General features: G+C 63.1%; 107 protein-coding genes, 2 tRNA genes and 1 rRNA gene (1 of these 110 running past the window's edge). 71 read left to right on the top strand and 39 right to left on the bottom strand.

What is annotated here, in order from left to right:
• Together upp and J5M73_RS18300 are read left to right on the top strand one after the other, a co-directional pair.
• Positions 1-380 carry the 3' portion of a uracil phosphoribosyltransferase gene (gene upp, locus J5M73_RS18305; RefSeq protein WP_011063386.1) on the top strand. 259 nt of this gene lie to the left of the window's left edge, so the window shows 380 of its 639 coding nt (coding positions 260-639); the start codon falls outside the window, past its left edge; its stop codon occupies positions 378-380.
• 2 nt (positions 381-382) lie between these two features.
• Positions 383-1,657, top strand: a complete 1,275-nt coding sequence (locus J5M73_RS18300) for a uracil-xanthine permease family protein (protein WP_102860274.1) — start codon at positions 383-385, stop codon at positions 1,655-1,657.
• A 55-nt stretch (positions 1,658-1,712) separates the two neighbouring features.
• On the opposite strand, the gene hemH is transcribed toward J5M73_RS18300, so the two are convergent.
• Both hemH and J5M73_RS18290 read right to left on the bottom strand, forming a co-directional pair.
• A complete protein-coding gene (hemH, locus tag J5M73_RS18295; RefSeq protein ID WP_102860273.1) occupies positions 1,713-2,738 on the bottom strand; it encodes a ferrochelatase in 1,026 nt (341 codons plus the stop codon).
• Between the two features lie 13 nt (positions 2,739-2,751).
• Positions 2,752-3,654 carry a TIGR01777 family oxidoreductase gene (locus J5M73_RS18290; protein WP_102860272.1) on the bottom strand — a complete coding sequence of 301 codons (903 nt, stop codon included), beginning with the start codon at positions 3,652-3,654 and terminating at the stop codon, positions 2,752-2,754.
• A 194-nt stretch (positions 3,655-3,848) separates the two neighbouring features.
• Between J5M73_RS18290 and J5M73_RS18285 the strand changes: the two genes are divergently transcribed.
• From J5M73_RS18285 to J5M73_RS18230, 12 genes are all read left to right on the top strand, one after another.
• The gene (locus J5M73_RS18285) at positions 3,849-4,835 is read left to right on the top strand and encodes an NAD(P)/FAD-dependent oxidoreductase (protein WP_102860271.1); all 987 of its coding nucleotides are present in this window, start codon (positions 3,849-3,851) and stop codon (positions 4,833-4,835) included.
• The gene (locus J5M73_RS18280; protein WP_102860270.1) at positions 4,832-5,047 is read left to right on the top strand and encodes a TIGR02450 family Trp-rich protein; all 216 of its coding nucleotides are present in this window, start codon (positions 4,832-4,834) and stop codon (positions 5,045-5,047) included. Before J5M73_RS18285 ends, J5M73_RS18280 begins: the two co-directional genes overlap by 4 nt.
• Before the next feature lie 120 nt (positions 5,048-5,167).
• A complete protein-coding gene (locus J5M73_RS18275) occupies positions 5,168-6,118 on the top strand; it encodes a DUF523 and DUF1722 domain-containing protein (protein ID WP_102860269.1) in 951 nt (316 codons plus the stop codon).
• A gap of 3 nt (positions 6,119-6,121) precedes the next feature.
• The gene (locus J5M73_RS18270) at positions 6,122-7,054 is read left to right on the top strand and encodes a MerR family transcriptional regulator (RefSeq protein ID WP_102860268.1); all 933 of its coding nucleotides are present in this window, start codon (positions 6,122-6,124) and stop codon (positions 7,052-7,054) included.
• Between the two features lie 13 nt (positions 7,055-7,067).
• The gene (gene phrB, locus J5M73_RS18265; protein WP_102860267.1) at positions 7,068-8,513 is read left to right on the top strand and encodes a deoxyribodipyrimidine photo-lyase; all 1,446 of its coding nucleotides are present in this window, start codon (positions 7,068-7,070) and stop codon (positions 8,511-8,513) included.
• A complete protein-coding gene (locus J5M73_RS18260) occupies positions 8,506-8,931 on the top strand; it encodes a nuclear transport factor 2 family protein (RefSeq protein ID WP_102860266.1) in 426 nt (141 codons plus the stop codon). Before phrB ends, J5M73_RS18260 begins: the two co-directional genes overlap by 8 nt.
• Positions 8,928-9,698 (top strand): SDR family NAD(P)-dependent oxidoreductase, encoded by a 771-nt coding sequence (locus tag J5M73_RS18255; protein ID WP_102860265.1) that lies wholly within the window; start codon positions 8,928-8,930, stop codon positions 9,696-9,698. The genes J5M73_RS18260 and J5M73_RS18255 overlap by 4 nt, the downstream gene beginning before the upstream one ends.
• A complete protein-coding gene (locus J5M73_RS18250) occupies positions 9,695-10,942 on the top strand; it encodes an FAD-dependent oxidoreductase (protein ID WP_102860264.1) in 1,248 nt (415 codons plus the stop codon). The genes J5M73_RS18255 and J5M73_RS18250 overlap by 4 nt, the downstream gene beginning before the upstream one ends.
• The gene (locus tag J5M73_RS18245) at positions 10,939-11,754 is read left to right on the top strand and encodes a DUF1365 domain-containing protein (protein ID WP_102860263.1); all 816 of its coding nucleotides are present in this window, start codon (positions 10,939-10,941) and stop codon (positions 11,752-11,754) included. The genes J5M73_RS18250 and J5M73_RS18245 overlap by 4 nt, the downstream gene beginning before the upstream one ends.
• Complete coding sequence (locus tag J5M73_RS18240) at positions 11,741-13,012, top strand: cyclopropane-fatty-acyl-phospholipid synthase family protein (RefSeq protein WP_102860262.1); 1,272 nt, start codon at positions 11,741-11,743, stop codon at positions 13,010-13,012. The genes J5M73_RS18245 and J5M73_RS18240 overlap by 14 nt, the downstream gene beginning before the upstream one ends.
• Positions 13,005-13,520 (top strand): DUF2878 domain-containing protein, encoded by a 516-nt coding sequence (locus J5M73_RS18235; RefSeq protein ID WP_102860261.1) that lies wholly within the window; start codon positions 13,005-13,007, stop codon positions 13,518-13,520. The genes J5M73_RS18240 and J5M73_RS18235 overlap by 8 nt, the downstream gene beginning before the upstream one ends.
• A gap of 54 nt (positions 13,521-13,574) precedes the next feature.
• Positions 13,575-13,880, top strand: a complete 306-nt coding sequence (locus tag J5M73_RS18230) for a YkgJ family cysteine cluster protein (RefSeq protein WP_102860260.1) — start codon at positions 13,575-13,577, stop codon at positions 13,878-13,880.
• A gap of 8 nt (positions 13,881-13,888) precedes the next feature.
• Here J5M73_RS18230 and J5M73_RS18225 read toward each other — a convergent pair whose 3' ends face one another.
• The 6 genes from J5M73_RS18225 to hemA form a co-directional block, all read right to left on the bottom strand.
• Complete coding sequence (locus J5M73_RS18225; protein WP_060844598.1) at positions 13,889-14,407, bottom strand: acyloxyacyl hydrolase; 519 nt, start codon at positions 14,405-14,407, stop codon at positions 13,889-13,891.
• 114 nt (positions 14,408-14,521) lie between these two features.
• A complete protein-coding gene (gene murI, locus J5M73_RS18220) occupies positions 14,522-15,313 on the bottom strand; it encodes a glutamate racemase (RefSeq protein WP_102860259.1) in 792 nt (263 codons plus the stop codon).
• Positions 15,306-16,061, bottom strand: a complete 756-nt coding sequence (locus J5M73_RS18215; RefSeq protein WP_102860987.1) for a molybdopterin-synthase adenylyltransferase MoeB — start codon at positions 16,059-16,061, stop codon at positions 15,306-15,308. The genes murI and J5M73_RS18215 overlap by 8 nt, the downstream gene beginning before the upstream one ends.
• Positions 16,055-16,885, bottom strand: coding sequence for a peptide chain release factor N(5)-glutamine methyltransferase (gene prmC / locus J5M73_RS18210; RefSeq protein WP_102860258.1), 831 nt, complete (start codon positions 16,883-16,885; stop codon positions 16,055-16,057). Before prmC ends, J5M73_RS18215 begins: the two co-directional genes overlap by 7 nt.
• Positions 16,886-17,968 (bottom strand): peptide chain release factor 1, encoded by a 1,083-nt coding sequence (gene prfA, locus J5M73_RS18205; protein WP_102860257.1) that lies wholly within the window; start codon positions 17,966-17,968, stop codon positions 16,886-16,888.
• Complete coding sequence (gene hemA, locus J5M73_RS18200; RefSeq protein WP_102860256.1) at positions 17,968-19,242, bottom strand: glutamyl-tRNA reductase; 1,275 nt, start codon at positions 19,240-19,242, stop codon at positions 17,968-17,970. The genes prfA and hemA overlap by 1 nt, the downstream gene beginning before the upstream one ends.
• 325 nt (positions 19,243-19,567) lie before the next feature.
• On the opposite strand from hemA, the gene J5M73_RS18195 reads away from it, so the two are divergent.
• The 8 genes from J5M73_RS18195 to ychF all read left to right on the top strand — a co-directional run bounded on the left by J5M73_RS18195 (position 19,568) and on the right by ychF (position 26,484).
• On the top strand, positions 19,568-21,292 hold the full coding sequence (locus J5M73_RS18195; protein ID WP_102860254.1) for a tetratricopeptide repeat protein: 1,725 nt from the start codon (positions 19,568-19,570) through the stop codon (positions 21,290-21,292).
• 4 nt (positions 21,293-21,296) lie between these two features.
• Positions 21,297-21,914 (top strand): lipoprotein insertase outer membrane protein LolB, encoded by a 618-nt coding sequence (gene lolB / locus J5M73_RS18190; protein WP_102860253.1) that lies wholly within the window; start codon positions 21,297-21,299, stop codon positions 21,912-21,914.
• Between the two features lies 1 nt (position 21,915).
• The gene (ispE, locus tag J5M73_RS18185; protein ID WP_102860252.1) at positions 21,916-22,767 is read left to right on the top strand and encodes a 4-(cytidine 5'-diphospho)-2-C-methyl-D-erythritol kinase; all 852 of its coding nucleotides are present in this window, start codon (positions 21,916-21,918) and stop codon (positions 22,765-22,767) included.
• Between the two features lie 36 nt (positions 22,768-22,803).
• Positions 22,804-22,878, top strand: a tRNA-Gln gene (locus J5M73_RS18180).
• A 48-nt stretch (positions 22,879-22,926) separates the two neighbouring features.
• Complete coding sequence (locus tag J5M73_RS18175; protein ID WP_003171603.1) at positions 22,927-23,868, top strand: ribose-phosphate pyrophosphokinase; 942 nt, start codon at positions 22,927-22,929, stop codon at positions 23,866-23,868.
• Positions 23,869-24,007: 139 nt separating this feature from the next.
• The gene (locus tag J5M73_RS18170) at positions 24,008-24,607 is read left to right on the top strand and encodes a 50S ribosomal protein L25/general stress protein Ctc (protein ID WP_060841029.1); all 600 of its coding nucleotides are present in this window, start codon (positions 24,008-24,010) and stop codon (positions 24,605-24,607) included.
• Positions 24,608-24,775: 168 nt separating this feature from the next.
• On the top strand, positions 24,776-25,360 hold the full coding sequence (gene pth, locus J5M73_RS18165; RefSeq protein ID WP_060841030.1) for an aminoacyl-tRNA hydrolase: 585 nt from the start codon (positions 24,776-24,778) through the stop codon (positions 25,358-25,360).
• Between the two features lie 23 nt (positions 25,361-25,383).
• Positions 25,384-26,484 carry a redox-regulated ATPase YchF gene (gene ychF, locus J5M73_RS18160; RefSeq protein WP_053153762.1) on the top strand — a complete coding sequence of 367 codons (1,101 nt, stop codon included), beginning with the start codon at positions 25,384-25,386 and terminating at the stop codon, positions 26,482-26,484.
• Between the two features lie 58 nt (positions 26,485-26,542).
• On the opposite strand, the gene J5M73_RS18155 is transcribed toward ychF, so the two are convergent.
• Together J5M73_RS18155 and pobA are read right to left on the bottom strand one after the other, a co-directional pair.
• Entirely contained in the window at positions 26,543-28,597 is a 2,055-nt protein-coding gene (locus J5M73_RS18155; protein WP_102860250.1) for a TonB-dependent receptor, read from the bottom strand.
• Positions 28,598-28,798: 201 nt separating this feature from the next.
• Positions 28,799-29,986, bottom strand: coding sequence for a 4-hydroxybenzoate 3-monooxygenase (gene pobA / locus J5M73_RS18150; protein ID WP_102860249.1), 1,188 nt, complete (start codon positions 29,984-29,986; stop codon positions 28,799-28,801).
• A 191-nt stretch (positions 29,987-30,177) separates the two neighbouring features.
• Between pobA and J5M73_RS18145 the strand changes: the two genes are divergently transcribed.
• Positions 30,178-31,068 (top strand): helix-turn-helix domain-containing protein, encoded by an 891-nt coding sequence (locus J5M73_RS18145; protein WP_102860248.1) that lies wholly within the window; start codon positions 30,178-30,180, stop codon positions 31,066-31,068.
• Between the two features lie 219 nt (positions 31,069-31,287).
• Positions 31,288-32,223 (top strand): transporter, encoded by a 936-nt coding sequence (locus J5M73_RS18140; protein ID WP_102860247.1) that lies wholly within the window; start codon positions 31,288-31,290, stop codon positions 32,221-32,223.
• Positions 32,224-32,272: 49 nt separating this feature from the next.
• On the opposite strand, the gene J5M73_RS18135 is transcribed toward J5M73_RS18140, so the two are convergent.
• Positions 32,273-34,108, bottom strand: coding sequence for a sigma-54-dependent Fis family transcriptional regulator (locus tag J5M73_RS18135; RefSeq protein ID WP_102860246.1), 1,836 nt, complete (start codon positions 34,106-34,108; stop codon positions 32,273-32,275).
• Positions 34,109-34,629: 521 nt separating this feature from the next.
• Between J5M73_RS18135 and J5M73_RS18130 the strand changes: the two genes are divergently transcribed.
• Genes J5M73_RS18130 through J5M73_RS18110 form a run of 5 tightly spaced genes read left to right on the top strand, consistent with a single transcriptional unit; the run spans position 34,630 to position 39,202 of the window.
• A complete protein-coding gene (locus J5M73_RS18130; protein WP_102860245.1) occupies positions 34,630-36,105 on the top strand; it encodes an aldehyde dehydrogenase family protein in 1,476 nt (491 codons plus the stop codon).
• A 48-nt stretch (positions 36,106-36,153) separates the two neighbouring features.
• The gene (locus tag J5M73_RS18125; protein ID WP_102860244.1) at positions 36,154-36,489 is read left to right on the top strand and encodes a cytochrome c; all 336 of its coding nucleotides are present in this window, start codon (positions 36,154-36,156) and stop codon (positions 36,487-36,489) included.
• Positions 36,490-36,499: 10 nt separating this feature from the next.
• A complete protein-coding gene (locus J5M73_RS18120) occupies positions 36,500-37,189 on the top strand; it encodes a hypothetical protein (protein WP_102860243.1) in 690 nt (229 codons plus the stop codon).
• Between the two features lie 13 nt (positions 37,190-37,202).
• Positions 37,203-38,771, top strand: coding sequence for an FAD-binding oxidoreductase (locus tag J5M73_RS18115; protein ID WP_102860242.1), 1,569 nt, complete (start codon positions 37,203-37,205; stop codon positions 38,769-38,771).
• A 59-nt stretch (positions 38,772-38,830) separates the two neighbouring features.
• The gene (locus tag J5M73_RS18110) at positions 38,831-39,202 is read left to right on the top strand and encodes a c-type cytochrome (protein ID WP_102860241.1); all 372 of its coding nucleotides are present in this window, start codon (positions 38,831-38,833) and stop codon (positions 39,200-39,202) included.
• A gap of 96 nt (positions 39,203-39,298) precedes the next feature.
• Here J5M73_RS18110 and J5M73_RS18105 read toward each other — a convergent pair whose 3' ends face one another.
• Positions 39,299-40,516, bottom strand: coding sequence for an MFS transporter (locus J5M73_RS18105; RefSeq protein WP_102860240.1), 1,218 nt, complete (start codon positions 40,514-40,516; stop codon positions 39,299-39,301).
• A gap of 79 nt (positions 40,517-40,595) precedes the next feature.
• Entirely contained in the window at positions 40,596-41,513 is a 918-nt protein-coding gene (locus J5M73_RS18100) for a LysR substrate-binding domain-containing protein (RefSeq protein WP_102860239.1), read from the bottom strand.
• A 227-nt stretch (positions 41,514-41,740) separates the two neighbouring features.
• On the opposite strand from J5M73_RS18100, the gene J5M73_RS18095 reads away from it, so the two are divergent.
• The 7 genes from J5M73_RS18095 (at position 41,741) to J5M73_RS18065 (ending at position 48,372) form a co-directional block, all read left to right on the top strand.
• Positions 41,741-42,859 carry an ABC transporter ATP-binding protein gene (locus tag J5M73_RS18095; RefSeq protein ID WP_102860238.1) on the top strand — a complete coding sequence of 373 codons (1,119 nt, stop codon included), beginning with the start codon at positions 41,741-41,743 and terminating at the stop codon, positions 42,857-42,859.
• A 15-nt stretch (positions 42,860-42,874) separates the two neighbouring features.
• On the top strand, positions 42,875-43,795 hold the full coding sequence (locus J5M73_RS18090; protein WP_102860237.1) for an ABC transporter permease: 921 nt from the start codon (positions 42,875-42,877) through the stop codon (positions 43,793-43,795).
• Positions 43,792-44,601, top strand: a complete 810-nt coding sequence (locus J5M73_RS18085; RefSeq protein WP_102860236.1) for an ABC transporter permease — start codon at positions 43,792-43,794, stop codon at positions 44,599-44,601. The genes J5M73_RS18090 and J5M73_RS18085 overlap by 4 nt, the downstream gene beginning before the upstream one ends.
• Positions 44,602-44,628: 27 nt before the next feature.
• Complete coding sequence (locus tag J5M73_RS18080; RefSeq protein WP_102860235.1) at positions 44,629-45,663, top strand: extracellular solute-binding protein; 1,035 nt, start codon at positions 44,629-44,631, stop codon at positions 45,661-45,663.
• Positions 45,664-45,734: 71 nt separating this feature from the next.
• On the top strand, positions 45,735-47,198 hold the full coding sequence (locus J5M73_RS18075) for an amidase (RefSeq protein ID WP_102860234.1): 1,464 nt from the start codon (positions 45,735-45,737) through the stop codon (positions 47,196-47,198).
• 77 nt (positions 47,199-47,275) lie between these two features.
• Positions 47,276-47,352, top strand: a tRNA-Met gene (locus J5M73_RS18070).
• Positions 47,353-47,532: 180 nt separating this feature from the next.
• On the top strand, positions 47,533-48,372 hold the full coding sequence (locus tag J5M73_RS18065; RefSeq protein ID WP_102860233.1) for a 5'-nucleotidase, lipoprotein e(P4) family: 840 nt from the start codon (positions 47,533-47,535) through the stop codon (positions 48,370-48,372).
• A 60-nt stretch (positions 48,373-48,432) separates the two neighbouring features.
• Here the strand turns inward: J5M73_RS18065 and J5M73_RS18060 are convergent, their stop codons facing one another.
• From J5M73_RS18060 to J5M73_RS18045, 4 genes are all read right to left on the bottom strand, one after another.
• Positions 48,433-50,913, bottom strand: coding sequence for a TonB-dependent receptor (locus J5M73_RS18060; protein ID WP_102860232.1), 2,481 nt, complete (start codon positions 50,911-50,913; stop codon positions 48,433-48,435).
• Between the two features lie 119 nt (positions 50,914-51,032).
• Positions 51,033-51,974: a FecR domain-containing protein gene (locus tag J5M73_RS18055; RefSeq protein ID WP_258008896.1), complete on the bottom strand. Its 942-nt coding sequence runs from the start codon at positions 51,972-51,974 to the stop codon at positions 51,033-51,035.
• Between the two features lie 2 nt (positions 51,975-51,976).
• The gene (locus J5M73_RS18050; protein ID WP_060841054.1) at positions 51,977-52,489 is read right to left on the bottom strand and encodes a sigma-70 family RNA polymerase sigma factor; all 513 of its coding nucleotides are present in this window, start codon (positions 52,487-52,489) and stop codon (positions 51,977-51,979) included.
• A gap of 144 nt (positions 52,490-52,633) precedes the next feature.
• Positions 52,634-53,626: a cytochrome-c peroxidase gene (locus tag J5M73_RS18045; RefSeq protein ID WP_060841055.1), complete on the bottom strand. Its 993-nt coding sequence runs from the start codon at positions 53,624-53,626 to the stop codon at positions 52,634-52,636.
• 247 nt (positions 53,627-53,873) lie between these two features.
• Between J5M73_RS18045 and ggt the strand changes: the two genes are divergently transcribed.
• The 11 genes from ggt (at position 53,874) to J5M73_RS17990 (ending at position 61,609) form a co-directional block, all read left to right on the top strand.
• The gene (gene ggt, locus J5M73_RS18040; RefSeq protein WP_207815950.1) at positions 53,874-55,709 is read left to right on the top strand and encodes a gamma-glutamyltransferase; all 1,836 of its coding nucleotides are present in this window, start codon (positions 53,874-53,876) and stop codon (positions 55,707-55,709) included.
• Between the two features lie 154 nt (positions 55,710-55,863).
• Positions 55,864-56,358: a GNAT family N-acetyltransferase gene (locus tag J5M73_RS18035; RefSeq protein WP_207815948.1), complete on the top strand. Its 495-nt coding sequence runs from the start codon at positions 55,864-55,866 to the stop codon at positions 56,356-56,358.
• Between the two features lie 228 nt (positions 56,359-56,586).
• The gene (locus J5M73_RS18030) at positions 56,587-56,907 is read left to right on the top strand and encodes a transcriptional regulator (RefSeq protein ID WP_172682028.1); all 321 of its coding nucleotides are present in this window, start codon (positions 56,587-56,589) and stop codon (positions 56,905-56,907) included.
• Positions 56,894-57,211 (top strand): helix-turn-helix domain-containing protein, encoded by a 318-nt coding sequence (locus tag J5M73_RS18025; RefSeq protein ID WP_053153790.1) that lies wholly within the window; start codon positions 56,894-56,896, stop codon positions 57,209-57,211. Before J5M73_RS18030 ends, J5M73_RS18025 begins: the two co-directional genes overlap by 14 nt.
• 465 nt (positions 57,212-57,676) lie before the next feature.
• Positions 57,677-57,943 carry a DUF3077 domain-containing protein gene (locus J5M73_RS18020; protein ID WP_060841058.1) on the top strand — a complete coding sequence of 89 codons (267 nt, stop codon included), beginning with the start codon at positions 57,677-57,679 and terminating at the stop codon, positions 57,941-57,943.
• A gap of 115 nt (positions 57,944-58,058) precedes the next feature.
• Positions 58,059-58,361 (top strand): type II toxin-antitoxin system HigB family toxin, encoded by a 303-nt coding sequence (locus tag J5M73_RS18015; RefSeq protein ID WP_060841059.1) that lies wholly within the window; start codon positions 58,059-58,061, stop codon positions 58,359-58,361.
• Positions 58,362-58,366: 5 nt separating this feature from the next.
• On the top strand, positions 58,367-58,738 hold the full coding sequence (locus tag J5M73_RS18010; RefSeq protein ID WP_060844620.1) for a helix-turn-helix domain-containing protein: 372 nt from the start codon (positions 58,367-58,369) through the stop codon (positions 58,736-58,738).
• Positions 58,739-58,816: 78 nt separating this feature from the next.
• Positions 58,817-59,629 (top strand): GyrI-like domain-containing protein, encoded by an 813-nt coding sequence (locus J5M73_RS18005; RefSeq protein ID WP_207815945.1) that lies wholly within the window; start codon positions 58,817-58,819, stop codon positions 59,627-59,629.
• A gap of 133 nt (positions 59,630-59,762) precedes the next feature.
• A complete protein-coding gene (locus tag J5M73_RS18000) occupies positions 59,763-60,479 on the top strand; it encodes a polyphenol oxidase family protein (protein WP_207815943.1) in 717 nt (238 codons plus the stop codon).
• Complete coding sequence (locus J5M73_RS17995; protein ID WP_207815941.1) at positions 60,476-60,931, top strand: GNAT family N-acetyltransferase; 456 nt, start codon at positions 60,476-60,478, stop codon at positions 60,929-60,931. The genes J5M73_RS18000 and J5M73_RS17995 overlap by 4 nt, the downstream gene beginning before the upstream one ends.
• A gap of 96 nt (positions 60,932-61,027) precedes the next feature.
• A complete protein-coding gene (locus tag J5M73_RS17990) occupies positions 61,028-61,609 on the top strand; it encodes a DUF4234 domain-containing protein (RefSeq protein WP_060841064.1) in 582 nt (193 codons plus the stop codon).
• Between the two features lie 9 nt (positions 61,610-61,618).
• Here J5M73_RS17990 and J5M73_RS17985 read toward each other — a convergent pair whose 3' ends face one another.
• The 4 genes from J5M73_RS17985 to J5M73_RS17970 all read right to left on the bottom strand — a co-directional run bounded on the left by J5M73_RS17985 (position 61,619) and on the right by J5M73_RS17970 (position 64,338).
• Positions 61,619-61,972 (bottom strand): gamma-glutamylcyclotransferase family protein, encoded by a 354-nt coding sequence (locus J5M73_RS17985; protein ID WP_115580924.1) that lies wholly within the window; start codon positions 61,970-61,972, stop codon positions 61,619-61,621.
• A 30-nt stretch (positions 61,973-62,002) separates the two neighbouring features.
• The gene (gene ddlA / locus J5M73_RS17980) at positions 62,003-63,097 is read right to left on the bottom strand and encodes a D-alanine--D-alanine ligase (RefSeq protein ID WP_207815940.1); all 1,095 of its coding nucleotides are present in this window, start codon (positions 63,095-63,097) and stop codon (positions 62,003-62,005) included.
• A 45-nt stretch (positions 63,098-63,142) separates the two neighbouring features.
• On the bottom strand, positions 63,143-63,622 hold the full coding sequence (locus J5M73_RS17975; RefSeq protein ID WP_108545186.1) for a GNAT family N-acetyltransferase: 480 nt from the start codon (positions 63,620-63,622) through the stop codon (positions 63,143-63,145).
• Positions 63,623-63,696: 74 nt separating this feature from the next.
• Positions 63,697-64,338: a LysE family transporter gene (locus tag J5M73_RS17970; RefSeq protein WP_060841068.1), complete on the bottom strand. Its 642-nt coding sequence runs from the start codon at positions 64,336-64,338 to the stop codon at positions 63,697-63,699.
• 242 nt (positions 64,339-64,580) lie between these two features.
• Between J5M73_RS17970 and J5M73_RS17965 the strand changes: the two genes are divergently transcribed.
• From J5M73_RS17965 to J5M73_RS17950, 4 genes are all read left to right on the top strand, one after another.
• Positions 64,581-65,390, top strand: a complete 810-nt coding sequence (locus tag J5M73_RS17965) for an AraC family transcriptional regulator (RefSeq protein WP_102860222.1) — start codon at positions 64,581-64,583, stop codon at positions 65,388-65,390.
• A gap of 80 nt (positions 65,391-65,470) precedes the next feature.
• The gene (locus J5M73_RS17960) at positions 65,471-65,857 is read left to right on the top strand and encodes a cupin domain-containing protein (protein ID WP_102860221.1); all 387 of its coding nucleotides are present in this window, start codon (positions 65,471-65,473) and stop codon (positions 65,855-65,857) included.
• 257 nt (positions 65,858-66,114) lie between these two features.
• Positions 66,115-66,729: a biliverdin-producing heme oxygenase gene (locus tag J5M73_RS17955; protein WP_207815939.1), complete on the top strand. Its 615-nt coding sequence runs from the start codon at positions 66,115-66,117 to the stop codon at positions 66,727-66,729.
• Positions 66,726-68,966 (top strand): ATP-binding protein, encoded by a 2,241-nt coding sequence (locus J5M73_RS17950; protein ID WP_102860219.1) that lies wholly within the window; start codon positions 66,726-66,728, stop codon positions 68,964-68,966. The genes J5M73_RS17955 and J5M73_RS17950 overlap by 4 nt, the downstream gene beginning before the upstream one ends.
• 35 nt (positions 68,967-69,001) lie before the next feature.
• On the opposite strand, the gene J5M73_RS17945 is transcribed toward J5M73_RS17950, so the two are convergent.
• Positions 69,002-69,901 carry a LysR substrate-binding domain-containing protein gene (locus J5M73_RS17945; protein ID WP_102860218.1) on the bottom strand — a complete coding sequence of 300 codons (900 nt, stop codon included), beginning with the start codon at positions 69,899-69,901 and terminating at the stop codon, positions 69,002-69,004.
• Positions 69,902-70,003: 102 nt separating this feature from the next.
• Between J5M73_RS17945 and J5M73_RS17940 the strand changes: the two genes are divergently transcribed.
• Positions 70,004-70,933, top strand: a complete 930-nt coding sequence (locus J5M73_RS17940) for a DMT family transporter (RefSeq protein WP_102860217.1) — start codon at positions 70,004-70,006, stop codon at positions 70,931-70,933.
• A gap of 7 nt (positions 70,934-70,940) precedes the next feature.
• On the opposite strand, the gene J5M73_RS17935 is transcribed toward J5M73_RS17940, so the two are convergent.
• Positions 70,941-72,347 carry an MFS transporter gene (locus tag J5M73_RS17935; RefSeq protein WP_102860216.1) on the bottom strand — a complete coding sequence of 469 codons (1,407 nt, stop codon included), beginning with the start codon at positions 72,345-72,347 and terminating at the stop codon, positions 70,941-70,943.
• A gap of 96 nt (positions 72,348-72,443) precedes the next feature.
• On the opposite strand from J5M73_RS17935, the gene J5M73_RS17930 reads away from it, so the two are divergent.
• Entirely contained in the window at positions 72,444-73,328 is an 885-nt protein-coding gene (locus J5M73_RS17930) for a LysR family transcriptional regulator (RefSeq protein ID WP_102860215.1), read from the top strand.
• Between the two features lie 66 nt (positions 73,329-73,394).
• On the opposite strand, the gene J5M73_RS17925 is transcribed toward J5M73_RS17930, so the two are convergent.
• Entirely contained in the window at positions 73,395-74,000 is a 606-nt protein-coding gene (locus tag J5M73_RS17925; RefSeq protein WP_102860214.1) for a flavin reductase family protein, read from the bottom strand.
• 161 nt (positions 74,001-74,161) lie between these two features.
• Between J5M73_RS17925 and J5M73_RS17920 the strand changes: the two genes are divergently transcribed.
• From J5M73_RS17920 to J5M73_RS17910, 3 genes are all read left to right on the top strand, one after another.
• Positions 74,162-74,935: an SDR family oxidoreductase gene (locus tag J5M73_RS17920; protein ID WP_102860213.1), complete on the top strand. Its 774-nt coding sequence runs from the start codon at positions 74,162-74,164 to the stop codon at positions 74,933-74,935.
• Between the two features lie 110 nt (positions 74,936-75,045).
• On the top strand, positions 75,046-75,951 hold the full coding sequence (locus tag J5M73_RS17915) for a LysR family transcriptional regulator (RefSeq protein ID WP_102860212.1): 906 nt from the start codon (positions 75,046-75,048) through the stop codon (positions 75,949-75,951).
• A 57-nt stretch (positions 75,952-76,008) separates the two neighbouring features.
• Positions 76,009-76,536 carry a GNAT family N-acetyltransferase gene (locus tag J5M73_RS17910; protein WP_102860211.1) on the top strand — a complete coding sequence of 176 codons (528 nt, stop codon included), beginning with the start codon at positions 76,009-76,011 and terminating at the stop codon, positions 76,534-76,536.
• Between the two features lie 57 nt (positions 76,537-76,593).
• Here J5M73_RS17910 and J5M73_RS32090 read toward each other — a convergent pair whose 3' ends face one another.
• Positions 76,594-77,910 carry a PAS domain-containing methyl-accepting chemotaxis protein gene (locus J5M73_RS32090; protein ID WP_102860210.1) on the bottom strand — a complete coding sequence of 439 codons (1,317 nt, stop codon included), beginning with the start codon at positions 77,908-77,910 and terminating at the stop codon, positions 76,594-76,596.
• Between the two features lie 190 nt (positions 77,911-78,100).
• The gene (locus tag J5M73_RS32085) at positions 78,101-79,417 is read right to left on the bottom strand and encodes a PAS domain-containing methyl-accepting chemotaxis protein (RefSeq protein ID WP_102860209.1); all 1,317 of its coding nucleotides are present in this window, start codon (positions 79,415-79,417) and stop codon (positions 78,101-78,103) included.
• Positions 79,418-79,637: 220 nt separating this feature from the next.
• Between J5M73_RS32085 and J5M73_RS17895 the strand changes: the two genes are divergently transcribed.
• Positions 79,638-80,132, top strand: coding sequence for a RidA family protein (locus tag J5M73_RS17895; RefSeq protein WP_102860208.1), 495 nt, complete (start codon positions 79,638-79,640; stop codon positions 80,130-80,132).
• A 16-nt stretch (positions 80,133-80,148) separates the two neighbouring features.
• Here J5M73_RS17895 and J5M73_RS17890 read toward each other — a convergent pair whose 3' ends face one another.
• Complete coding sequence (locus J5M73_RS17890; RefSeq protein WP_102860207.1) at positions 80,149-80,481, bottom strand: DUF2790 domain-containing protein; 333 nt, start codon at positions 80,479-80,481, stop codon at positions 80,149-80,151.
• 329 nt (positions 80,482-80,810) lie between these two features.
• Here J5M73_RS17890 and J5M73_RS17885 point away from each other — a divergent pair, with 329 nt between their 5' ends.
• From J5M73_RS17885 to J5M73_RS17875, 3 genes are all read left to right on the top strand, one after another.
• Positions 80,811-82,139, top strand: a complete 1,329-nt coding sequence (locus tag J5M73_RS17885; protein WP_102860206.1) for an OprD family porin — start codon at positions 80,811-80,813, stop codon at positions 82,137-82,139.
• Positions 82,140-82,315: 176 nt separating this feature from the next.
• On the top strand, positions 82,316-82,534 hold the full coding sequence (locus J5M73_RS17880) for a hypothetical protein (RefSeq protein WP_102880967.1): 219 nt from the start codon (positions 82,316-82,318) through the stop codon (positions 82,532-82,534).
• Positions 82,535-82,875: 341 nt separating this feature from the next.
• The gene (locus J5M73_RS17875) at positions 82,876-83,334 is read left to right on the top strand and encodes a transposase (RefSeq protein WP_102860204.1); all 459 of its coding nucleotides are present in this window, start codon (positions 82,876-82,878) and stop codon (positions 83,332-83,334) included.
• 324 nt (positions 83,335-83,658) lie between these two features.
• Here the strand turns inward: J5M73_RS17875 and J5M73_RS17870 are convergent, their stop codons facing one another.
• The 3 genes from J5M73_RS17870 to J5M73_RS17860 form a co-directional block, all read right to left on the bottom strand.
• The gene (locus J5M73_RS17870; protein ID WP_102860203.1) at positions 83,659-86,796 is read right to left on the bottom strand and encodes a CusA/CzcA family heavy metal efflux RND transporter; all 3,138 of its coding nucleotides are present in this window, start codon (positions 86,794-86,796) and stop codon (positions 83,659-83,661) included.
• Between the two features lie 26 nt (positions 86,797-86,822).
• Positions 86,823-88,001, bottom strand: coding sequence for an efflux RND transporter periplasmic adaptor subunit (locus tag J5M73_RS17865; RefSeq protein ID WP_102860202.1), 1,179 nt, complete (start codon positions 87,999-88,001; stop codon positions 86,823-86,825).
• A gap of 197 nt (positions 88,002-88,198) precedes the next feature.
• A complete protein-coding gene (locus J5M73_RS17860; protein WP_102860201.1) occupies positions 88,199-89,449 on the bottom strand; it encodes a TolC family protein in 1,251 nt (416 codons plus the stop codon).
• Positions 89,450-89,833: 384 nt separating this feature from the next.
• Between J5M73_RS17860 and J5M73_RS17855 the strand changes: the two genes are divergently transcribed.
• Both J5M73_RS17855 and J5M73_RS17850 read left to right on the top strand, forming a co-directional pair.
• Positions 89,834-90,508, top strand: a complete 675-nt coding sequence (locus J5M73_RS17855) for a heavy metal response regulator transcription factor (RefSeq protein WP_102860200.1) — start codon at positions 89,834-89,836, stop codon at positions 90,506-90,508.
• 177 nt (positions 90,509-90,685) lie between these two features.
• Positions 90,686-91,102, top strand: a complete 417-nt coding sequence (locus tag J5M73_RS17850) for a lysozyme inhibitor LprI family protein (RefSeq protein ID WP_102860199.1) — start codon at positions 90,686-90,688, stop codon at positions 91,100-91,102.
• A gap of 32 nt (positions 91,103-91,134) precedes the next feature.
• Here J5M73_RS17850 and J5M73_RS17845 read toward each other — a convergent pair whose 3' ends face one another.
• On the bottom strand, positions 91,135-92,454 hold the full coding sequence (locus J5M73_RS17845; RefSeq protein WP_102860198.1) for an MFS transporter: 1,320 nt from the start codon (positions 92,452-92,454) through the stop codon (positions 91,135-91,137).
• A gap of 90 nt (positions 92,455-92,544) precedes the next feature.
• Positions 92,545-92,781 (bottom strand): Pathogenicity locus, encoded by a 237-nt coding sequence (locus J5M73_RS17840; protein WP_102860197.1) that lies wholly within the window; start codon positions 92,779-92,781, stop codon positions 92,545-92,547.
• A 114-nt stretch (positions 92,782-92,895) separates the two neighbouring features.
• On the opposite strand from J5M73_RS17840, the gene J5M73_RS17835 reads away from it, so the two are divergent.
• The 5 genes from J5M73_RS17835 to J5M73_RS17815 all read left to right on the top strand — a co-directional run bounded on the left by J5M73_RS17835 (position 92,896) and on the right by J5M73_RS17815 (position 100,992).
• The gene (locus J5M73_RS17835) at positions 92,896-94,314 is read left to right on the top strand and encodes a TIGR00366 family protein (protein ID WP_102860196.1); all 1,419 of its coding nucleotides are present in this window, start codon (positions 92,896-92,898) and stop codon (positions 94,312-94,314) included.
• A 195-nt stretch (positions 94,315-94,509) separates the two neighbouring features.
• Positions 94,510-96,210 (top strand): acid phosphatase, encoded by a 1,701-nt coding sequence (locus J5M73_RS17830; RefSeq protein WP_102860195.1) that lies wholly within the window; start codon positions 94,510-94,512, stop codon positions 96,208-96,210.
• 192 nt (positions 96,211-96,402) lie between these two features.
• On the top strand, positions 96,403-98,100 hold the full coding sequence (locus J5M73_RS17825) for a molecular chaperone HscC (protein ID WP_102860194.1): 1,698 nt from the start codon (positions 96,403-96,405) through the stop codon (positions 98,098-98,100).
• A gap of 11 nt (positions 98,101-98,111) precedes the next feature.
• A complete protein-coding gene (locus J5M73_RS17820; RefSeq protein ID WP_102860193.1) occupies positions 98,112-99,743 on the top strand; it encodes a J domain-containing protein in 1,632 nt (543 codons plus the stop codon).
• A 76-nt stretch (positions 99,744-99,819) separates the two neighbouring features.
• Positions 99,820-100,992: a hypothetical protein gene (locus tag J5M73_RS17815; RefSeq protein ID WP_207815938.1), complete on the top strand. Its 1,173-nt coding sequence runs from the start codon at positions 99,820-99,822 to the stop codon at positions 100,990-100,992.
• Positions 100,993-101,038: 46 nt separating this feature from the next.
• Here the strand turns inward: J5M73_RS17815 and can are convergent, their stop codons facing one another.
• A complete protein-coding gene (gene can, locus J5M73_RS17810) occupies positions 101,039-101,683 on the bottom strand; it encodes a carbonate dehydratase (RefSeq protein ID WP_016963568.1) in 645 nt (214 codons plus the stop codon).
• 152 nt (positions 101,684-101,835) lie between these two features.
• Between can and J5M73_RS17805 the strand changes: the two genes are divergently transcribed.
• Positions 101,836-102,168, top strand: a complete 333-nt coding sequence (locus tag J5M73_RS17805; protein WP_102860191.1) for a serine kinase/phosphatase — start codon at positions 101,836-101,838, stop codon at positions 102,166-102,168.
• A gap of 138 nt (positions 102,169-102,306) precedes the next feature.
• Here the strand turns inward: J5M73_RS17805 and rimI are convergent, their stop codons facing one another.
• Together rimI and J5M73_RS17795 are read right to left on the bottom strand one after the other, a co-directional pair.
• Entirely contained in the window at positions 102,307-102,759 is a 453-nt protein-coding gene (rimI, locus tag J5M73_RS17800; RefSeq protein WP_047285456.1) for a ribosomal protein S18-alanine N-acetyltransferase, read from the bottom strand.
• Positions 102,756-103,550 (bottom strand): energy transducer TonB, encoded by a 795-nt coding sequence (locus J5M73_RS17795; protein ID WP_102860190.1) that lies wholly within the window; start codon positions 103,548-103,550, stop codon positions 102,756-102,758. Before J5M73_RS17795 ends, rimI begins: the two co-directional genes overlap by 4 nt.
• A 179-nt stretch (positions 103,551-103,729) precedes the next feature.
• Here J5M73_RS17795 and mksB point away from each other — a divergent pair, with 179 nt between their 5' ends.
• The 3 genes from mksB to mksF are packed head-to-tail and all read left to right on the top strand — an operon-like array spanning position 103,730 to position 108,544.
• Positions 103,730-105,007: an Mks condensin complex protein MksB gene (gene mksB, locus J5M73_RS17790; RefSeq protein WP_162884091.1), complete on the top strand. Its 1,278-nt coding sequence runs from the start codon at positions 103,730-103,732 to the stop codon at positions 105,005-105,007.
• Positions 104,997-105,704: an Mks condensin complex protein MksE gene (gene mksE / locus J5M73_RS17785; RefSeq protein ID WP_047285462.1), complete on the top strand. Its 708-nt coding sequence runs from the start codon at positions 104,997-104,999 to the stop codon at positions 105,702-105,704. The genes mksB and mksE overlap by 11 nt, the downstream gene beginning before the upstream one ends.
• Positions 105,701-108,544 (top strand): Mks condensin complex protein MksF, encoded by a 2,844-nt coding sequence (mksF, locus tag J5M73_RS17780; RefSeq protein ID WP_060844649.1) that lies wholly within the window; start codon positions 105,701-105,703, stop codon positions 108,542-108,544. The genes mksE and mksF overlap by 4 nt, the downstream gene beginning before the upstream one ends.
• 132 nt (positions 108,545-108,676) lie before the next feature.
• On the opposite strand, the gene J5M73_RS17775 is transcribed toward mksF, so the two are convergent.
• From J5M73_RS17775 to rrf, 4 genes are all read right to left on the bottom strand, one after another.
• Positions 108,677-110,980 carry an MlaD family protein gene (locus J5M73_RS17775; protein ID WP_102860188.1) on the bottom strand — a complete coding sequence of 768 codons (2,304 nt, stop codon included), beginning with the start codon at positions 110,978-110,980 and terminating at the stop codon, positions 108,677-108,679.
• A complete protein-coding gene (locus tag J5M73_RS17770) occupies positions 110,973-111,596 on the bottom strand; it encodes a paraquat-inducible protein A (protein ID WP_102860187.1) in 624 nt (207 codons plus the stop codon). The genes J5M73_RS17775 and J5M73_RS17770 overlap by 8 nt, the downstream gene beginning before the upstream one ends.
• Positions 111,583-112,242, bottom strand: a complete 660-nt coding sequence (locus tag J5M73_RS17765; protein ID WP_102860186.1) for a paraquat-inducible protein A — start codon at positions 112,240-112,242, stop codon at positions 111,583-111,585. The genes J5M73_RS17770 and J5M73_RS17765 overlap by 14 nt, the downstream gene beginning before the upstream one ends.
• Before the next feature lie 148 nt (positions 112,243-112,390).
• Positions 112,391-112,506 (bottom strand): 5S ribosomal RNA (rrf, locus tag J5M73_RS17760).
• Between the last annotated feature and the right edge of the window lie 2 nt (positions 112,507-112,508).

Here is a 112,508-nt window from a genome sequence, read left to right as displayed (position 1 = left end):
TGCTGAGCCTGATTCCGGGCGCCAAGGTCAGCGCCGTGGGCGTGGCCCGCAACGAAGAAACCCTGCAGGCCCACACCTACCTGGAAAAACTGGTTCCGGAAATCGACGAACGTCTGGCGATGATCATTGACCCGATGCTGGCCACCGGCAGTTCCATGGTTGCCACCATCGACCTGCTGAAAAAAGCCGGCTGCCGTGACATCCGAGCCATGGTCCTGGTGGCCGCCCCCGAAGGCATCGCCGCCGTGGAGCAGGCGCACCCGGATGTGACCATCTACACCGCTTCCATCGATCAGAAGCTCAACGAACATGGCTACATCATTCCAGGCCTGGGTGATGCCGGTGACAAGATCTTCGGCACCAAGCAGAAGGACTCCTGATCATGCAGGATGAGTTCAACGATCCGCTCTGGCGCCAGGTACTGTCTGGCGCGCAGATGCTCTTCGTGGCCTTTGGCGCCCTGGTGTTGATGCCGCTGATTACCGGTCTTGACCCGAACGTGGCGCTGTTCACGGCGGGTCTCGGGACTCTGTTGTTCCAGGTAGTGACCGGCCGCCAGGTGCCGGTCTTCCTGGCGTCAAGCTTTGCCTTCATCACTCCGATCATTCTCGCCAAGGGCCAGTTCGGCCTTGCGGCGACCATGGGCGGGGTGATGGCGGCAGGCTTCGTCTACACCTTTCTGGGCCTGGCGGTGAAGATCAAGGGCACCGGTTTCATCGACCGCCTGCTGCCACCCGTGGTCATCGGCCCGGTGATCATCTCCATCGGCCTGGCCATGGCCCCGATCGCCGCCAACATGGCCATGGGCAAGGCTGGCGACGGCAGCGAGCTGATTCATTACCAGACGGCGATGATGATCTCGATGCCGGCGCTGCTCACCACGCTGATTGTCGCGGTGTTCGGCAAAGGCATCTTCCGCCTGGTGCCGATTATTTCCGGGGTGCTGGTGGGCTTTACCCTGTCCTTCTACTTCGGCGTGGTGGACACCGCGAAGATCGCCGCCGCGCCCTGGCTGGCACTGCCGCACTTCACCGCCCCGGAGTTTAACTGGCAGGCGATCCTGTTCATTGTCCCGGTGGCCCTGGCGCCGGCCATTGAACACATCGGCGGGGTGATTGCCGTCGGCAGCGTGACCGGTCGCGACTACCTGAAGAAGCCCGGCCTGCATCGCACCCTGTTCGGTGACGGCATCGCCACCACTGCTGCCGGCCTGTTCGGCGGTCCGCCCAACACCACCTATGCCGAAGTGACTGGCGCGGTGATGCTGACCAAGAACTACAACCCGAAAATCATGACCTGGGCGGCGGTCTTCGCCATCACCCTGGCCTTTATCGGCAAGTTCGGCGCGCTGCTGCAAAGCATCCCGGTGCCAGTCATGGGCGGGATTCTCTGCCTGCTGTTCGGTTCGATTGCAGCGGTGGGTATGAACACCCTGATCCGTCACAAGATCGATCTGGGTGAAGCCCGCAACCTGGTGATCGTTTCGGTGACCCTGGTGTTCGGCATCGGCGGCGTACTGGTAGGAACCGGTACCGGTCCGGACGACTTCGGCCTCAAGGGCATCGCCCTGTGCGCCATCGTCGCCATCGTGCTGAATCTGGTGCTGCCGGGTAATGACGGCTGGAAGAACAAGAAGGCCGACGAGCCTCTGATCTGAAGACGCGTTCGCCGGCAAGTCCGCTCCGCAGGAGCTGGCTTGCCGGCGAAGCCGTTTACAACGCCAACGGCGCCCTAGCGCACAAGGTGTTCAAGGCCTGCGCCCATTGCGGGTCGTCATTCAGGCATGGGATCAACACCAGATCCTCACCTCCGGCTTCGCGGAACTGCTCACGACCGCGATCACCAATTTCCTCCAGGGTCTCGATGCAATCGGCAACAAAAGCCGGGCACATCACCATGACCTTCTTCACCCCCTGCTTGGCCAACTCATCAAGCCGTGCCTCGGTGTAGGGCTCGATCCATTTGGCCCGTCCCAGACGCGACTGGAACGACACCGACCAGGAGCCTTGCGCCAACCCCAGATGCTCGGCCAGGGCCGAGGCCGTCCGCATGCACTGAGCGCGGTAACAGGTGGCCAGCACCTGCGCAGAGGCGTTGCGGCAACAGTCGGCATCCTTGAAGCAATGCTGGCCGGTCGGGTCCAGTTTGGTCAGGTGCCGCTCCGGCAGACCGTGAAAGCTCAGCAGCAGATGATCATGCTCCTGGGCCAGGTAGGGTCTGGCGCTGGCCGCCAGGGCCTCGATGTACTCCGGCTGATCGTAGAAGGGTTGCAGCACGCTGAACTGCACATCCAGCTTGTGCTCGCGCACCACACGCTTGGCCTCTTCGATCACCGTGGTCACGGTACTGTCGGCGAACTGTGGATAGAGCGGTGCCAGGGTGATTTTCTTCTGCCCCTGGGCCACCAACTTGAGCAGCGCCGACTCGATCGAAGGCTGGCCATAACGCATTGCCAGCTCCACCGGCCCCTGTTTCCACTGCTCGCTCATCACCTGTTGCAAGCGGCGGCTGAGCACCACCAACGGCGAACCGTCCTCCCACCAGATCGATGCATAGGCGTGGGCGGACTGCTCCGGGCGCTTGATCAGGATCAGCGACACCAGCAAGCGCCGCACCGGCCATGGCAGGTCGATGACATAAGGGTCCATGAGAAATTGGTTGAGGTAGCTGCGCACATCCGCCACCGAAGTGGAGGCCGGCGAACCGAGATTGACCAGGAGCAACGCGTGATCGGTCATGCAACGTCCTATTTCAAAGGCGGCTGGACACATCGTCCAGGGCCGCGGACAAATCAGTGAACTGGAAAGTGAATCCCGCCTCCAGCAAACGCGCGGGAACGGCACGCTGGCCGCCCAGTAACAGCAACGACAGCTCACCCAGCGCCAGGCGCAAGACAAAGGCCGGCAGCGGTATCAGCGCCGGCCGGCGCAGTACCCGCCCAAGGCTATTGGCGAACTCGCGGTTGCGCACCGGCTTCGGCGCGCAGGCATTATAAGGACCCCGTGCCTCATCCTGATGCACAAGAAAATCAATCAGGGCGATTTGGTCATCGATATGAATCCACGGCATCCATTGCCGACCGTTACCGATCGGCCCGCCCAGCCCCAGCTTGAACGGAAGCAGCAGGCGCGACAAAAAGCCGCCCTCGGACGACAGCACCAAACCGGTGCGCACCAGCACGACGCGCACGCCCAAGGCCTCGGCCCGCTGAGCGGTTTCTTCCCAGGCAATGCACAACTGGCTGGCAAAATCCTCGCTGACCGGAGGTGAATCCTCGCTCAGCTCCCGCTCGCCACCGTCGCCATACCAACCTACTGCCGAGCCAGAAACCAGCACCCGCGGTTTATGCTCGCGAGTTTCGAGCCAGGCCAGCAGGGTTTCGGTGAGGGCAATACGGCTGCTCCACAGCAGCGCCTTGCGCTTGTGGGTCCAGGGCCGATCGGCAATCGGGGCTCCGGCCAGATTGATCACCGCATCCAGCGGCGCCTGGTCCAGCTCTTGCAAAGTTCTGATGGCCCGCACTTGGGGACCGCACAGAGCGGCCACTTTTTCGGGATGGCGCGTCCATACACTCAATTGGTGACCCTGGGCCTGCCAGTAACGACACAGCGCACGCCCGATCAAACCAGTACCGCCGGTCAGCAATATATGCATGACATCTTCCTCGCGTGGCGTTTTACCCGAATCACTAGTCTATTTTTATAGGCAGGGATCTTTTCAATCGGACAGGCTGTGACTTAACGATAGACAACTTGCACAACCGATGACGCCGAAAGCTATACCAAAAAACAATATTGTACAGGTTTTAGTAGCGGCGTAATCTGTACAGACTGGTAAACGAGGCCCCTATGACAGTACCCATCGCAATCATTGGTACCGGCATCGCCGGACTCTCCGCCGCCCAGGCACTTCGAGATGCCGGGCACAGCGTCCAACTCTTCGACAAGAGCCGCGGCAGCGGTGGGCGCATGTCGAGCAAACGCAGCGATGCCGGCAGCCTGGATCTGGGGGCCCAGTATTTTACCGCTCGCGACCGCCGTTTCGTTACCGAAGTCCAGCGCTGGCAAGCCAAGGGCTGGGTCGCCGAATGGGCGCCACAACTCTACAACTCCCACGGCGGACAGCTCAGCCCTTCTCCCGATGAACAGACCCGCTGGGTCGGCACGCCACGCATGAGCGCCATCACCCGCGCCCTGATCGGCGACCTCGAAGTGCACTTCGCCTGCCGCATCACTGAAGTCTTCCGTGGCGAACAGCACTGGCACCTGCAGGACGCCGAAGGCTTTACCCACGGCCCCTTCAGCCACGTAGTGATCGCCACGCCGGCACCGCAAGCCACCGCTTTGCTGGCCGCCGCACCGAAGCTCGCCGGAGTCGCCGCCGGGGTGAAAATGGACCCGACCTGGGCTGTCGCACTGGCCTTCGATACGCCCCTGGAAACCCCCATGGAAGGCTGCTTCGTCCAGGACAGCCCGCTGGACTGGCTGGCCCGCAACCGCAGCAAGCCCGGACGCGACAGCCATCTCGACACCTGGATACTGCACGCCACCAGTGCCTGGAGCCGGCAACACATCGACCTCAGCAAAGAGGCCGTGATCGAGCAATTGCATGGGGCCTTCGCCGAATTGCTGCACAGCGTCATGCCCGCCCCAACCTTTAGCCTGGCCCATCGCTGGCTCTACGCCAGACCGGCCGCCAGCCATGAATGGGGTGCCCTGGCCGATGCCGACCTGGGGCTGTACGTATGTGGCGACTGGTGCCTGTCCGGCCGGGTCGAAGGCGCTTGGCTCAGTGGCCAGGAAGCCGCACGCCGTTTGCACGAGAGCCTGCAGTGAATCGACTCAACCCGCGCAAACTGCTGCTGTCGAAATGGACAGCAGCCCACCCGCAACACCGCGAGAAACACTTTCTGGTCACTGAGCTTTTCTGCGACGAAGAAGGCACCGTGCTGGACATCGAACTGCAAGCCGTGCTCACCCGGCGCAGCCAGCGCCTGAGCTGGCAAACCCTGCTCAACGACAGCGACTGGCGAATGGGCTGGCAGTAATTCGACAACCTGCCGGGCAACACCTGTACAAATAAATTGACTTGTACAACTTTAATTCTATGATGAAGACAAGTTGTACAACGTTTCGTTTTTGTACAGGTAAACCCCGGAGGTTGCATCATGTCCGCCAAGCCGAAAATTGCCATCAGCGCCTGCCTGATGGGCGTCGAGGTCCGCTACAACGGTGGGCACAAGGAGTCTCGCCTGTGCAGCCGAGTACTCAGCGAATACTTTGACTTCGTGCCCCTGTGCCCGGAAGTCGCGATCGGCATGGGCACCCCCCGCGAACCTATTCGGCTGGTCGGGGACCCTGAGCAACCTCGGGCCGTGGGCACCGTGGACGCCAGCCTGGATGTCACCTTGCCCCTGGCGGAATACGGCGAGCGCATGGCGGCCCAGGTAGATGACATCTGTGGCTACATCTTCATGCAGAACTCGCCATCCTGTGGTCTGGAGCGGGTCAAGGTGTACCAGGCCAATGGCATTCCCCATAGAAACGGCGGCCGGGGCATCTACGCCCAGGCATTCTGCGCACAGTACCCCGATCTGCCGGTGGAAGAAGCCGGACGCCTGAACGACCCGGTCCTGCGGGAAAACTTCCTGACCCGGGTCTACGTCTATCGCGACTGGCAGGCACTGCTCAAGCAAGGCCTGACCCGCCGCGCCCTCACCGACTTCCACTCGCGCTGCAAATATCTGCTGATGGCTCACCATCCCGTGCAGTACAAGACCCTGGGCAATCTGCTGGGCAGCATGGGCAAGGGCGATCCGAACCTGATCGGCCCGCGCTATTTCAGCGAACTGATGGCGGCCTTGAGCAAATGCGCGACCCGGGGCACTCACAGCAATGTGCTGCAGCACCTGAGCGGCTATCTCAAGCAGTCCATCAGCGCCGAAGACAAGCAGGAAGTGCAACACGTGATCGGCCAGTACCGCCACGGCATCGTGCCTCTAGTCGTGCCGCTGACCCTGCTCAAGCACCACTTTCGCCAGCACCCCGATCCCTACATCGCCCAGCAGCTGTACCTGCAGCCACACCCGGAAAACCTCAGCCTGCGCAACGCGATCTGAGCCATGAAACAACCCGCTCAAGAAGCCGACAACAGCGCCCAGTACCGCCGCGCCCTGGACCAGGGTTGGCTGCCGATTCGCGAAGTGGCGCGCCAGACCGGGGTCAACGCCGTCACCCTGCGGGCCTGGGAGCGCCGCTACGGATTGATCGTGCCCTTGCGTACGCCCAAGGGTCATCGCCTGTATTCCCAGGATCAGGTGCTAGAGATCCAGACCATCCTTACCTGGCTCAATCGCGGGGTCGCGGTCAGCCAGGTCAAGCACCTGCTGGACAGTGCCCCCACCGCCAGCGCACCGGCCGAGAATGACTGGCAGCGCCTGCGTCAGACCCTGAGCCTGGCCATCAGCCAATTGGCCGAACGCAAGGTCGACGACACCTTCAACCAGGCCATGGCGCTGTACCCACCCCGCACGCTGTGCGAACACCTGCTGATGCCGCTGCTGGCGGAGCTGGAGCAACACTGGCAGGGCCAGTTCGGCAGCCAGATGGAACAGGTGTTTTTCTACTCCTGGCTGCGCAGCAAGCTGGGCGCGCGGATCTACCACAACAACCGCCAACTGCAGGGCCCACCGCTGCTGCTGGTCAACCAGTCGGACCTGGCCCTGGAACCCCATCTGTGGCTGACCGCCTGGCTGGCCAGCAGCGCCGATTGCCCGGTGGAGGTCTTCGACTGGCCGCTGCCCGGCGCCGAACTGGCCCTGGCCATCGAACGCCTGCAAGCCCGCGGCCTGCTGCTGTATTCCAGCAAGGCGCTCAATCCTGCGCTGTTGCCCAGGCTGCTCAACGGCATTGCCTGCAAAAAAATCATCGCCGGACCCGCGGTGTGCATCCACCCCGACGACTGGTCCGTATGTATCACTGAAATCGCTGATCTGTACCTGGCCCAGGACCCGATCTCGGCCTGCCAGGCGCTGCTTGAGCGAGGACTCTTTTGAACCGGGAATCAGCATGCAATTGATCTGGCTGCGCAGCGACCTGCGCCTACATGACAACACCGCCCTCTGCGCCGCCACCCAGCGTGGCCCCACCGTGGCCGTGTACCTGCTGAGCCCGGAACAATGGCAAGTCCATGACGATGCCCCCTGCAAGGTCGACTTCTGGCTGCGCAACCTGCAGCACCTGAGCACTGCCCTGGGCCGGCTGAACATTCCTCTGCTGATTCGCAGCGCAGCCACCTGGGACCAGGCGCCCCACGTCCTGCTGGAACTGTGCCGGCAACTGCAGGTACGCATGCTGCACTTCAACCAGGAGTACGGCATTCACGAGAGCCGCCGCGATGCCGCCGTGACCAGGGTCCTGGAAGAAGCCGACATCAGCGTCCAGGGTTACCTCGATCAGTTACTGTTCCAGCCCGGCAGCGTGCTGACCCAGAGCGGCGGCTACTTCCAGGTGTTCAGCCAGTTCCGCAAGGTCTGCTACAGCCGCTTGCACAGCGCGCTGCCAGCCCTGGTCGCCAGCCCCAAGGCACAATCGCCGCTGTCGATCCAAGCCGATCCTGTACCCCGCCATATCGATGGCTTCCCACGCCCCAGCCAGTCACTGCGTGATCTGTGGCCGGCAGGTGAAGATCAAGCCCTGGGCCGTCTGCAACAGTTCACCGACGAGCAGATCGACTACTACCAGAGCGAACGCGACTTCCCGGCCAAGCCCGGCACCAGTCAGCTTTCACCTTACCTCGCCGCCGGGGTGATCTCGCCCCGCCAGTGCCTGCACGCTGCCTTGCGCTGTAACCAGGGAGAGTTCGAAAGCGGTAATCCCGGGGCCGTCACCTGGATCAACGAACTGCTGTGGCGCGAGTTCTACAAACACATCCTGGTGGGCTACCCACGGGTTTCCCGGCACCGTGCCTTTCGCCCGGAAACCGAAGCGGTGGCCTGGCGCGACGCCCCAGAGGAACTCGCCGCCTGGCAGGAAGGCCGCACCGGCCTGCCGATCATCGACGCCGCCATGCGCCAACTGCTGGAAACCGGCTGGATGCACAATCGCCTGCGGATGGTGGTGGCGATGTTCCTGACCAAGAACCTGCTGATCGACTGGCGTGAAGGCGAGCGCTTCTTCATGCGCCACCTGATCGACGGCGACCTGGCAGCGAACAATGGCGGCTGGCAGTGGAGCTCCTCCACCGGCACCGACGCCGCGCCCTACTTCCGCATCTTCAACCCTGTAAGCCAGTCGGAACGCTTCGACGCCGAAGGACGCTTCATCAAGCACTGGCTGCCACAACTGGCGGGGTTGAACAAAAAAGATATCCACAACCCCGGAGCCATGGGCGGCCTGTTCGCTGTCGCCGATTACCCGGCGCCTATGGTCAACCTGTCGATGTCCCGGGACCGGGCATTGGCGGCGTTCAAGGCGCTGCCTTCGCGCCAGGATGCGGGAGGCGCCCATGAGTGACTTCCTCGACCGCTTCGCCCGGGATTTCGCCAGCCTCGACAAGCACAGCCTGCAACGCCTGGACCAGCTCTACAGCGAGGACATCCAGTTCACCGACCCGCTGCACGAGGTCAATGGTCTGCCACGCTTGCGGCATTACTTTGCAGAGCTGTACGCCAATGTCAGCGAACTGCGTTTCGAATTCCACGGTGTCGACACCTGCACCGAAGGCCAAGGCTATCTGCGCTGGACCATGAGCTACCGCCACCCGCGCCTCAAGGGCGGCCAGATGATCCGGGTCCCCGGCTGCTCGCACCTGCACTGGCGCGACGGCAAGGTCTACCGTCATCGGGACTATTTCGACGCCGGTGCCTTGCTCTATGAACATCTGCCGCTACTCGGTGCGGTGATTGCCTGGTTGAAAAGGAGGCTCGGATGAACCCTGCAATGCCACGGCGGATCTGGCTCACCGGCGCCAGCAGCGGCATCGGTGCGGCGCTGACCGAAGAACTGCTCAAGACTGGCGCCCAAGTGGCCGTCAGCGCTCGCTCGCGCGAGCCCCTGGAAGCGCTGGCCCTGCGTTATCCGGGCCGGGTGCTGGTGGTGCCCGGCGATCTCACCGACGCCCTGCAGGTGCGCGAGATCGGCAAGCGTATCGCCCAGGCCTGGGGCGCACTGGACACCGCGATCCTCAATGCCGGGACCTGTGAATACATCGAGGTGCAGCAATTTGACGCGACGCTGATCGAGCGCGTGCTGAGCAGCAACCTGCTGTCCGCCAGCTATTGCATCGAGGCTGCTCTACCGCTGTTGCGCGCCGGCAATCGCCCGCATCTGGTAGGGGTGGCCAGCTCCGTGACCTACCTGCCGCTGCCTCGGGCCGGCGCCTATGGCGCTTCCAAGGCAGCCTTGCGTTATCTGCTGCAATCCTTGCGCATCGACCTGGCTGCCGAGGGCATTGACGTCACCGTGGTCAGTCCCGGCTTCGTCGATACCCCGCTCACCGCGCGCAATGACTTTGCCATGCCCATGAGCTGGCCCGCCGCCAAGGCTGCGCGGCATATCCACAAACGCCTGTCACACCGGGATCTGGAGATCGCTTTCCCCGCCCCGTTCATCTTTGGCCTCAAGCTGCTGTCCTGGCTGCCCGGCCGCCTGCAACTGGCCATCGCCAAACGCCTGGCCCGCACAGGGAGTGCATCGTGAAAATCGCCATTATCGGTAGCGGCATTGCCGGCCTGACCTGCGCCTACGTCCTGAACCGTCGCCATGACATTCGGGTTTATGAGGCCGGCAGCTGGATCGGCGGCCACACCCACACCGTGGATGTCAGCCTGAACGGCGAGACCCAGTCTGTGGACACCGGTTTCATCGTCTTCAACGACTGGACTTACCCCAACTTCATCCGCCTGCTGGGACAGATCGGGGTCAAGTTCAAACCCACCGAGATGAGTTTCTCGGTGTGCGATCCCGCCTCGGGCCTGGAATACAACGGCAACAACCTCAACAGTCTGTTCGCCCAGCGACGCAATCTGCTATCGCCCGGGTTCTGGGGCATGCTGCGGGACATCCTGCGCTTTAACAAAGCGTCGCTGCTCGATTTGCAGCAACAGCGGATCGCCGCCGACACCACACTCGGCGACTACCTGAAAAGCCAGGGCTACGGCGAGCGTTTCATCCAGCACTACATCGTGCCCATGGGCTCGGCGATCTGGTCGATGTCACGGGTGCAGATGTTGGGCTTTCCCCTGCAGTTCTTTGTGCGCTTCTTCAAGAACCATGGCTTGCTGTCGGTGAATAACCGTCCGCAGTGGTGCGTGATCGAAGGTGGCTCAAGCCGCTACATCGAACCGCTGACCGCCCCGTTCCGCCAGCACATCCGCCTCAACTGCCCGGTGCAACGAGTCGAGCGCGACGAGGCTGGCGTGCTGATCCACAGCGCCGCCGGCAGCGAGCGCTTCGACAAGGTGGTGTTCGCCTGCCACAGCGACCAGGCCCTGCAACTGCTGGCCAGCCCCAGCCAGGCCGAGCGAGAGATTCTCCAGGCCCTGCCCTACGTCGACAACGACGTGGTGCTGCACACCGATACCCGGCTGCTGCCCCGCCGGCGCCTGGCCTGGGCCAGCTGGAACTACCGCCTGGACGCCAGCGGCGAGAAAGCCGCCGCCGTGACCTACGACATGAACATCCTGCAAGGCCTGAAGAGCGACACCACCTTCTGCGTCAGCCTCAACCAGACCGCAGCCATCGATCCAACGCAGATCCTGGCCCGCTTCACTTACGCCCACCCGCAATACAGCCTCGATGCGGTGGCGGCCCAGGGCCGCTGGAATGAACTGCAAGGCGCCCAGCACAGCTTCTACTGCGGCGCCTACTGGGCCAACGGCTTCCACGAAGACGGCGTGGTCAGCGCCTTGCGCGTGGCCCAGGCCTTTGGTGAACAACTGTGAACAGTGCCCTGTACAGCGGCTGGATCAGCCACCGGCGCTTTGCCCCCAAGGGCCATGCCTTCCGCTATCGGATCGGCCTCTTGTACCTGGACCTGGACGAGCAGGAATCGGTGCTGGGACTCTCGCCCCTGGCGGGCCGCAGCCGTTTCGCCCCCTTCGCCTTCCGCGAAAGCGATTACCTGAAAGACTTCACCGGCCAGGGCATGCGCCTGATCGACGCGGTACGCCAGCAAGTGGCCGCGGCCATCGGCCATGTGCCGGGCGGCGCGGTGCGCCTGTTGACCCAGGTGCGCAGCTGGGGCCTGGCGTTCAATCCGGTGAGTTTCTTCTACTGCTTCGAGGCCGACGGGCAACTGGCGGCGATTCTCTGCGAGGTCACCAACACCCCCTGGCGCGAGCGCTACCACTATGTACTGCCAGCCCGCCCAGACAGTGCCTCGGCGCCCGAGCACCAGCACTTCGCCGTGGCCAAGGCCTTTCACGTGTCACCGTTCCTGCCCCGGGACCTTGAGTACCGCATGAGCTTCAGCCCACCAGCCGAGCGGCTCGGGGTGCACATGGCCGACTGGCAGGGTGATCTGAAGGTATTCGACGCCACCCTCAGCCTGCAGCGCCAAGCCCTGGATCGCCGCAGCCTGCACCAGTACCTGCGCAGTTTTCCATGGATGACCGCCAAGACCTGCCTGGCCATCTACTGGCAGGCCCTGCGCCTGACCGCCAAGGGCATCACCTTCTTTCCCCATGAGGCCGCCGACGGCGCCTATCGCACAGCCGCTGTACAACCCAAGGATCGCCGCCATGAAATCCTCTAGCGTATCGGCCAGAACTACCCTGTTCAGCACCCACAGCCTGACCGCCAACCTGTTGCGTCGCGGCGTGCTGCGGCAACTGGCGCACCTCAAGCACGGCCAACTGCTGGTCATCGAAAACGCCGAGCGCCTGGTCTTCGGCGACCGCACGGCAGCCTTGGTGGGTGAGATCCATATCCACGACAGCAGCGCCTGGGGCCTGGTGGCCAGCAGCGGCTCGATCGGTGCCGGCGAAGCGTTCATCCACGGCTACTGGAGCACCCCGGACCTGACGGCGGTGATCCGCGTCTTCGTCAGCAACCTGGACGTGCTGGATGCCATGGAAGGCGGCCTGGCGCGACTCGGCCGGCCGTTGGTACGCGGCCTGCACTGGCTCAATCGCAACACGCGCAAGGGCTCGCAGAAAAACATCGCCGCCCATTACGACCTCGGCAATGAGCTGTTCGAGCAGTTTCTCGACCCCACGATGATGTATTCGGCCGCGCAATTTCGCAGCGAGGACGACAGCCTGGAGCAGGCCCAGTTGAACAAACTGGAGCGCATCTGCCAGAAACTCGCGCTCAAGCCCGAGGATCACCTGCTGGAGATCGGCACCGGCTGGGGCAGCATGGCGCTGTATGCGGCGCAGAACTACGGGTGCCGCGTGACCACCACCACCTTGTCCAAGGAACAGTTCGCCTATACCCGCCAGCGCATCGACGCCGCCGGCCTGCAGGACCGGGTGACCCTGTTGCTGGAGGACTATCGCGACCTGGACGGGCATTACGACAAGCTGGTGTCCATCGAAATGATCGAAGCCGTGGGCCACCGCTTCCTGCCCACCTACTTCCAGCAGTGCGCGAAGTTGCTCAAAAGCAACGGCCTGATGCTGCTGCAAGCCATCACCATCCGTGACCAGCGCTATGAACAGGCGAAGAACGGCGTGGACTTCATCCAGCGCTACATCTTCCCCGGCGGCGCCCTGCCCAGCGTGCACAAGATGCTCGAAGTGGTCAGCCGCGACACCGACATGAACCTGCTGCACATGGAGGATTTCGGCCTGCACTACGCCCGCACCCTGCGCCTGTGGCACGAGAACTTCCGCCGCGCCCACGGCCGCCTGAGCGAGCTGGGCTATGACGCGTACTTCCTGCGCCTGTGGGAGTTCTACCTGTGCTACTGCGAAGGCGGCTTCCTGGAGCGCAGCATCGGCACCGCGCAGATGCTCCTGGCCAAACCCTCGGCAGTGCCACAACCTTTGCTGGGCCGTTTCGATGCGTAAGCAACTGGCCAACGCCCTGCTGTTCCAGCTGGGCTGGTTCATCTGCGTGCTGTCTGGCGACAGCGCCTGGCTGCTGCTGGGGGTGGCGATCCTGCTGGCGCATTTTCGCTGGATCGGCAGTTGGGCCGGAGAAAGTCGGATGATTGTCGGCGTCGCCCTGATCGGCATCACGCTGGACAGCTTCCTGCACTGGCTGGGGGTGTTTCAGTTCCAGCAAGTAAGCCTGCTGATTCCCCTATGGCTGATGCTGCTCTGGATCTTGCTGGGCACCACCCTGCGCCACTGCCTGGCATGGACGGCACGTCCCTGGTGGTTGGCCAGTGTGCTCGGGGCGCTGTGCGGACCACTGTCCTATTACGCCGGCGGCCGCTTGGCCGGAGTGACCTTTGCCTATGGCCTGTGGCCGACCATGCTGGGGCTGGGCCTGCTCTGGGGAGTACTGCTACCGCTGTTTCACGTGCTTGCGCGTCCCACTGAAGAAGCACCGCAACCGGCCCCTCAGGACTGAGCGTCCGTCAGGGCTCTCACACAGCCCTGGCCCACTGCCTTACACTGGGCGCCTATGACTAACATCCCCGTTACCCCCATCCCCGAACCGGCCATCAGTTGCTCGACCTGCGCCGCCTGCTGCTGCCAGCTGGAAGTGATGCTGATCACCGACACCGGGGTGCCCGAACGCTTCATCGACACCGACGACTGGGGCGGCGAGGTCATGCGCCGCCTGGACGACGGCTGGTGCGCGGCCCTGGACCGCGACAGCATGCGCTGCAGCATCTATGAGCTGCGGCCACTGATCTGTCGCGAGTTCGAGCTGGGAGAGGCCGATTGCCTGAGCGAACGCCGGGGAATCGCCACGGCGTATCGCTGATACCGGTCTCAGAGCGGCATCGTGTAATGCAGCGCGTAGCTTTCGATACCGTCGTTGGGGGTTTGAATCCCGGCGTTGGAGTAATGGGTGGCGCGGATCCCGACTTCATGCCCGCCAGCGAAACGCAGGCCGAAACCGATGCGGTCTTCGAACTGGAAGGATGAGCCGAGCTTGTTGTCCTCGACCTCGGTGTGGGCAAAGGCCGCCACCCCGATCCCCGCCTCGATGTAAGGCTTGACGCTGGCCCCGGCGAACTCATAGACCAGCACCGGCGAGAACGACAGGCTGTGATTGCTCGATTTCTTGTCGCCATCCCAATAGGTGTAGGCGCCGCTCCAGTACCCGGTCAGGCGACCGACATCACTCTGCAGCCAGCTCTTGTCCCAATCCCATTGCATACCCAGGCGGTAGGTCTGGGTCGAATCGCCGGTTTGTCCCACGGAGAACTCGACTCCGGCTGCCTGCGCGGAAAAACTGTGCCCCAACAACCCGGCCGCCAGCGCGGCCAAACACAACAGTCGCTTCATCAGGAACGTCCTTTTTCAACGGTTACCTATGGTCTTGTACAACCTTCTGGAAAAGTTATAGAAGCCCGCGCGCGCTCGGAAGTTCAGCTACGGTCGAGGGATTTTCGGGTTTTTTCACAACTCGAAACGCTGAACGCTGGCAGGGCCTTTCCACAAAAGCGGCAACACCTGGACAAAGTGCGGGACGTCGCCGCTGGTCCAGAAACGAGTCTCCCGGGCCGGGCCCCGGGCCCGTAGCTCGCCCTCGTCCAAGAGGCGTTGCAACTGCCGGGCAACGGCGCCGCCCGTGTCGATCAGGCTGATGTGGGCCGGCAGCATCTGCAGCAGCACCGGCTTGAGAAACGGATAGTGGGTGCACCCCAGGATGATGGTGTCGCAGCCGGCCGCCAGCAGCGGTTCGACATAGCCCTGCAACAGTTGCCGTAGGGCGCTGCTGTCGAGGTCGCCGTTTTCGATCATTTCCACCAGGCCGGGACAGGGCTGGGTGACCACTTTCACATCCGCGGCGAAGCGATCGAGCAAGGCGGCGAACTTGGCACTCTGCAAGGTGCCGGTGGTGGCCAGCACCCCGACCACCCCGCTGCGGGTCGCCGCCGCGGCGGGCTTGACCGCAGGCTCCATGCCGACGATGGGCCAGTCCGGGTAATCGCGGCGCAGATCGGCCACTCCGGCCACAGTGGCGGTGTTGCAGGCCAGGACCAGGGCCTTGGCGCCCTGCTCGCGGAAGTAGCGCGCCATCAGGGCACAACGCTGGCGAATGAACTCCGGGGTCTTTTCGCCGTAGGGAATATGCCCGCAATCGCCAAAGTACAGCAGTGATTCGTTGGGCAGCAGGCGCTGTATTTCCGCCAGTACCGACAGACCGCCAACACCGGAATCGAACACCGCAACGGGCGCTTCACTCATGCTGAACTCCGCAAACGCTGCAACCGGGATCACGCTTGACCCGCAGCTCACGAAAGCGCGTACCCAGGGCATCGATCAATAACAGTCGACCCACCAGAGGCTCGCCAAACCCGGCCAGCAGCTTCAGGGCTTCCAGCGCCTGCAGGCTGCCCACGGTGCCCACCAGCGGGCCAAGTACCCCGGCTTCACTGCAGGTCAGCTCGGCTTCGCTGCCATGCCCGTACAGGCAGTGGTAGCAAGGGCTTTCCGGACGGCGCGGGTCGAACACCGACAACTGCCCTTCCAAGCGAATCGCCGCGCCACTGACCAGGGGCTTGCCAGCCGCCACGCACGCGGCGTTCACCGCCTCGCGGGTACTGAAGTTGTCGGAGCAATCAAGCACCAGGTCCACCACGGCCACGGCGGCGGCCAGGCTGTCGACGTCCAGTGCCTGGCGATGGGGCACCAGGCGGATTTCCGGGTTGAGGGCGGACAGCCGGCTGATGGCCGAATCCACCTTGCTGACCCCGACACTCTGGCTGTCGTGGATGATCTGGCGCTGCAGGTTGGTCAGGTCCACGCTGTCGAAGTCGGCCAGGTGCAGCTCGCCGACCCCGGCCGCCGCCAGGTACAGCGCCGCCGGGGCACCAAGGCCACCGAGGCCGACAATCAGTACCCGGCTCTGCTTGAGGCGCAACTGGCCATCGATGTCGACGTGCTGCAACAGAATCTGCCGGCTATAGCGCAACAGCTCCTGATCGGTCAGCACGGCAGGCACCCGAGGCTGATGCGTTCATGACCACCCAGGTCGATGCGGCTGTGGACTTCGATGAACCCCCGGGCTGTCAACAATTCGCGCACCGCGCCAGCCTGATCGTAGCCATGCTCGAGCATCAGCCAGCCACCGGCTTCCAGGTGCTGCGGGGCCTGGTCGACGATCAGGCGCAGGTCGTCCAGACCGTCCTTGCCCGCCACCAGGGCGCTTTCGGGTTCGAAACGCACATCGCCGGCCGCCAGATGAGGATCGGCCTCGGCGATGTAGGGGGGATTACTGACGATCAAGTGGAAACGCTGGGACTCGACCGCGCTGAACCAGTGGCTGCTGAGCACGGTGACGTTGTCCAGTTGCAGGCGCTGGCGGTTGCGTTCGGCCAGGGCCACGGCTTCCAGCACCCGATCCACGGCAGTGACCTTCCAGGCCGGACGCTCGCTGGCCAGGGCCAGGGCGATCGCGCCGCTACCGGTGCCCAGGTCGAGGACCTTGGCCGGGGTCGCTGGCAACAGTTCCAACGCCGCCTCCACCAGCAGCTCCGTGTCGGGGCGCGGAATCAGGGTGTGCGGTGCCACTTCCAGATCCAGCTTCCAGAAGCCCTGTTGCCCGAGGATGTAGGCCACCGGCTCGCCGGAACGGCGTCGTTGCAGGTATTCAGTGAACAGCAACACGGCCTCGCTGGGCACGATGCGCTCTGGCCAGGTATGGAGAAAACTCCGCGGCTTGCCCAGGGCCGCTGCCAGGAGCAGTTCGGCATCCAGGCGCGGCGTCGGCGAATCGGGTAATTGAGCTGCGCGCAGCAGGCTGGCGATGATGGTCATTTACTCACCCAATGCCGCAAGTTGATCGGCCTGATACTCAGCCAGCAGCGGTTCAATCACGGCCTCGACGCCCCCGGCGAGGATTTCGTCCAGGGAATACAGGGTCAGGTTGATCCGGTGATCGGTGACCCGGCCCTGAGGGAAATTGTAGGTACGAATACGCTCGGAGCGATCCCCCGAGCCCACCAGCAGCTTGCGCTCGCTGGCGATGGCATTGGCCGCGGCGCTGGTCTGCTGGTCGTTGAGCTTGGCCGACAGCCAGGACATGGCCCGGGCCCGGTTCTTGTGCTGGGAACGCTCTTCCTGGCACTCCACCACGATGCCCGAGGGAATGTGGGTGATGCGGATCGCCGAGTCGGTCTTGTTCACATGCTGGCCGCCGGCGCCCGAAGAGCGGTAGGTATCGATGCGCAGGTCCGCCGGGTTGATCTCAATGGCTTCCTGTTCGTCCGGCTCGGGCAGCACCGCCACGGTGCACGCAGAGGTGTGGATGCGACCCTGGGACTCGGTGGCCGGCACGCGCTGCACACGGTGCGCGCCTGACTCGAACTTGAGCTTGCCGTAGACGTTCTCGCCTTCGACCCGGGCGATGACTTCTTTATAGCCGCCGTGCTCACCCTCGTTTTCCGAGAGGATCTCCAGCCGCCAGCCACGCCGCTCGGCGTAGCGCGAATACATGCGGAACAGGTCGCCGGAAAAGATCGCCGCTTCGTCACCGCCGGTGCCGGCGCGGATTTCCAGGAACACGTTGCGCCCGTCGTTGGGGTCCTTGGGCAGCAACATGCGTTGCAAGGCGCTTTCCAGCTCGGCCAATTGCTCCTTGGCCTCGCGCACTTCCTCGGCGGCCATTTCCCGCAGGTCCGGGTCATTGTCCTTGAGCAGCGCCTGGGCACCTTCGAGATCGGCCTGGACCTTGAGCACCTGTTTGTAGGAGGCGACGATCGGCTCGACTTCCGCGTATTCCTTGGAATAGGCGCGGAACTTGGCCTGATCGGAAATGACCTCAGCATCGCCGAGCAAGGCGGTCAGTTCCTCGAAACGATCCTGGAGAATGTCCAGCTTACTGAGCAGTGACGCTTTCATTACGGGGTTTTATCCGATGAGCCCTCACCGAGGGCAAAGAGTTCTTGAGCCATGGCCAACGCATCGAGGCGGCCTTCGGCGGACAGCTTTTTCAGCTGTACGCTCGGCGCGTGCAGCAGTTTGTTGGTCAGGCCACGGGCCAGTTGGGCCAGTACATCCTCGGCGCTGGAGCCATTGCTCAGCATGCGCAGAGCCTTCTGCAGTTCTTCATCACGCAGGCGCTCGCTCTGCTGACGATAGGCCTTGAGCACGTCCACCGCCGCCAACTCACGCAGGCGCACCATGAAATCCTCGGCGCCGATGTTCACCAGCTCCTCGGCTGCCTGGGCCGCGCCCTGACGGCTCTTGAGGTTTTCCGCGACCACTTCGTGCAGGTCATCGACGGTGTAGAGGTAAACGTCGTCCAATTCGCCGACTTCAGGCTCGATATCCCGGGGAACGGCGATATCCACCATGAAAATCGGCTTGTGCTTGCGCAGCTTCAGCGCGCTTTCCACCGCCCCCTTGCCAAGGATCGGCAACTGGCTGGCGGTGGAACTGATAACGATATCGCTGTGCACCAGCTCCTGGGGAATATCCGACAACAGCACGGCGTGGGCGCCGAACTGCTCGGCCAGGAGGCTGGCCCGCTCCAGGGTGCGGTTGGCCACGACGATGCGCTTGACCCCAAGGTCGTGCAGATGGCGGGCCACCAGGGTAATGGTCTCGCCGGCACCGATCAGCAACGCCTGACTGCGCTGCAGATCGCTGAAAATCTGTTTCGCCAGGCTCACCGCAGCAAAGGCCACGGACACCGGGTTCTCGCCAATGGCGGTATCGGTGCGTACTTGCTTGGCGGCGCTGAAGGTAGCCTGGAACAGCCGACCCAGCAGCGGGCCGACAGTGCCGGCCTCACGGGCCACGGCGTAGGCGGACTTCATCTGCCCGAGAATCTGCGGCTCGCCCAGCACCAGCGAATCCAGCCCCGACGCCACCCGCATCATGTGACGAACTGCCGCATCATCTTCATGCACATAGGCACTGGCACGAAGCTCGTCTAGGCTCAGGTGGTGATATTCCGCCAGCCAGCGCAGCACCACATCCGCAGAAAGATGATCCTGTTCTACATAGAGCTCACTGCGATTGCAGGTTGAGAGGATCGCAGCTTCGCGGCTGTCGGTGAGTCGGCAGAGCTGCTGCAAGGCCTCAACCAACTGCTCAGGGGTAAAGGCCACGCGCTCGCGGACGTCTACAGAAGCAGTCTTGTGGTTAATACCGAGTGCAAGGAAGGCCATTCAAGGTCGCTGATGATGTCGAGAAGCCGGCAATTGTCCTACTTCGACCGACGCAGAACAACTACCGCCGACTATTGTCCTAGTTTTGTGCCAAAACTCGCCGAGCGAAGATCAGGCAAGGCGAAAACAGGCGAGGAAGCGGAGTTTAGGGGCCTAAATGAGCATTCCGAGCCTGTTTTCAACGCAGCATGATCGAAGCGCAGGCAGTTTTCGCGCAGAAACTAATAGACTGCCTCTGTTCTGGCATCCCGTTGAGTCTCGGTTATGTTTGACCGAAGGCTTGTGTCATGATGATCCGACCGCAGGTTAGTCGCCCTCTTCCTATATGAATAGATCTTCCGCGTTGCTCCTCGCCTTTGTCTTCCTCAGTGGTTGCCAGTCACTGGCCCCCGTTTCATCGGACGCTACGTCGCCGGTGGAAGACAGCACCCCAGCCCCTGAAAAGCCCAAGGTCTATTCATCGTTCAGCGAAGACACCATCTTCAGTCTGCTGAGCGCTGAACTGGCGGGCCAGCGCAATCGTTTCGACATTGCCCTGGACAACTACGTGACCCAGGCCATCAACACCCAGGATCCGGGCATCTCCGAGCGCGCCTTTCGCATTGCCGAGTACCTGGGAGCCGACCAGGCAGCCCTGGACACTTCGCTGATCTGGGCCAAGAACGCTCCAGACGATCTGGAAGCACAACGGGCTGCCGCTATCCAGCTGGCCCGCGCCGGTCGTTATGACGACTCCATGCTCTATATGGAGAAAGTTCTGCAGGGCAAGGGCGACACCCATTTCGACTTTCTTGCGCTGTCGGCTGCCGATACCGACCAGGACACCCGCAATGGCCTGATGAAAAGCTTCGATCGCCTGCTGCAAAAGCACCCGCACAACAGTCAACTGATCTTCGGCAAGGCCCTGTTGATGCAGCAGGATGGCGACGCCAAGGATGCCCTGAGCTTGCTGGAGCAGAATCCGCCGGAAGACGGCGAGGTGGCGCCGCTGCTGTTGCGCGCCCGTCTGCTGCAGAGCCTGAACCGCGGCAAGGAAGCCCTGCCGCTGCTGGAAAAAAGCATCCGCAAATACCCGGACGACAAGCGTCTGCGCCTGACCTACGCCCGCATGCTGGTGGAACAGGACCGCATGGAGGACGCCAAGACCCAGTTCTCCAGCCTGGTCCAGCAGTACCCGGAAGACGATGAACTGCGCTATTCACTGGCGCTGGTGTGCCTGGAGGCCAAGGCCTGGGAAGAGGCCAAGGGTTACCTGGAAGACCTGATCGCCCGGGAAAGCCACGAAGACTCCGCACACCTGAACCTGGGACGAATCGCCGAAGAACTCAATGATCCGCAAGGGGCCCTGATCGAATACGCCCAAGTCGGACCGGGTAACGATTACCTGCCAGCGCAACTGCGTCAGGCCGATATCCTGATGAACAACGGCCGTACCGACGAGGCGCAAAAGCGCCTGGTGGCAGCCCGTGATGCCCAGCCCGACTACGCAATCCAGCTGTATCTGGTCGAAGTCGAAACCCTGTCGGCGAACAATCAGGGCGATCGCGCCTGGAACGTTATTCAGCAGGCGCTGCAACAGTATCCCGATGACGTGAACCTGCTCTATACCCGTGCCATGCAGGCGGAAAAACGCAATGACCTGGCACAGCTGGAAAAAGACCTGCGCCTGATCATCCAGCGCGAGCCGGATAACGCCATGGCCTTGAATGCCCTGGGCTACACCTTGTCGGACCGCACGACCCGCTACACCGAGGCCAAGGCACTGATCGAGCAAGCCCACCAACTGACCCCGGAAGACCCGGCGGTGCTGGACAGCCTGGGCTGGGTAAACTTCCGCCTGGGCAACCTCGACGAGGCCGAGCGCCTGCTGCGCCAGGCCCTTGAGCGCTTCCCCGACCAGGAAGTTGCGGCGCATCTGGGCGAAGTGCTGTGGAACAACGGCAAGCAGCGCGAGGCCAAACAGATCTGGAGCAAGTTCATCAAGGATCAGCCCGATAGCCCCGTATTGCGCGACACCATCAAACGCCTGACCGGATCAGAGACTCTTTAAGACTATGTTTTTGCGCCACGTAATTGTTTTCAGCCTTATCGCCCTGCTTGCCGGCTGTGCCGGTTTTGGCGCCCGTGAGTCAGTCCAGGGCCAGGGCAACCCTGCCCAATGGCGTCAGCACAAGGACCAGTTGACCGGCCTCGATGGCTGGCAGATCAACGGCAAAATCGGTATTCGCGCGCCCAAGGATTCCGGCAGCGGCACGCTGTTCTGGCTGCAACGCCAGGACTATTACGACATTCGCCTGTCCGGTCCGCTGGGTCGTGGTGCTGCACGCCTGACCGGCCGCCCCGGCCAGGTCAGCCTGGAAGTGGCCAATCAGGGTCGTTACGAAGCGGCCAGCCCGGAAACTCTGCTTGAAGAGCAGATGGGCTGGAAACTGCCGGTCTCCCACCTGGCCTGGTGGGTTCGCGGTCTGCCTGCCCCAGACAGCAAAAGCCGCCTGACCCTGGATGGCGACAGCCACCTGGCGAGCCTGGAACAGGATGGCTGGCAAGTGGAATACAGCAATTACTCCGAACAGAACGGCTACTGGCTTCCCGAGCGCATCAAACTGCATGGCAGCAACCTTGACGTCACCCTGGTGATCAAGGAATGGCTGCCACGCAAGCTGGGGCAATGACATGTCCATGGAAAAGCTGACCCTGCCCTCCCCAGCCAAACTTAATCTGATGCTGCACATTCTGGGTCGCCGTGAAGACGGCTACCACGAGTTGCAGACGCTGTTTCAATTTCTCGACTATGGCGATGAAATCACCTTCGCTCTCCGCGATGACGCAGAGATTCGCCTGCACACCGAGTTCGACGGCGTGCCTCACGACAGCAATCTGATCGTCAAGGCGGCGAAAAAGCTCCAGGAACAGTCCGGCTGCACCCAGGGCATCGATATCTGGATCGACAAGATCCTGCCCATGGGCGGCGGCATCGGCGGCGGCAGTTCCAATGCCGCCACTACCCTGCTGGGCCTCAATCATCTCTGGCAACTGGGCTGGGATGAAGATCGACTGGCTGCATTGGGGCTGACCCTGGGGGCTGACGTTCCAGTTTTCGTACGCGGGCACGCTGCGTTCGCTGAGGGCGTGGGTGAAAAACTCACCCCCGAATACCCCGAAGAACCCTGGTACCTGGTGCTGGTTCCGCAAGTGTCTGTAAGTACAGCAGAAATTTTTTCCGATCCGCTGTTGACACGTGACACTCCGCCCATTAAAGTGCGCCCCGTTCCCAAGGGAAACAGCAGAAATGACTGCCTTCCGGTAGTCGCAAGGCGTTATCCAGAAGTACGTAACGCATTGAATTTGCTAGGTAAATTTACCGAAGCAAAACTGACTGGAACTGGAAGTTGTGTGTTTGGGGGCTTCCCAAGCAAAGCTGAAGCTGATAAAGTCTCGGCCCTTCTTACAGAGACCCTTACAGGGTTTGTGGCAAAAGGAAGCAACGTTTCGATGTTGCATCGCAAGCTGCAAGGTCTGCTCTAAAGGAATCGAGTATCAGGTACTCGAAGCAACAGATACAGGGGCGTCGCCAAGCGGTAAGGCAGCAGGTTTTGATCCTGCCATGCGTTGGTTCGAATCCAGCCGCCCCTGCCATTTTCCTTATACTCATCCAGGTATACCCTCAGCCTTCAGGTACTGCGCGTGTCCAAGATGATGGTCTTTACGGGGAACGCTAACCCCGATCTGGCTCGGCGTGTAGTACGTCAGCTGCATATCCCTCTCGGTGACATCTCTGTTGGAAAATTCTCCGACGGCGAAATTACTGCCGAGATCAATGAAAATGTCCGCGGTAAAGACGTCTTCATTATTCAGCCGACTTGCGCTCCGACCAACGACAACCTGATGGAACTCGTCGTGATGGCTGATGCCTTCCGCCGCTCCTCAGCGACTCGTATCACTGCTGTTATTCCTTATTTTGGTTATGCCCGTCAGGATCGCCGTCCGCGTTCCGCACGTGTGGCTATCAGCGCGAAAGTCGTGGCTGACATGCTCACCGTAGTCGGCATCGACCGTGTCCTCACGGTTGATCTGCATGCTGACCAGATTCAGGGTTTCTTCGATATCCCGGTAGATAACATCTACGGCTCCCCGGTTCTGGTGGATGACATCGAAGACCAGCGTTTCGAAAACCTGATGATCGTGTCCCCGGACATTGGCGGCGTCGTGCGTGCACGTGCCGTGGCCAAGTCCCTGGGCGTGGATCTCGGGATCATCGACAAGCGTCGTGAGAAAGCCAATCACTCCGAAGTGATGCATATCATCGGCGACGTCGAAGGACGCACCTGCATTCTGGTCGATGACATGGTCGATACCGCCGGCACTCTGTGCCACGCGGCCAAGGCCCTGAAAGAGCATGGCGCAGCCAAGGTCTTTGCCTACTGCACACACCCTGTGCTGTCGGGTCGGGCCATCGAGAACATTGAAAATTCCGTGCTGGACGAGCTGGTGGTGACCAACACCATCCCGCTGTCCGCTGCAGCACAAGCCTGTGCGCGTATCCGCCAACTGGATATCGCACCGGTAGTTGCCGAGGCGGTCCGCCGCATCAGCAATGAAGAATCGATCAGCGCGATGTTCCGCTAAGGGCTAGTCCCTGGCAAAACATCCCGATGACGAAAAGCGCCCCGTCCCAACCTCTGTTGGGACGGGGCTTTTTTGCCCATATCGCCTTTAGCGCTGGTCGCAAACGCTGGGGCGAGTGTGGTTATTTTGGAGATACAACATGAACGATTTTACTCTGAATGCTGAACTGCGTTCCGACCTGGGGAAAGGTGCGAGCCGCCGCCTGCGTCGTCTCGCAAGCCTGGTTCCAGCTGTAGTTTACGGTGGCGACAAAGCCCCTGAATCCATCAGCATGCTGGCCAAAGAAGTGGCCAAGCTGCTGGAAAACGAAGCTGCCTACAGCCACATCATCGAACTGAACGTGGGTGGCACCAAGCAGAACGTCGTGATCAAGGCCCTGCAACGTCACCCGGCCAAAGGCCACGTGCTGCACGCTGACTTCGTTCGCGTAGTTGCTGGTCAGAAACTGACCGCCATGGTTCCAGTGCACCTGATCAACGAAGCTGCACCGATCAAGAAAGGCGGCGAGATCTTCCGCGCTACCACCGAGATCGAAGTTTCCTGCCTGCCAAAAGACCTGCCTGAGTTCATCGAAGTCGACATGACCGAGACCGACATCGGCACCGTGATCCACCTGTCCAACCTCACCGCTCCTAAAGGCGTTGAGTTTGTTGCTCTGGCACACGGCAACGACCTGGCAGTAGCCAACGTCTACGCACCACGTGTTGCTTCTGAGAAAGAAGAAGGCGCAGCAGAGTAATTCACTCTGACGCCGGAGTTGAGCGGAACACATCGCGGACTGGAACGTAGCGAGAAAGCGGGCGAGAACGCGAAGTTTGCCGCAAGGCAACCAAGCTTTTGTCGTCCCCTTTCGCCGTAGCACCGGTTGCGGCGATGTTATCCACCACTCCAAAGAAGGGCCCCTATCGTGACTGCCATCAAACTGATCGTTGGCCTGGGTAATCCAGGCGCCGAATACGAACAGACCCGGCATAACGCAGGGGCCCTTTTTGTTGAGCGCATCGCCGAGAAACAAGGTGTCAACCTTGTCGCCGATCGCAAATATTTCGGCCTGACCGGGCGCTTCAGTCACCAGGGTCAGGACATTCGTCTGTTGATTCCCACCACCTACATGAACCGCAGCGGCCAGGCCGTGGCGGCGCTTGCCGGCTTCTTCCGCATCAAGCCGGAAGAAATCCTGGTGGCCCACGACGAACTCGACTTGCCTCCCGGCGTCGCCAAGCTCAAGACCGGCGGCGGGCATGGCGGGCACAACGGACTGCGGGACATCATCGCGCAGCTCGGCAATCAGAATACCTTTCACCGCCTGCGGCTCGGCATCGGCCACCCAGGTGTTGCCAGTATGGTTTCAAACTTTGTCCTGGGTCGTGCGCCACGCGCCGAACAGGAAAAACTCGATGCCAGCATCGATTTTGCCCTCGGCGTGCTGCCGGATATCTTCGCCGGTGAATGGAACCGCGCGATGAAAAACCTGCACAGCCAGAAGGCCTGACTCTACTCCTCGGGGAATACACCATGGGATTCAATTGCGGCATCGTCGGCCTGCCTAACGTCGGCAAGTCCACCCTGTTCAACGCCCTGACCAAGTCCGGGATCGCGGCCGAGAACTTCCCCTTCTGCACCATCGAGCCCAACAGCGGTATCGTGCCGATGCCCGATCCGCGCCTGGACGCCCTGGCGGCGATCGTCGTGCCGGAGCGCGTGCTGCCGACCACCATGGAGTTCGTCGACATCGCCGGCCTGGTGGCCGGTGCCTCGAAAGGTGAAGGCCTGGGTAACAAGTTCCTGGCCAACATCCGCGAAACCGATGCCATTGCCCACGTGGTCCGCTGCTTCGAAGACGACAACGTGATCCACGTGTCCAACAGCGTCGACCCCAAGCGCGACATCGAAATCATCGATCTGGAACTGATCTTTGCCGACCTCGACAGCTGCGAAAAACAGCTGCAGAAAGTCGCCCGCAACGCCAAGGGCGGTGACAAGGATGCCGTGGCCCAGAAAGCCCTGCTGGAGCAGTTGATCGCCCACTTCACCGAAGGCAAGCCGGCCCGTAGCCTGATGAAGGACATGAGCAGCGATGAGAAGCTGATCATCCGCGGCTTCCACCTGCTGACCACCAAGCCGGTGATGTACATCGCCAACGTTGCCGAAGACGGCTTCGAGAACAACCCGCTGCTGGACGTGGTCAAGGCCATCGCCGAAGAAGAAGGCGCGATCGTGGTGCCGGTGTGCAACAAGATCGAAGCGGAAATCGCCGAGCTCGAAGACGGCGAAGAAAAGGACATGTTCCTCGAGGCCCTGGGCCTGGAAGAACCTGGCCTGAACCGGGTGATCCGCGCCGGCTACGAAATGCTCAACCTGCAGACCTACTTCACTGCGGGTGTGAAGGAGGTTCGCGCCTGGACCGTGCGTGTCGGCGCCACCGCGCCTCAAGCGGCCGCCGTGATCCACACCGACTTCGAAAAAGGCTTCATCCGTGCCGAGGTCATCGCCTACAACGACTTCATTCAGTTCAAGGGTGAAGCCGGTGCCAAGGAAGCCGGTAAATGGCGCCTGGAAGGCAAGGAATACATCGTCAAGGACGGCGACGTGATGCACTTCCGCTTCAACGTGTAACCCCTTCAGCCCCATTGCCGCGCAATGGGGCTGACCTCCCCCGCTCTATCCAGCGCCCCTAGAAATAGGTGGTCGCCCCCGCGAAGAATGCCCGTCCGGGCACATAGAAGTTGGTCGATCCGTCCCGCAGGTCCTTGTCCATCAGGTTCTGTACCCCACCGTTCAACGTCAGCCATTTGGTCAACGCCAGGTTCGCCGTCAGGTCATAGGTGGTGTAGGACTGCACGAAATCATTGCCCAGGCCCCGCTGCTTGCCGACGTGCTGCGCCGACAGTTCGGTGCTCAAACGGTCATTGATCTGCCAGTCCAACGCGCTGAATGCCGACAGTTTGGGTGAGCTGATCAGATCTTCACCCGTGCTCAGGTTCCGGCTTTCCAGCATGTAGGTGGCGTTGGTGCGCCACGTCAGCGAATCACCCAGCGGCACCCGGGCGGTGCCTTCCCAACCACGGGTGCGGGCCTTGTCGACGTTTTCCAGCATGGTCCACCAGCGGCCCTGGTACTGGCCCAGCGGGCCGTATTCGATCTTGTCGGTGAAGTCGGTGTGGAAGTAGGTCAGGCCCGCTTCCCAGCCGTCATGATCGAAGGACAGGCCGATTTCCTTGTTGGTGCTGGTTTCCGGCATCAGGTTCGGATTGCCGGCCATCCAGCAACTGCCGGTGACATAACCCAACGGACGCAACGAACCACAACCACGGCCTCCGGACTCGGTCGCCGCCCCCGCACTGCCTTCCTTCAGGCTCGGCGCACGAAAGCCCTTGGAAACACCCCCACGCACGGTCCAGTCCGGGTGCGGGTGATAGACCACATAAGCCCGTGGACTGTTGTGGTTGCCGTACTTGTCGCTGTGGTCGAAACGGTTGCCCAGGGTCAGGGACAGGTTGTCCAGCAGGAACAGTTCATCCTCGATAAAGGCCGCCGAGTAATCGCCCTTCAAGGTCGAGCCGCTAACCGGCGTACCTTGGTAATCCGCCGGTACGGTGCCGAGGGTATTGGTGTTGGTCAGCTCCTCGCGCTTCCATTGCCCACCCAGCGTCAGGCGCTGATCCACCAGCAGTTCGAAGGGCAGATTGAGACTGCCCTCGACGATCTTCTCTTCGGAGTTGGCTTTGCCTGTATCAAGGTCGTTGCGGTACTTGTTCAGGTAGGCATCGAGCTTCGTGGTACCAAAGCTCCAGTCACCGGTGTGGGACAGGATGTAGCTATCGCGAGTCAGTCGGCTGGGACCAAAGGAAACACCAACGGTATCGCCCCAATCACCAAAGGTTTTCTTTGAGGCCCAGGAACGCTCAACGCCATGTACCGCCTCGAAGGACAAGCTCTGTTCTTCGTTGATCTGCCAGTCCAGCAGCGCATTTACGCTCTGATTCTTGGAACCGCCTGCACCGTCGTCGTACATGAAATCGCCTTGGGCATCGCGCCGCGCCTCGACTTCATCCGCCGCCCGACGCGTGACGTTGGCCCCCAGGCGCAATCCCAGGGACTCGGTCAACGGCCCCGAGGCATTCGCACTGTACTGGGTGGTCTGGCCGCGATCGGAGTCCTTGGGCACGGTGATGTGGGTGCTGGCCGAACCGGTCCAGGTCCGTGAGACCTTGCGGGTGATAATGTTGATCACCCCGCCCATGGCGTCCGAGCCGTAGAGCGACGACATCGGTCCACGGACGATCTCGATGCGCTCGATCATGTTCGGCGAGATCCAGTTCAAGTCCTGACGCGCCAGGTCACGACGATAACTCAGGTCCGCGGAGCTACCGACGCGCTTGCCGTCCACCAGAATCAGCGTGTACTTGTCGTCCAGGCCCCGCAGCTTGATCTTCGACTGCTCGCCCACCGGGCCGAAACCACCGGTCACCCCCGGCACCCGACGCAACAGGGTGTTGAGGTCGTAAACCGGCTGGCGCTCGATTTCCTCACGGGTGATGACGCTGACGCTGGCTGGGGCATCCTTGAGGTCCGTGGCGCCGCCGGTAGCGGTGACAAACGCGGTGTCCAGTTCCAACGGCGCCGGCTTGGTCTCTTCTGGCGTCGCGCCGGCCTGCGCCAGCGGTGGCAGCAGGCCGACACCGGCGCTGAGCAGAAGCGAATGGAACAGGCAGGAGCTGACTTTCATTACAAACGATCCTTGTCGATTCAATGCACCTTGGTGGTGCATCAAGGGAGAGGGGATCGAAGTGTAATGCTAATAAATATCATTTATAAATAGGAATATTTCTCGAAAGGCACCTTTCGGCCCATGCCATGTGCAAACACGGCCCCGCAGCCACCCCCGTTCGCGAGCGGTTCCAGGGCCAATGCTTCCAATGCCGAAGGCTCAGCAGATGTCTTCGTAAGGCAGGCCCACATAGTTCTCGGCAATGTTCACCAGTCCCGCGTGGGAGTTGAGGAAATACTCGCGGTCGGCCTGCTGCATCTTGTGCTCCCAGGCGTCCTGGTGCTCGCCGAAATCGTGCAGCAGGTTGGTCATGAACCAGCTGAAACGCTCGCCCTTCCACACCCGGCGCAAGGCTAGCTCGGAGTATTTTTCCAACAGATCGCTGCGCCCCTCGCGGTACACCTTGACCAGGATCCGGTACAGGTAACATACGTCGGAAGCCGCAAGATTCAGGCCCTTGGCGCCAGTGGGCGGGACAATGTGCGCGGCATCACCGACCAGGAACAGCTTGCCGTACTGCATGGGCTCGACCACATAGCTGCGCAGCGGCGCGATGCTTTTCTCCAGCGCCGGCCCGGTGACCAGATCCGCCGCCACCTGCGCCGGCAGACGGGCCTTGAGCTCGTTCCAGAAGCGCTCGTCGGACCAGTCCTCGACCTGGTCGCTCAGCGGCACCTGCAAGTAGTAACGGCTGCGAGTCAGGGAGCGCTGGCTGCACAGCACAAAGCCGCGCTCATGCTGGCCATAGATCAGCTCGTGGTTGACCGGCGGGGTATCGGACAACAGCCCCAGCCAGCCGAAGGGGTACTCGCGCTCGTAGTGGGTCAGCACCGCCTCGGGAATGCTCTTGCGCGCCACGCCATGAAAACCGTCGCAACCGGCGATGTAGTCGCAATCGATGCGGTGCTGCTGGCCGTCCTTTTCATAGGTGAGGTAGGGCCGTGCGCCCTTCATGTCGTGGGGCTGCACCTTGTCCGCGGAGTAGATGATCGGCGCCCCGCAGGCCGCGCGGGCTTGCATCAGGTCACGGGTGACTTCGGTCTGGCCGTAGACCATCACCGTCTTGCCCCCGGTCAGGGCCTTGAGGTCGATGCGCACGCGCTTGCCGCCCATCAACAGCTCCACCCCTTCGTGGACCAGGCCTTCGGCGTCCATGCGCTGCGCCACTCCAGCCTCGCGCAACATGTCCACCGTGCCCTGTTCCAGCACCCCGGCGCGGATGCGGCCGAGTACGTATTCCGGGGTCTGGCGCTCGACAATCACTGTGTCGATGCCGGCCTTGTGCAGCAGTTGGCCCAGCAGCAGGCCGGAAGGTCCGGCACCGATAATCGCAACCTGAGTTTTCATTATTGTCGTCTCATTAGGGCATTCCAGTGGGCCGACAGGCGCAGACTGGAATTTATGGTTATTGTTGTACCCCTGCATTTTTGCCGACAGAAACGCGGAAAAATGGTGATAAGCCACGCTAAAAATGCACTTTTGAAAACAACGTTCGATTATCGAGCATTCCAGCCAAGCCCTTGCCAAGGTCGCGTCCGATGAAAGCCAGCCGCTCCAGCATCCCGGTATTCAAGCTCTATGGGGAAAACCAGGCCTGGCCGACTCCGGACCTGTTGCACTGCGAATCCATCCCCAAGCGCAGCAGCCTGCACCACTGGGAGATCAAGCCACACCGTCACGCCGACCTCTACCAACTGCTCTACGTGCAACGCGGCCAGGCCCTGGTGGAGGTCGAGGGACGGCGCCAGGACGTGCGCGAGGCGACGATCCAGGTGGTGCCGCCGCTGATGGTCCACGGCTTTCAGTTCTCGGAAAACATTCAGGGTTACGTGCTGACCCTGGGCGCGCCCCTGGTAGCCCAGCTGGAAGCGCAACTGGGTGCGCCGCTGGCGGTGCTGGCCAGCGCCGGCTGCTACCCCGTGGGCCGCGACCGCCACAGCCTCAACACCCTGTTCAAGGCGCTGATGGACGAATACGAAGGCAGCGCCGCCGCTCGCGATTTGTTGCTGCACTCGCTGGTCAACGTGCTGGTGGTGTGGATCAGTCGCCGTGGCCAGCAGAACACCCCACCGAGCAATCGCGGCGAGCGCAATCAGCAACTGTTGGGGCACTTCATCAAGCTGGTGGAGCGCCACTATCAGCAACACCCCACGGTGGAATCCCTGGCCCACCGCATCGGCCTGTCCAGCGTGCACCTCAACACCCTGTGCCGGGAGCTGGCCGGGCAGAGCGCACTGCAGATCCTGCACCAGCGCCTGATGCTGGAAGCCAAGCGCGGCCTGATCTACACCAACATCAGCATCAGCCAGCTGTCGGACAACCTGGGGTTCAGCGACCCCACCTACTTCTCACGCTTCTTCAAGCGCCTCAGCGGCCAGTCGCCCAATGCCTTCCGCCAGAGTGCCGGGCAAGACGCCAACAGCCCCTGAGGCGCCACGAGTTTTGTGCAGGTAGCCGATTTCTCTTAACAAATCTCGCCACGCGCTGGCCGGAGCGGCGGTCTTGCGGGCCACGTCACATATCCATCTTATTGATTCAAAAAGAAAATTTTCGAATAAAAGGTTTGGCACGCTAGTTGAGAAGCTCAGCCGGCGCGCCAGGAGCCACCTCCTGCCAGCGCCCCCCATAACAATAAGGCAGACCTTCTCATGCACCCGACCTCCTCGCGCCTGCGCGCCCTTGCACTCACTTCAAGCCTGCTGCTGACCGCCCACGCCCCCTGGCTCCAGGCCAGCGAGGGCGGCGTTTCCTCCTGGCCCATGGGCATCGAACTCTACGGCATGGGCATCCTGCCGCCGCCCGGCACCTACGCCCAGGTCTTCGTCGGCAACTACCTGGCCGACAGCCTGCGGGACGATGCCGGCCGCCGTAGCGCCCGCATCGATTTGCGGGTCACCAGCGTGGTGCCACGCTTTGTCTGGGTCACCGAGCAACAGGTGCTGGGAGCGCAACTCGGTTTCCACGCCCTGCTGCCGCTGAACGACATGCGCCTGAACATCCAGAACGGCCCCCACGATCACAAGCGCGGCATCGGCGACGCCCACCTCGGCCCGGTACTGGGCTTTCATCACAGCGACAAATTCCACAGTGCCCTCGGGATCGATTTCGTCCTGCCCAGCGGCGGCGAATACGACAAGAACGACCTGATCAACCTGGGTAACCACTACTACACCGTGCAGGCGGTGTATGCCATGACCTACACCGACCCGCAGGGGTTCAACGCCGACGTGCGCCTGATGCACGACTACAACTTCGAAAACCGCGCCACCCACTATCAGTCCGGGCGCGAGCTACACGCCGACTACAGCCTCGGCTGGGGCGTGGGCAATGGCTGGGTGATCGGCGTCGGCGGGCACGCCTATCAGCAGATCAGCGACGACAAGTGCAACGTCACCGATTGCGCCGCCGCGGCCCAGGTGCAGGCCAGCGACGGCCATCGCGGCCGCTCGTTCTCCATCGGTCCGGCAGTGCAGTTCAGCAGCAAACAGGGCTGGTCGCTGAGCGCCAAATGGCAGGATGAATCGGCGGTGCGCAATCGCGCTGAAGGCCAGACCTACTGGCTGAAATTCACCAGCGCACTCTGAACCGCCGAGGGGCGGGCCCACTCGTGCCCAAGCGCAGGAGAGGGCCCGCTCAACGGCCCTTGAGGCGATAGCTGACCTGGGCCCGGCTCATGCCGAGCATCTGCGCCGCCGCGGTGATATTGCCCCCGGAGCGCTCCAGGGCCAGACGCACCAGGCGCCGTTCGATCTCTTCCAGCGAAGTGCCCAGGGCCGGCGCCCGCCCGGTGAGAAACGCGTGCAGGCTGGCCAGTTCCGGCTCGTCGACCGGGGCTTCATCTGCCCGGGCCGGGGCCTCGGGCTGGGCCGCCTCCCGTAGCGCCGCTGGCGACAGGCGGCCGTCGGCGTTGAGGCCGATGGCGGCGCCCGCCAGCGACGTCCCCGCCTCGCTCAGATGCACCACGTCCATGACTTCACCGTCGCTGGCGGCGATCACGCCACGCTCGATCAGGTTCTGCAACTCGCGGATATTGCCCGGGAAGCGGTAGGTCAGCAGCGCATTCACCAGCCGCGTGCTGAAACCCGCCAACTGACGGCCGTGACGCTGGCTGAAGCGGTGCAGGAAGTAACTCATCAACAGCGGAATGTCTTCGCGTCGCTCACGCAGGGGTGGCAGGTGAATGGGAAACACATTCAGCCGATAGAACAGGTCCTCACGAAAGCGTCCGGCTTCCACCTCGCGCCGCAGGTCGAGGTTGGTCGCGGCAATGACCCGCACATCCACCTGCATCGGCTCAGTACCGCCCACCCGCTCGATCTCGCCTTCCTGCAAGGCACGCAGGATCTTGCTCTGGGCCGAGAGGCTGAGGGTGGCGATCTCATCGAGGAACAGGGTGCCGCCATGGGCCCGCTCAAAACGTCCGGGCCGCGAACGATCGGCACCGGTAAAGGCCCCCCGCTCCACCCCGAACAGTTCGGCCTCCACCAGGTTTTCCGGCAGGGTCGCGCAGTTCAGCGCCACCAGCGGCTTGTGCCGGCGGGCGCTGGCCTGGTGCAGATGGCGCGCGAACAACTCCTTGCCTACCCCCGACTCCCCGGTCAGCAACACCGTGGCCTGGGTCGGCGCCACCCGCTGCAACAACTGGCTGGCGGCCACGAACGCCGCCGAGATGCCCACTCGTTGCCCCTCGCCCAACGGTACCGGCAGCTCGGCGACCTGAGTCTCCTGGCCTGTGGCATAGGCACTGCGGCTGAGAAAATCCCCAGGGTCGAGGTACATCAGGTCGATATCGATGTCGTCCCACTGCTGGGCCGGTTTGCCGACAATCCGGCAGGCCGGCTGGCCCATCGAGCGGCATTCCAGCTCGCGAAACACCACCAGCCGCCCCAACAGCGACGAAGCGTAGCCGCTGGCATAGCCGATCTCCATCCAGCATGCCGGCTCGCCGCCCAGGCCATAGGCGGCGATATGCTCGTCATCCTCCAGCGAGTTGTGCCACAGAAACTCCGAATAGAAATGCCCGATGCTGGAGTCGATCTCGAAGCGCACCACCTCGACATTGACCATGCCTTCGAGCATGTGCAGACGCGGCCCGGCGCTGTAAAGGCTGGCGTGGTCGCCGTCCGGCCACTGCTCGCTGACCTGGGCCGCGTCCCGGGCGCCGGCCTGCCAGCCGATGCGGGTGATCAGGCCACGGGCTTTGTCCAAGCCCAGGGCTTCGATCAATTCGCGCCGGATGGAGCCGAACGCCGAACCCTGCATCAGCATCATCCGCTGCCCGCACAGCCAGATGCTGCCGTCCTGGGGCGCAAAGGCCACGGTCTCGGCCAGTTGCTCGGCCGAAGGCAGGCCGCTGGCCTCGAACTGGCTGGCGCGATCGACGATCAAGCGCTTGTGCCGCCCCAGCATCTGCTTGAGGAAATCTTCATCCGCAGGACGGCCGGGCTGGCTGGAAGGAGAACGGGTCATGGGCAATCAACAGGCAGTTCAGGGGCCTTGCAGTATGCCCCGGCGCTTTTCCGGGTCAATCGCCATCCCCCGTCGCCGTCGGTGCTGCGCAAGTTCTGGCCGATAACCGCACAGTTTCCACGAGTGCCCACAGAGTGCCGAGCTTTCGACAACCTCACGACTTCTCTGCATAAATTTCCGCAGCCCGCGCCTGATGCCGCGTGGCGGGCTCGCTAAAAAATCCGAAACAAACAAATAACCAATTGTTTTTAAAGGATATTTTTCAAAACAAAGCGCGTGGCACGATAGTTGTTATGCACAGGCAGATGCTCATCCATAACAACACAACAGGTGACCTTGCCATGCCTTCCGCCCGCCTTGTGCCTCCTCTGCCCTACCCCTCTGCCCTGGACGAGCGCTCCTTGCGCAACCTTGCCCGCCTCGGCTGAAACGCCGCCGTAGCGGGCCCCCATCCCTACCCTCACGCGCCATCGGCTTGATTGCTGACAGCCGAGCCATGGCCACGAACCAGAGAGAACCCCATGACTGCGACTCGACCTGCCTATCAACACCTGGAACTGCAACCCATCGCCGCAGACTGGCGAGCCGGCAGCAGCGGCCGGGAGCTACCCGTCTACGACCCGTTCACCGGGCAATGCCTGCTGCAGATCAGCCTGGTCAACCGCCAGGACCTGGATCAGGCCTATGCCAAGGCCCGCCAGACCCAGGGCCAATGGGCCGCCAGCAGCCCGGCGCAACGCAGCGAGGTATTGCTCAACGCCGCGCGGATCTTCGATGAACGCCGTGAAGAAATCATCGGTTGGCTGATCCGCGAATCCGGCAGCACGCGGATCAAGGCGCAGATCGAATGGGGTGCGGCCCGCGCCATCATCGTCGAGGCCGCCAGCCTGCCCAGCCGGGTGCACGGGCGGATCGTCGCCTCCAACATTCCCGGCAAGGAAAGCCGCGTCTACCGCAAGCCGCTGGGGGTGATCGGGGTGATCAGCCCGTGGAACTTCCCCCTGCACCTGAGCGCCCGCTCCCTGGCCCCGGCGCTGGCCCTGGGCAACGCGGTGGTGGTCAAGCCGGCCAGCGACACCCCGGTGACCGGCGGCCTGCTGCTGGCGCGGATCTTCGAGGAAGCCGGGCTGCCCGCCGGGGTGCTCAGCGTGGTGGTCGGCGCCGGGGCGGAAATCGGCGATGCCTTTGTCGAGCACCCGGTCCCGGCGTTCATTTCCTTTACCGGCTCGACCCAGGTCGGTCGCAACATCGGGCGCATCGCCAGTGGCGGTGAGCACCTCAAGCACGTGGCCCTGGAGCTGGGGGGCAACAGCCCGTTCGTGGTCCTGGCCGATGCCGACCTGGAGCAGGCGGTGAACGCCGCGGTGGTGGGCAAGTTCCTGCATCAGGGGCAGATCTGCATGGCGATCAACCGCATCATCGTCGAGCAGCCGGTTTTGCGGGCCTTTACCCAGCGCTTTGTCGAACGGGTCAAGGCCCTGCCCTACGGCGACCCGAGTCTGGCGGCCACGGTGGTCGGCCCGGTGATCAACAGCAAACAGCTGGCCGGTCTGCAGGACAAGATCCGCCTGGCCCTGGCCGAAGGCGCGACCTTGCTAGTGGGTGGCCCGGCTTCGGGCAATGTGCTGCCGCCCCACGTGTTCGGCGACGTGCACGCCGACATGGAAATCGCCCGCGAAGAAATCTTCGGCCCCCTGGTGGGCATCCAGAGCGCGCGGGATGCCGAGCACGCCCTGGAGCTGGCCAATGCCAGTGAATACGGCCTGTCCAGCGCGGTGTTCAGCGCCAACCCGGAGCGTGGCGTGCAGTTCGCCCAGCGCCTTCATGCGGGGATGAGCCACGTCAACGACATGCCGGTCAACGATGAGCCCAACGCGCCCTTTGGCGGCGAGAAGAACTCGGGCCTGGGCCGTTTCAACGGCGACTGGGCAATCGACGAATTCACCACCGACCACTGGATCACCCTGCAACACACACCACGTCCCTATCCCTTCTGAGCTGGGCGCTTATCAACCGAGTCACCCCATAACAATACGGAGTACGCCATGTCCTCGCTCCTCAACAGCCCCGCTGCACAGCGGACCCTTGCCTTGTGCCTGGCCCTGCCCCTGATGGTGCTGGCCGGTCCGGCCGCCGCCGATGGCGACGGCGTCTGGAAAAACGGTGAAAACGTCTATGCCAAGGTCTGCGGCCACTGCCACGAAAAGCAGGTCGGCCCGCCGATCAAGGGGCGCCAACTGCCGCCGCCCTACATCACCGCGGTGGTGCGCAACGGCTTTCGCGCGATGCCGGCCTTCCCGGCATCGTTCATCGACGACAACGCCTTGCAGCAGGTCGCCGAGTACATCTCCAACGCCCCGGCCCCGGCCGCCCAACCTTGAGGAGACGCCCATGAACATTGAACGTCGCTCACTGCTCAAGGGCATGGCCCTGGGCGGCCTGGCCAGCGTCGCGGTGACCGGCCCCGGCCTGGGCCTGGCCAACAGCGTGCTGGGCCCGTCCAGCGGCCCACGGCTACCGACCCTGGCCCTGGTCAGCCCCGCCGTCGCCGACTCGGCTTTCGTCCAGGGGATCAACGCCAGCTCGGTAGCGCGCCAGGTCAGCGTGCAGCGCTGGGAGGGCAACCTGGCGTCGCTCCAGGCGCTGCAGCAACGCCTGGGCAGCGGCCGGCCACAACGCCTGATCGGCCTGCTGGACGACGCCAGCGCCGCCCTGGTGCTGGACCAGGCCCGTAGCGCCGGGGCCCGAGTGCAATGGCTCGGCCAGCACCACAGCGATGCCCGGAGCTCGCGCCACCAACTGCTGGGCACCGCCGCCGCCCATGGCTGCGCCTTGCAACTGGGTCTGCAACTGAACGCCTGTGGCGCCGGTTTCAGCCTCAGCGAACAACGCCTGCTGGCACAGCCGGCGTTCCAGGCCGGCGCTCGCGCCCGCGATCCGCGCAGCGCCGAACAATGGGCCGCCATCCTCGGCTACAGCCTGGCCGAACTGGCCCGCGGCCGCCTCGGCCAGGCGCCTTTGGCCAGCCCACGGGCCACGCCGCTGAGCGGCCATTTCGTTTCGTTTTCGATCGAGGCTTGAAGGAGCTGATCCCATGACTGAGCAAACCCAGAAGCCACTGCTGCCCCGGGGCGTGAATACGGCCCACTTCAATAAAGCCATCGCCCAGTTCCGAGCATTGCTGGGGGACGAGAACGTCCTGGTCAAGGACGACCAACTGGTGCCCTACAGCAAGATCATGATGGCGGTGGACACCGCCGAGCACATGCCTTCGGCCGCGGTCACCGCCACCAGCGTCGAGCAGGTGCAGGGGGTGGTGAAGATCTGCAACGAACACAAGATCCCGGTCTGGACCATCTCCACCGGGCGCAACTTCGGCTACGGTTCGGCCGCCCCCGGCCAACGCGGCCAGGTGATTCTCGACCTGAAGAAAATGAACAAGATCCTCCACGTCGACCCGCAATTGTGCACCGCGCTGGTGGAGCCCGGGGTCACCTACCAGCAGCTCTACGACTACATCCAGGAACACAACCTGCCGCTGATGCTGTCCTTCTCGGCGCCCTCGGCCATCGCCGGTCCCCTGGGCAACACCATGGACCGCGGCGTCGGCTACACCCCCTACGGCGAACACTTCCTCATGCAGTGCGGCATGGAAGTGGTGCTGGCCAACGGCGACGTCTATCGCAGCGGTATGGGCGGGGTCAAAGGCGACAACGCCTGGCAAGTGTTCAAGTGGGGCTACGGCCCGACCCTGGATGGCATGTTCACCCAGGCCAACTACGGCATCTGCACCAAGATGGGCTTCTGGCTGATGCCCAAGCCGCCGGTGTTCAAGCCGTTCGAGATCAAGTTCGAGAACGAGTCGGACATTGCCGAGATCGTCGAATTCATCCGCCCGCTGCGCATCGCCCAGGTGATTCCCAACTCGGTGGTGATCGCCGGCGTGCTGTGGGAAGCGGCCACCTGCAACACCCGCCGCTCCGACTACACCAGCGAGCCGGGGGCCACCTCCGAGGCCATCCTCAAGCAGATCCAGAAGGACAAGAACCTCGGTGCCTGGAACGTCTACGCCGCGCTGTACGGCACCCAGGAGCAAGTGGACGTCAACTGGAAGATCGTCAACCAGGCCCTCAAGGCCCTGGGCAAGGGACGCATCGTCACCCAGGAAGAAGCGGGCAACACACAACCGTTCCTGTACCGCTCGCAACTGATGTCCGGGGTGCCCAACCTGCAGGAGTTCGGCCTGTACAACTGGCGCGGCGGCGGAGGCTCGATGTGGTTCGCCCCGGTAAGCCAGGCCCGCGGCAGCGAGTGCAACAAACAGCAGGCCCTGGCCAAGCAGGTCCTCAACAAGCACGGCCTGGACTATGTCGGCGAATTCATCGTCGGCTGGCGCGACATGCACCACGTCATCGACGTGCTGTACGACCGCAGCAACCCGGAAGAAACCCTGCGCGCCAACGCCTGCTTCGCCGAACTGCTGGATGTGTTCGAGCAGCAAGGCTATGCCGTGTACCGGGTCAACACCGCCTTCCAGGAGCGGGTGGCGCAGAGCTACGGCCCGGTCAAGCGCAAGGTCGAGCACGCCATCAAGCGCGCCCTGGACCCGAACAACATCCTCGCCCCGGGCAAGTCCGGGATCGATCTGGCCAACCCCTTCTAAATCGCACACACGCCCCGTCGGCCTGGCGCCACGGGGCCCTTTGAAGCACAGGAAAATCCATGAAGTACACCCCACTGCTCGCAGCTCACGCCCTGTTGCTGGCCGCCCCCCTGGCCCTGGCCAACGGCGATGCGGTCCTCGGCAAGACTCTGTTCAGCGCTCAATGCGGCTTCTGCCACAGCGTCGAGAACGGCAAGCACCTGATGGGCCCCAGCCTGCAAGGCGTGTTCGGCCGGGCCAGCGGTAAGGCCCAGGGCTTCAGCTATTCCAGTGCCCTGCAAGGCGCAGGCCTGCAATGGAACGATGCCACGCTGGAGCGCTGGTTGAGCAACCCGGCGACCCTGGTACCGGGCAACAAGATGATGTTTCCCGGCCAGGCCGACCCGCAGAGCCGCCAACACCTGATTGCCTACCTGAAAAGCCTGCACTGAGGCCGCAGGCAGCGACGCCTCAACTAGCACTACGCTGAAACGAAAACGCCCGGAGCATGGCCCCGGGCGTTTTTTTACGCGTCGAACCACCGCGCGTCAGGCTTTGCGGGTGCGCGGCAGGAAGATCGCCAGCACTCCGAACAGCGGCAGGAACGAGCACAGGAAGTACACGTACTCGATGCCATGGATGTCCGCCAGGTGCCCCAGCAGCGCCGCGCCGATCCCGCCGAAACCGAACATCAAACCGAAGAACACCCCGGCGATCATGCCGACGTTGCCCGGCACCAGTTCCTGGGCGTAGACCACGATGGCGGAGAACGCCGAGGCCAGGATAAAGCCGATCACCACACTGAGGACGCTGGTCCAGAACAGGTCGACATGGGGCAGCAGCAGGGTGAACGGCGCCACCCCGAGGATCGAGAACCAGATCACCGCCTTGCGCCCGATCTTGTCGCCGATCGGCCCGCCGAAGAAGGTCCCCGCCGCCACCGCGCCGAGAAACAGGAACAGGTGCAGTTGCGAGCTGGCCACCGACAGGTCGAATTTCTCGATCAGGTAGAAGGTGAAATAGCTGGTGAAGCTGGCCATGTAGAAATACTTGGAGAACACCAGCAGCCCGAGGACCACCAGGGCGCTGATCACCCGGTTCCTCGACAGACCATGGGTCGCCGCCTGGCCCTGCTTGAGCTTGTGCAGGCGCAGATGGTTGGCGTACCAGCGGCTGATGGCGTAGAGCACCACCAGGGCAAACAGCGCGAACAGACCGAACCAGGCCACATTGCCCTGGCCGTAGGGAATGATGATCGCCGCGGCCAGCAAGGGGCCGAACGCGGTGCCGGCGTTGCCGCCCACCTGGAAGCTCGACTGCGCCAGGCCATAGCGCCCGCCGGAAGCCAGCCGGGCGACCCGCGACGCTTCCGGGTGGAAGGTCGAAGAGCCAATGCCGATCAATGCAGCCGCCAGCAGGATCAGGGCAAAGCTGCCGACCTGGGACATCATCAAGATGCCGATCAGGGTGCAGATCATGCCCGCTGGCAACAGGAACGGCAGAGGCCGTCGATCGGTGTAAAAACCAACCCAGGGTTGCAGCAGGGAAGCGGTGAGCTGAAAGGTCAGGGTGATCAGGCCGACCTGGGTGAAGGTCAGGCCGTAATTGTCCTTGAGCATCGGGTAGATCGCCGGCAGCACCGCCTGGATCAGGTCGTTGATCAAGTGGGCCAGGGCCACCGCACCAATGATGCGCAAGACCAGTGGACTGCTTTGCGAAGCGGGAGATGCCGTCGTTGCGACGGTCTGAGGGTTGCTGCTAGCCATAGGATTTTCCGTACAACGGGTGGGTGCACAGGGGCAGATGCGCCAATGTGCCATTTTTTGCTGCGCACACGCCATCCCATTAGCTTGCTAACGACCCCACTATCCGCGCCTCGGGGAAGTCCGCTTCAAGCTCGGCCTTGAGCCATTGGATGAACCACTCCACGTCCTGCGACCATTCAGTGGCCGGGGTCAGCACCCGGTAGCTTTCCAGCTTCACCTGATCCTCCAGCACCCGCACCAGGGTGCCGGCCTTGAGCTCCTCGCGCACCAGCACTTCATTGGCCAGGGCAATGCCGCCGCCGCTTTCGGCCACCGACAGGGCGTGGTCGTTGTTCACATAGATCAGGTCGGAGCTGAGCTGGATATCCAGGCCATTGGCGGCAAACCACAGGTTCCACCACTCACCGTCATCGAAATGGATCAACTCGTGACGGGCCAGATCCGCCGGGCCCTTGATCGGCTCGATGCCGGCCAGGTAAGCCGGGGTGCAAATCGGGAACACCCGAGGGCAGATCAGGCTGATCCGTGACTCGGGGTACTGCCCATCCAGGCCATAGGCGATCCCCAGGTCGGCGCTCTTGGCGTCGACTTCGGTGAAGGTGGAGTTCGGCTCGATGGCGAACTTCAAACCCGGCCGCACATGGCGCAGCGCCTCCAGGCGCGGGGTCAGCCAGCGCTTGGCAAAACCCGGCACCACCATGATCCGCAGCCAGCGCTCGGCGGCCTTGGGCTGGGCTTCGCGCCCGGCCTCGATGATCAGTTGCAGGGCGGCGGCGATCTTGCGGTGGTACTTCTCCCCCGCCGGGGTCAGGACCACACCGCGCGAGGTGCGTTCGAACAACTGCACCCCGAGCCAGTCCTCCAGCAGCTTCACGTGGCGGCCGATGGCCGGCTGGGTGACATGCAGCGACCTGGACGCTTCGACATAGCTGCCCAGGCGGGCCGCGGCATCAAAAGCCCGCACCGCATTCAACGGTGGCAAACGCTGTTCGGCCATGGTTTTGCACGCTCTCTGCTATTAAATTATTTAACAGCTGGTATGTTAAAATTGATGTTTCGCCCCCGCAACCCCTCACTGATAATCAGCCCCAGCAGAACAATAAGAACCCGCGCAAAGCCCGTAAAAACAGGCTTTGCACGCATCCGAACACATCTCGATCCTGCCCTAAGAAAAACAATATCCATGGCCTGCGCGACAGCCCATGGGGGAATCGGAGGTAAGGCATGAATGCCCTGCATGCGCTGCAAACACTGGCGGTGTCCATCCGCTCGGTGCGTAAGGTCTACGGCGATCCACACAGCGGCCCGGTGGCCCTGAAGCACATCGACCTGGACATCCGCGACAACGAATTCTTCACCCTCCTCGGCCCCTCTGGCTGCGGCAAGACCACCCTGTTGCGGATGATCGCCGGGTTCGAATTTCCGACCCAGGGCGAGATCCTCCTTTACGGCGAGAACATCGCCGAGCGGCCGCCCTTCGAGCGCCCGGTGAACACCGTGTTCCAGCATTACGCCCTGTTCCCCCACATGACCCTGGCCGAGAACCTGGCCTTCGGCCTGGAATCGCGGCCCATGGGCCAGGTGCTGAGCAAGGCGCAGATCGCCGAGCGGGTGCGCGAGATGCTGGCCCTGGTGCAGATGGAACGCTTCGCCGGGCGCAAGCCCAACCAACTCTCCGGCGGCCAGCAGCAACGCATCGCCCTGGCCCGGGCCCTGGCGCCCCACCCCAAGGTGCTGTTGCTGGACGAACCGCTGTCGGCCCTGGACCTCAAGCTGCGCCAGGCCATGCGCGAAGAACTCAAGGCGATCCAGGCCAAGACCGGCATCACCTTCATCTTCGTCACCCATGACCAGGAAGAAGCCCTGACCCTGTCCGACCGCATCGCCGTGCTCTCCGAAGGCGAAGTGCAGCAAGTGGGTCGCCCGGAAGAGATCTACGAGCAACCGCGTAATCGCTTCGTCGCCGACTTTATCGGTGAAACCAACTTCATCCAGGCCACCGTCAGCCGCGTCGAAGCCGGCCTGGCCTGGTTTGGCGGTCCCGCCGGAGAGGCGCTGCCGGCGCAACCCTGCAACACGGTCAAAGTCGGCCAGCAGGTCACCCTGTCCGTGCGCCCGGAGCGCCTGCACCTGCGTAGCGACGCCGTGGAAGGCGCCCTGGCGTGCCGCATCGAGGCGCAGATCTACCTGGGTACCGACCTGCAATACCAGGTCAGCCTTGGCGACGGCATGCGCCTCACCGTGCGTGCGCCCAACAGCCTCGAACACCATCCGCGTCTGAGCGTGGGCAGCCACGCCGGGCTGGTGTTCGAACGCGGCAGCGCCAGCGTCCTGCTGGATTGACCACGAGGATTCGCCATGCACGCCTCATCGATTTCCCAGCACCTGGAACGGCGCAAGGCCTTGCGCAGCGTTCTCGGAGTCAGCCCGGCGCTGATTGCCATCGGCCTGTTCCTGATCGTGCCGATCCTGATCGTCATCGGCTACTCGCTGATGGAAGCCAACCCCTACGGCGGGGTGAACCAGGTCTTCAGCAGCGACGCCTACACCGCCCTGCTGTTCGAACGGCAACTGGATGACAGCCTGGCCTTCACCGACTCCTACCTGCTGATCGCCCTGCGCTCCATCGGCATCGCCGGGCTGACCACCCTCATCACCCTGCTGATCGGCTTTCCGGTGGCGGTGTGGCTGGCCATGCAACCGGTGCAGCGCCGGGGCCTGCTGATCTTCCTGATCACCGTGCCGTTCTGGGCCAACCTGCTGATCCGTACCTACGCCTGGATCCTGCTGCTGCGCAACACCGGGGTGATCAACAACAGCCTGATGGACCTGGGGCTGATCCACGAACCGCTGCAACTGCTGTACACCGACGGCGCGGTGCTGCTGGGGCTGGTCTACACCTACGCGCCCTTCGTGGTGCTGCCGATCTACGCCACCCTGGAAAAGATGGACATCCGCCTGCTGGAAGCCGCCCAGGACCTCTACGCCGGGCGCTGGCGCACCTTGCGCAAGGTGGTGCTGCCAATCGCCAAGCCGGGGATCTTCGCCGGGGCGATCCTGACCTTCGTGCCCTGCCTGGGGGCGATGATCGCTCCGGAACTGCTGGGCGGCGGCACCCGGATGATGCTCGGCAACCTGATTTTCCGGCAGTTCAGCGACGCCCGTAACTGGCCCTTCGGCGCCGCCCTGTCCCTGGTGCTGATGGCCGCGGTGATGCTGGTACTGACCGTCTACGCCCTGCGCGCCCAGCGCCAGCGAACCCTTCAGGAGGGTGCATGATGATCCGCCTGTTCAAACGCAACGGCCCAGGCGTCCAGGACTTTCCCGGCTTCGGCGGCGTCAGTTTCCTGTTCTACCTGTACCTCTACGCGCCGATCCTGGTGCTGGTGGTGTTCTCCTTCAACGCCAACCAGTCGGCCACGGTGTGGAGCGGCTTCAGCCTCGACTGGTACCGCGCAGCGTTTGCCAACCAGGCCCTGCGCCAGGCGGCGGGCAACAGCCTGCTGATCGCCGTGTGCGCCAGCATGGCAGCCACCGCCATCGCCACCCTGGCCGCCCTGGGCACTTCACGCGGGGCCAAGTTCAAGGGCCTGCAACTGTCCATGGGCGCCATCATGCTGCCCCTGGTGCTGCCGGAAATCGTCGTCGGCGTGGCCACCCTGGCGCTGTTCTCGACGCTGGGGCTGTCCCTGGGCTACGGCAACCTGATCATCGCCCACACGGTGTTCTGCATCCCCTTCGCCTACTTGCCGATCCGCGCCCGCCTCAACGACATGGACCTGTCCCTGGAGCATGCCGCCGCGGACCTGTACGCCGGCCCCTGGCGCACCTTTCGCAAGGTGACCCTGCCGCTGCTGATGCCGGGGATCGTCTCCGGGCTGATGCTGGCCTTCATCGTCTCCCTGGATAACTTCGTGATCTCGATGATGGTGTCCCAGGCGGGCACCACCACCCTGCCGATCTTCATCTTCGGCCTGTTGCGCATGGGCGTGACACCCGACGTCAACGCCGTGTCGACGCTGATCCTCGGCGTCTCGGTGCTGTTCGTCAGCCTCTCTTACCTGTTGAGCAAGAAACACCCTTGAACCGTCCACTGACCTTGGGGAAATGCCATGAGCAAGTTGATCGCAAGTCTGGGAACCTCGCTGCTGCTGAGCCTGCCACTGGCGGTACAGGCCGCCGAGAAACTCAACGTCGTGAGCTGGAGCGGCTACTTTTCGCCGGAGATTCTCGCCAAGTTCCAGAAGCAGACCGGCATCGAGGTCACGGTGGACTCCTACGATTCCAACGAAACCCTGCTGGCCAAGCTGAAACAGGGCGGCACCGGTTATGACGTGGCAATCCCGTCCCACCAGTTCATTCCGATCCTGATCCAGGAGCAGTTGCTGGAGCGCTTCGATCCGGCCCAGCAGCCCTACTACGCCGGCGTGGTCGACAACCTGAAAAAGCCCACCTGGGACCCTGAAGGCGCCTACTCGGTGCCCTTCATCTGGGGCACCACCAGCGTGGTGCTCAACAGCGAACGCTACAAAGGCCCGAGCGACAGCTACAAAGTGCTCTACGAACCGCCAGCGGAGCTGCAGGGGCGGATCAACATGTTCGACTCGGTGAGCGAAGTGATCGACATGGCCAGCCTGTACCTGAACATTCCGCTGTGCAGCGAAGACCCCAAGCAGATGCAGCAGATCCTTGGCCTGCTCAAGGCGCAGAAGCCCTTCGTCAAGACCTACAGCTCCAAGGCCGGGGCGATCCGCGAGAACCTGGCAGCCGGGGAAGTCGACATGTCGATGTTCTGGGGCGGTTCGTCGATGCGTGCCCGGGAGATGAAGCCCAGCCTGAAGTACCTCTACCCGAAAGAAGGCGTGCTGGCCTGGGTGGACAACATGGTCATCCCCAAGGGCAGCAAGCACCCGGCGAACGCCAAGGCCTTCATCGCCTTCCTCAGCCAGCCTGAGAACGCCGCCATGACCCAGAACTTCCTCAAGCACCAGAGCCCGATCAAGGGCGTCGAACCCTTCCTCGACGCCGGGTTGAAGGATGCTCCCGAGCTGCACATTCCCGAGGGCACCAAGGTGGTCTTCAGCCAGACCTGCGGCGAAGGCGCGATCCGCCTCGCCGACCGCCTGTGGACCAACCTGATGCGCTGAGCTGCGTTGACTTCTGCCGCCCCGGCCTGGATGCCGGGGCGTTTCTAAAGCCGTTTGAAAGGCCCCCTGCCATGATCGCCAATCCCCCCAGCGAGCTGGTCCTGCTCCAGGCCCATGAACTCGCCGAGCGTATCCGCCTGCGTCAGGTTTCCTGCCGGGAAGTGATGCAGACCTACCTTGCCCACATCGAGCGCTACAACCCCCTGGTCAATGCCCTGGTCAGCCTACAACCGGCCGACAGCCTGCTGGCCCAGGCCGAGCAGCGCGACGCCGAACTGGCCCGTGGCGACTATCGCGGCTGGATGCACGGCCTGCCTCACGCGATCAAGGACCTGTCCCTGACCCAGGGCATCCGCACCACCCTGGGCTCGCCGCTGTACCGGGATTTCATCCCCGAGCGCGACGGCATCATGGTGGAACGGATCAAGGCTGCCGGGGCGATCATTATCGGCAAGAGCAACACCCCGGAATTCGGCCTCGGCTCGCAGACCTACAACCCGCTGTTCGGCGCCACCGGCTGTGCCTATGACCCGAGCAAGACCGCCGGCGGCAGCAGTGGCGGCGCCGCCGCAGCCCTGGCCCTGCACCTGGTGCCGGTGGCCGACGGCAGCGACATGATGGGCTCGCTGCGCAACCCGGCGGCCTTCAACAACATCTTCGGTTTCCGCCCGTCCCAGGGCCGGGTGCCCTTCGACGACAGCAGCGACCTGTTCATCGACCAGCTCGGCTACGAAGGCCCCATGGCCCGCAGCGTGCGCGACGCAGCGCTGCTGCTGTCGGTGCAGGCCGGCGGCGATGCACGGGCACCGCTGTCCATCGCCGAATCGGGCCAGGGCTTCGCCGCGCCACTGGAGCGCGACTTCAAGGGCACGCGCCTGGGGTGGCTGGGGGACTTCAACGGTTACCTGCCGATGGAAAAAGGTGTGCTGGAACTCTGTGAAAAGGCCTTCGGCGATTTCCGCAGCCTGGGCTGCAGCGTCGAACCGGCCAGCCCGGACTTCGCCCCCGAGCGCCTGTGGAGCAGCTGGCGCACCTTGCGCCACTGGATGGTCGCCGGGTCCCTGGGCAGCGCCTATGCCGACCCGCACAAGCGTTCACAGCTCAAGGCAGAAGCCATCTGGGAAGTGGAAAACGGCCTCAAGCTGTCCGCCAGCCAGGTCTTCGACGCCTCGGTGATTCGCAGCGACTGGTACCGCGCCCTGTCAAAACTGTTCGAACGCTTCGACTACCTGCTGCTGCCCAGCGCCCAGGTCTTCCCCTTCGACAAGCACACCCCTTGGCCGTGCAGCATCGAAGGCGCGGCCATGGACACCTATCACCGCTGGATGGAGGTGGTGATTCCCGGCACCTTGTCCGGCTGCCCAGTGGCCAGCGTGCAGGCCGGCTTCAATGCCGAAGGCCTGCCCATGGGTTTGCAGATCATTGGCAAACACCAGGCCGACTTCGCCGTCCTGCAACTGGCCCACGCCTACGAACAGGCCAGCCGCTGGTTCCAGCGCTGCCCGTCGCCGCTGATTTCCGAGGGGAAGGGATAAACGGTTGATAGCGTAGATAATTTTTTTATAAAAATGCTTGACGCATTGTCGTTCTGCGCGAATAATGCGCGCCACTTGGCTACATAGCTCAGTTGGTTAGAGCATAGCATTCATAATGCTGGGGTCCGGGGTTCAAGTCCCTGTGTAGCCACCAAGTACTAAAAACGGCTTACCGCAAGGTAAGCCGTTTTTTTATGCCCGCGAAAAAGTACCGGGGATTACGCCGCATTGATCCACAAACGCGACACCCGCATTGAGCACCGCCACTGGCTGGGATAGAACACTCCGGCAGTGTGTGTGAGAGCTGCGCCATCCTCACTTCAAGGGCTCGATAATGACAATAAAAAACCACGCAACTTCAGTCGCCCCCTGGCTGTTCTCGCTTTTGGCAATCGCCTGTACCCCAACCTTTGCCGAACAGGCCCCTACCCCGCCTTCCAACCTGTTGACCGCCGCCGTGGCCTGGAAGCAGACCGCCGCCGAATTCGAGGCGCTGTACTACCAGGGCTTCAACATCGCCCGTCTGCAACTGGACCGTGCCCTGCAGGAGCACAAGGCCGGCGACCGGCCGCTGGCGATCATCAGCGACGTCGACGACACCGTGCTCAGCAGCAACAGCTACTGGGGCTACATGATCAATTCGGGGAAAGAATTCTTCGACGACGAGGCCTGGGACAAGTGGGTCGCGGACAATGGCCCGGTGGCCACTCCGGGCGCCGTGGAATTCCTCAAGTACGCCCAGTCCAAAGGCGTCGAGGTGTTCTACGTCACCAGCCGCGACCAGGGCGAAAAGACCTACGACTACGCCCTGGCCAACCTGCGCAAAAACCAGTTGCCCTACGCCGATGAACAGCACCTGACGGTGTACCGCGACAGCTCCAACAAGGAGCCGCGGCAGCAGGAAATCGCCAAGGACCACAACGTGGTGCTGATGCTGGGCGACAACCTCAACGACTTCAAACGCAAGTACTACGTAGCCGACGTCAAACAGCGCAGCAGCCTGATGACCGAGGACAAGCAGCAGTTCGGGCGCAAGTTCATCCTCTTCCCCAACCCCACCGACGGCCATTGGCTGAAGGCGATCTTCGGCGATTCCGAACCGCCGGCCACCGCGGAAAACCGCGCCAAGTTCAAGGCCACGGCCGGAGCTAACGCCTGGCAGGTGAAAGACTAACCACGCAACACCACAGCCCCCGCACAGGGGTGGTCATGGCTCCCTTCGAGCCATGACCCGCTACAGCGACCATCGCACCGTCACCATGGCATTACGCGGTTCACCATAGATGTCATTGCCGTAGTAGGTATTGGTGCTGATGCTCTGGTAGTACTTCTTGTCGAAGACGTTGTTCAGGTTAAGCCGAAACTCAAGGTGTTCGGACGCCTGATAGCGAGTCATCAGGTCCACCAGGGCATAGCCTTTCTGTTCGACGTACATCGGCGTGCCCGAGTCGTAGAAATTCACATCCTTGTTGTAGATCCGGTTCTGGCTATAGAGCCCCCCGCCCACAGTCCAACGATGCAAGTCTCCCGGCAGTTGGTAAGTGGTAAAGGCCTTGAACACGTGACGTGGAATATCGGTGTCGAACAGGCGGCCGACATTGTCCTCGTTGCTGTCCTTGCGATACTTGGCCTGGGCATAGGTGTAGCCCGCCCCCAACTCCCAACCCGGCGCCAGCTTACCGTTGACCTCAAGCTCGATACCTTCGCTGCGCACCTCGCCGCTGGCTTCGTAGCACTGCAGGCTGGAGCACTGAGCACTGACCACCTGCTTGGCGCGATTGACCTGGTCGATCCTGAACACCGCAACGCTGGCGGTCAGGGCTCCTTCGAAGTATTCGCCCTTGATGCCCGTCTCGTAGTTCTTGCCGACTACGGGCTTGATCAAGCCACCGGAGCTGTCCACTTCCGCTTGTGGGCTAAAGACATCGGTGTAGCTGACATACACCGAGTGATGGGCGTCAAGGTCGTAGACCATGCCCGCATAGCGGGTGAGGTTGCGGGTGACCTTGTAGTCGGTGCTGGAGGCGGTGCGCACCCCGGCAAAGCGCGTATCCACATCGTAGTCGTACCAGTCCAGGCGCCCGCCCAGAATCAGGGTCAGGGGCTCGGCGAGGCTAAAACGTGAGGTGAGGTAGAAGCTTTTCAGCTCGGAGTTGCGCTCCTGGCGCCAGTAATCCAGGTCCATCTGCGGCTTGGGCACGCTATGGGGATCGGGACGGTAGATGTTGGTCCGCGTCTCGTTGTCCTGGAAATTGCCCTTGCCGCGAAAGGCCAGCTCACGCTGACTGGCCCCCACCACCAGCTCATGCTCACGCCCGAACAGAGCAAACGGCCCGGAAGCGAAGAGGTCGTAGCTGTCTTGCTGATCCTTGTAGTGGTACTGACCGACGTACTGGCCGAACTCGTCGAAATCGGCGCCGAAACGCTCGGTCATCGAACCGAGCATCTGCAAGTCGGACCAGGACTTGCTGGCCGACAGCAACAATTTCCAGGCGTTGTCGAAGCGGTACTCCAGGCGACCAAAGGCCGTGACGTTGTTCTGGTCCCAGTACTCCCAGTCACTGCCCAGGTAGGCCGAGCGCGACAGGTGCAGGTGCCGGCCGTCAATCGCCGCAGGCAGCCCGCCCCAGGTCGTAGTGTTGTGCGACGCCTGATTGGTAGCGCCCACGGTCAGCGTGGTGTTGTCATTCAAGTCGGCCTCGGCAATGCCGTAGAACACCGAACGCTCGGCATCGGCCACGTCCTGGAAACTGTTCTTGCTCTGGTAGGCAGTCACCAGGCGCCCGCGCAACGTGCCACTGTCATTGAGGGCACTGGAGGCATCGATTTCGCTGCGGTAATTGTCCCAACTGCCGGCACTGGCAGTGATGCTCAGACGCGGTGCGGCAGTGGGCCGCTTGCGTACCATGTTGATCGCCGCCGAGGGGCTGCCCGTCCCCTGCATCAGGCCAGCGGCGCCACGCATGACTTCGACCCGATCGAAGATCGCAGTGTCGGCCGCAGTGCTCATGTCCCGGCTCAGGTAATGCGACATGTCGTTGGCCAGGCCATCGACCATGAGGTTCTGTACTTCAAAACCCCGCGAATAGAAAATCGGCCGCTGGGGTCCGTCCTTGGTGATGGAAATGCCCGGGGTGCTCTTGAGCACATCCTCCAGGCTTTGCATGTTCTGATCGTCCATGCGCTGGCGGGTGACCACGGTCACCGACTGTGGAGTCTCGCGAATCGACAGGGCCAGCTTGGTGGCCGTCTGCATGGCACCGGTGGTGTAGGAACCGGTGTCTTCGGTGGTGGTGCCCAGAGACGCGCCGGTGATCTGGGTCGGCCCCAGATGCAGCGCCGCCCCCGTCGGCAACTTGACCAGGGTATAGCGCGCCGGGCCTTCCTGGCGCAGTTGCAAGCCACTGCCGGCCAGCAGCTGCGCCACGCCCTGACTGAAGGAATAACGGCCCTTGAGCCCCTGGGTAACGAGCCCCTGGGTCTGGCTGGAGCCAAAGGACAGGGTAACTCCGCTGGCCGCGGCAAACTCACTGAGTGCAGTACCCAGTGCCCCTGGCGCAATGTTGAATTCCTGCGCTTCGCCCACCGCCTCCTGGGCCAGGGCCAACGGCGCAACACTGGTGACCGCCAGCAGCGTGCCAAGGGTGATGCTCAACGCCGTGCGATTGAAACTGCGCCGCAGGGCGGCCTGGGTGAAACGACTCCGGTGGCTCATGTACGCGTCCTATGCCATAGCAGTAAAGGCGGCTGATTGACCGCTCTACTGATGAGCCGAACGCCAGGCGGAATCGGCAAGGCGCATTGACGATTTTTCTTCAAGCGACCATTCGCCCGTCACGCTTGCACACGCACCCAGTACCTGGAAAACCGGCGCACCCTCACCGGCAACGACAATGGCAGGTTGGCCAGCACCCCATCGATATCATCCAGGCGGAAGGCCCCGCTGATGCGCAGTTGCGCAACTTCATCCGCACACCCCAGGTAGCCAGGGCGGTAACGACCCAGCTCACGGATGAAATCCGCCAGTCGCCAGTCAAGCGCCACCAACTGGCCCCGGACCCAGGCACTCTCGGCATTGTCCGCCACCCGCAGGGCACCCATCTGCCCGGAGCCGAAGGTCAGCGCCTGGCCTTCGGCGACCCTCCGGGCATGTTGCGGATCATCGTTCAGGCGCACCTCCACCGCATGTTGCTGAACCGATACTTGGCTGAAGGCCGGCTCCAGGCGCACATCGAAACGGGTGCCCAGGGCCCGGATGCGGCCATGGGCAGTTACCACCAGTAAAGGGCGCGCCGGTGCCCGGTCTGCGGCCGTGGTGACTTGGATCTCGCCCTGACGCAGGAAGATCAGCCGTTCTTCATGGCTGTAGGCAACGTCGACCCGGGTATCGGTATTGAGGTGCAGCCGCGTGCCGTCCGCCAGCAGTTCTTCCCGGCGCTGGCCGGTGCGCGTGGCGAAGTCGGCGCTGTAGGGAGACAGCCGATAGCCGCCCAGCAACGCCGAGCCACTAGCCATCAGCAGCAGTACCTTGAGGCCCTGGCGGCGCTGGATGCCCATTTCCGACAAGACCGGCAAGGCAATATCCTGCGGGACCCCACGCAGCTGCAGTTGCAGCCTTTGCACCCGGGCCCAGGCTCGCGCATGTTGCGCATCGGCGCCAAGCCACTGCTGCCAGGCCTGTTGCTGCGCCGCGCTGACCTGTTGATCGTTGAGGACCAGGTACCAGTCCACCGCTGCCTGCAGGTGGGCCTTGTCCAGGGGAGGAGGCGACGGCACGTTCAATCGTCCATCAGTTGTATGCATTGCAGCAGTGCCTTGCCCAGATGATTCTTGACGGTGGTCACCGACACCCCCAACTGCCGCCCGACCTGCACATAGCTCAGGCCGTCCAGCTGCACCATGAGGAAAATCTGTCGGGTGCGCGTGCCCAGTCCATCGAGCAAGGCATCGATGGCCAGCAATGACTCGATGATCAAATGATGGGTTTCAGGTGAAATGTCCTGAGGCTCCGGACGTGCCGCCAAAGCCTCCAGATAGGCCTGTTCCAGAACTCTGCGGCGCGCCTTGTCGATCAGCAGGCCGCGGGCGATGGTCGCCAAGTAATGACGGGGCTCTCGCAGTGCCGGCAACTGGCGCAGCGACAGCATCCGCACGAAGGTGTCCTGGGCCAGGTCCGCCGCATCGGCACAGTTGCCGGTGCGGCTGCGCAACCAGCCCTTCAACCAGCCGTGGTGGGCGCCATACAGATCTTCGATCTCCAGCGATATTGAAGCCTTGACCCCTGCGTCCATGATCGACCGCCGCTAATGATAATATCTCTCATTATTATCCAGTCGTTTTTTCATGACAACAGAGCGCCCTTCCCGGCAGACCTGAATGCCGCATGCCTGGCCTTTCCGGAAAAACCGCAGCACGCTGCGGTTTTTCCACCCAGGTCAGTTGAAGGGTTGTGGACGCGGTGTCTGCGCCGAGGACGGCGGCAGGATCGGCAGCTTGAAGTCCGGTTGATCGCCGGTCAGGGTTTCAAGGAAGGCCACGATCTGGCCGACTTCCTCAGTGCCCAGCTTGCGCCCCAATTGCAGCCTGGCCATCACGTCCACCGCCTCTTCCAGCGTCCAGTAGGCGCCGTCGTGGAAGTAGGGATAGGTCAGCGCCACGTTGCGCAAGGTCGGCACCTTGAACAGCATGCGGTCGGCGTCCTTGCCGGTCAGCCCGGCCACGCCCTGGGCCGGGTTCTGGGTGACGTAGGGCTCGATCATGCCCATTTTCTGGAACGAGCCACCGCCTACCGCTTCGCCGTTGTGGCAGGCCACGCAGCCGATGGACTTGAACAGTTGGTAGCCCTTGAGCGCGGTGGGGCTGATGGCCGCCTTGTCGCCCTTGAGCCAGCGGTCGAACGGCGCATTGGGCGTCACCAGGGTGGCTTCGAAGGCGGCAATGGCGTTGGTGGCGTCGTCGAAGCTGATCTCATCGTTGCCATACACGCGCTTGAACGATGCTCGGTACTGGGGAATGGAGCGCAGCACCTCCACCGCCAGTTCATGGGTAAAGCCCATCTCCCCCGGGTTGGTGATCGGACCGCTGGCCTGTTCCTGGAGCGTGGCCGCACGGCCATCCCAGTACTGCGCAAAGCTCAGGCCGGAGTTGAGCACCGTGGGCGAGTTGATCGGCCCCTGGTGCCAGTTGTGGCCGATGGAGGTGGGCAGGTTGTCGCTGCCGCCCATGCTCAGGTTGTGGCAGGAGTTGCAGGAGATGAAACCGGATTTGGACAGGCGCGGGTCGAAGAACAACTGCTTGCCCAACTCCACCTTGGCCACATCGGTGATCTTCGCCGGTTGTACCGGCAGGATCGGCTCGCTCGGCGTCTCGCCCCGTACCTCGCCCCCCAACAGCAATCCGAACACAAGTAACCACTTACAACCGTGCATGGCGTCCTCTCATCAGGCTTATGGTTTGCTGCACCATGTGCCCAACCTCCCCCAGCCGCCCTGACTCAGATCAATCGGTGGCCGGGTGCACGCCTGCCTGCGACCCTATGTACAGGGCCGCTGAGCAGCGCCTTGCCACTGGCCCAGCGCACGGTCATGGCCACCTGCCGGCCCTGCTGTCGGCGCCACTGCTGTACATTCCCCTCCACGGACGACACCTCATTTCCCAGTGAACGGAGCTCAACGCGTGTTCTCGATCTTCCCTCCCCGTCACCGCCACCTGGCCCGCCTCAGCCTGCTGGCCGCCGCCCTCAGCCTCAGCGCCTGTAACAACCCGCCCTCTTCCACTGCCCTGCCTGCCGCTCCGGAAATCGCTTCGGGCTACCGCACCGACATGCAGACCCGGCACGCCGACAAACACATGGCGGCCGCCGCCAACCCGCTGGCCGCCGAAGCCGGACGCGAGATGCTGCGCCAAGGCGGCTCGGCCATCGACGCGGCGATTGCCATGCAAGCGGTGCTGACCCTGGTGGAGCCGCAGTCCTCGGGGATTGGCGGCGGCGCGATGATCGTGCTCTGGGACGGCAAGGCCGTGCGCACTTATGACGGTCGGGAAACCGCGCCGGCGGGCGCCACCGAGAAGCTCTTCCTGCAGGCGGACGGCAAGCCGATGCCCTTCCCTCAGGCGCAGATCGGTGGACGCTCGGTCGGCACCCCGGGCGTGCTGCGGGCCCTGGAAATGGCCCACCAGAAACACGGGCGCCTGCCCTGGGCGCAGCTGTTCGAGCCGGCGATCCGCCTGGCCGAGCAAGGCTTCGCTATCTCGCCACGGCTGCACACCATGATCAGCGCCGACCCGTTCCTGGCGCGCTCGCCGGACATGGCCGCGTACTTCCTCAATGCCGATGGCACGCCGAAAGCCGTGGGCACCTTGCTGAAAAATCCACAGCTGGCCGCCGTGCTCAAGCGCATCGCCCAGGAAGGCCCGGACGCCCTGTACACAGGCCCGGTGGCCGCGGAAATCGTCGCCAAGGTCCAGGGCCACGCCAACCCCGGCAGCCTGTCGCTCAATGACCTGCAAGGCTACCGCGCCAAGGAACGCGCGCCGCTGTGCAGCGACTACAAGCGCTGGCAGGTGTGCGGCATGCCGCCGCCCTCTTCCGGCGGCGTGGCGGTGGCGCAGATCCTCGGCACCCTGCAAGCCCTGGAACAACGCGACCCGCGCTACACCCTGGCCAACCTCAAGCCGCAGCAAACCAACCTGCCGGCCGGCCTTGAGCCTGCGCCGCAAGCGGTGCACCTGATCGCCGAAGCCGAGCGCCTGGCCTACGCCGACCGCGGCCTGTACGTGGCCGACAGCGACTTTGTGCCCGTGCCGGTGGCCGGCCTGATCGCCCCGGACTACCTGGCCCGGCGCGCCGCCCTGATCAGCGAGCGCAGCCTGGGCAAGGCCGAGCCGGGCCAGCCCCGGGGCATCCAGGTGGCCTACGCCCCGGACCGTTCGCCCATGCGCATTTCCACCTCGCAAGTGGTGGCGGTGGATGACTTAGGGGGCGCGGTGTCCATGACCACCACGGTGGAAGCGGCCTTTGGTTCACACCTGATGGTCCAGGGCTTCATGCTCAACAACCAGCTGACCGACTTCTCCTTCATCCCCGAGGAAAACGGCCAGAAGGTGGCCAACCGCGTCGAACCGGGCAAGCGCCCGCGCTCGTCCATGGCCCCGACCCTGGTCTTCGACCGCGCCAGCGGCGAACTGCTGGCCAGCGTCGGCTCCCCCGGCGGCTCGCAGATCATCGAGTACGTGGCCAAGTCGCTGGTGGGCATGCTCGACTGGAACCTCGACCCGCAAGCCGCCGTCGGCCTGCCCAACTTTGGCAGCCGCAACGGCCCGACCGAACTGGAGAAGGGCCAGTTCAGCCCGGCGCTGAAACAGGCGCTGAAAGCCCAGGGCCATGAAGTGAACGAAATCGACATGACCAGCGGCACCCAGGCCATCGTTCGCGTGCGTGATGCACAGGGCAAGGCCTCCTGGGCCGGCGGCGCCGATCCTCGGCGCGAAGGGGAAGCGCTGGGGGATTGAGGGTTATCGGATGAACCCGAGGGCTGGCCGTGAGGCTGGCCCTTTTTTGTGGGCGGGGAACACGGGCGCTGTATGCAAGATTTTGCGGTGGTCTGTGTCTGACCCGGCCTGGGGATCTGCCCTAGCATCTTCCCTGTCAACCGAGGAACCGACGATGAACAAAATTGCAGCCGACCTTGATATTCCGGGCCTGAGCCCACGACGCCTAACGCCCCAGGACCTTGAACTGATCTGCCGCCATCGCCAGGCGATGTTTCTCGATGCGGGCAATGACCTCTCCACCTTGCAGGTGATGACCGAGCACTTTCGCCCCTGGTTGCGCGAACGCCTGGAGGACGGCCGCTACTACGGCTTCGCCCTGATGGACGCCGAGCAGAGCGTGGCCAGCATCGGCCTGATGAGCATCGACTGGCCGCCCCACCCTTCCCATCCAACCCAGGATCAGCGCGGCTATGTGCTCAACGTCTACGTCGAACCGGCCTACCGGCGCCGCGGCCTGGCGTCGGCGCTGATGAAACTGGCACAGGCCGAGTTCCGCCAGCGCGGGCTGGGCTTTGCCGTACTGCATGCGACCGAGGCCGGCAAGCCGCTGTATCAGGGGCTGGGTTGGGCCGCGACCAGTGAGATGGCGAAGGTGTTGGAAGCTTGAGTTAGCTGCTCTGGATCATAGAGCCGCACTGAGCAGAGTTGCCCGAGTTTCAGGTCATGCAAAAGGTGACATCGAAGGCATGGATCACACACAAGAAAGCGAATGGGCTGACTGGAAATCAGGACTCCGCTCATTGGCGTTGCAACTCCACGTTCTTAATCTTTCAGGAGTCATCTCCTAGCACCCACCATTGCCGCAAGGTACGTCAAAGACGTAGAATCCTCCCGCATGCTGACGATCATAGAATCTCCGCTGTTTTCCAGACTCTGGCCCGATTACTGGTCCGAAGAAGAGCGTGGAGCGTTCATGACGTTTCTTGCCAACGACCCGGAGTCCGGCGTTGTCATTCCGGGTTCTGGCGGTTGCAGGAAAATCAGATGGAGCGTTGATGGACGTGGAAAAAGTGGCTCGGTGCGGGTCATCTATACCACCCAGCTCGCATGCGGAGCCCTGGTTGCGTTGGTGATCTATGGCAAAGGCGCTACCGAAAACATTCCAGCGCCTGTTCTGCGCAGAATCGCGAAGGAGATGAATCATGCCCCTTACTGAAGAAGAACTATTGGCACGTGATGCCAAGCGCAATATCGGCCAGGAGCTTCTGGACGCGATCATCGATGTCAAAGCCGGCCGTCACGGCAATACCCACAGCATTCCGCTCACCAAGGCCGCCGAAGCCCGCGGTAAAACCGGGTTGTCACAACCCAAGTTTGCCCAACTGCTTGGCGTGTCGGTAAGGACCCTTCAAGAGTGGGAGCAAGGTCGGCGCTCGCCTTCCGGAGCGGCCCGTTCATTGCTGCATATCGCGATGCTCAGGCCCGATGTATTTCGTGAGGTGCTGGCACAACCTCTGTAGCCGCTGCCGCAGGCTGCGACAAGGACCGAAGGGCCTTCGGCGCCAGGGAGATCGCTGCGACCGTTCCGGTCGTTCGCAGCCTGCGGCAGCGGCTACAGGGGCGGTTCACAAAATGTCGCAGTAATGCCGTTGCGACTCACCCTACTCCAACCTATGGTTCGACCGTCGCTGCAAAATCAGCGATCAGGCTTGGCGGCCTGATAGAATCGAGGCGCAACAGCGCCCCCACCAATCATGCAGGCGCTTTTTTTGCGCCCGCATACCTACGTTATGGCGGGTTGCGTGGGAGAACCTTCGGGTTCGCCGGTTCCTTGATTCCCGGTCCGCCAATCCTGCGCAATCCGCCACCCTGATCTGCTTGGCGGCAGACGGTGACGGTCCTTCGAATCAAGGAGTCGTGACCATGAACTGCTTCTGCAATCTGTTTCCCCCACACCTCCCGTCACACAAAACCGGAGGTGCCCGATGACCACTCAATCGCCCCTGACCACCCTCGGTGAAATCCGCTTTTCCCATTGCGGCGAACACCTGCATCCGCTGTTTCGCGTGAATGCCGACGTGCCGATCAGCGATGCCCTTGAGCACGCCTCGGCGCTGTTGCATCTGGCAAAGCAATTCACCCTGGAGGCGGCCATGGAGCCGGGCTGCGACCGCTATGCTTGGGCGGCACATCACCTGGCAGAGATGGGCAAGGCACTGATGGATGACGTGCACGCCACGCTCTCTGCATGACCTGATCGTCCCTGAGCCGACGTCGCCTGCGCGGGCAGATCCAGCGATCTGCCCGTACGTCGCCTGACGCACTCAGCGACTTGTTTAAGTCCCAGCACGGGACTAGGATCGCGCCATGAGAATTATTGCAGTCAGTCAGTTGAAGGCCTTCTGGGAGAAGTACCCGGATGCAGAGCAGCCTTTACTGGCTTGGGTCGATGAAGCAAGGAATGCCGAGTGGTCCAACCCTGCGCAAATCAAGGACCAGTATCGCAACGCAAGCATTCTCAAAAGCCGCAGGGTGGTCTTCAACATCAAGGGCAACGAGTATCGACTGGTCGTTGCCGTGGCCTATCGTTTCGGCGCGCTGTACATCAAGTTCGTAGGCACCCACCGGCAGTACGACGCCATTGATGCCGACAGCGTAGACATGGAGTAACCCAGATGAACATCCGCCCTATCCACACCGACCAGGACTACCGCGCCGCGCTGCAAAGCGTCTCGCCCCTGTTCGACAACGAACCGCAACCCGGGACGCCTGAAGGCGATTACTTCGACGTGATGATCACCCTGATCGAGGCGTACGAAGCCAAGCAGTTTCCCCTGGACCTGCCCAACCCGATCGAGGCGATCAAGTTCCGCATGGAGCAATCCGGCTTGTCCGCCGCCGACCTGGCACCCGCCATCGGCCGCACCAACCGCGTCTACGAGGTGCTCAACGGCAAGCGCGCGCTGACCCTGCCGATGATCTGGAAACTGCACCAACTGTTCGGCATCCCGGCCGAAAGCCTGATCAAGCCGAACAAGTCGTCCTGAGCATCACTGCCGGGCTTGAGCTTGCCCTTGGGTAAAGGCCCAACCTGCCTGGCAACCCAACACCACCAAGGACGCTCCATGCTCACCATCGGACAAATGGCCCGCTGCCACGGCCTCACCACCAAGACCCTGCGCCATTACGACAGCATCGGCCTGTTCACCCCGGCCCTCACTGGCCGCGACAACGGCTACCGCTACTACAGCCCGGAACAGATCGTGACCCTGGGCCGCATCGTCTGGCTGCGGCAACTGGGCATGTCCCTGGAAGACATCCGCACGCTGGCGGACCAGGGCGGCCTGGACAGCGTGCTGCACATGCAGCAGTCGTTGCAGGAGCATGCCCGGCAGCTGGAAAGCGAGATTGCCCGCAGCCAGAAGGTGCTCGGTCACCTGCAACGCTACCTGGCCCAGCCACAGCGCCAGATCCCTGCCCCGCAGACGCCGCAGAAGGTGTTCCTGGCCCGGCAACGGATCATCGGCATGGCCTGGCAGCAGGATGACCCGGGCTCCATCGCTGAGCTCTGGCAACGCTTCGAACCCCGGGAGCAGGAAATCCAGCGCCTGGCCGAGCCGGTGGGCACCTACGGCATCTGCCAGCCCCTGGAAGACGGCCATTGGCGCTATGTCGCCGGCTTGCCGGTGGCTGCCGATGCGCCCCTGGTGCCGGGCATGGTCGAGCTGGACATCCCCGCCCGCCACTACGCCCGGGTCGAGCATCACGGCACCGTGGCCACCCTGCCGGAAACCTTCCGCGCCGCCTACAGCGAATGGCTGCCCGCGGCCGGGCTGATGCCGATCGAAGCGGTGGAATTCGAATACACCGGCGAGCGTTTCCTGGGGCCCATGCACCCGGACAGCGTGGTGGAGCTGTACATCCCGCTCAAGGCCTGAAACATCCGCAAGGCGGACCGCCCCACAGGCAACCGCTGGTCTGGCGCTGCCTTTGCAGCGCGGTCTGTCAGCAAAAGTGCCTCGGATACCGCTATGCTCTGCAGCCATTCCCAGGTTACCGAGCGAAGGCCCGATGAGTTTCCAGGCAGCTGTGTTGAACCAGATACCCGGCATCCGTCATGAGTTTTCGACCCTGGGCGCTGCCCTGCCGGCCAACCTGTTCTTCTGCTCGCAGGTCCACAGTGGCGAGGTGGTGCACGCCAGCACCACCCTGCCCAGCGGGATCATTCGCGGCGATGCGGTCCTCACCCATTCCAGCCGGCCCATCGCGGTGGTCACCGCCGATTGCCTGCCGATGTTGATCAGCAGCCACGACGGCGCCTGGGTAGCAGCGGTGCATGGCGGCTGGAAAGGCCTGCACGGCGGGATCATCGCCAATGTGCTGCAACACTTCGCCAACAAGGGCATCGCCCCACGGCAATTGCGAGTGGCCATCGGCCCGTCGATCAAACCCTGCTGCTATGAAGTCAGTGCCGACTTCATCGACACCCTGTCCGCCACTCAGGATCCGCTGTGGCCCGCTGCGCAAGCGCCCTGGAGTCGCCAGCAGCCGCCCCCGCGGCTGCCCCCGCAAATTCCCCCGCCACAGCCGACCCAGGCCGACTCCCTGTGGTTCGACCTGAGCCGCTATGCCGTGTACCTGCTGCAGGCCGCCGGCATCGAGGACGAGCAGATCGAAATCAGCGAGCTGTGCACCTACTGCTCGACCCCGACCCTGGCCAGCTATCGCCGACGCGTGCATCGGGGTGAAGCCAAGGCCTTCCAGTACTCCTGGATCGGCCGGACATGAGCCTCGGCTTTGCGCTACTCCCGACCTCTCTGACCGACCTGGAAACCCTGGTCCAGATGCGCATCGCGGCCATGCGCGACAGCCTTGAGCGCCTGGGTCGCTTCGACCCACAGCGGGCCCGGGAGCGTTTTGCCGCAAGCTTCGCGGCCGAGCGCTGCCACTTCATCCTCAGTGACGGACAGCCCGTGGGCTTTATCCAGAGCGAATCACACGAGGATCATCTGCGACTGCAGCACCTGTACGTCATGCCGCAATTCCAGGGGCGGGGTATCGGTGCCCAGGCCCTGGAGCCGCTTTTACAGCGTTCCACCAGAGAACAATTGCCCATCCACCTGGATGCGTTGCGCGGCAGTGACTCAAATCGTTTTTATCGACGCCTGGGTTTTGTTCAGGTAGGCGAAAGTGAATGGAATATTCACTACGTTCGGCCCGCAGATCCCCCCCTGGCCTGAACCCGGCCCTCGTCGGCCATCGAGACCGTACTGGTGCTTGGCCAGCTACCTGAGCTAACGTTGCCTCCCGCCACAGACCCAACCCAAGGAGTGCCCGTGTCTGACAATCTCTATGCCCCGCCCCAGGCGGATCTGGTCGCCCCTTCGGCGCACACGGCGCCACAACCCTTCTATGTGGTGTCCAAGGTCAAGTTCCTGACCCTGTACATCCTCACCTTCGGTATCTACCAGCTGTACTGGGCCTATAAGAACTGGCATCAGTTCAGGCACGCCAGCGGCCAGGAGTTGTGGCCGGTGGCCCGGGCGTTCTTCGCGATTTTCTTTACCCATGCGCTGTACCGCGAAGCCGATGCACAGCTCAAGCGCGACGGCCGCAGCCACGACTGGCGCCCCGGTGAACTGGCGACCCTGTTTGTGGTGGGGCTGATCGTCAACAACGTGGTGGATGCGCTGTCACGCAAGAACATCGGCTACCCGGTAACCGACATCGCCAGCCTGGCGCTGCTACCGGTGCTGGCGTGGGTCACCTGGCTGGGCCAGCGCGGCCTGAATGCCGCCGCCGGCGACCCCGAAGGCCGCAGCAACGCCCGTTTCACCCCGCTCAACTATGTGCTCTGCGCGCTCGGGGCCGTGGTGCTGGTGTTGGCCTGTCTCGGGGTGATGCTGCCGCCGGAGTGAGTCAGGAACTCAGGCGCTGACGTAGACCCAGGCCTGGATCCCCGAGGCCAGGGTCACGCTGACCCGCTTGTAGTCGGCGACTTCATAGCGGTCTGCCGCTGCCAGTTCCTCGGGGGTAATCTGAAACACCGTGCCGGCAATCGGCGTGCTGTCCGCCGCCCCCGGGCGCAGGATCGGGTGATGGGTCTTGCCACTGGCGGCCAATACCTCGGGATCGGTGATTTCCACCCAGCTCTGTTCATAGCCGAGCATGGCATCGGTGCTGCCACTCAACTCACGGCCGAAGTTGGCCAGCTGCACCGCCTTGTCTTGCAGGGTGCCGTAGGAAAAAAGGTAGACCGAAGCTTCTGTTGCCGAACTCATTCGTCACGTCCTTAAACACGATGATCCGCTTCAGCGGTTGATTTTCAGACCTTGCCGCTCGGCATGGCGCTCCAGCGCCAGCTCGATCAGGCGGCTCACCAGCTCGCTGTAACGCATGCCGGCGGCCTGCCATAGCTTGGGGTACATGCTGATGCGGGTGAACCCGGGCAGCGAGTTGATTTCGTTGATCAGCACTTCACCGTCGTCGGTGAGAAACACATCGACCCGGGCCAGCCCGGAGCAGCCCAGTACCTGGAACGCCTCGATGGCCAGGGCGCGGATGCGTTCGCTGTGCTCGACGCTGATGTCCGCCGGCACCAGCACCTGGGCCGCGTCTGCGTCGATGTACTTGCTGTCGTAGGAATAGAAACCGTTGCCGACCACGATCTCGCCGCAGCCACTGGCGATCGGTTGGTCATTGCCCAGCACCGCGCATTCGATTTCCCGCCCGCGCACCGCGGACTCCACCAGCACCTTGTGATCGAACCCCAGGGCCAGCTCCACAGCAGCCATATAATCGGCTTCGCTTTCGACCTTGCTCACCCCCACCGAGGAGCCTTGGTTCGCCGGCTTGACGAACAGCGGCAGGCCGAGCTGGTCCCGGGCCTGAGCAAAGCCGTAGCGACCACGAGTGGCACGGGTCAGGGTGATAAACGGCGTCACCGCCAGCCCGGCATCGCGCAGCAGGCGCTTGCTGATGTCCTTGTCCATGCACACCGCCGAACCCAGCACATCGGAGCCGACAAAAGGCAGGTCGGCCATGCGCAGCAGACCCTGCAGGCAACCGTCCTCACCCAGGGTGCCGTGGACGATCGGGAAGATCACATCCACATGCCCCAACAGCTCCTGGCTGCTGGTTTCCACCAATTGCTGGCTGGCCTTGCCCGGCACCACCGCCAGTTCGCGGTTGGACTGGTTGAGGGCAATCAGCGCCGGGTTTTCCTGGTTGATCAGAAAGTTCGAGGTGTCGTTGAGGTGCCAGTGCCCCTGCTTGTCGATGCCGATCAGCACCGGCTCAAAGCGCGTGCGATCCAGGGCATCGACGATATTGCGCGCCGACTGCAACGACACTTCGTGTTCGGCCGAACGGCCACCAAAAATAATTCCGACCCGCAATTTGCTCATGAATGGTTTCCGTTAAAAAAATGATCGCTGACGGTTCTCTTGGTTTCAGCTGGGGCTGTAGCGCAAATGGATCAACGCCACCCGCTCCTGCTCCTTGTTCTTGCGCTCTTCGATGGCGAACGGCACAAAACCCAGCTTCGGATAGAACAGCAAGCCCGCCACATTGCTGTTGAAGCAGGACAGCGTCACCTCGCTGGCCTGGTGCTTGCTGCGAGCGATATGGATCATCTGCCCGATCAGTTGCGCTCCCAGGCCCGCGCCGCGCACCTCTGGGTCGACGATGACATTGCCGATGGTGCAGGTGCCGCCACTGGCCCAGCGATAGAAGTTGGCAAAGCCCACCACCTGCCCATCCAACTCGATCACCGTCGAGTCGCTGCGCTGGGCGATGGAGTCACGCAACTGGTCGTGGGTCAGCGGCCAGGTGGCGGCAGGAAAGAAGAAATACAACTCCTGGGGATTGCCCACGAAACTGCAGATCCGCGCAATGTCCGCCTCTGCTACCGGGCGAAAAACAACAGCCATGTTCAGTCTCCTGATACGGGGACGGGTCGTCCTTGTTGGGGGGCGTATCCTGGCCAGCGCAAGGCGCCGGCCGCTCAACGGTTGGCCAGCAGATGCCCGCCAAACAGCACATAGCAACCACCAGCCAGACGGTCCAGCCAGCGACGGGCCCGGGCGTAGAACCCGGCCACCCGGCTGCTGGCGAAAAACAGCGCCACGCAGCAGTACCAGGACAGCGACAGGCCGGCCATGGTCAGCACCGCCAGTCCCAGCAGCAGAGGTGGCGGGGAGGCCGGCATCGACGTGGCAAAGATGGTGGCCACGAACAGCGCCGACTTGGGGTTGGTCATGTTGCCGAGAAAGCCCAGCCGGTAGGCCGAGAACAGGCTGCGCTCAGCATGGACCGCGCCATTGGCGGTTGGATTATCCAGGGCCGGTTTGCGCTTGAACTGCTTGAGTCCCAGGTAGATCAGGTAACAGCCACCGGCGACCTTGAACAACACGAACAGCGCCGGCGCCGCGCTGAACAGCGACTTGATGCCCAAGCCTCCCGCCAGCCCCCAGAGCACGGTGCCACTGGCCACCCCCAGGGAGGCAAACAGGCCATGGCGCCGCGAGCAGCTCGCCGCCAGTTGTGCTGTGGTGAAAAAGTTCGGTCCTGGGGTGATCACCGCCACGCTCCAGAGCAGGGCCAGCGACAACAGCGGGGCGAGGTAAACCAGGTATGAGACGTGCATGAGCGCAGGTGGCCATGAAGGGGATCCGGGTGAACGACGCTACTCCACTCGCGCCTGCCCAGGCAACCGCCGATTGGCCTCGCAATCCTGCTCAAGCCGTCGGCCGCCGCGCTGCGCCTGATCCATCCTGCAAGGCCCCCCTTCTTCCGGTAGAACTGCCACGGCGTGAGCCGAGGGGCAAGACAGCCAGCGCGCCCCTGAGTTAACGTACCGCCCTCGGCTTCATCCATCAGGACCGTTCCATGGCCAAACCCACCGCTGTCACCGACTGGGTTCACCGCGCGCCGCCCGCCCGGGGCCTGGAGCGCATCGAGGCGTATTTCGCCGGCCATGGCTATGACATGCACCGCCACGACACCTACGCCATCGGCCGCACCCTGCGCGGGGTGCAGAGTTTCCAGTACCGCGGCGGCTGGCGCCACAGCCTGCCTGGGGCCACCATGGTCCTGCACCCCGACGAGCCCCACGACGGCGAGGCCGGCACCCACGACGGTTTTCACTACCGCATGCTGTATGTCGAGCCGGCGCTGATCCAGCAGATCCTCGGCGGCCAGCCACTGCCCTTCATTGCCGGCGGCCTGTCCAATGACCCGCGGCTGTTCGCCGCCACCGAGACCCTGCTGCGCAGCGTCGACGGCCCCCTCGATCCGCTGGAACAGGAGGACGCGCTGTTCGACCTGGCCCACGCCTTGAACAGCGTGTCCGGAGTCCCGCGGTCCCGCCAGCGCTTCGACTACGTAGCGGCAGAACGCGCCCGAGAGTACATCCACAGCGCCCTGGACCGGACCCTCACCCTGGACGAGTTGGCAGCCCATAGCGAACGCGACCGCTGGAGCCTGTCCCGGGACTTTCGCCTGCTGTTCGGCACCAGCCCCTATCGCTACCTGAGCATGCGCCGCCTGGACCTGGTCCGCGCCCTGCTGGTGCAGGGCCAGTCCCTGGCCAATGCGGCGCTGATGGCGGGTTTCTCCGACCAGAGCCACATGACCCGACAGTTTCGCCAGACCTACGGCCTGCCTCCCGCTCGCTGGCTGAAGATGCTCGGCCGCTGAGCCACACACGATCGTTCAAGAAGCCGGCGCCCCTAGCTGTTTACCCTCAGTGCTCATTCATCACTGAGGTGGACCGCAACATGCAAAACCCTGCCCCGCAAGACGCCTACCAAAGCATCAACTTCGCCAACAAACTCGGCCTGTTCAGCGAACACTGGACCCCCAAGGTGATCGCCGAGATGAATGACTACCAGTTCAAGATCTCCAAGCTGCAAGGGGAGTTCGTCTGGCACAGCCACGCCGACACCGACGAAACCTTCATCGTGCTCGACGGCCTGCTGCACATCGACTTTCGTGACGGCCAGGTGTCCATCGGCAGCGGCGAGATGTTCGTGGTGCCCAAGGGCGTCGAACACAAGCCCTGGGCCGAGCAGGAGGTCAAACTGCTGTTGATCGAGCCCAAGGGCGTGCTCAACACCGGCGATCAAGGCGGCGAACGTACGGCACAGAACGACGTCTGGATCTGACCCCGGCCCGAATCTGCAAGGTGGAAAAGGGAATTTCCACCGCACCGGCGAGGTCAGACGCTTTGACACGCCACTCAATCAACGCTGCTGACCGACCGACGGTGTGACAAAACCCCTACGTCGAGGGAAAAAGCACGGGTAAAGTGACGCTCCGATTTTTTCTGTGCGATGGCTCTATCGCGGGGATGCCAGCCTGGCCCCGGCTTTTGATGACGCCCATGGCGCGTCCACTACCTGTTGCGACCCCTGATCCCTGCATGCCGACACCGCACCAAGCCAGCACCACGCCCACCCTGCTTCAAGACCTGCGCACCGGCACCGCGACCTTGCACGTTGTCCTGGAGAAACGCCTGCCGTTCTTCTGTGAGCGGCTTGATGCGCCCTGGTATCGACGCCTGATCCAGGCCTATTACGGCTTCTATCACCCCTTGGAAGCGACCCTGCAGAACAGCGGCCTGATCCCTGCGGGCTATGACCTGAGCCAACGCCTGAAGACCCCGACCCTGTTCGGGGATCTGCGTGCCCTGGGCTTGGATGTCGCCAGCATCGAGGCCCTGCCCCGCTGTGAGCAACTGCCGCCTCTGGCCAGCGCCGGGGCCTGCCTGGGCGTGCTCTACGTACTGGAAGGCGCGACCCTGGGCGGACAGATTCTGCGCCGGGAAATGGCCCGGCGCCTGGATCTGGATGCCGACAACGGCGGCGCCTTTCTCGACGTCTATGGCACTGCCACCGGGCGGCGCTGGAAGGACTTTCTCGACTACCTGGGGCGCATGCCCGAAGACGCGAGCACACGCCGACACTTGGTCAGCGCCGCGCAATCCACATTTGCCTGTTTCGAACGCTGGCTCGACCGCCGCGAGGTGCTGCTATGACCCCCCAAGAATCCCAAACCTTCGAACAGTTGCTGGCCAATTGCGCCAACGAACCCATCCACTCTCCGGGAGCGATCCAGCCCCACGGTGTGTTGCTGACCCTGTGCGAACCGCAACTGCGCATCCAGCAGATCAGCGCCAACGTCGAGACCCTACTGGGCCAGCCCGCCGATTCGCTGCTGGGTCACCCCCTGGAGCAGTTGCTGGGAGAAACAGACGCTCAACGCATCCGTGAAGTGCTGCAACAGGATCAGCTGTTCGATGCTCCGCCGCTGCACCTGTCACTCAACGGAACACCTTTCGAAGCCCTGCTGCATCGCCATCAAGGGGTGCTGATGCTGGAGCTGGAAATCCAGCCCGATCACCCACAGCACCAGCACCTCAAGCAACAGACCGAGAATCTCGGGCGCCTGCTGCGGCGCCTGCAAGCGGCCAGGACCCTGCACGAGCTGTACGCCATCAGCGTCAGCGAGATCCAGGCCATGACCGGCTACGACCGGGTGCTGATCTACCGCTTCGAGGAGGAAGGCCACGGCCAAGTGATCGCCGAAGCCACCCGCCCCGACATGGAGGTGTTCAACGGCCTGTTCTTCCCCGCCTCGGACATTCCCCAACAGGCCCGCGAGCTGTACCGCAGCAACTGGCTGCGGATCATTCCCAATGCCGACTACCAGCCGGTGCCGCTGCTGCCGACCCTGCGCCCGGACACCCAGCAGCCCCTGGACCTGAGTTTCGCCACCCTGCGCAGCGTGTCGCCAATTCACTGCCAGTACATGAAGAACATGGGCGTGCTGTCGTCCATGAGCATTTCCCTGCTCAAGGACGATCAGCTCTGGGGCCTGATCAGCTGCGGCAACCGCCAGCCGCTGCTGGTGCCCCACGAACTGCGCATAGCCTGCCAGACCATTGGCCAGGTGCTGTCGTTGCAGATCAGCGCCATGCAAGCCCTGGACCTGAGCCGGCAGCGGGAAGAGAAAGTCGCCGCCCTGGCCAGCCTCGACCAGGCCATGCGCGACGCCAGCGGCAGCGTCTTCGACGGCTTGACCCAGGCGCCGCAGGTGCTGCTGGACCTGACGCAAGCCGGCGGTGTGGCGATCATCGAGGACAAACAGTTGCACTGCTTCGGCCAGTGCCCGCCACAGGACGAAATCCGCGCGCTGCATCGCTGGCTGCAAGGCACGGGGGAAGCGGTGTTTGCCAGCCATCACCTGGCCAGCGTGTACCCGCCGGCGGCGAGTTATCAACAGGTCGCCAGCGGTGTCCTGGCCATGAGTCTGCCCAAACCTGTGGATAACGGCGTGCTGTGGTTCCGCCCGGAGGTGAAGGAAAACATCCACTGGAGCGGCAACCCGCAAAAGCCCCTGGACCTGGAAAACTCCGACGCTGGCCTGCGCCTGCGACCGCGCACCTCGTTCGAGATCTGGAAGGTGGAAATGGCCGGGATCTCCAGCAAGTGGAGCCACGGCGACCGCTTCGCCGCCAACGATCTGCGGCGCTCGGCCCTGGAACACGACCTGGCGCGCCAGGTCCTGCGTGAACAACAGGCCGTGCGCGCCCGGGACGAGCTGGTGGCGGTGGTGTCCCACGACCTGCGCAACCCGATGACGGTGATTTCCATGCTCTGCGGCATGATGCAAAAGGCCTTCAGCTCTGACGGCCCGCATACGTCACGACGCATTTCCTCGGCCATCGACACCATGCAACAGGCCGCCAGCCGCATGAACAACCTGCTGGAGGACTTGCTGGACACCTCGAAGATCGAAGCCGGGCGCTACAGCATCGCGCCACAGCCGCTGGAGGTGAGCCAGATCTTTGAAGAGGCCTATTCGCTGCTGGCCCCCCTGGCCCTGGACAAGGCCATCGACATCAGCTTCCACGCCGAGCCCGAGCTGACCATCCATGCCGATCCCGAGCGGTTGTTCCAGGTGTTGTCGAACCTGGTGGGCAACGCCATCAAGTTCACCCCCAAGCAAGGCAAGGTCGGGGTGGTGGCGATGTCCGACGGCGAGCAGATCGTCTTCAGCGTCCGCGACACCGGGGAAGGCATTCCCGCCGACCAGTTGCCGTTCATCTTCGACCGCTACTGGACCCTGAAGGAAGGCAACCCCAACGGCACCGGCCTGGGGTTGTACATCACCCAGGGCATCATCCAGGCCCACGGCGGCAAGATCGAGGCCCACAGCGAACCGGGCAAGGGCAGCGAGTTCCGCTTCAGTGTGCCCCGCGCCAGCCTCTGATCAAGGCAGCGGGGCTGGCACACCGCCCCGGGCGCTCATTCACTCGCCTGCGCCACCAGCCAGTCGCGAAACAACTGGCCGCTGGCAGACAGGCGCTTGTGCCGCACATGCACCAGAAAATCTGCCTGCCCGGTGCGAAACGCCCACTGGCCGACGCGCTGCAACTCGCCTTGCGCCACCAACTCGCTGGCCATGAAATCCCAGCCCAGGCCCACCCCCATACCCTGCTGCACGGCGCTGAACATCAGCGTCAATTGATTGAAACCCATGGCCCCTGGCGGCGCGCTGTAGTCCAGGCCGAAATGCCGGAACCAGTCGCGCCAGTCGATGCAGTTCCAGGCCGAGGCATCCAGCTGGATCAAGGGCAGCTCGGCCAGTTGCGCCAGCGCGTCAATAGCCGGCAACTCCAGGCGCCGGCTGGCGATGGGATAGACCATCTCGGCGAACAACGGCGTAGCGGTCAGGGACGACCAATGCCCGGCGCCGTAGAGAATGGCGAAGTCGTGTTCGGCCACGCTGGACTCGTCCATGTCGTTGTTGGCGTGGATGCTCACGGTGATGTCCGGGTGCTGTTTGTTGAACGCCAGCAAGCGCGGAAACAGCCAGAACTGCGCCACTGCATGGGTGCATTGCACGGTGACGGTGTTGGCATCGCGCCCGGCCCGCAGGCGACTGACGCTGCGCAGTAACGCCTCCAACTGAGTGCTGACCTCGGCGAACAGCGAGGCACCGCTGGCGGTGAGTTTCACCCCCCGGGCCTGACGCTCGAACAGCTCAGTCTTGAGCGACAGCTCCAGGGCACGGATCTGCTTGCTCACTGCGCTCTGGGTCAGGCACAGCTCGGTGGCGGCGCGGGTGAAACTGGCGTTGCGCCCCACCGCCTCGAAGGTCACCAGGGTTTCCAATGGTGGCAAATGACGGGCAAAACGGCTCATCAGGCATTCCCCAGAAGAATAGGTAGGTGCCTATATATCCTTTGTCCACTCGGTCAGCAATGACTAGGCTGCGCGCTTTGCTGAATCGCTGCGAGTGTGTGCATGAAACGCGGAGTTGCTTACGCCGCCCTGGCCGGTGCGGTCTGGGGCCTGGCCATTGTGGTGCCCAGCCTGTTGCCGGAGTTCAGTCCGCTGATGCTCAGCTGTGCCCGCTTCACCCTGTATGGTGCATTCTCCCTGCTCCTGGCTGCGCCCCAGGCCCGGGAGCTGCTGCAACGCCTGACCTGGAGCGATGCCGGGTTGCTGGTGAAGCTGGCGCTGACCGGCAACCTGATCTATTTCATGCTCCTGGCCAGCGCCATCCAGTGGGCCGGGGTAGCCAGCACCGCGCTGATCGTCGGCCTGCTGCCACTGACCATTACCCTGGCCGGACGCGGCGACGCCGACGCCGTGCCCTTGCGCCGCCTGCGCTGGCCCCTGCTGCTGGTGTTCGCCGGCATCTGCTGCATCAACCTAGACACCCTGCTGACCGCGCCTGGCGATTCACCCGAGCTGGGCCAGCGCGCCCTGGGTCTGCTCTGCGCCTTTGGCGCCCTGCTGTGCTGGACCTGGTTCGCCACCGACAACGCCCGCTACCTCAAGGGCAGCCGTTTCAACAGCAGCCAGTGGTCGACCCTGTGGGGCATCACCACTGGGCTGATGAGCGCTCTGATCTGGCTGCTGGCGGAGGCTTTCTCCCTGCCGGGCACCCAGGTCGAGGCCAGCGAGCAACGCTGGATGCTGTTCTGGGGCCTGAGCCTGTCCAGTGCCGTGCTGGGTTCCTGGTTCGGCAATCGCATGTGGAACGCCTCGACCCGGCGCTTGCCGCTGACGCTCAGCGGCCAGTTGATCGTGTTCGAGACCCTGTTTGCCCTGCTGTACGGTTTTATCTGCCTGCAACACCTGCCGAGCCTGCTGCAAAGCTCGGCGGCCCTGCTGTTGCTGGCCGGGGTACTGTGGGCCGTGCGCCGCCACTTGCCCCAGCCCCACTGAACGCGCCTCAGCCCTGGGCCACGGAACAGGCCGGCAATGCCGGTGAGACCCGGGGCAAGCGCAGCGCCAGCAGGGCCCCGAGCAAGGCCAGCAGGGCGCTGGCCGCAGTGGCCATTTCAATGCCATGAGCCTGATTGCCCTCAGGGCTCAAGGTATTGGCCAGGGACACCAGCAGCGCCAGCCCCAGGGCCCCGCCGATTTGCTGACTGGTGGAGGCCACCCCCGCTGCCACCCCTTGCTCGGACGCTGCGATACCCTGCCCGGCCGAGACCCACATCGAGGTCCAGGTCATACCCTGGCCGATGCTCATGACCACGATTCCCGGCAACAGGCCGACAAAACCGCTGCTGCCGGGCAAGGCCAGGTACATCATGCCGATGCCCAGCGCCCCGAGCAGCAAGCCGCTGACCAGGGTCGCCCGCAAGCCGATGCGCAGCAGCGCCCGTTCCGCCACCCAGATCCCGGCTGTGCACAGCAGGGTCGAAGGCAGGAACGCCAAGCCGCTCTGCAACACGCTGAACTGGTAGACCTGTTGGAAATACAGGCTGAGAAAGTAGTACTGCACGCCGAAGCTGCTCATGAACAATGCAGTAATCACCATGGCCATGCGCAGTTGTGGATAACCCAGCAAACGCAACGGCATCAGCGGGTCCGGGCTGCGCTGTTCGAGTCGGACAAACAGCCAGAGCAACGCCAGGGACAGCATCAGGCAAGCCAGGGTCGCCGGCGCGGTCCAGCCCCACTCCGGCCCCTGAACAATGGAAAACACCAGCAAGGTGCCCCCCAGGGTCACGGTCAGGGCACCGCGCAGATCGAACTGACGGCCACGCGGGCGCGCCGGGTCGGCGGGAATCCAGCGTCGGGCCATCAGTGCGCAGGCACCGGCCAGGGGCACGTTGACCAGGAACACCGCTTCCCAGCCCCAGTACTGGGTCAACACCCCGCCCAGCAAGGCCCCCAGGGCCAGCCCCGCCGCCGAGGCCGCGCTCCACACCGCAAAGGCGCGGTTACGGGCCGGGCCTTCGGCGTACCAGGTGTTGATCAGGGCCAGGGTGGCCGGGAACAGCATCGCCCCGCCCACGCCCTGCACGGCCCGGGCCAGCACCAGCAACAGGGCGCTGCCGCCCAGGCCGCCGGCCAGGGACGCCAGGGCGTACAGGGACTGGCCAATGATGTAGAAACGCCGCTTGCCCAACAGGTCCGCCGCACGCCCGCCCAGCAGCAGGAAGCCGCCAAAGGCCACACTGTAGGCGCTGACCACCCACTGCAATTGCTGGGCGGAGAACCCCAGACGCTGGCCAATGTCCGGCAGGGCAACAAAGACGATGGTGGCGTCCAGGGCGATGATCAACTGCGCGGTGGCCAGCAGTAACAGCATCCAGCCCGACGGCTTGGCTAACGGGGTCGCGGACATTGCGAAAATCCTTGTCTGAAATAGGCGGCGCCCAGTGTCATCGATGCCGTTTAAATGATAAATACGCCACTTCCTCTTTCAGTAATGACTTTAATCATGGATCTGAACGCCCTTCGCCTGCTGGTCCGGGTGGCCGAGACCCGCAGTTTCACCCGGGCCGCCGGCGACCTGGGGCTGACCCAATCCGGCTTGTCCCGGGCCATTTCCCGCTTGGAACAGCAACTGGGCGTGCGCCTGCTGCAACGCAATACCCGCAGTGTCAGCCTGACCCCGGACGGCCAGGTTCTGGTGGACCGGGCAGGACCGCTGCTGGCAGAACTGGCCCATACCGAGCACTTGCTGCTGGACCGCCGGGACTCTCCCACCGGAGCGCTGAAGATCAGCACCCCTTCACTGTTCGGGCGCAAGGTGGTGATGCCGGTCATTGGCGAGCTGACCACCCGCTATCGCGAATTGAGCATCGAGGCGGTCATGACCGATCGGGTGGTGGACATCATCGACGAAGGCTTCGACGCGGTGCTGCGTACCGGGGTGATCAACGACCAGCGCCTGATCGCCCGCCCCCTGGCGCCCCTGCGCTGGGTAACGGTGGCGGCGCCGGCTTATCTGCAGCGCCATGGCACGCCCCGGCAACTGGCGGACTTGCAGCAGCACAACTGCCTCACCGTGCGCAACCTGCGCAGCGGCCGCCTGGTGGACTGGCAGTTCATGGACCAGGGCAAGCCTCTGGACCTGGCGGTGCAGGGGCGGCTGATCTTCGACATCGGCGATGCCCTGGTGGACGCGGTGCTGGGCGGCTTCGGCATCGCCCAGTTGATGGAGTTCGCCGTGCGCGATGCCATCGACGCAGGCCATCTGGTGCCGATTCTCCAGGCCCATGACGGGCGCTGCCGGGAACTGTCCCTGGTCTACCCGCCCTCACGCCAATGCTCGCCGAAACTCAACGCCTTCGCCGACGCCCTGGGCCAGGTGAGCTGGTAGCCAAGACCCGGTCGGCGGCAGAGCGCTGGACTTGCAGGTGCTGGATCACGCCCAGCAGACGTTGACTCAAACCCCACCGGCCTGGGGCAACTGACGACCATCAACGGCGTCGCCAATGGTCAGGAAATGCCCACCCGCTACATGGTGCAGGGTGCGCAGCGAGTCCTGACCCTCGAAGTGCCAACGCCCTTCGCTGAACACTCGGGCATCGGCCTGGGCCGCAATCACCTCACCGAGGAACAGGTCGTACTGCTGGTGATTGTGGGGCTCGGGCAACAGCCGGCATTCCAGCCAGGCCACGCAACCTTCCAGCAGCGGAGCCTCAAGGGCCTGGCCGGCAAAGGTCGACAAACCATAGGCGCAAAACTTGTCGCGCCCGGCGTGGTGCAGCTCCAGTCCGGAGCTGTTGCCCAGGCTCTGCACAATGTCCACTTGAGCGGCGCAGGGCACGTTGAGGACGAAGGTGCCCGAAGCCTCCAGCAGTTGCCGGGTCCAGGTGGACTTGTCGAGCACCACGGCAACTTTCGGCGGCTCGAAATCCAGGGGCATCGCCCAGGCCGCGGCCATGATATTGCGCTGGCCGCCATGGGCCGCGCTGACCAGCACCGTAGGACCGTGATTGAGCAGGCGGTAGGCCTTTTCCAGAGGGACCGAACGACGAAATGCAGGCATGGCAGGCTCCTGAAAAAAATCCGATTGTAGCCCTATCCAGCCCTCGGGCAGACCGCGGCATTGGATGGATTTTCTGGATAATCCGTCCAGCCGCCGACGGCTTATCCGCGCCCTTCCAAAGACTAGACTCAGCCTTCACCAATCGTCGAAGGAGCCGCACCATGGCCGATCATTCCCTGAACAACAAAGTCGTGCTGATTGCCGGAGGGGTGAAAAACCTCGGCGGCCTGATTGCCCGTGATCTTGCCAGTCACGGGGCCAAAGCCGTGGCCGTGCACTATAACAGCAGCGCCAGCCAGGCCGACGCCGAGCGTACCCTGGCGGCGCTCAAGGACCTGGGGGTCGAGGCCCACGCCTGGCAGGCCGACCTCACCAGCGCCAGTGCCGTGGAGCGTCTGTTCAGCGAGGTCAAGGCGCGTTTCGGCAAGATCGACATCGCCATCAACACCGTGGGCAAGGTGCTGAAAAAACCCATAGTCGACATCAGCGAAGACGAGTACGACCAGATGTTTGCGGTCAATGCCAAGAGCGCGTTCTTCTTTATCAAGGAAGCCGGCAAACACCTGGAGGACAACGGCAAGCTGGTGACCCTGGTGACGTCGCTGCTGGGAGCCTTCACCCCGTTCTATGCCGCCTATGGCGGTTCCAAGGCCCCGGTGGAACACTTCACCCGGGCCGCCGCCAAGGAGTTCGGCGCCCGCGGCATCTCGGTCACCGCTGTCGGGCCAGGCCCCATGGATACACCGTTCTTCTACCCTGCCGAAGGGGACGACGCGGTGGCCTACCACAAGAGCGCTGCGGCCCTGTCGCCTTCGAGCAAGACCGGACTCACTGATATCGAGGATGTGGTGCCCTTCATTCGTCACCTGGTGACCGAGGGTTGGTGGATCACCGGTCAGACCTTACTGATCAACGGCGGCTACACCACCAAGTAATCCTGGCGCCCAAGGGGTAAATTGGCCTGCCGAGCCGCTGCATCGATCGCCTCGGACGATGCCGCGATCCATTGCCGCTCGGCGTCCCCCGGACCAGGATCGTTCATACGATGGATAAGCTTGAACAATACCGCGTGTTCATCCAGGTGGCCGACATGGGCAGCTTCATCAAGGCCGCCCATGTCCTGGAACTGCCACGGGCCACCGTCTCCTCCGCCGTGCAGCAACTGGAAACCGGCCTCGGCACGCGACTGCTGCACCGCACGACCCGGCATGTGCAATTGACCGCCGACGGCGCCATCCTTCTGGAGCGAGCCCGGCGTCTGCTGGCGGATGCATCCGAACTCAGCCAACTGTTCCAGCATCGCCAGGTGGATGTCAGTGGACGTTTGAACATCGACGTACCCAGCCGCATCGCCCGGCGCCTGATCGTGCCCGCCCTGCCCCAATGGCTGGCGCAATACCCCGGCCTGCAACTGGCGCTGGGGGCCTGCGATCGCAGCATCGACCTGGTCCAGGAAGGCATCGACTGCGCGATCCGCGTCGGCAGCCTGGCGGACAGCAGCCTGATCGCCCGTCCCCTGGGACGCCTGGCGCTGATCAACTGCGCCAGCCCCGCCTACCTCGCCGAACATGGCGAGCCTCACAGCCATCAGGACCTGCAGAACGGCCAGTGGATGGTGGGCTACGCCTGCCCGGACACGGGTCGAGAGCTGCCCTGGGAATACCTGCAGGAAGGTCGCGAGCACCTGCTGGGCCTGCCCAGTCGGGTGATCGTCAACAACGTCGAGAACTACATTGCCTGCTGTCGCCAGGGCCTGGGGCTGATCCAGGTGCCGCGCTTCGATGTGCAGCATCTACTGGAGCGCGGCGAACTGGTGCAGGTGCTTCATGACCTGCCGGTGGCGCCCATGGAAATCAGCGCACTGTACCCCGACCGCCGCCATCGCTCGCGCCGTCTCAATGTGTTCATCGAATGGTTTGCCGAACTGATCAAACCGCACCTGGAGACTTGAAGCCGACCTGCAGAACGTGAGATGAAAGCGCCTTCAACGGATTGAGGCCACCGGACCATGACGCACCTGTACATCACCGCCCCGCAGCCTGACGACGTGCATGAACTGCTAGCTTTTGAACAAGAGAACCGCGCTTTTTTCGAGACCTCGATCAACGCCCGACCCGCCGCGTACTACTGTGTCGAAGGCGTCGCCGAAGCCATCGCCCAGGCTCGACAGGACGCCGAAGCGGATCGCGGCTATCAATTCCTGATCCGTGAAAACTCACAGCTGGTGGGACGCATCAACCTGCACCGGGTGCAGCGCGCCTACTTCAATTGCGCCGAACTGGGCTATCGAGTGGGCGCCCGCTTCAACGGCCGCGGCATCGCCAAGGCGGCGGTGGAGCAAGTCCGGCAACGGGCCTTCGGGGAATTGCAACTGAGCCGCATCGAAGCCAACGCCCGCCCGGAGAACCTCGGCTCGGTGCGGGTACTGGAGGCATCAGGGTTCTCCTGCTACGGCCATTCACGCCGCAGCTTCCTGCTGCACGGGCAGTGGTTCGACCGTTTGCATTACGAATGCCATGGGCCGTTGCAACACTGAAACCCTCCGCGTCCGCTGGGCCAGGCGGACGCGAAACTTGAACCCTCAGCGTGACACTCAGCTGGACAGCTGACTGGCGAACTGCCCCACCGCGCCCACCACTTTCTGCGCACCGTCCTGGATCTCGACAATCACCGCGCCGGCCTCCGCCGCTAGGGTCAGGCCCTGCTCGGCTTGCTGGCGACCTTCGGCCATCAGTTCCACCGCCGAGCGGGCCATGTCCTGGTTGTGCCGGACCACACCGACGATTTCGTCGGTGGCGTTGCTGGTACGCGAGGCCAGTTGTCGGACCTCGTCGGCGACCACGGCGAAACCGCGCCCCTGTTCACCGGCCCGAGCGGCCTCGATCGCCGCATTGAGGGCCAGCAGGTTGGTCTGCTCGGCAATCCCGCTGATGGTCTTGACGATGCTGCCAATCACCAGGGACTGCTCGTTCAGGGCTTCAATACCGTCACCGGCGTCTTGCATGCACTTGGCCAGGTCACGCATCACGTCCAGGGTTTGAGTGACCACCGCCGAGCCGCGCTGGGCGCTGGTATCGGTTTGGCGGGAGATGCTGTAGGCGATGTCGGCAGCCTCGGCCACCGAGCGTTCCTGGTTCACCTGCTCGGTGATCACGGTGGCGAACTTCACCACTTTGTACAGCTGGCCATTGGCATCCAGCACCGGGTTGTAAGAGGCGTCGAGCCACACGACACGCCCCTGGCTGTCGATACGCTTGAAGCGGTCGGCGACATACTCGCCAGCGTTCAGGCGCGCCCAGAACTCCTGGTACGACGGCCCCTCATATTCCTGGGGTTCGCAAAACAGACGGTGGTTCTGGCCCTGGACTTCATCGAGGCGGTAACCCATGCAGGCCAGAAAACGCGGGTTGGCGGTCAGCACCCGGCCTTGCAGATCGAACTCGATCACCGCAGTGGAACGCAGCAACGCCGCCATCAGGTTTTCATGCTCGCAGGCGCTTTCCACCGACGCCGTCTGGTCGCTGCAGATCAGCGAGTAGTGGTCCAGGCGTCCGGCGCTGTCATGGATCAGCTGCACGCAGGTATGCAACCAGGCGTCGCGGCCGTCGCCCCGCTGCAGGCGCAACTGGCCGATGTAGCCTTCGTTGCGCCCCAGGGCCGCCTGGAAAGTGCGATACAACTGCGTCGCCTGGGTGTGGCGCGACACAATCTGCTCCAGGGGCTGCCCACAGAGCTGTTGGCCATCAAGGCCCAGGGTGCGTGTGAAGTTCTGGTTGACCCGACGGATCACCCCCTCGCCGTCCAGTTCGATGCTGAGCACCTGGGTTTCCAGACAGGCCTTGAATTGCTGCAGAGCATTCAGCTCGTCGCTCAAGGTGGCAAGCTGTTGCTTCAAACGTTTGTTGAACATGGATACACCGACAGACTAAGAGTGGATACAGCGACCCTCTTGCCATCGGCGCTGCGTGACCTTTCTCCAAGCCATGCGCAGCGTTTCAGAATATTCTTAAGACCTCTTCGGAAATTTCCTCAAGGCCACCGGAGCCGGCGAACGCCGTGCCCAGAGGATGAGCGGTGCCCCGTCACCGGGGCCCCATGACTCAGGTCGACAGTTGATTGGCGAACTGACCCACCGCGCTCACCACTTTCTGTGCGCCGTCCTGGATCTCGACGATCACCGTGCCGGCTTCTGCGGCCAGGGCCAGGCCCTGCTCGGCCTGAAGCTTGCCTTCGGCCATCAACTCCACGGCTTCACGGGCCATGTCCTGGTTCTGCCGGACCACGCCGACGATTTCTTCGGTGGCCTTGCTGGTACGCGAGGCCAGTTGCCGGACCTCATCGGCGACCACGGCAAAACCCCGTCCCTGCTCACCGGCACGGGCTGCCTCGATCGCCGCATTGAGCGCCAGCAGGTTGGTCTGCTCGGCAATTCCGCTGATGGTCTTGACGATGCTGCCAATCACCAGGGATTGCTCGTTCAGAGCGCCGATACCCTCGCCGGCCTCCTGCATGTGTTTGGCCAGATCACGCATGACGTTCACCGCCTCGGTGACCACCGTGGTGCCGCGCTGGGCGCTGTTGTCGGTCTGCAACGAGGTGCTGTAGGCAATGTTGGCCGCTTCGGCCACGGCCATTTCCTGATTCACCTGATCGGTGATCACCGTGGCGAACTTCACCACCTTGTAGAGCTTGTTGTTGGCGTCCAGCACCGGGTTGTAGGAGGCCTCCAGCCAGACCACCCGGCCATGGGCATCGATCCGCTTGAAGCGTTCAGCGATGAATTCCCCGGCATTCAGCCGTCTCCAGAACGCCTGGTAGGCCGCGCTGTTGTACTCCTCCGGCTCACAGAACATGCGGTGATGCTTGCCCTTGATCTGCGCCAGGCTGTAACCCATCCCGGCCAGGAAACGGTCATTGGCGGTCAGCACATGGCCATTGAGATCGAACTCGATCAGCGCAGTGGAACGCATCAGCGCGCCGATCAGGTTCTCGTGCTCGCGGGAGGCCTCGATGGTGCGGGTCAGGTCGCTGGAAAAGATCGCGAAGTACTTGATCCGGCCCTCTGAGTCGCGAATCGGCTGGGAAATGGCGCGCAGCCAGGCCTCCTCACCGTTGCCCCGCAGCAAGCGCACCGCCCCGGCAAAATGCTCGCCCCGGGCCAGGGTCGCCTTGAAGCGCTGATGGAACTCGTCGTGCTTGACGTGTTCTGGGACGATGTCCTCCAGGGCACGGCCCACCAGATCGCCTCCCTTGTAGAGCATTTCCTGGGCGAAGTTGTGGTTGACCGATTGAATCCGTCCATCGGCGCTCAAATTGATCACGAGCATCTCGCTTTCAAGACTTTCCTTCACTTGCTGAAGGCTCGAGAGTTCTTCACGAAGCGCCGACAACTCTTGCTTCAAGCGTTTATTGAACATGAGGATGCACCGGGGACGGGGGACTGAAAAAATGGGCTGCTTTGGGCCTAACATCGGCCCTGAAAGAATTTTCTTAATAGCAACTGCGACTTGTCCGGCCAAAAAATTTCAACGGCAGGCAAAGCCCGTCGATACGGGGCTTTCGCCGAAGATTCATCGCCGCGCTGGAGCGCGTATAGTCGGCTTCTGGAAATTCCACGGCGATCGACGGAGTTGGACTATGGACGCAACACGCAAGGCACTTTTCCAGCAGGCGGCAGCCCGGATCGGCCACAGTTTCGAAGGCGAAATGCGCATTGGCGGCAACTATGTGCCGGCGGTGCGTAACGGTGATGAGGTCTATGTCAGCGGGCAGATCCCGCGCATCGACAACACGGTGATGGTGGTCGGCCGGGTGGGCGCCGAGACGTCCCTGGAGCAGGCCCGGCACGGGGCACAGATTTGTACCCTGCGAGCCCTGGCGATCCTGGAACAGATGCTCGGCGACCTGCAGCGGATCAAGCGCATTCTGCGAATCAACGTCTATGTGCAGAGCGCGGCGGACTTCACCCAGCAGAGCGAAGTGGCGGATGGCGCCTCAGAGATCCTGTATTCGGTGTTTGCCGAGGCCGGCGTGCACACACGCACTTCGCTGGGGGTCTATCAGCTGCCGAAAAACGCCTCGGTGGAAGTCGACATGATCGTTGCCCTGCACCCCGAACCAGGCGACGCCTGAGGGCACGACACCAGAGTCAGCTGCCGTTGTTGCGGCACTGACCCACCACCTGATATTCGATGGTCTTGAGCTGACCGGCGGAGTCTTCATACGTCATGCGCGAGGGCACCACCTCGCAGGACTTGGCCGCAGGCGTCACATTGACCACCCTGGCGATATCCAGCGCCATGCCATAGCGGTAGCTCTGCACCACCGGTGCCGGTTTGCCCTGGCTCGCGGCATAGCGCTCCATGGCCTTCTGGTTCTCCAGCATGGCGCGGGTAAAGGTGCGATCACCACCGCCCTCGGCCAGGGCCAGGGCAGAAATGGACAGCAGCAACGCGGCGATACTCAAGTTGAAAAGCTTCATGACAGTTTCCTCGTCCAGTTGACTCCAGCGAGGATAAGGAACCGACCCTGTCAGAATGATCGCGGGCACATTACTTATCTGTAATGCCCCTTCAGGCAACTTCCCCCCCATTGCCATCGCCCCTGTTCATGGGGGTTTCAGAGGCTTTGGCCGAGCGTTACCAGCGTCCTTTCTTGCACAATTGTAATCACCGGGTCACCTCGCCGTTATCGACTGTTTGCAACTATCGACAGCGACTTTCAGGGCGCTTCTGCGCCGGTCAGTCCGCCCAATAAGAACGCCTCTGGCGATATAAAAGTTGATAGCTGCCAACACTCAGGAGCGACCCCATGCGAATCAATCCCCCTCTGTCCCTGTCCGTGCTTGCCGCGGTACTGGGGCTGTGTCCCGTGGCGGCGGTAACCGCCGAGGAACGACCCGAAGGCTTTGTCGAAGGCAGCCGCCTCGACCTGTTGCTGCGCAACTACTACTTCAACCGCGATGATCGCAAGGGCCAGTCCAGCCCCACCGGCAACGGTTACTCCGAAGCCTGGGCCCAGGGCCTGATCGGCAAGTTCGAGTCCGGCTTCACCCAGGGCACGGTCGGATTCGGCATCGACGCCTTTGCCATGTACGGCCTCAAGCTCGACTCCGGCAGCGGGCGCAGCGGCGGCCGTGGCTCCTTCGGCATGCTGCCGGTGAACCACGACAACGAGCCCGCCGACGGCTATGGCAAGGCCGGCGGCGCAGTGAAACTGCGGGCCCTGGACACCGTGCTGAAAGTCGGCGACGTGTTCCCCAAGACCCCGGTGGTGCACTACGGCGACTCGCGCCTGCTGCCGGAAAGCTTTCGCGGGGTGACCCTGGAAAACACCAGCCTCGACGGTCTCAACCTGCAGGGCGGGCGCCTGCACGCCATGAGCCAGCCCGACAGCAGCGGCATGCGCGACGGCTTCGCCACCTTCTACGCCGGCAAGGTCGACTCGCCCTGGGTCGGCTACTTCGGTGGCGACTACAAGTTCAACCCCAACCTGAGTTTCAGCCTCTACAGCAGCCGCCTGAAAGACGCCTGGGATCAGTACTACTTCGGCACGGCGATGAACTACCCGGTGTCCGACGACCTGACCCTGTTCAGCGGCTTCAACTATTACAAGGCTGTGGACGAGGGCAAGAAACTGCTGGGCGAGTTCGACAACAACATCTGGAGCGCCAAGGTCGGCGCCACCTACGGCGCCCACACACTGGCCCTGTCGCACCAGCGCAACAACGGTAACGACGACTTCGACTACCTGCGCCAGTCGGACTCGATCTTTCTCGACAACTCGATCCAGTACAGCGACTTCAACTCGCCCAAGGAGCGTTCGTGGATGGTCCGCTACGACCTCGACATGCAGACCTTCGGCATTCCCGGTCTGTCGTTCATGACCCGCTACGCGCGCGGCAGCGACGCCGACTACAGCCACGCCAACTCGGTGTACATGCGCCGCGACGCGGCGGGTGATCCGCTGACCGATCAGCGTCGCTGGGAGCGGGACATCGAAGCCAAGTACGTGTTCCAGGGCGGCACGCTCAAGGACCTGTCCCTGCGCATCCGCCAGGCGACCATCCGCTCCAGTCAGTTCGAGTCCGACCTGGAAGAATTCCGACTGATCGTCGAGTACCCGCTGGCCCTGCTCTAAAGCGTCTGGCCGGGCAGGTTGCGGCCTGCCCGGTGTTAAAACTTCTTCACAGACGCATGGCTTTCAGAACTGTAATATCGGCCTCACCTTCTCGTTAGGTTGGCCTCCATATACTCCTGAACACACTCGAATCCGCCGTGATTCCCCCGGCCGGCGAGCTTGTCAGGAGAAACACCATGGGTCCCACCCGACTATTGTTGATCGGCCTTCTGGCCACTACCGGCTCCGCCGTCTGGGCATCTGATGGCAGCGAACGCCCACAGCAGGTCCGCGACACCTTCCTCGCCAGCCAGGAACAGATTCACGGCAACGCCAGTCAGCAAACAGCCGCGGCTGGCACCGGCACTTCCCCTCGCGACGCTGGCGCATCCGCTACGGCCGAGGAAGATATTTAACGGCGATGGCCTACCGAGCACATTCATCTCTTGAAGCGTTTTTTTGATGCTCCTTTGGAAAGAGATGAATTTTTAGCGTCCCGCATGGGGCGCTTTTTTTTGCCCGAAAACTGCCGCAGGACTGGCACCTGTAGCCGCTGCCGCAGGCTGCGAACGACCGCGAAGCAGGTGCTGCATCTGAGGATCGCTGAAGGTCCTGCGGACCTTTGCGCAGCTTCGCCTTGGCTCAGCAGCGGCTACAGGGATGCAAGAGAGACATAGGTGTTAACGAGATACATCTGTTAACAGGCCGAGCCAGGACTAGCGTGAAGGGATCATTCCAGCACAGGGAGAGCCGGGTAATGCAATTCCGATCCAATGGTTTTCGCCTGCTCAAAGGACGACACACACAGATCGGTAGAATCTACGCGATAACCGCCGTGACCGAACAGCGGCGCCCGATGTTCAGCGACTTCTACCTGGGGCGGCTGGTGGTCGAACAAATCAGGGCACAACACGAAGCGGGACTCATCCACTCCCTGGCCTGGGTGGTCATGCCTGATCACATTCACTGGTTGTTCCAACTGCAGAAATGCTCGCTGGAAGAATCCTTGTGCCGGCTCAAGTCACGAAGCGGGCGCAACATCAACCAGCGCCTGAACCAGCGTGGTCGACTGTGGCAAAAAGGGTATTACGAACGGGCCATCCGTCGCGAAGCAGACCTCAAGGCGCTTGCCCGCTACATCATCTACAACCCGGTTCGAGCGGGACTGGTCCAGCGCGTGGGCGACTATCCCCTCTGGGATGCCGCCTGGCTCTAACCCACCCGCCCTGTAGCCGCTGCTGAGCCCGCGAAGCTGCGCAAAGGTCCGCAGGAACTTGCCTGACGATCCCCCGCCGAACTCGCAGCGGCCTCAAGAACGCCGCGTCCCTTCGGGCCGTTCGCAGCCTGCGGCAGCGGCTACACAAATCCCCGATCGGCACTGGCCCTGTAGCCGCTGCTGAGCCACGGCGAAGCTGCGCAAAGGTCCGCAGGACCTTGCCTGACGATCTCCCGCAAACCCCGCAGCGGCCTGAAGACCGCCGCATCCCTTCGACGGAATGCCGCCCAGTCCGCTCACAGCCTGCGGCAGCGGCGACAGGCGCTAGTCCTCTTCCTTGCGGTGCGCCCATTGGTACAGCGCCGGCAGAACCAGCAAGGTGAGGATGGTGGACGACAGGATGCCGCCAATCACTACCGTCGCCAGGGGCCGTTGCACTTCGGCGCCGGTGCCGGTGGCCAGGGCCATAGGAACAAACCCCAGGGACGCCACCAGGGCGGTCATCAGCACCGGACGCAAACGGGTCAGGGCGCCTTCATGAATCGCCACGGACAGCGAACGCCCTTCCTCTCGCAGGTTGCGGATAAAGGCGATCATCACCAGCCCATTGAGCACCGCCACCCCCGACAAGGCGATAAAACCCACCCCCGCCGAGATCGACAGCGGAATACCCCGCAACCACAGGGCCATGATCCCGCCGGTCAGGGCAAAGGGAATGCCGGTGAACACCAGCAGGCCGTCCTTGAGGTTGTTGAACATCATGAACAACAACCCGAACACCAGCAGCAGTGCCACCGGCACCACCACTTGCAGGCGCTGGGATGCTTCCTGCAATTGCTCGAACTGCCCGCCCCAGGTGGTCCAGTACCCCGCGGGCACCTTGACCTTGCTGGCAATCAACGCCGTGGCTTCCTCGACAAAGGAGCCGATATCCCGCCCGCGAACGTTGGCGCTGACGATCACCAGGCGCTTGCCATTCTCACGGCTGACCTGATTGGGGCCCAACACCAGATCGAGGCTGGCCACTTCCGACAGGGCGATAAAGCCGATCTGCCCGTTGGCCGTGCCCGCGGTCGCCGGGATCGGGATCAGCAGCCGCGAAAGGCCGTCAATGTCGGTACGCAGTTGGTCCGAGAGACGCACCACCATGTCGAAGCGCCGGTCGCCTTCATACAGGGTGCCGGCCTGGCGCCCGCCCACCGCCACCGCAATGGTGTCTTGCACATCGCCCACATTCAGGCCGAATCGCGCCGCCTTGTCGCGGTCGATATTGATGGTCAGCACTGGCAGGCCGGAGGTCTGCTCGACCTTGACTTCCGAGGCACCGGACAAGCCCTGCAGGGCCGTGGCGATTTCATTGGCGGTCTTGTTCAGCACGGTCATGTCGTCACCGAACACCTTGACTGCCACATCGCTGCGCACCCCGGAAATCAGCTCGTTGAAACGCAGTTGGATCGGCTGCGACAGTTCATAGGCGCTGCCCGGGACCAGGGCGCTGGCGCGCTGGATATCGGCAATCAACGCCTCCCGGGACTTGCCCGGGTCCGGCCATTGCGCCTTGGGCTTGAGCATCAGGTAACTGTCGGAAATATTCGGCGGCATCGGGTCCGAGGCGATCTCCGCGGTGCCGGTGCGGGCAAACACCCGCTCGATCTCCGGCACTTGCGCCAGCAGGGTCTTCTCCAGGCGCTGCTGCATGTCCACCGATTGCGTGAGGCTGGTGCCGGGCACCCGCAGGGCCTGTTGGGCGAAGTCGCCTTCGCTGAGGCTGGGAATGAATTCACTGCCCATGCGGCTGGCCAGCACACCGCTGCCCAGCAGGATCGCCGCGGCCGCCGCGAAGGTCGCCGCACGATGGCCCATGACCCAGTCCAGCACCGGGGCGTAGCCACGCTTGGCGCTACGCACCAGCAGGTTTTCCTCTTCCTTGACCTTGCCGGTGACGAACAGCGCAATGGCCGCCGGGACGAAGGTCACCGAGAGGATCATCGCCCCCAGCAGGGCCATGACCACGGTGAAGGCCATGGGGTGGAACATCTTCCCGGCCACCCCGGTGAGGGCAAAGATCGGCAGGTACACCACCATGATGATCAACTGGCCGAAGATCAGCGCCCGCCGGGCCTCCTTGGCCGCGGCAAAGACTTCGTGCAGGCGTTCGGAGCGAGTCAGCATGCGCCCATGGTGCTGCTGGGCATGGGCCAGGCGGCGGATGGCGTTCTCCACAATCACCACCGCGCCGTCGACGATGATGCCGAAGTCCAGGGCGCCGAGGCTCATCAGGTTGGCGCTGACCTTGTTGCTGAACATGCCGGTGAAGGTGAACAGCATCGACAGCGGAATCACCAGGGCGGTGATCAGCGCGGCGCGAATATTGCCCAGGAACAGGAACAGAATCACGATCACCAGCAACGCGCCTTCGAAGAGGTTCTTCTTCACCGTGGCGATGGCTTTTTCCACCAGGTTGGTGCGGTCGTACACCGTGACCGCCACCACCCCTGCGGGCAGCGAGCGGTTGATCTCTTCGAGCTTTTTCGCCACGGCCTGGGACACACTGCGGCTGTTCTCGCCGATCAGCATGAACACCGTCCCCAGCACCACTTCCCGGCCGTTCTCGGTGGCCGCGCCCGTACGCAGTTCGCGACCGATCTGCACCTGGGCGACATTGCGCACGCGGATCGGCGTGCCGTCGCTGCTGCTGATGACGATGTTGGCGATGTCCTCGATGGACGCCAGTTGCCCCGGCGCGCGAATCAGCAACTGCTCGCCGCTGCGTTCGATGTAGCCGGCGCCGACGTTGGCGTTGTTGCGCTCCAGGGCCGTCACCAGATCATTGAGGGTCAGCTGGTAGGCCGCCAGGCGCTTGGGGTCCGGAGCGATCTGGTACTCCTTGGCGAAGCCGCCGATGGTGTTGATCTCCGCCACGCCCTGCACGTTGCGCAGCTGCGGCTTGATGATCCAGTCCTGGATCACCCGCAAGTCGGTGGGGGTGTAGGGCGTGCCATCTTCCTTGCGCGCACCGTCCTCGGCCTCCACGGTCCAGAGGAAGATTTCCCCCAGCCCGGTGGAGATCGGCCCCATCACCGCCTCCACGCCTTCAGGCAATTGCTCACGAGCCACTTGCAGGCGCTCGTTGACCAGTTGCCGGGCGAAGAACAGGTCGGTGCCGTCCTTGAAGATCACCGTCACCTGGGACAGGCCCGAGCGCGACAGCGAGCGGGTCTGTTGCAAGCCCGGCAAGCCGGCCATGGCGGTCTCGATGGGAAAGGTGATGCGCTGCTCGGTTTCCAGGGGCGAAAACCCTGGCGCTGCGGAGTTGATCTGCACCTGGACGTTGGTGATGTCGGGGACCGCGTCGATCGGCAGCTTCTGGTAGCTGGCGATGCCGACCCCGGCCATCAGCAGCACCGCCAACAGGACGATGATGCGCTGCTCGATGGCGAATTGAATGAGGCGCTCAAACATGGGAAATCACTCTGTGCTGTGACCGATCAATGGCCATGGTCGGCCGAGCCTTTGCCCAGCTCGGACTTGAGGGTGAAGCTGCCACGGGTGGCGACCTGGGCACCGGCGGCCAGGCCTTCGCGGATCTCGACGAAACCGTCCTGAGTGGCCCCGGTGACCACCGGCGTGGCCTGGAAGCCCTCGGCAACCCGGACAAACACCGAAGGCCGGTCTTCCACGGTCTGGATCGCCGTCTGCGGCACGCTGACCGGCGCTTCGAAGGCCTCGGTGGCCACTTGCACCGAGACGAACAGCCCCGGACGCCAGGCGTCATCGGGGTTGGCCAGGGTCACCCGCACGGTGGCGGTCCGGGTCTGCTCCCCCAGCAAGTTGCCGACGTAGGCCACCTGGCCCTGGACCTGGGTCCCCAGCTCACTGGAGCTGACATGCACCGCCTGACCGACCCGGACTTTGTCCAGGTCTTTGGGAAACACCCCAAAGGTGGCCCAGACCCGGGACAGGTCCGACAGGGTGAAAGCGGCGCTGGTTTCGTCCACCACTTCACCGACGCTGAGGTGTTTCTCCACCACCACACCATCGAACGGCGCGCGCATTTCATAGCGATTGCCCCCCACCAACTGCGCGCTGCCACTCAGGGCATTCATCTTCTGCCGGGCGTTGTCGAGGGCGATTTGCGCTTCTTGCAGGGTCTGCCGCGCCAGCAGGTAATCCTGCTCGGCGGAGATCTGGTCGACCCACAACTGGCGTTCACGCTCGAAAGTGGTACGGGCCAGTTCCACCCGCCGCCCGGCAGCCGCCAATTCACTGCGCAGGTCAGACACCTGCTGGCTGGCGATGACCGCGAGCAACTCGCCACGCTTGACCGCCTGACCGAGATTGACCTGCACCGACTCCACCACGCCGGCAGCCCGGGGCACGATGTGGGAGGTGCGATCCTCGTCAAAGCGGATTTCCCCCGGCAGGCTGAGCAGGCGGTTGAGGCGCCGGGGCCCGGCCTCGGCCAGCTCGATACCGGCCGCCTGGATCTGCTCGGGGCTGAGCTCCAGATGCCCTTCAGGTTCGTCTTCGCCATGCCCGGCCGGCTCTGCCACTGCAGGTGCCTGGGTGCGGGCGGGGGTCGCGAACAGGTCCGGCAGCAGCAAGGCTGCCGCTCCCAGGCCGACCACCGCTGAAATGGCCATGACAAGGCTGCGTTTTTTATCCATGGGTGCTCCTGACAATCGATGTTCGGCAGCGCGAGAAGCGCCTTACGAGGTAGGCGGAAAGAAAAGTTCGTCGAGAGCCCGGTGCCATTCATGGACGCACCAGTGCCGGGGCGGCTCATCCGGCGGCGCCAGCGGTGCACCGCTGCAATCGCTGACCAGCAGGGCGGCCAGGCACGCGAGGCCCCTCAACCAGGCTTTCACCAACGGCTGAGGTCGCCGTAGATGCGTTCGATCCGCACCCAGGCATCGGTGGTTTGCGCCACGGCGGCAAGGTACTGGCTGCGAGCGCTGATCAAGGTGCGCTGGGCATCCAGTACTTCGAGGAAGCTGAACTTGCCCATCTCGAAGCCCCGGGTGGCACTGTCCACCGCGCGCTGGGCTGCGGGCAGGATGATCTGGTTGAACGACTGCACCTCGCCCCTGGCGGTGCTCCATTGCTCCAGGGCCTGGCGGGTTTCGCTGCGCAGGCGCAGCTCGGTGGCGTTGCGCAGGTCCCGGGCCTGATCGGCGCGCCGGGCGGCGGACAGCACATTGCCCTGGTTGCGGTTGAACAGCGGCAGCGGCATCGACAGGCCCACCAGGTTCACCCGCTCGCGGGCACTGGCGTCGTACTGACTGCCAACGCTGACGTCGAGGTCGGGAATGCGCTGGGCTTTTTCCAGGCCCAGGGACGCCTCGCGCTGGACAATCTCCTGCTCCGCCAGACGCAGCTCCGCAGTCTCCTGCAACCGATTCAGCAATTGCGCCGAAGCCGGCGGAGTGACCACCGACAGCGAGGGCTCCTGCACGGCGGCAAAGTCCGTGGTGGCAGCGCCCGTGACCCTGGCCAACTGCCGATAGGCATTGTCCTGCTCCATCTGGCCACGATTGAGTTCCAGGCGAACTTCCGCCAACTGCACCTGGGCCCGGGTGGCCTCCACCGGCGAGGCCTTGCCGGCATTGACCCGCCCCTGGGCCACCGTGACACCGCGCTCGGCCAGGGCCAGGGAACGCCCGGCCAGTTGCGTGCGCTCCTGGGCCCGCAGGGCGGCGTAGAAAGCCTCCAGGACATCGGCCCGCAGCTGGTTGCCCCGTCGCTCCAGTTCCAGGGCCGCCAGCGCCTGTCCGCGGCTGGCCAGCTCCACCCGAGCGCCGCGCTTGCCTCCCAGTTCCAGCGCCTGGCTGAGTTTGACCGAGGTGGTGCGGGTATCCCTGCGGGTGTCCTCGGCATCCACCGACAGCACCGGGTTGGGCATCAGCCCGGCCTGTTGGCGAGCGCCCCGGGCGATCTCGATCTCCCAGCGTGCGGCAGCCAGTTCGGGGTTGTTGGCAAAGGCATTGGCCAAGGCGCTATCCAGGCTCAGCGCGGATGGCTCGGCAGCACTCGGGGACTGCGCCAGCAGCGCCAGCAGCAGCGCCGCAGAGCAGCGCCAGGCTGCCCGGGGAAGTGTTCTCGGGAAAGTCGGCATAACAGGTTCCGGCCCCTATAGAGGCAAAGTTTCTGCGAAAGTGCAGCGGAACATATCGGTGGTTATTCAACAGCGCCCTGGCCGATATGGAACTGCAACAGTTCGCCCATTGACTGGGAGAGTTTCAATATCGACCAAGGGTAACTTTCGCTGCTTATCAGCAGGGTGGCGCAAAGATTACAAATCCGTTAGCAAAGGCTCTGCATCAACGTTCTGTATTAACATTCCGCCATCCAAAGACAATGCCAGACGCACTTTAAAACGCTCCACACAAAGTTAAGTGCGTCTCAAGCTGCCTGCATGAAAGTGCACTTTTAAATTATTAATCCAGTCATTTACAGCAACTTTCTTTTACTGCCCCTTATCGCCGAGAACCTCATCAGCATGCGTATCCTGGTTATCGAAGACGAACTTAAAACTGCCGACTACCTGCATCAGGGACTGACTGAAAGTGGATATGTGGTGGATTGTGCCAATACCGGCGCGGATGGCCTGCACCTGACCCGCCAGCACGCCTACGACCTGGTGATCCTGGACGTCAACCTGCCGCAGATCGACGGCTGGGGCGTGCTGTGCCAGATCCGCCAGGACAGCAACACCCGGGTGATGATGCTCACAGCCCAGGGACGGCTGGCGGACAAGATCCGGGGGCTGGACCTGGGGGCCGATGACTACCTGGTCAAGCCGTTCGAGTTCCCCGAACTGCTGGCCCGGGTCCGCACCCTGATGCGCCGCAGCGAACAGGCAGCGGTGCCCGACGTGCTCAGGGTCGCCGACCTGGAACTGGACCAGGGCCGGCACCGGGCCTTTCGCGGTAAACAACGCATCGATCTGACCACCAAGGAATTCGCCCTGCTGCACCTGCTGATGCGTCAGAGCGGCGTAGTGCTGTCCCGGACCCAGATCATCTCCTTTGTCTGGGACATGAACTTCGATTGCGACACCAACGTGGTGGAAGTCTCGATCCGCCGCTTGCGAGCGAAGATCGACGACCCTTTCGAGCGCAAACTGATCCACACCCTGCGGGGCGTGGGCTACGTCCTCGAAGAGCGCGACTGAGCCGCACGATCGCCTCGCCGGCCAGACCACCTTTTTGCTCATGCATCTGCTGATGCCCCACCGGCTCCAGTTGCCCGATCTCGATCCCGTCCGGCACGCCTTGCAGGAGCAGGCACATGCTCTCCCTGGCAACAGCTCTGTAGAATGCCTGCTCCATTCTCAGCGCAAGGGACCGACATGCCTCATCAGCCTTGGATCTTTGGCCTTGTCATCGCCGTACTCGCCAGTGCCGCTGGCTGGGCGCCTGCCCAGGCCGCAGCACTGGACTGCGAGCACATCAGCGTCAGCGAACAGATCGATCGCTGCGCCCGGCTGGACAAGGATCGCGCCGACGCTGCCCTCAACCAGAGCTATCAGGCACTGCTGGTGCGGGTCCACAACCTGTATCCCAGCAGCCTGCTGCAAGAACAGGAATACCTCGGCAAATTGAAGAATGCCCAGCGTGCCTGGATCAAATACCGCGACAGCAGCTGCGTGCTGGAGGCCTTCGAAGTGGAACCGGGCAAGCCGGCCCACGTCACCCTGATCAACCGCTGCGTGACCCGCCTGAGCAACGAGCGCACCCGCTACCTGGACCAACTGCTACCCAAATAATCGCACCCGCTGAAGAAAATTCGCGAAGCTGATCAGTAGCCCCCATCAGGTTGCGCCGACGCGTGCCGAGCCTCGCCCACGCGCCCACCAAAGTAGCTGGCACTGGCCACCCCCACCGCACCCATCACCGCGCAATAGATCACGCAGATCCATGGGCTCCAGGGCATCAGGGCAATCAGCAATAACGGCGTGGTGCTGGCCCAGAGGGCATAGGCGATGTTGTAGGTGAAGGAAATGCCCGAGACGCGAATCCGCGGTGGAAACAGGCTGACCATCACCGATGGCACCGCCCCCACCACCCCGCAGCCCAGGCCGGCGATGGCGTAGGCCAGGCCGATCCACTCGCCGCCGCTGATCAGGCAGCCATAGAGCACGGCGATGCCCAGGGGCAGCAGCAGGCTGTAGAGCATCACCGTGCGCCAGGCGCCGAGGCGGTCGACGATCAGCCCGGCCAGGATGCAGCCGATGTTGAGGAAAACGATGCCCAGGCTACTCAGGGCAAAGGTATGGCTGGCGCTCATGCCGAAGCTCTTTTGCATCATGGTCGGGGTGATGACCACGAACACCACCACCGCCGAGGTCAGCACGCAGGTGAGAATCAGCGCCGGCAGGATCGCCAGCCGGTGCTCGCGCAGCACGGTGCGCAGGGGCAATTCGCCGGCGCTGTCGCGTTGGTTCTGCAGGGCCACGAACACCGGGGTTTCACTCAGCCAACGGCGCAGCCAAACGCCGATCACGCCAAACACCCCGCCCAGCAGGAAGGGGTAGCGCCAGGCATGATCGAGGATTTCCTCGGGGCTGAAAACCCGCGCCAGCAGGGTTGCGGTCAGCGCGCCCAACAGGTAGCCGAAGGTCAGGCCGGCCTGGAGGAAGCCCAGGGCATAGCCGCGATGGGCCCGTGGCGCGTGCTCGGCGACAAATACCCAGGCACTGGGCACTTCGCCCCCCACGGCGGCGCCTTGCAGCACGCGCAGCGCCAATAGCAGCAAGGGCGCGAAGTAACCGATCTGGGCATAGGTGGGCATGATGCCGATCAGCAGGCAAGGCAGCGCCATCATCAGGATGCTCAGGCTGAAGACCTTCTTGCGCCCCAGCCGGTCGGCGAAGTGGGCCATGAGAATGCCCCCCAGGGGCCGGGCCAGGTAGCCGGTGACAAAGATCCCGAAGCTTTGCAGCAGGCGTAGCCATTCGGGCATTTCCGGAGGGAAGAACAGCTGGCTCAGGGTCAGGGCGAAAAATACGAAGATGATGAAATCGTAGATTTCCAGGGCGCCGCCCAGGGCGGCCAGGCCCAGGGTCTTGTAGTCGGCGCGGGAAAAGCGCGCCGGCGACGACTCAGTGGAAGGGGTCATAAAAGCAACTCGGAGGGTGGCAATCAGCAAGGCTGCACATGGTCTATGCAATCGTCCCGAGGAACAACCATCAGTCGTTGGCGATCCGGGCTATAGACGAGCCTTGGCCATGGCAATGGCCGCCTGGATCGCGGCGCGGGCCTGTGGGCTGTTTTTCCAGCAACTGGAGCCCACCAGGGCCGAGGCCTGGGTGACGATGTCCAGGGCATCGGCGGCGGCCAACTGGCTCAGGGAAATGATCCCCAATTGCTCCAGGCGCCCCACCACTGTGGGCCCGACACCCTTGACTTTGAGCAGTGCGGCGCGTTCTTCGGGGGAAAATGACATCGGCTTTGAGTCCTTTGCAGTCCGTGGCAATTGCCGCATTCTTGCACAGTTCTCGGCCGCCTCAGCCTGAGGCGGCCGTCTTCCTTATAAACATAAGAAATCCGAGGTACTGACGTGGCCGCTGATATTCAAGATAGCCGCTCCGCCCGCTTTGCCCTGCGCTGTTCGAACTGGGCTGAACGCTGGTTTCCCGATTCCTGGGTGTTCGCCGCACTGGCGGTGATCATCGTCACCCTGGCCACCCTGGCCATGGGCGCCAAGCCCACCGATGCCGCCATGGCCTTCGGTGACGGCTTCTGGAGCCTGATTCCCTTCACCATGCAAATGGCCTTCGTGGTCATCGGCGGATATGTGGTGGCCAGCTCGCCGCCGGCGGTGAAACTGATCGACAAACTGGCGCGCATTCCCAAGAACGGCCGCTCGGCGGTGGCCTGGGTGGCGCTGATTTCCATGGTCGCCTCCTTGCTCAACTGGGGCCTGTCCCTGGTGTTCGGCGGCCTGCTGGTACGGGCCCTGGCCCGACGCACCGAACTGCGCATGGACTACCGCGCCGCCGGGGCCGCCGCCTACCTGGGCCTGGGCGCTGTCTGGGCCCTGGGGCTGTCGTCCTCGGCCGCGCAGTTGCAGGCCAACCCCGGCAGCCTGCCGCCGTCGATCCTGGCCATCACCGGGGTGATTCCTTTCACCCAAACCATCTTTCTCTGGCAGTCGGGGGTGTTGCTGCTGGCCCTGATCGTCGTCTCGCTGATCGTCGCCTACGCCACCGCCCCGGGGCCCAACAGTGCCCGGGATGCCCAGGCCTGCGGGGTCGACCCGAGCTTCAGCATGCCCAAGCCGCAACCGCGGACCCGCCCCGGCGAGTGGCTGGAGTACAGCCCGTTGCTGACCATTCTCCTGGCGCTGCTGGCCGCCGGCTGGCTGTATCACGAGTTCGCCACCAAACCGGCGATCACCGCGATCTCTGGGCTCAACACTTACAACTTCCTGTTCCTGATGGCCGGCGCCCTGCTGCACTGGCGGCCCCGCAGCTTCCTCGATGCCGTGGCCCGGGCGGTGCCCACCACCACCGGGGTGCTGATCCAGTTTCCGCTGTATGGCTCGATCGCCGCGCTGATGACGGTGGTCAAGGGCGTGGACGGCCAGACCCTGGCCCACCACATCTCGACCTTCTTCGTGCAGATCGCTTCCCACGACACCTATGCCCTGCTGATGGGCCTGTACTCGGCGGTGCTGGGCTTCTTCATTCCGTCGGGCGGCGGCAAGTGGATCATCGAAGCGCCTTATGTGATGCAGGTGGCCAATGACCTGCAATACCACCTGGGTTGGGCCGTGCAGATCTACAACGCCGCCGAGGCCTTGCCGAACCTGATCAACCCCTTCTACATGCTGCCGCTGCTGGGAGTACTGGGCTTGAAGGCCCGGGACCTGATCGGTTTCTCCTTCGTCCAGTTGCTGGTGCACACCCCGCTGGTGCTGGTCCTGCTCTGGGCCCTGGGCACCACCTTGGCCTACTTGCCGCCCGTGATCCCCTGAAGGCTCGCCGAGCCCGCTCCGCCAAGACGGAGCGGGCCTGTGGATAAGTCTTTCTCGACGCGGATTTCAGACTTTTCAGAGGCCATCGCAGTGGACTCCTGAAGCATTCCTGTAGTCTTTGCGTCATATTCGGTTGTTACCGTGCCACCGAAATAGTTTGTAACGAATTTCCAGATCGACGTGCAAGGAGCCGACATGAGCGACGATACCGACCAGCGCGACACCCCCGAAACCAACGCCGACCAACCCACCGACACCAGCCGCCGCCGCTTCCTTGGCGGCGTTGCCGTTCTTGGGGTCGGCGCCACCCTGAGCGCCTGCAGCAAGCCCGGCGACCCCGCTGGCAAACCGGATGCACGTCCACTCTCCCCTACTGAGCTGGACAAGGCGCTGCGCGATCAGGTGAAGAACGTGGTGGTGCTGTTCGCCGAGAACCGCAGCTTCAACAACCTGTTCGCCAACTTCCCCGGCGTGGAAAAACCGCTGTCGGCCCTCAAGCCCGAAGCGTTCCAGCAACGGGACCGCGATGGCAGCCTGCTGTCGAAACTGCCGCCCATCTGGGGCGGCATCCTGCAAGTGGGGCCACAGACCCTGGACGGCATCACCTACCCGGTGGAAACCCAGTTCCAGGAAAACCTGCCCAATGCGCCGTTCGCCCTCAAAGGCCCCAGCGGCGAGGACCTGCCCCTGGGCCTGGTGACCCGCGACCTGTGGCATGTGTTCTACCAGAACCAGATGCAGATCAACGGCGGCAAGAACGACGGTTTCGTGGCCTGGGCCGACTCCGGTGCCCTGACCATGGGGCACTACGCCCAGACCCGTTACTCCCTGCGCCTGTGGGATGTGGCGCGAGAGTTCGTGCTTTGTGACAACTTCTTCCAGGGCGCCTTTGGCGGCTCCTTCCTCAACCACCAGTACCTGATCAGCGCCAAGGTGCCGTTCTACCCCGACGCGGCCAACTCGGTGGCCAAGTCGCAGATCGCCACCTTGCAGGGCGACGACCCCAAGGGCACGCGCCTCAAGCCCCTGGACAAGTCCCCGGCCAGTGCCATGGACGGTGCGCCGCAGTTCGGTCCCAGCGCCCTGACCCCTGACGGTTACGCGGTCAATACCATGGCCCCGCCCTACTGGCCGACCTGGATCCGCGACCCGCAGCGCCCGGACTACGCCAAGCCCGACCTGCCCAGCGTACTGGTGCCCCAGACCCACGAGCACATCGGCGACAAGCTGTCGAAGAAGAACGTCGACTGGGCCTGGTACGGCGGCGCCTGGCAGGCGACCCTGGAGCAGTTCAAGGATTCCGGCGGGATTCCCAAGATCCCCAACTTCCAGTACCACCACCAGCCGTTCAACTACTTTGTGCGCCAAGGTCCGGAGAATCCGGCCGAGCGTGCCAAGCGCCTGCGCGACGGCGGCCTGGGAGACGAGTCGAGCACCAACAAGTTCTTCGCCGACGCCGAGGCCGGCAAGCTACCAGCGGTGACCTTCTACAAACCCCAGGGCAACCTCAACCTGCACGCCGGCTATGCCGACGTAGCCGCCGGCGACCGGCATATCGACCGGGCCCTGAAAGTGCTGCGGGAAAGCCCGCAATGGAAAAACATGGTGGTGATCGTCACCGTCGACGAAAACGGCGGCTGGTGGGACCACGTGGCGCCGCCCCAGGGCGATCGCTGGGGCCCGGGCACGCGGATTCCAGCGCTGGTGGTGTCGCCGTTCGCCCGCAAGGGCACGGTGGATCACACGGTGTATGACACGGCCTCGATCCTGCGGCTGATCACCCGGGTGTTCCAGCTGGAAACCCTGGACGGCATCAAGGAACGTGATGAGGCCATGATTGCCCGGGGCCAGACACCCATGGGCGATCTGACCAACGCCCTGCACTTCAGCGTCTGACCCCGGCGGGGCCCGCAACAGGCCCGCCAGCCACCGCAGAACCGAAGCTCAAGATCCGCTTCGGCTCTGCGGCATCGGCGCCAATAATAGCCATGTGACATCACGCACTTTACCCATCCACCCGGCGGGTAATATCCTGCGCGCCACCTATTTGTTTCATCAGTTTTCCGATTGGAAAGGGAGTTCGTCGTCATGATCGTAGGCATCGACCTGGGGACCACCAACAGCCTGGTGGCGGTCTGGCGCGACACCGCCAGTGAGCTGGTGCCCAACGCCCTGGGCCAGCTCCTGACCCCCAGCGTGGTGGGCCTGGACGATGAGGGCCGGGTGCTGGTGGGCCAGGCCGCCCGGGAACGCCTGCACACCCATCCGCAACTGACCACCGCACTGTTCAAGCGCTACATGGGCAGCGCCACCGAAGTGCGTCTGGGGGATCGTCTGTTTCGCCCGGAAGAACTCTCGGCCCTGGTGCTCAAGAGCCTCAAGGAGGATGTCGAGCGCACCTACGGCGAGCCGGTGGAAGAGGCGGTGATCAGCGTGCCGGCCTACTTCAGCGACGCCCAGCGCAAGGCCACGCGGATCGCCGGTGAGCTGGCCGGGCTCAAGGTGGAAAAGCTGATCAACGAACCCACTGCCGCGGCCCTGGCCTACGGCCTGCACCAGCGCGACAAGGAAACCTCGTTCCTGGTCTTCGACCTCGGTGGCGGCACCTTCGACGTGTCGATCCTGGAGCTGTTCGACGGGGTCATGGAAGTCCGCGCCAGCGCCGGTGACAACTTCCTCGGCGGCGAGGATTTCGACAGCCTGCTGCTGGAGCACTTCATCGAACAGCAAGGCCGGGCGGCGGACTTTCCCGAGCGCCAGAGCGTGCTCCAGGCCCTGCGCCGGGAAGCCGAACGGGTACGCCGTGCCCTGGGCCAGGAACCCAGCGCCGAGTTCAGCCTGCGCGTCGACGGCCGGCAATGGACCCAGACCATCACCCAGGCGCAGTTGGCCAACCTCTACACGCCCCTGCTGGAACGCCTGCGGGCGCCCATCGAGCGGGCCCTGCGCGATGCGCGAATCCGCGTCAGCGACCTGGATGAAATCCTCCTGGTGGGCGGCGCCACCCGCATGCCCCTGGTGCGCAAGCTGGCGGCGGGGCTGTTCGGGCGCTTTCCTTCCATCAGCCTCGACCCCGACGAAGTGGTGGCCCAGGGCGCGGCGGTCCAGGCCGCCCTCAAGGCACGCTCCGCGGCCCTGGAAGAAGTGGTCCTGACCGACGTCTGCTCCTACACCCTGGGCATCGAAACCTCCCAGCAGTACGGCAACCAGATCGAGGGCGGGCATTACCTGCCGATCATCGAGCGCAACAGCGTGGTGCCGGTGAGCCGGGTCAAGACCGTGCAAACCCTGCACGACAACCAGGAACAGGTGCTGCTGAAGATTTTCCAGGGCGAGAGCCGCCTGGTGCGCGACAACGTCGCCCTCGGCCAGCTGGAAATGCAGGTGCCCAAGCGCCCGGCCGGTGAAGTCTCGCTGGACGTGCGCTTCACCTACGACATCAACGGCCTGCTGGAAGCCCAGGTGAGCATTCCCCTGACCGGTGAGAGCCGTTCCCTGGTGATCGAGAACAACCCCGGCGTGCTGACCCCGGAAGAAATCCAGGAGCGGCTAAAGGCCCTGGAGCAACTGAAGGTTCATCCCCGCGACCAACAGGTCAACACGCTGCTCAGCGCTCGGCTGGAACGTCTGTATCAGGAAAGCCTTGGGGAATTGCGCGAACAGATCGGCTACTGGGCCGGGCAATTCCAGCAAGTGCTGGACACCCAGGACGAGCGCAAGATCCGCGAAGTGCGCAACCAACTCAGTGAACAGCTGCAGAGACTGGAAAACGGCCACGGGCACTGAGGAGCGGCGACATGGACTGTTGGACCCTGCTGGAGCTGCCGGACGATGCCGATGAGCGCAGCATCAAACGCAGCTACGCCAAACGCCTGAAAACCACCCGTCCCGATGAGGATGCCGAAGGCTTCCAGCGTCTGCGCGAGGCCTACGAGCGGGCGCTGCAACTGGCTCGCTGGCGGGAAGAGGAACAAGAACGACCGACTTCCCACACGACGCTAGCCAGCACGCTCCCGACCATGACACCGGCGAATGACGCCAACCTTCGACATTGGTCGCAACTGCTGGAGATCCAACCCGCGGCTCAAGCGCTGCCAATCACTCGGCAAACCGACGACCCGGCACAGCCTCTGCTGCTGAACCTGAGTCGGCACACACTGCCACAGCGCTGGCAACAGGCCCTGGACCTGGATTGTGCGCCAGCTTTTGAAGCCGGTTTGCTGCGTCTTTGCTTCGAACAGCCAGGGCTTCGCACTGCCATCACCACCTGGGCGGTGCAGCACCTGCAATGGCTGACACCCTGGCAGCAGGTGCACATGACACCCTGGGAAGAAGAGGCGCTGACCAGCGGGTTGTTGCAGCAATACCGGCAGACCCTGCAAGAGCTTCTGGAAACCCGGCAGGAACCGGAATTCCTCCATTCCCTCGAAACCTACAGTAAACAGCCCTGGATGCAGGTGTTCGACCGTCGACAGGAATGGCAACGAATCGTCATGCAATTGCTGTACGACACTCAGTGGAGCCTGCCGTTGCTCGACCGAGTCTGCCAACTCCTGGGCTGGGACGATGCCTGCGGGGTCCATCCGGAACCCGCCTGGATCTGGCATAGCCTGATCCAACGCTGTGAGCAGGAAACCTTCTTCCACGCCCTGCAAGCCAAGGCGCAAGACCACAAGACCTGGGCACCTGAAGTTCAGGCGGCGCAACTGCTGCTCAATCCCTTGTCACGCCGGCAACAGCAGAACCTGATCCTGGACTTCGGCGTAGACCACTGGGTCGCCTGCCAGGATCTTGCGCAAACCCTGAGCGGGCGTTACCCGCAACTGATCGAGCGTCTGCCCTGTAGCGACGTTTTCTTCTGGCGCAAGTTCATGCCTCGGCCCCCAGCGGCGCAGACCTGGATCAGGGTCTGGGCTGCCCTGGCTCTGGCCTTGACCCTGTTCTTCCTTAATCAGGAGGATCATTCAGCAATGCCTGCCTTGTTATTCGGGGGAACGATCGCGTTGATTCCCACGGCGGTGGCACGCTTGATCATGCTCCTGCTCTGGGTGCCCACATCTCATCAGATGATTGCCCTTGATCTGTGGCTCAGCGAACGCCTGCTGCCCAGACGCCTGAACCCCCATGGCGAGTGGCTGATATTGCGCCACGCAGTCCCCCAGTTGGCGATGCTTGCAGTTTTCGCGGCCTTGCTGGGACCGCTGGGGATGGCCGGATACTCGGGTTTCATCCTGATCGGCCTGTTGCATGACAAACGGATCGGGCATCTGGACCCAGGTTTCAGTGAAAGACACCCTTACCTGACTGCATTGCACTGGAACCACTGGAGCCCACTGCAAGTTATTTTCCTGCTGCTCATGAGCGGCATCATCCTGGCGTGCCGAATCCATTATCCCGCCTATCCTCTGACACGCTTGCTGCCTGGTTGAACAGGTACGGGCCGAACGTTCATTTACACAATGCCCTTCCCCCCTGCATGGGGTTCACGCTGAAAAGGATCTGAGCATGTTCAAATTCGCAGGAATCTCCCTGGCCCTGGCGGCCGCCGCGTTGAGCACCAGCGTCATGGCCGATGTCGAGGTCGATCTGGGCAGTCCGCAACGTGTCACCCAACTCTTCGCCTACCCCAACAACTGCAACGTGATCTGCTATCGCAACTGGACCCTGGAGCAGACGGTGGAGCACTACCTGACCCAGAGCGTGCAGCGCGATGGCTACAGCGCGGCCAAGGTCAGCGTGAAAACCGCCAACGACAAGGTTGTCGCCTCCATCAGCGGCGTGCCCGAGGGCTACGACAAACCGTTGAGCGCCCTGCTCGATGCCGGCGACCTGGCCTATAAAGGCGCCAGCCAGCTCAATGCCGATGGCAAATGGGCCTACAGCTGGTACCTGTTCCTGCCTCTGGGCATGGCCCTGGAAAACCGCAAGAGCGTCGAGCTGCTGCACTTCCCGCCGGACTATTCATTGACCCAGGCCCAGGACTATCTGGAGTCGGCCACCACCGACCGCTGGGCTTCGCTGCTCACCGTCAACGGCATCGCCGCCGAGCAGACTCCGGCGTACCAGACCATTGTCGACATCGCACCGATCGCCGCGCCATCGAGTGCCGGCAAGGACCTGGAAGGGGTCTACAGCTACTTCAACAACTACCAGACCACCATGGTCAAGCAGGTCAGCCAGAACGCCAGCGGCGCGGCCTTGCCGATGGTGGCTTTCGGTGCGCCCGTGCGTAACTGGCTCAAGCAGCAATATGGGGTCACGGTGAATGTGCTGGGCCTGGCGCAGATCAGCCCCAGCGAAGGCGTGAAGGTGCCGGTACTGGGCTCCAACCACCCGAGTTACATCTGGTACGCGGCGGACCCGGACAACTATGACAACGACGAGGCCAAGGCCGACGCCGCAGGGCTGAAAGTCATGGGACAGGATTTGAGTGCAGCCTGCTGGCAGGCCGGTATGGGCAGCAAGCCGGGGACGGACCCGAGCACCCTGCTCAGCAGTTGCACCCAGACCTGGCAGGTGACGCAAAAAGAGCAGACCTGCGAGTTGTTCTACACCTCGGTACGCAAGCTGACCGAGCAACAGGCCGCGGCCAAGTGCAGCAGCGCACCGGTCACGACCCAGCTCAAGCAGCTCAAGGCACCGGCACCGGCACCAAGCACCGAGGTGCCGCACCTCTGAAGTCCGCCGCTGGCCGCTGCGCCTTCACGCAGCGGCCAGCCCGCATTCAGACGGCGCCGAGGGGACGCAGGCGATATTGCGGTGGCAGTTGTTCGAAACCGCTGATGGTCGTGTCCAGGCTCTTCCAGCGACCGTCCTTGATCCCGTAGATGCAACCGTGGATCGACAGGCTCTGCCCGCGATGCCAAGCGTTCTGCACGATGCTGGTATGGCCGACGTTGGCCACTTGCTGGATCACGTTCAGTTCGCACAGGCGGTCGACTTGTTCTTCTTCCGTGGCCAGTTGTGCCAGCGCCTCGCGGTGCTCGTAGTACAGGTCACGAATCGAACGCAGCCAGCCATCGATCAGGCCAAACTGGCGATCCTGCATCGAGGCGCGCACGCCGCCGCAACCATAGTGGCCGGTGACCAGGATGTGTTTGACCTTGAGTACATCCACCGCGTACTGGATCACCGACAGGCAATTGAGGTCGGTGTGCAGCACGACGTTGGCCACGTTACGGTGCACAAACAGGTCGCCCGGCAACATGCCGACGATCTCGTTGGCTGGCACCCGGGCGTCCGAGCAGCCGATCCACAGGTACTCCGGAGTCTGCTGGCGGGCCAGCTTGGAGAAGAATTCCGGATCTTCCTGCTTGATCGCTTCGGCCCAACGCGCGTTGTTATCAATCAGATCTTGTAGTTCGTTCATGCTGTGAAGCCTCAAGAATGATGCGCAGCTTTGACAGACGAGTGCCTGTCGAGGTCACGCCAATAACGGCAGATACCGGTTATCCCTGCCGGGGAATCTTCACCGGGGCTGTGGGTCCACCCTGTAAGCCCCTAAAAGTATGAGCAATCGCCATGACCGAATCACGACGCCCCTTCAACGCGCTCCAGCCCGAGCCGATCGACGATGATCAGGATCGCATGGGGTCCATGGAGGAACTGCATTTCGATGACGACGAACCCGGCGCCCTCAGCAGCACCGGCCTCACCAGCGACGGCTCCAGCGACGACGACCTGAGCCCGGAAACCCTGATCCGCGAGGATGGGGCCCGTTCTGCCCGGGAAATCGGCGCCGATAAACCCGCCGACTGGGACTTGAGTATTGTCGATGCCACGGACATTGGGGGTGGCAGTGGTCTGGATGAAGCCGAACTGGCACGTCGCGACCCGCTGGACGGCAAACCCTGAGCTCGGCGCCACATTTAATGACGCCCTCTCCCGCAGAGCCGGCTTGCCGGCGAAGAGGCCCTCAAGCCATACATCGCCGCGAATGGCGTCTTCGCTGGCAAGCCAGCTCCTGCAGCTGCCTGCGTGCTGGTTGAAGGCTCAGTCGACCAGGGTGCAGGCCATCACCAGGGCGTCTTCGCGACCGCCCACCGCCGGGTAATAGTCGCGGCGGCGCCCGACTTCATTGAAGCCATAACGCTCGTAAAGCCGATAAGCGGTCTGGTTGCTGGAACGCACTTCGAGGAAACATTCGCGCGCGTCCTTTTGGTAGGCGCGCTTCATCAGCTCCTCCAGCAGCCGTAGGCCCAGGCCGCGGCCCTGGCTTTCCGGCTTGACGGTGATGTTCAGCAGATGCGCCTCGTCAATGATCACCTGGATCACCCCGTGGCCCACCTGCTGGCTGCCTTCGAACATCAGCCAGACTTCGTAGGACTTGAAGGCATCCATGAAAATGCCCCGGGTCCAGGGGTGACTGAACGCGGCATATTCGATTTTCAGGATGGCATCCAGGTCCGCCTCGGTGGCCAGGCGGAAGGTCAACGCGTCACTCATTGGTCATTGTGCTCATCAGTGCTTTTCCAGCGCGTCATCAATCGACGCATGGCTTGCCAGACATCAGCCTTACGCTGTGGCTCTTCCATTAATAGTTCCAGGCCGGGCAAGGCCCAGGCCGAACCCAGGCCTTCGACCTGCAGTTCACGGTTGTAGGATTCAGCGTTGGCTTCGCCGGCGAAACGTACGGCCGGCAGACCGATCAGCCACAGGCAGACACAGGGCTCTTCTTCGATGCGCACGCCGACAAAGGCCTGGACGAAGTCCCGGGCGGCTTCCGGACCTTGATCGAGGTTGCCCCGGGTCAGCATCGGCCAGCGCACCGGCTCGGCGAGGATCTGCGGGCTGTCCGGCAGGCCGGCGGCGCGCAGCATGTCCTTGAGCAGCAAGTAGGCCGGGTCGCGGCTCTGGAAGGCTTCGCCTGTGGGTAACTCCACCAGCAGCAGGCAACGGCCGGCCCGCAGCAGCTGCAGGGCAAAACGCGGCGGCGGTACCACCGGCGCCTTGACCACCGGGGCCGGGGCTTCTTCGCCCTCGGCCACTGGCTTGCTGGCTGACTTTGCAGGCGTGGTGGACGGACGCGGCACCTCGATCTTCGGCCGTTCGACGGTCCTTGCAGCCGCCGGGGCCTTGGCCTCGACCACAGGGGCAGGCGGGGCCTGCACCTCGGGTTCCGGCAAGGCCAGCAATTCAGGACGCGAAGGGGCGGCAAAGGGCAATTCGCTGCGCGGCAGCCAACTGACCACCTGCATGGCGGATAGATAAGCGCGACGACGGGACTCGATAAGCAAAGGTCGGCCACTTGTGGATAACTGAGGTGGGGGATTCTACCGTCCTTCGCCAAAGATCGCCTGCTGTTGATTGCGCGCAAAAGCGACAGTCCGTCTCATACCTGGGTCCGGGGGTGAATCGTCGGCCCCCTGATGCAGTACAATCGCCGCTTTTCATTGCCAACCAGCCGGCCATTCCGATGATCGAACCCAAGCGCGTCTTGCGCGCCCTCGCCGAACACTGGGCACTTCTGGAGCCGCTGTGCGAGCACTTCGACCAAGGCACCCTGAGTCTTGCCGAACTGCGTTCACAGCTGGCTGCCCAACAACTGGACAGCACGCCCCAGGACATCACCCACCTGCTGGACGTATGGATACGCCTGGACATCCTGGTCCCGGTGGCGAAAAGCCCGAACCGTTTCGAGCTCAATGCGCAGATCCACGACTTCCTCGCTTACCTGCGCCGTGAACACCGCCTGGGCCTGTGCCTGGAAATCGAAGCCTACCTGCGTCACCTGGAGCGCCTGGCCGGTTACATCCAGGACGCCTTCGACGTACGCGACGGCAACGACCTGGCGCGCCAGTTGCGGCTGCTGGACATGCGCGTGCGCGATGTCCTGAAGAAGCTCGCCAATGACGAACAGGCCCTGGTGGCCGTGGCCGAGCGGGCCAAGACCAGCGACCGGCAGATTCCCCTGCGCCAGCGCTACGCCGAGGTGCTGGCCACCTGGGACGAATACGTCGAGCCGATGATCCAGCTGGTGAACGCCGACGGCGCCTTCGAACAGGGCGTGCGCAAGGTGGAAAACGTCCTGCTGCGCCTGCTCACCGAGCAGCAGCGCCTGGGCCACCTGGTGGACGACGACATGCTGCTGCGCACCCACGCGCGGATCCTGGAAATGCAGACCAGCGCCCAGCTGACCCTGCGCCACGCCCGGGAACTGCTGCTGCCGCTGCGTGAGGAAGCCCGCCGCCACAACGCCGTGACCCGTGGCGCGGCCCTGGCCCTGGCGGCCATCCGGCGCAAGGGCATCGACGCGGTGCCCCAGGCGGCGATGCCGATGTTCACCCGTCCACAGAGCACCTTCCTCGGCAGCTCCGGCCAGGTGGAAGCCTATGTCTACGCCCTGGCCCGCTTCGAGCCCAAGCCGGCGCGTTTCCCCAAGGCCCACAAGACCCACAAGGGCCTGGCTCCCAAGGCGCCGCGCACGGTTCGGGAAATGCTCGAACGCTGCGAAGACGCCCTGCCGATGCCGGACCTGATGAGCTGGCTGCTGGACCAGGAGCCGGATGGCGCCACCGACGAATTGCTGTACTGGTTCTCGCGCCTGTCGCGGGAAAAACGCTTCAAGCGCGAGCGCCTAGAACGCCGCGACTACCACACCCAGGAGCACCAGGTCAGCCTGCGCTCCTTCGCCCTGCTCTCGGCCCGCGATGACACCGCCGAGCATTCTGCGAGCAACGCCAATGCATCTTGATCTTTCCGAACTGTCCCAGCTGGCGCCGATCTTCCGCGAGCTGTTCAAGGGTTACCACGTCAGCCGCCGCGACCCGGAGCTGTACGCGCAATTGTCGAACTTCCAGGACCAGTACCGCACTCTGTTCAAGGCCCTGGGCTTCGAGCTGGTGTGCGATACCCGCGGCTTCTACTACTTTGTCCCCGACAACGCCGCCGCCCAGGTGAACAAGACCGCCCAGCGCCTGGCGCTGTTCACTTTCATCCTGGTGGAGCATCTGGCCGACCAGGGCCGCGACCCGATTGCCGTGCTTGATGGCGGCAGCCTCGGCCGTGACGAACTGCCGTCCTTGCTGGAGAAATACCGCGACCTGTTCATCCAGGCTGAAGTGCAGACCCAGGAAGAGCTGGAAGAGAAAATCATGCGCCGCATGACCCAGCTGGGTTTTGCCGCCGAGGAACCGGGGATCTACCGCTTCCTGCCGCCAATGCACCGCTTCCTCGACGTTTGCCTGTCGGTGCAACAGGACCGCGACCTGGCCGCCAGCCTGCATAGCGTGCTGCCGTTGCCGACCCCGGTACTGGTGGACGACGACAGCGACGAGAAACTGCTGCAGACCGATGACCCGCTGGACCTGAGCGAATTCGACGAGTCCGAAGAAAGTGAAGAAGACGCGCTGGCCCGGGCCATCGCCGAAGAACAGGAGCTCGACGCATGAGCAAGGAACGCTACGGCATCCGCCGCTTTGCCCTACTGAACACCGCTGGTTACAGCCTGGGCCTGTTCCCCCTGGAAGAGCCGCTGTCGGTCTACGGGGCCAACAACCTGGGCAAGTCGGCGTCGATCAACGCCCTGCAATTCCCGATCCTGGCGCGCATGTCGGACATGAGCTTCGGCAAGTACAGCCTGGAACAGTCCCGGCGCTTCTACTTCGCCTCCGACACCAGCTACATCCTGGTGGAAGTCTCGCTGCCCCACGGCCCTCATGTGATTGGCGTGGTCGGGCGCGGCCCGGGCGGCGGCTTCGGCCACCAGTTCTTCGCCTACGCCGGCCAGCTGGACCTGGCGCATTACCAGAAGGACGACACCTGCCTGCGGCAGAAAGAGCTGTTCACCAACCTGGAACGCCAGGGCCTGAAGGCCTATGAGCTCAAGCCCGATGAACTGCGGCGCCTGCTGGTGGGCGGTCATACCTCAATTCCACTGGACCTGACCCTGATCCCGCTGCGCTCGACCAGCGAACAGAGCCTGAAAACCTTCCGCGCGCTGTTCATCAACCTGCTGCACATGCGCGAAATCACCGCAGCCAAGCTCAAGCAGCTGTTCCTCGATGCCTTCGAGCACAGCCTGCGCTCCGGCAGCGTCGACTACATCGCCGCCTGCGACGAAGCCTTCCGCGATGTGCGGCGTATGGAGCAGGACTACAACTCCCTGGTGGCCGCCGGCCCTCTGGTGGAAGCCCTGGCCAACGGCGTGAAGCAGCGGGACATTCTGCGGGGCAAGCTGCATCGCCTGTCGCCCCTGCTGGATTCGCTGCTGGGCACCTGGTCGGACTACGCCGGCGCGCGCAAGGAAGAGCTGACCATCCAGGCCGAGCACTACCGTAATGAGCAGGACGCGCTGCAGAACGACCAGCGCAGCAGCACCCAGGAAATGATGCGCCTGGAACGGGAAATCACCGGCACCCAGCGCTGGCTCGGCGAGCTGTCGGTGCTCAAGCACCGCTTCGCCCTGGTGGATGACGTCAAGGTCCTGGAACAGCAACTGCTGGCGGCCAAGGATGCACACGATGAACTGGCCGGCGCCCTGGCCCAGTCCCGGCAGTTCTCCGCCGAAGACCTGGAAGAACGCCTGCGGGATCTGGAAAAGCGCCTGAAGTCGGTCAAGCAGCAACTCGATCACGCTGACAACAACAGCTATGCCCGCCTGCGCGAGGAGTTCTCCCAGCAGGACGTGGAGCGCCTGATGCGCCTGTTCAACAGCGCGCTGTTCAGCCTGCCCCTGGGCGAGCATGGCATCGCCCTGGACGACAACGGCGAGTGGGTGAAGTCGGTGGAGCTGATCCTCGACGGCTTCAAGGGCGAGCGTTTCGAAGTGCCGGGGTTGACCATCGACATCTCCCACATCGAGCCGCCAGCCTTGCAGGCCCTGGCCGACCGCGCCGCCCTGCGGGATCAGAAAGAGCGTCTGGAAAAAGAACTCAAGCAGCTCAAGACCCAGGCCGCCGTGGCCGCCGACCGCGCCGCGAGCAAGACCCAGACCGAGGCCCTGTACCAGCAGGTACTGGATGCGCAGAAGGCCCTGGAAGACTTCCGCCGTGCCCAGACCCTGAGCGCCGAGGAAGGCGAGAAGCTGGAACAGCTGGCGCAGATGGAAGCCGCCCAGGACGAACTCAAGCGTTCCAGCGATGCCTTCACCGAACGCGTCCAGCAACTGTCGGCCAAGTTGCAACTGGTGGGCCGGCAGATCGCCGACATGGAAGCCAAGCAGCGCACTCTGGATGACGCCCTGCGTCGCCGTCAGCTGCTGCCGGCAGACCTGCCGTTCGGCACGCCGTTCATGGACCCGGTGGACGACTCCATGGACAACCTGCTGCCACTGCTCAACGACTACCAGGACAGCTGGCAGGGCCTGCAACGGGTCGACGGGCAGATCGAGGCGCTGTATGCCCAGGTACGCCTCAAGGGCGTGGCCAAGTTCGACAGCGAGGATGACGTCGAGCGCCGCCTGCAACTGCTGATCAACGCCTATGCCCACCGCACCGACGAAGCCCTGACCCTGGGCAAGGCGCGCCGCGCGGCGGTGACCGATATCGCCCGGACCCTGCGCAATATCCGCAGTGACTACGACAGCCTGGAACACCAGCTGGCGCTGTTCAACCGCGAGATCAACAAGCGCCAGGTGTCCAACCTGCAGAGCTTCCGCATCGTCCTGGCGCCGAACAAGGAAGCCCTCAAGCACATCGACCAGATCATCCACAGCGCCGGCCAGTACGAGGAAGGCGAGACCCTGTCGGTGTTCGACCTGAGCCAGAGCGCCGAGCAGGACAACAAGAACGAAGAGGCCAAGGAGTACCTGGCGCGGCTGGTGGCAGCCAACCACAACCAGTTGGGCCTGAAGGACTTGTTCGAGCTGGCGTTCGAGATCACCAAGGTCAACGGCCAGCCGGTGATCCATACCGACATCGATGGCGCAGCGTCCAACGGCACCACAATGACCATCAAGGCGCTGACCAACATGTACCTGTTGCTGCACTTGATGGACCGCGACCAGGCCGGGCGCATTCGTCTGCCTTACTACCTCGACGAAGCGGCGGACATCGACGAACGCAACCAGGCGGCGCTGCTGGAAACCAGCCTGCAGCTGGGCTTCGTGCCGATCCTGGCCAGTGTGAAGCCGCAGGTGTCGGCCCAGGTCGCCATCGACCTGGAAGGCGGCAGCGGACCGAACGGCATCTACATCGACGAGGCGGACTGGAAGTTCATCCGTCGTCACGATCAGGTCAAGGCGACTCTGAACGTGGAACCCGAAGCAGAAGCGGAACTGGACGAAGTCTGACTGGGTAACGCTGCAACGTAAAAGGCCGCGCTCTTGGGAGCGCGGCCTTTTTATTGGATCACTTTTGTAGGAACTGGTTTGCCAACAAAAGCGTGCTCTGGGCTTGAGGGCTGCTTCGCTCCTACAACAGGGTTACTTGCCCAGGGGGATCTTGGGAGCCCAGGTCAGCCATTCATCCTCGAACTTGTCGAACAGCGGGAAGGTCTGCTGGGGACGGGCCGGGTTGCCCATGCGTTCGCCATCCGGGGTGGCGAAGGCAATGCCGCCCTGGATCAAGGTTTCCAGGGATTCGGTGCGCACTGTGGCGCCCTTGAACAGGCCAAAGTCCACACCGAATCCGCTGCTGTTCCAGAAGCGCGTGCCACCACGAATCAACGGCGCGTACTTGGGTTCGATGAGGATATGGATCAGTACCCGGTCGGCGGTCTGTCCCAGTTCGTAGCCGGTGACCTTGCCCACGGTCACTTCCCGGTAAGTCACTGGGACACCCACCTTCAGCGAACCACGGCGAGCAGCACTCAGCACCAGGCTCAGACCCGCTTCCTGGGAGCTGGCTTCCGGTGGCTGCGGCAAGGCGACAAAGCTGGTTTGCACGCCCTGGTTCTTCGCCGCGGGCTGAACCTCGATGTATTGACCGGTCACCAGGGTTTCCAGGTTCGAAGTCTTCATCAGCCCCAGTTCCGGCTTGACCACCCAGAACTGGCTGCCGACCCGGGCAATACGTTCCGGCACTTCGGTGATCCGCGCCTTGAGCATTACCGATTGCAGGTCGGCGCTGAGGGTCACTTCTTCCAGTTTGCCCACATCCAGGCCCTTGAAGCGCACCGGCGTTCCGGCGCGCAGCCCATCGGCGCGATCAACCTTGATGTTGATCAGGGTGCCACGCTGCGCCGCCTCTTCCTGGTTGGCGAACAGACGGAACCGCGGAATGCGCTTTTTCAGCGGCACGTTGGGCAGCGGCGTCTCGAAAGCGATGCCGCCGGCCATCAGGCTTTGCAGCGACTCACTCTTGATCTGGATACCGCCAGTGAGGCCGCCCGTGAGGGTGATGCCGCTGACGTTCCAGAAGCGCGTCGAGCCGTTGACCAGTCCCTCGTATTCTTTCTCGATATGAACACCGATCACCACTTGCTTGCGGGTGTGGGAGAACTGATAGCTCTGCACCGAACCGACCTTGACCTGTTTGTAGAGAATCGGGCTGCCCACCTCCAGGGAGCCGAGATTGTCGGTAAACAGCACCATGTGCAAGCCGGGTGCCCGCAGGTCCAGGGGTGGGGCCTTGGCCCGCGCCTCGAACTCCCGCTGGGGGGCGGCGCCCTTGTCACCGGGGCGAATGGCGATGTAGTTGCCTTTCACCAAGGCCTCGAGCCCCGTGATACCCGCCAGGGAGATCGAGGGTTTGACAGTCCAGAACTGGGTACCCTGGACCAGATAGTCCTCGGCCAGTGGGTCGAGGGTCAGCTCGGCGGTGGCACTCGTCAGGTCGGAGTCGACCTTCAGGGCTTTCAGGCTGCCCACCTGGATGCCTTTGTACATCACGGGCGTGCGCCCTGCCTGCAGGCCTTCGAAATCGGTGAGTTTGACCTTGACCCGGATGCCCGCCTGGGCGGCATCGAAATCTTCGTACAGGCGGAACGGCAGGCTAGGATCGGTGGGCGGGCTGTCCTTGCGATTTTCCGGAGTGGCGAACGCGATACCGCCGGCCACTATGCTGGACAGGGACTCACTGCGTACTTTTACCCCGGACAGATTGGCGTCGATGCTGATGCCGCTGGCGTTCCAGAAGCGTGTGTGTTTGCGCACCAGATTGGCGTAGGTCGGTTCAATGTAGACCTTGAGCTCGACGGTGTTCTGATCCTCGGAAAGCAGGAAGCTCTTGATCTGTCCGACCTGGATTTGTTTGTAGAAGACCGGACTGCCGCGGCTCAACGACCCCAGGCGTTCGGCCTTGATGGTCAGGTGCAGGCCAGGCTTGGCATCCGATAACGGTGGCTCTTCGGCCAGGGCCTTGAACTTGCGCGTGGGCTCTCCTTCTCCGGGATTGACCGCGATGTAATTGCCTGAGACCAGGGTTTCCAGACCGGTGATCCCGGCCAGACTGACACTAGGCTTGACCAGCCAGAAGCGGGTGTTGGTCTTCAGGTACTGTTCGACATCCTTGTTCATTTCGACCGTGGCAATCACCCCCTTGGAGTTGCCCTCATCGTCCAGAGCCAGAGTCTTGACCTTACCCACAGGCATGCCTTTGTAGACCACTTCGGTCTTGTTGGCCTGTATTCCTTCGCCGCTTTCAAAGCGCAACTGGATCTCGATACCGGTCTGGCTGTAGGCACGCCAACCCAGCCAGCCACCGATGATCAAGGCAATCAGGGGCAGCACCCAAATGGCCGACCAGTTGGAGGCCGGGCGGGTTTTGGCGGTAGGCAAATCACTCATGGTCGTCGTCCGACTCCGTGTTATCCCAGATCAGTCGGGGATCAAAAGTTACTGCGGCCAGCATGGTCAGGATCACCACGCTGGCAAAGGCGACCGCACCGAGATTGGCCTCGATACTGGCCAGCCGGCCAAAGTTGACCACCGCCACCAGAATGGCGATGACGAAAATATCCAGCATCGACCAGCGACCGATGAACTCGATAAAGCGATACATGATAATCCGTTGCCGCGCTGACAGTGGCTGGTGACGCTGCACCGAGAACAGCAACAGGGCAATGCCCACCAGTTTGAAGGTAGGCACCAGAATACTGGCGACAAACACCACGGCGGCGATGGGGAACATTCCATGCTGCACCAGTTGGATGACCCCGGACATGATGGTGCTCGGGTCGCCCTGGCCCAGCGAGCTGACGGTCATGATCGGCAGGACATTGGCGGGTATATAGAGAATGGCGGCGGTAAGCAGCAGGGCCCAGGTACGCAGGATGCTGTTGGGACGCCGTGGGTGTACCAAAGCTCCGCAACGAGTGCAGGTCTGCCCGTCGCTGTCGGCCTCCTGCCGGTTCAATTCATGGCATTCGGTGCAAATCAGAATGCCTGCATCAATCGCCCGCATGTATGTCTTCTCCCGATAGCGCCTGCCAGACCTGATGAGGCGACATCACCACTTCCAGCCAGACCTGCACCAACAACAGACTGATGAAACACACCAGCCCCAGGCCTACGGTGATGGAGGCCATGTCGGCCAACTTGACGATGGCCACCAGTACGCCCATCAAGTAGACCTCGAGCATGCCCCAATCGCGCAAATGGTGATAAATGCGATAGAGCAGCAAACCGTAACTACGACCGATGTTCCAGCGGATACTTAGAAGCACCAGAAGTTGGCAAATCAGCTTGAGTAATGGAATGCCCATGCTGCACAGGAATACCACCAGCGCTACGCCTTCCATGCCGGTATCGAACAGGCCTTGTACCCCACTCCAGACCGTATCTTCGGAAGACTGTCCCAATAGATTGAGCTGCATGATGGGTAGAAAGTTCGCCGGCACGTAGAGCAATAAGGCGGCTATTACCAGAGCCAGGCTGCGTTCGACCACATTATGCCGATGGGCATACAGCTCATAGCCACAACGCGGGCACTGTGCTTTCTCGCCAAGGGCGAGCGTTGGCTTGCGCATCAGCAGGTCGCACTCATGGCAGGCAACCAGGTCGTCCAGTGGTAGTTCTGACAACCCGGGGGCGTCAACCGGATCTGGCATAGAGGGCTCTGGAAGTGGAGAAAGTAGCGGCTATTCTAGTGTTCCAATTCGAAAATAACTGTGCAATTTTGTTTGCGAATAAGAGCAATTTTTCTCCGCGCAAAAACAAAACCCCAATTGCTTTCGCAATTGGGGTTTCGGAATTTAATCTTGACGATGACCTACTCTCACATGGGGAAACCCCACACTACCATCGGCGATGCATCGTTTCACTTCTGAGTTCGGGATGGGATCAGGTGGTTCCAACGCTCTATGGTCGTCAAGAA

This window comes from Pseudomonas sp. 50_B, assembly GCF_017491625.1.
Taxonomy (GTDB): domain Bacteria; phylum Pseudomonadota; class Gammaproteobacteria; order Pseudomonadales; family Pseudomonadaceae; genus Aquipseudomonas; species Aquipseudomonas danubii.
The sequence above is the reverse complement of the archived record's forward strand: the minus strand, read 5'-3'. Positions and strand labels throughout refer to the sequence as shown.

Excerpts from the sequence above, each read along its gene's own strand:
- J5M73_RS18090 (WP_102860237.1), top strand. The coding sequence starts at position 42,875 with ATGCACGCCTCATCGATTTCCCAGCACCTGGAACGGCGCAAGGCCTTG.
- J5M73_RS17890 (WP_102860207.1), bottom strand. The coding sequence starts at position 80,481 with ATGAAGCTTTTCAACTTGAGTATCGCCGCGTTGCTGCTGTCCATTTCT.
- J5M73_RS17855 (WP_102860200.1), top strand. The coding sequence starts at position 89,834 with ATGCGTATCCTGGTTATCGAAGACGAACTTAAAACTGCCGACTACCTG.
- J5M73_RS17765 (WP_102860186.1), bottom strand. The coding sequence starts at position 112,242 with ATGCCAGATCCGGTTGACGCCCCCGGGTTGTCAGAACTACCACTGGAC.
- mksE (WP_047285462.1), top strand. The coding sequence starts at position 104,997 with ATGCATCTTGATCTTTCCGAACTGTCCCAGCTGGCGCCGATCTTCCGC.
- J5M73_RS18285 (WP_102860271.1), top strand. The coding sequence starts at position 3,849 with ATGACAGTACCCATCGCAATCATTGGTACCGGCATCGCCGGACTCTCC.
- J5M73_RS18010 (WP_060844620.1), top strand. The coding sequence starts at position 58,367 with ATGAACATCCGCCCTATCCACACCGACCAGGACTACCGCGCCGCGCTG.
- rimI (WP_047285456.1), bottom strand. The coding sequence starts at position 102,759 with ATGAGTGACGCGTTGACCTTCCGCCTGGCCACCGAGGCGGACCTGGAT.
- J5M73_RS17845 (WP_102860198.1), bottom strand. The coding sequence starts at position 92,454 with ATGACCCCTTCCACTGAGTCGTCGCCGGCGCGCTTTTCCCGCGCCGAC.
- J5M73_RS17910 (WP_102860211.1), top strand. The coding sequence starts at position 76,009 with ATGACGCACCTGTACATCACCGCCCCGCAGCCTGACGACGTGCATGAA.
- J5M73_RS18100 (WP_102860239.1), bottom strand. The coding sequence starts at position 41,513 with ATGGCCGAACAGCGTTTGCCACCGTTGAATGCGGTGCGGGCTTTTGAT.
- J5M73_RS17825 (WP_102860194.1), top strand. The coding sequence starts at position 96,403 with ATGATCGTAGGCATCGACCTGGGGACCACCAACAGCCTGGTGGCGGTC.
- J5M73_RS17775 (WP_102860188.1), bottom strand. The coding sequence starts at position 110,980 with ATGAGTGATTTGCCTACCGCCAAAACCCGCCCGGCCTCCAACTGGTCG.
- J5M73_RS18105 (WP_102860240.1), bottom strand. The coding sequence starts at position 40,516 with ATGGCTAGCAGCAACCCTCAGACCGTCGCAACGACGGCATCTCCCGCT.
- J5M73_RS17840 (WP_102860197.1), bottom strand. The coding sequence starts at position 92,781 with ATGTCATTTTCCCCCGAAGAACGCGCCGCACTGCTCAAAGTCAAGGGT.
- J5M73_RS18300 (WP_102860274.1), top strand. The coding sequence starts at position 383 with ATGCAGGATGAGTTCAACGATCCGCTCTGGCGCCAGGTACTGTCTGGC.
- J5M73_RS18230 (WP_102860260.1), top strand. The coding sequence starts at position 13,575 with ATGACTAACATCCCCGTTACCCCCATCCCCGAACCGGCCATCAGTTGC.
- J5M73_RS32090 (WP_102860210.1), bottom strand. The coding sequence starts at position 77,910 with ATGTTCAACAAACGTTTGAAGCAACAGCTTGCCACCTTGAGCGACGAG.
- J5M73_RS17885 (WP_102860206.1), top strand. The coding sequence starts at position 80,811 with ATGCGAATCAATCCCCCTCTGTCCCTGTCCGTGCTTGCCGCGGTACTG.
- J5M73_RS18060 (WP_102860232.1), bottom strand. The coding sequence starts at position 50,913 with ATGAGCCACCGGAGTCGTTTCACCCAGGCCGCCCTGCGGCGCAGTTTC.
- J5M73_RS17830 (WP_102860195.1), top strand. The coding sequence starts at position 94,510 with ATGAGCGACGATACCGACCAGCGCGACACCCCCGAAACCAACGCCGAC.
- J5M73_RS18140 (WP_102860247.1), top strand. The coding sequence starts at position 31,288 with ATGCACCCGACCTCCTCGCGCCTGCGCGCCCTTGCACTCACTTCAAGC.
- J5M73_RS18050 (WP_060841054.1), bottom strand. The coding sequence starts at position 52,489 with ATGGACGCAGGGGTCAAGGCTTCAATATCGCTGGAGATCGAAGATCTG.
- J5M73_RS18110 (WP_102860241.1), top strand. The coding sequence starts at position 38,831 with ATGAAGTACACCCCACTGCTCGCAGCTCACGCCCTGTTGCTGGCCGCC.
- J5M73_RS17895 (WP_102860208.1), top strand. The coding sequence starts at position 79,638 with ATGGACGCAACACGCAAGGCACTTTTCCAGCAGGCGGCAGCCCGGATC.
- J5M73_RS17975 (WP_108545186.1), bottom strand. The coding sequence starts at position 63,622 with ATGGCTGTTGTTTTTCGCCCGGTAGCAGAGGCGGACATTGCGCGGATC.
- J5M73_RS17870 (WP_102860203.1), bottom strand. The coding sequence starts at position 86,796 with ATGTTTGAGCGCCTCATTCAATTCGCCATCGAGCAGCGCATCATCGTC.
- J5M73_RS18025 (WP_053153790.1), top strand. The coding sequence starts at position 56,894 with ATGCCCCTTACTGAAGAAGAACTATTGGCACGTGATGCCAAGCGCAAT.
- J5M73_RS17950 (WP_102860219.1), top strand. The coding sequence starts at position 66,726 with ATGACCCCCCAAGAATCCCAAACCTTCGAACAGTTGCTGGCCAATTGC.
- J5M73_RS18155 (WP_102860250.1), bottom strand. The coding sequence starts at position 28,597 with ATGAAAGTCAGCTCCTGCCTGTTCCATTCGCTTCTGCTCAGCGCCGGT.
- J5M73_RS18240 (WP_102860262.1), top strand. The coding sequence starts at position 11,741 with ATGAAATCCTCTAGCGTATCGGCCAGAACTACCCTGTTCAGCACCCAC.
- J5M73_RS18145 (WP_102860248.1), top strand. The coding sequence starts at position 30,178 with ATGAAAGCCAGCCGCTCCAGCATCCCGGTATTCAAGCTCTATGGGGAA.
- phrB (WP_102860267.1), top strand. The coding sequence starts at position 7,068 with ATGCAATTGATCTGGCTGCGCAGCGACCTGCGCCTACATGACAACACC.
- J5M73_RS18075 (WP_102860234.1), top strand. The coding sequence starts at position 45,735 with ATGATCGCCAATCCCCCCAGCGAGCTGGTCCTGCTCCAGGCCCATGAA.
- J5M73_RS17770 (WP_102860187.1), bottom strand. The coding sequence starts at position 111,596 with ATGCGGGCGATTGATGCAGGCATTCTGATTTGCACCGAATGCCATGAA.
- J5M73_RS18135 (WP_102860246.1), bottom strand. The coding sequence starts at position 34,108 with ATGACCCGTTCTCCTTCCAGCCAGCCCGGCCGTCCTGCGGATGAAGAT.
- J5M73_RS17850 (WP_102860199.1), top strand. The coding sequence starts at position 90,686 with ATGCCTCATCAGCCTTGGATCTTTGGCCTTGTCATCGCCGTACTCGCC.
- J5M73_RS17925 (WP_102860214.1), bottom strand. The coding sequence starts at position 74,000 with ATGCCTGCATTTCGTCGTTCGGTCCCTCTGGAAAAGGCCTACCGCCTG.
- J5M73_RS18255 (WP_102860265.1), top strand. The coding sequence starts at position 8,928 with ATGAACCCTGCAATGCCACGGCGGATCTGGCTCACCGGCGCCAGCAGC.
- J5M73_RS17930 (WP_102860215.1), top strand. The coding sequence starts at position 72,444 with ATGGATCTGAACGCCCTTCGCCTGCTGGTCCGGGTGGCCGAGACCCGC.
- J5M73_RS18125 (WP_102860244.1), top strand. The coding sequence starts at position 36,154 with ATGTCCTCGCTCCTCAACAGCCCCGCTGCACAGCGGACCCTTGCCTTG.
- J5M73_RS32085 (WP_102860209.1), bottom strand. The coding sequence starts at position 79,417 with ATGTTCAATAAACGCTTGAAGCAAGAGTTGTCGGCGCTTCGTGAAGAA.
- J5M73_RS18120 (WP_102860243.1), top strand. The coding sequence starts at position 36,500 with ATGAACATTGAACGTCGCTCACTGCTCAAGGGCATGGCCCTGGGCGGC.
- J5M73_RS18020 (WP_060841058.1), top strand. The coding sequence starts at position 57,677 with ATGACCACTCAATCGCCCCTGACCACCCTCGGTGAAATCCGCTTTTCC.
- hemH (WP_102860273.1), bottom strand. The coding sequence starts at position 2,738 with ATGACCGATCACGCGTTGCTCCTGGTCAATCTCGGTTCGCCGGCCTCC.
- J5M73_RS17865 (WP_102860202.1), bottom strand. The coding sequence starts at position 88,001 with ATGGATAAAAAACGCAGCCTTGTCATGGCCATTTCAGCGGTGGTCGGC.
- J5M73_RS18195 (WP_102860254.1), top strand. The coding sequence starts at position 19,568 with ATGAATAGATCTTCCGCGTTGCTCCTCGCCTTTGTCTTCCTCAGTGGT.
- J5M73_RS18035 (WP_207815948.1), top strand. The coding sequence starts at position 55,864 with ATGAACAAAATTGCAGCCGACCTTGATATTCCGGGCCTGAGCCCACGA.
- pobA (WP_102860249.1), bottom strand. The coding sequence starts at position 29,986 with ATGAAAACTCAGGTTGCGATTATCGGTGCCGGACCTTCCGGCCTGCTG.
- J5M73_RS18235 (WP_102860261.1), top strand. The coding sequence starts at position 13,005 with ATGCGTAAGCAACTGGCCAACGCCCTGCTGTTCCAGCTGGGCTGGTTC.
- J5M73_RS18095 (WP_102860238.1), top strand. The coding sequence starts at position 41,741 with ATGAATGCCCTGCATGCGCTGCAAACACTGGCGGTGTCCATCCGCTCG.
- J5M73_RS18085 (WP_102860236.1), top strand. The coding sequence starts at position 43,792 with ATGATGATCCGCCTGTTCAAACGCAACGGCCCAGGCGTCCAGGACTTT.
- mksF (WP_060844649.1), top strand. The coding sequence starts at position 105,701 with ATGAGCAAGGAACGCTACGGCATCCGCCGCTTTGCCCTACTGAACACC.
- J5M73_RS17995 (WP_207815941.1), top strand. The coding sequence starts at position 60,476 with ATGAGCCTCGGCTTTGCGCTACTCCCGACCTCTCTGACCGACCTGGAA.
- J5M73_RS18015 (WP_060841059.1), top strand. The coding sequence starts at position 58,059 with ATGAGAATTATTGCAGTCAGTCAGTTGAAGGCCTTCTGGGAGAAGTAC.
- ychF (WP_053153762.1), top strand. The coding sequence starts at position 25,384 with ATGGGATTCAATTGCGGCATCGTCGGCCTGCCTAACGTCGGCAAGTCC.
- prfA (WP_102860257.1), bottom strand. The coding sequence starts at position 17,968 with ATGAAAGCGTCACTGCTCAGTAAGCTGGACATTCTCCAGGATCGTTTC.
- hemA (WP_102860256.1), bottom strand. The coding sequence starts at position 19,242 with ATGGCCTTCCTTGCACTCGGTATTAACCACAAGACTGCTTCTGTAGAC.
- J5M73_RS18045 (WP_060841055.1), bottom strand. The coding sequence starts at position 53,626 with ATGCACGGTTGTAAGTGGTTACTTGTGTTCGGATTGCTGTTGGGGGGC.
- J5M73_RS17945 (WP_102860218.1), bottom strand. The coding sequence starts at position 69,901 with ATGAGCCGTTTTGCCCGTCATTTGCCACCATTGGAAACCCTGGTGACC.
- prmC (WP_102860258.1), bottom strand. The coding sequence starts at position 16,885 with ATGACCATCATCGCCAGCCTGCTGCGCGCAGCTCAATTACCCGATTCG.
- J5M73_RS18270 (WP_102860268.1), top strand. The coding sequence starts at position 6,122 with ATGAAACAACCCGCTCAAGAAGCCGACAACAGCGCCCAGTACCGCCGC.
- J5M73_RS18115 (WP_102860242.1), top strand. The coding sequence starts at position 37,203 with ATGACTGAGCAAACCCAGAAGCCACTGCTGCCCCGGGGCGTGAATACG.
- murI (WP_102860259.1), bottom strand. The coding sequence starts at position 15,313 with ATGAGTGAAGCGCCCGTTGCGGTGTTCGATTCCGGTGTTGGCGGTCTG.
- J5M73_RS17955 (WP_207815939.1), top strand. The coding sequence starts at position 66,115 with ATGCCGACACCGCACCAAGCCAGCACCACGCCCACCCTGCTTCAAGAC.
- J5M73_RS18080 (WP_102860235.1), top strand. The coding sequence starts at position 44,629 with ATGAGCAAGTTGATCGCAAGTCTGGGAACCTCGCTGCTGCTGAGCCTG.
- J5M73_RS17920 (WP_102860213.1), top strand. The coding sequence starts at position 74,162 with ATGGCCGATCATTCCCTGAACAACAAAGTCGTGCTGATTGCCGGAGGG.
- J5M73_RS17940 (WP_102860217.1), top strand. The coding sequence starts at position 70,004 with ATGAAACGCGGAGTTGCTTACGCCGCCCTGGCCGGTGCGGTCTGGGGC.
- J5M73_RS17915 (WP_102860212.1), top strand. The coding sequence starts at position 75,046 with ATGGATAAGCTTGAACAATACCGCGTGTTCATCCAGGTGGCCGACATG.
- J5M73_RS17965 (WP_102860222.1), top strand. The coding sequence starts at position 64,581 with ATGGCCAAACCCACCGCTGTCACCGACTGGGTTCACCGCGCGCCGCCC.
- mksB (WP_162884091.1), top strand. The coding sequence starts at position 103,730 with ATGATCGAACCCAAGCGCGTCTTGCGCGCCCTCGCCGAACACTGGGCA.
- J5M73_RS18290 (WP_102860272.1), bottom strand. The coding sequence starts at position 3,654 with ATGCATATATTGCTGACCGGCGGTACTGGTTTGATCGGGCGTGCGCTG.
- J5M73_RS18005 (WP_207815945.1), top strand. The coding sequence starts at position 58,817 with ATGCTCACCATCGGACAAATGGCCCGCTGCCACGGCCTCACCACCAAG.
- J5M73_RS17875 (WP_102860204.1), top strand. The coding sequence starts at position 82,876 with ATGCAATTCCGATCCAATGGTTTTCGCCTGCTCAAAGGACGACACACA.
- J5M73_RS18000 (WP_207815943.1), top strand. The coding sequence starts at position 59,763 with ATGAGTTTCCAGGCAGCTGTGTTGAACCAGATACCCGGCATCCGTCAT.
- J5M73_RS18130 (WP_102860245.1), top strand. The coding sequence starts at position 34,630 with ATGACTGCGACTCGACCTGCCTATCAACACCTGGAACTGCAACCCATC.
- lolB (WP_102860253.1), top strand. The coding sequence starts at position 21,297 with ATGTTTTTGCGCCACGTAATTGTTTTCAGCCTTATCGCCCTGCTTGCC.
- J5M73_RS17860 (WP_102860201.1), bottom strand. The coding sequence starts at position 89,449 with ATGCCGACTTTCCCGAGAACACTTCCCCGGGCAGCCTGGCGCTGCTCT.
- J5M73_RS18260 (WP_102860266.1), top strand. The coding sequence starts at position 8,506 with ATGAGTGACTTCCTCGACCGCTTCGCCCGGGATTTCGCCAGCCTCGAC.
- J5M73_RS18275 (WP_102860269.1), top strand. The coding sequence starts at position 5,168 with ATGTCCGCCAAGCCGAAAATTGCCATCAGCGCCTGCCTGATGGGCGTC.
- J5M73_RS17985 (WP_115580924.1), bottom strand. The coding sequence starts at position 61,972 with ATGAGTTCGGCAACAGAAGCTTCGGTCTACCTTTTTTCCTACGGCACC.
- J5M73_RS17880 (WP_102880967.1), top strand. The coding sequence starts at position 82,316 with ATGGGTCCCACCCGACTATTGTTGATCGGCCTTCTGGCCACTACCGGC.
- ispE (WP_102860252.1), top strand. The coding sequence starts at position 21,916 with ATGTCCATGGAAAAGCTGACCCTGCCCTCCCCAGCCAAACTTAATCTG.
- J5M73_RS17935 (WP_102860216.1), bottom strand. The coding sequence starts at position 72,347 with ATGTCCGCGACCCCGTTAGCCAAGCCGTCGGGCTGGATGCTGTTACTG.
- J5M73_RS17970 (WP_060841068.1), bottom strand. The coding sequence starts at position 64,338 with ATGCACGTCTCATACCTGGTTTACCTCGCCCCGCTGTTGTCGCTGGCC.
- can (WP_016963568.1), bottom strand. The coding sequence starts at position 101,683 with ATGAACGAACTACAAGATCTGATTGATAACAACGCGCGTTGGGCCGAA.
- J5M73_RS17815 (WP_207815938.1), top strand. The coding sequence starts at position 99,820 with ATGTTCAAATTCGCAGGAATCTCCCTGGCCCTGGCGGCCGCCGCGTTG.
- J5M73_RS18225 (WP_060844598.1), bottom strand. The coding sequence starts at position 14,407 with ATGAAGCGACTGTTGTGTTTGGCCGCGCTGGCGGCCGGGTTGTTGGGG.
- J5M73_RS17805 (WP_102860191.1), top strand. The coding sequence starts at position 101,836 with ATGACCGAATCACGACGCCCCTTCAACGCGCTCCAGCCCGAGCCGATC.
- J5M73_RS17960 (WP_102860221.1), top strand. The coding sequence starts at position 65,471 with ATGCAAAACCCTGCCCCGCAAGACGCCTACCAAAGCATCAACTTCGCC.
- J5M73_RS18065 (WP_102860233.1), top strand. The coding sequence starts at position 47,533 with ATGACAATAAAAAACCACGCAACTTCAGTCGCCCCCTGGCTGTTCTCG.
- J5M73_RS18170 (WP_060841029.1), top strand. The coding sequence starts at position 24,008 with ATGAACGATTTTACTCTGAATGCTGAACTGCGTTCCGACCTGGGGAAA.
- J5M73_RS17820 (WP_102860193.1), top strand. The coding sequence starts at position 98,112 with ATGGACTGTTGGACCCTGCTGGAGCTGCCGGACGATGCCGATGAGCGC.
- ddlA (WP_207815940.1), bottom strand. The coding sequence starts at position 63,097 with ATGAGCAAATTGCGGGTCGGAATTATTTTTGGTGGCCGTTCGGCCGAA.
- J5M73_RS18030 (WP_172682028.1), top strand. The coding sequence starts at position 56,587 with ATGCTGACGATCATAGAATCTCCGCTGTTTTCCAGACTCTGGCCCGAT.